Source organism: Clostridium sp. UBA4548 (assembly GCF_002387895.1).
Classification (GTDB): domain Bacteria; phylum Bacillota; class Clostridia; order Clostridiales; family Clostridiaceae; genus Clostridium_J.
Genome location: NZ_DGLI01000025.1, coordinates 1 through 115,343 on the forward strand (window position 1 = coordinate 1; position 115,343 = coordinate 115,343).

The 115,343-nt window shown below is 31.3% G+C and carries 109 protein-coding genes, 1 riboswitch and 1 other annotated feature (1 of these 111 running past the window's edge); of the genes, 96 read left to right on the top strand and 13 right to left on the bottom strand.

Annotated elements, in window-relative coordinates; genetic code table 11:
* Window positions 1-191 precede the first annotated feature (191 nt).
* From B3040_RS09445 to B3040_RS09460, 4 genes are all read right to left on the bottom strand, one after another.
* Complete coding sequence (locus B3040_RS09445) at window positions 192-344, bottom strand: lmo0937 family membrane protein (RefSeq protein WP_017415582.1); 153 nt, start codon at window positions 342-344, stop codon at window positions 192-194.
* Window positions 345-438: 94 nt separating this feature from the next.
* Window positions 439-1,185: a TIGR03915 family putative DNA repair protein gene (locus B3040_RS09450; protein ID WP_291572573.1), complete on the bottom strand. Its 747-nt coding sequence runs from the start codon at window positions 1,183-1,185 to the stop codon at window positions 439-441.
* Window positions 1,186-1,200: 15 nt separating this feature from the next.
* Complete coding sequence (locus B3040_RS09455) at window positions 1,201-2,514, bottom strand: putative DNA modification/repair radical SAM protein (RefSeq protein ID WP_291572575.1); 1,314 nt, start codon at window positions 2,512-2,514, stop codon at window positions 1,201-1,203.
* Between the two features lie 260 nt (window positions 2,515-2,774).
* Complete coding sequence (locus B3040_RS09460; protein WP_291572577.1) at window positions 2,775-4,031, bottom strand: MFS transporter; 1,257 nt, start codon at window positions 4,029-4,031, stop codon at window positions 2,775-2,777.
* Window positions 4,032-4,228: 197 nt separating this feature from the next.
* Between B3040_RS09460 and B3040_RS09465 the strand changes: the two genes are divergently transcribed.
* Window positions 4,229-5,200, top strand: coding sequence for a 2-hydroxyacid dehydrogenase (locus B3040_RS09465; RefSeq protein WP_291572579.1), 972 nt, complete (start codon window positions 4,229-4,231; stop codon window positions 5,198-5,200).
* A 142-nt stretch (window positions 5,201-5,342) separates the two neighbouring features.
* On the opposite strand, the gene B3040_RS09470 is transcribed toward B3040_RS09465, so the two are convergent.
* The gene (locus B3040_RS09470) at window positions 5,343-7,157 is read right to left on the bottom strand and encodes a MutS-related protein (RefSeq protein ID WP_291572580.1); all 1,815 of its coding nucleotides are present in this window, start codon (window positions 7,155-7,157) and stop codon (window positions 5,343-5,345) included.
* Window positions 7,158-7,670: 513 nt separating this feature from the next.
* Here B3040_RS09470 and mnmH point away from each other — a divergent pair.
* The 5 genes from mnmH (at window position 7,671) to lysS (ending at window position 16,992) form a co-directional block, all read left to right on the top strand.
* A complete protein-coding gene (gene mnmH / locus B3040_RS09475; RefSeq protein ID WP_291572582.1) occupies window positions 7,671-8,732 on the top strand; it encodes a tRNA 2-selenouridine(34) synthase MnmH in 1,062 nt (353 codons plus the stop codon).
* Between the two features lie 111 nt (window positions 8,733-8,843).
* Complete coding sequence (locus tag B3040_RS09480; protein WP_291572584.1) at window positions 8,844-10,799, top strand: DNA gyrase/topoisomerase IV subunit B; 1,956 nt, start codon at window positions 8,844-8,846, stop codon at window positions 10,797-10,799.
* An 11-nt stretch (window positions 10,800-10,810) separates the two neighbouring features.
* Window positions 10,811-13,729, top strand: a complete 2,919-nt coding sequence (locus B3040_RS09485) for a DNA topoisomerase IV subunit A (protein WP_291572586.1) — start codon at window positions 10,811-10,813, stop codon at window positions 13,727-13,729.
* A 16-nt stretch (window positions 13,730-13,745) separates the two neighbouring features.
* Entirely contained in the window at window positions 13,746-15,053 is a 1,308-nt protein-coding gene (locus tag B3040_RS09490) for a M16 family metallopeptidase (protein ID WP_291572588.1), read from the top strand.
* A 58-nt stretch (window positions 15,054-15,111) separates the two neighbouring features.
* Window positions 15,112-15,376: a binding site (T-box leader), on the top strand.
* A 95-nt stretch (window positions 15,377-15,471) separates the two neighbouring features.
* Window positions 15,472-16,992, top strand: coding sequence for a lysine--tRNA ligase (lysS, locus tag B3040_RS09495; protein WP_291572590.1), 1,521 nt, complete (start codon window positions 15,472-15,474; stop codon window positions 16,990-16,992).
* Between the two features lie 378 nt (window positions 16,993-17,370).
* On the opposite strand, the gene B3040_RS09500 is transcribed toward lysS, so the two are convergent.
* Window positions 17,371-18,189, bottom strand: coding sequence for a TIM barrel protein (locus B3040_RS09500; protein WP_291572593.1), 819 nt, complete (start codon window positions 18,187-18,189; stop codon window positions 17,371-17,373).
* A 138-nt stretch (window positions 18,190-18,327) separates the two neighbouring features.
* Between B3040_RS09500 and B3040_RS09505 the strand changes: the two genes are divergently transcribed.
* The 9 genes from B3040_RS09505 to B3040_RS09545 all read left to right on the top strand — a co-directional run bounded on the left by B3040_RS09505 (window position 18,328) and on the right by B3040_RS09545 (window position 27,360).
* Complete coding sequence (locus B3040_RS09505; protein ID WP_291572595.1) at window positions 18,328-18,450, top strand: hypothetical protein; 123 nt, start codon at window positions 18,328-18,330, stop codon at window positions 18,448-18,450.
* An 801-nt stretch (window positions 18,451-19,251) separates the two neighbouring features.
* The gene (pseB, locus tag B3040_RS09510; protein WP_291572597.1) at window positions 19,252-20,304 is read left to right on the top strand and encodes a UDP-N-acetylglucosamine 4,6-dehydratase (inverting); all 1,053 of its coding nucleotides are present in this window, start codon (window positions 19,252-19,254) and stop codon (window positions 20,302-20,304) included.
* 18 nt (window positions 20,305-20,322) lie between these two features.
* The gene (gene pseC / locus B3040_RS09515; protein WP_291572599.1) at window positions 20,323-21,513 is read left to right on the top strand and encodes a UDP-4-amino-4,6-dideoxy-N-acetyl-beta-L-altrosamine transaminase; all 1,191 of its coding nucleotides are present in this window, start codon (window positions 20,323-20,325) and stop codon (window positions 21,511-21,513) included.
* An 8-nt stretch (window positions 21,514-21,521) separates the two neighbouring features.
* On the top strand, window positions 21,522-22,253 hold the full coding sequence (locus tag B3040_RS09520) for a glycosyltransferase family protein (RefSeq protein ID WP_291572602.1): 732 nt from the start codon (window positions 21,522-21,524) through the stop codon (window positions 22,251-22,253).
* A 17-nt stretch (window positions 22,254-22,270) separates the two neighbouring features.
* A complete protein-coding gene (locus B3040_RS09525) occupies window positions 22,271-22,741 on the top strand; it encodes a GNAT family N-acetyltransferase (protein ID WP_291572603.1) in 471 nt (156 codons plus the stop codon).
* A 10-nt stretch (window positions 22,742-22,751) separates the two neighbouring features.
* Window positions 22,752-23,801 carry a pseudaminic acid synthase gene (gene pseI / locus B3040_RS09530; protein ID WP_291572605.1) on the top strand — a complete coding sequence of 350 codons (1,050 nt, stop codon included), beginning with the start codon at window positions 22,752-22,754 and terminating at the stop codon, window positions 23,799-23,801.
* A gap of 12 nt (window positions 23,802-23,813) precedes the next feature.
* Window positions 23,814-24,812 carry a UDP-2,4-diacetamido-2,4,6-trideoxy-beta-L-altropyranose hydrolase gene (gene pseG / locus B3040_RS09535; protein WP_291572607.1) on the top strand — a complete coding sequence of 333 codons (999 nt, stop codon included), beginning with the start codon at window positions 23,814-23,816 and terminating at the stop codon, window positions 24,810-24,812.
* A 459-nt stretch (window positions 24,813-25,271) separates the two neighbouring features.
* Window positions 25,272-27,041: a single-stranded-DNA-specific exonuclease RecJ gene (gene recJ, locus B3040_RS09540; protein WP_291572609.1), complete on the top strand. Its 1,770-nt coding sequence runs from the start codon at window positions 25,272-25,274 to the stop codon at window positions 27,039-27,041.
* 145 nt (window positions 27,042-27,186) lie between these two features.
* Window positions 27,187-27,360 (top strand): hypothetical protein, encoded by a 174-nt coding sequence (locus tag B3040_RS09545; protein WP_291572611.1) that lies wholly within the window; start codon window positions 27,187-27,189, stop codon window positions 27,358-27,360.
* Window positions 27,361-27,399: 39 nt separating this feature from the next.
* On the opposite strand, the gene B3040_RS09550 is transcribed toward B3040_RS09545, so the two are convergent.
* The 4 genes from B3040_RS09550 to B3040_RS09565 form a co-directional block, all read right to left on the bottom strand.
* Complete coding sequence (locus tag B3040_RS09550) at window positions 27,400-27,591, bottom strand: alpha/beta-type small acid-soluble spore protein (protein WP_017415597.1); 192 nt, start codon at window positions 27,589-27,591, stop codon at window positions 27,400-27,402.
* An 88-nt stretch (window positions 27,592-27,679) separates the two neighbouring features.
* The gene (locus B3040_RS09555; protein ID WP_017415598.1) at window positions 27,680-27,871 is read right to left on the bottom strand and encodes an alpha/beta-type small acid-soluble spore protein; all 192 of its coding nucleotides are present in this window, start codon (window positions 27,869-27,871) and stop codon (window positions 27,680-27,682) included.
* Window positions 27,872-28,803: 932 nt separating this feature from the next.
* Entirely contained in the window at window positions 28,804-28,998 is a 195-nt protein-coding gene (locus B3040_RS09560) for an alpha/beta-type small acid-soluble spore protein (RefSeq protein WP_017415599.1), read from the bottom strand.
* A gap of 87 nt (window positions 28,999-29,085) precedes the next feature.
* Window positions 29,086-29,280 carry an alpha/beta-type small acid-soluble spore protein gene (locus tag B3040_RS09565; RefSeq protein ID WP_291572615.1) on the bottom strand — a complete coding sequence of 65 codons (195 nt, stop codon included), beginning with the start codon at window positions 29,278-29,280 and terminating at the stop codon, window positions 29,086-29,088.
* A 273-nt stretch (window positions 29,281-29,553) separates the two neighbouring features.
* Here B3040_RS09565 and B3040_RS09570 point away from each other — a divergent pair, with 273 nt between their 5' ends.
* The 63 genes from B3040_RS09570 (at window position 29,554) to B3040_RS09880 (ending at window position 91,289) form a co-directional block, all read left to right on the top strand.
* Complete coding sequence (locus B3040_RS09570) at window positions 29,554-30,636, top strand: undecaprenyldiphospho-muramoylpentapeptide beta-N-acetylglucosaminyltransferase (RefSeq protein ID WP_291572617.1); 1,083 nt, start codon at window positions 29,554-29,556, stop codon at window positions 30,634-30,636.
* Between the two features lie 353 nt (window positions 30,637-30,989).
* Window positions 30,990-32,378: an MBL fold metallo-hydrolase RNA specificity domain-containing protein gene (locus B3040_RS09575; protein WP_291572619.1), complete on the top strand. Its 1,389-nt coding sequence runs from the start codon at window positions 30,990-30,992 to the stop codon at window positions 32,376-32,378.
* 240 nt (window positions 32,379-32,618) lie between these two features.
* The gene (nifJ, locus tag B3040_RS09580) at window positions 32,619-36,137 is read left to right on the top strand and encodes a pyruvate:ferredoxin (flavodoxin) oxidoreductase (RefSeq protein ID WP_291572621.1); all 3,519 of its coding nucleotides are present in this window, start codon (window positions 32,619-32,621) and stop codon (window positions 36,135-36,137) included.
* Between the two features lie 414 nt (window positions 36,138-36,551).
* Window positions 36,552-36,905, top strand: a complete 354-nt coding sequence (locus B3040_RS09585) for a DUF1292 domain-containing protein (RefSeq protein WP_291572623.1) — start codon at window positions 36,552-36,554, stop codon at window positions 36,903-36,905.
* A gap of 77 nt (window positions 36,906-36,982) precedes the next feature.
* A complete protein-coding gene (locus tag B3040_RS09590; protein ID WP_291572625.1) occupies window positions 36,983-37,621 on the top strand; it encodes an HAD-IB family hydrolase in 639 nt (212 codons plus the stop codon).
* 48 nt (window positions 37,622-37,669) lie between these two features.
* Window positions 37,670-38,491: an aminotransferase class IV gene (locus B3040_RS09595; RefSeq protein ID WP_291572627.1), complete on the top strand. Its 822-nt coding sequence runs from the start codon at window positions 37,670-37,672 to the stop codon at window positions 38,489-38,491.
* A gap of 198 nt (window positions 38,492-38,689) precedes the next feature.
* Complete coding sequence (locus B3040_RS09600; protein WP_291572629.1) at window positions 38,690-40,693, top strand: flagellar assembly protein A; 2,004 nt, start codon at window positions 38,690-38,692, stop codon at window positions 40,691-40,693.
* A 12-nt stretch (window positions 40,694-40,705) separates the two neighbouring features.
* Complete coding sequence (locus tag B3040_RS09605) at window positions 40,706-41,155, top strand: chemotaxis protein CheW (RefSeq protein WP_291572631.1); 450 nt, start codon at window positions 40,706-40,708, stop codon at window positions 41,153-41,155.
* A 15-nt stretch (window positions 41,156-41,170) separates the two neighbouring features.
* A complete protein-coding gene (locus tag B3040_RS09610; protein ID WP_291572633.1) occupies window positions 41,171-41,659 on the top strand; it encodes a chemotaxis protein CheD in 489 nt (162 codons plus the stop codon).
* Between the two features lie 26 nt (window positions 41,660-41,685).
* A complete protein-coding gene (locus B3040_RS09615; RefSeq protein WP_291573103.1) occupies window positions 41,686-42,834 on the top strand; it encodes a protein-glutamate methylesterase/protein-glutamine glutaminase in 1,149 nt (382 codons plus the stop codon).
* Between the two features lie 8 nt (window positions 42,835-42,842).
* Window positions 42,843-43,607: a CheR family methyltransferase gene (locus B3040_RS09620; RefSeq protein WP_291572636.1), complete on the top strand. Its 765-nt coding sequence runs from the start codon at window positions 42,843-42,845 to the stop codon at window positions 43,605-43,607.
* An 11-nt stretch (window positions 43,608-43,618) separates the two neighbouring features.
* Window positions 43,619-46,078, top strand: a complete 2,460-nt coding sequence (locus B3040_RS09625; protein WP_291572638.1) for a chemotaxis protein CheA — start codon at window positions 43,619-43,621, stop codon at window positions 46,076-46,078.
* Between the two features lie 12 nt (window positions 46,079-46,090).
* Complete coding sequence (locus B3040_RS09630) at window positions 46,091-46,690, top strand: chemotaxis protein CheC (protein ID WP_291572640.1); 600 nt, start codon at window positions 46,091-46,093, stop codon at window positions 46,688-46,690.
* Window positions 46,691-46,703: 13 nt separating this feature from the next.
* Window positions 46,704-47,063: a response regulator gene (locus tag B3040_RS09635; RefSeq protein WP_291572642.1), complete on the top strand. Its 360-nt coding sequence runs from the start codon at window positions 46,704-46,706 to the stop codon at window positions 47,061-47,063.
* An 11-nt stretch (window positions 47,064-47,074) separates the two neighbouring features.
* The gene (locus B3040_RS09640) at window positions 47,075-47,473 is read left to right on the top strand and encodes a chemotaxis protein CheW (protein WP_291572644.1); all 399 of its coding nucleotides are present in this window, start codon (window positions 47,075-47,077) and stop codon (window positions 47,471-47,473) included.
* Between the two features lie 27 nt (window positions 47,474-47,500).
* The gene (gene fliM / locus B3040_RS09645) at window positions 47,501-48,496 is read left to right on the top strand and encodes a flagellar motor switch protein FliM (RefSeq protein ID WP_291572646.1); all 996 of its coding nucleotides are present in this window, start codon (window positions 47,501-47,503) and stop codon (window positions 48,494-48,496) included.
* Window positions 48,489-49,607, top strand: a complete 1,119-nt coding sequence (gene fliY, locus B3040_RS09650) for a flagellar motor switch phosphatase FliY (RefSeq protein WP_291572648.1) — start codon at window positions 48,489-48,491, stop codon at window positions 49,605-49,607. Before fliM ends, fliY begins: the two co-directional genes overlap by 8 nt.
* Window positions 49,608-49,854: 247 nt before the next feature.
* Window positions 49,855-50,142 carry a flagellar biosynthesis anti-sigma factor FlgM gene (gene flgM / locus B3040_RS09655; RefSeq protein WP_291572650.1) on the top strand — a complete coding sequence of 96 codons (288 nt, stop codon included), beginning with the start codon at window positions 49,855-49,857 and terminating at the stop codon, window positions 50,140-50,142.
* A 3-nt stretch (window positions 50,143-50,145) separates the two neighbouring features.
* Window positions 50,146-50,559, top strand: coding sequence for a flagellar protein FlgN (locus B3040_RS09660; protein ID WP_291572652.1), 414 nt, complete (start codon window positions 50,146-50,148; stop codon window positions 50,557-50,559).
* Window positions 50,560-50,568: 9 nt separating this feature from the next.
* Window positions 50,569-52,224 (top strand): flagellar hook-associated protein FlgK, encoded by a 1,656-nt coding sequence (gene flgK, locus B3040_RS09665; protein WP_291572654.1) that lies wholly within the window; start codon window positions 50,569-50,571, stop codon window positions 52,222-52,224.
* Between the two features lie 14 nt (window positions 52,225-52,238).
* Window positions 52,239-53,165: a flagellar hook-associated protein FlgL gene (gene flgL, locus B3040_RS09670; RefSeq protein WP_291572656.1), complete on the top strand. Its 927-nt coding sequence runs from the start codon at window positions 52,239-52,241 to the stop codon at window positions 53,163-53,165.
* 13 nt (window positions 53,166-53,178) lie between these two features.
* Window positions 53,179-53,604 (top strand): flagellar assembly protein FliW, encoded by a 426-nt coding sequence (fliW, locus tag B3040_RS09675; RefSeq protein WP_291572658.1) that lies wholly within the window; start codon window positions 53,179-53,181, stop codon window positions 53,602-53,604.
* A 5-nt stretch (window positions 53,605-53,609) separates the two neighbouring features.
* Window positions 53,610-53,825, top strand: coding sequence for a carbon storage regulator CsrA (gene csrA, locus B3040_RS09680; protein ID WP_291572660.1), 216 nt, complete (start codon window positions 53,610-53,612; stop codon window positions 53,823-53,825).
* A 15-nt stretch (window positions 53,826-53,840) separates the two neighbouring features.
* Window positions 53,841-54,200: a flagellar protein FlaG gene (locus B3040_RS09685; protein ID WP_291572662.1), complete on the top strand. Its 360-nt coding sequence runs from the start codon at window positions 53,841-53,843 to the stop codon at window positions 54,198-54,200.
* Between the two features lie 30 nt (window positions 54,201-54,230).
* Complete coding sequence (gene fliS / locus B3040_RS09690; protein WP_291572665.1) at window positions 54,231-54,620, top strand: flagellar export chaperone FliS; 390 nt, start codon at window positions 54,231-54,233, stop codon at window positions 54,618-54,620.
* Window positions 54,621-54,638: 18 nt separating this feature from the next.
* Complete coding sequence (gene fliD, locus B3040_RS09695; RefSeq protein WP_291572667.1) at window positions 54,639-56,189, top strand: flagellar filament capping protein FliD; 1,551 nt, start codon at window positions 54,639-54,641, stop codon at window positions 56,187-56,189.
* Complete coding sequence (locus B3040_RS09700) at window positions 56,190-56,558, top strand: hypothetical protein (RefSeq protein WP_291572669.1); 369 nt, start codon at window positions 56,190-56,192, stop codon at window positions 56,556-56,558.
* A 239-nt stretch (window positions 56,559-56,797) separates the two neighbouring features.
* Complete coding sequence (locus B3040_RS09705; RefSeq protein ID WP_291572671.1) at window positions 56,798-57,634, top strand: flagellin; 837 nt, start codon at window positions 56,798-56,800, stop codon at window positions 57,632-57,634.
* A 79-nt stretch (window positions 57,635-57,713) separates the two neighbouring features.
* Window positions 57,714-58,550 (top strand): flagellin, encoded by an 837-nt coding sequence (locus B3040_RS09710; RefSeq protein ID WP_291572673.1) that lies wholly within the window; start codon window positions 57,714-57,716, stop codon window positions 58,548-58,550.
* Between the two features lies 1 nt (window position 58,551).
* Window positions 58,552-58,643: riboswitch (cyclic di-GMP riboswitch) on the top strand.
* Window positions 58,644-58,707: 64 nt separating this feature from the next.
* Window positions 58,708-61,899: an IPT/TIG domain-containing protein gene (locus B3040_RS09715; protein WP_291572675.1), complete on the top strand. Its 3,192-nt coding sequence runs from the start codon at window positions 58,708-58,710 to the stop codon at window positions 61,897-61,899.
* Window positions 61,900-62,118: 219 nt separating this feature from the next.
* The gene (locus tag B3040_RS09720) at window positions 62,119-62,475 is read left to right on the top strand and encodes a hypothetical protein (protein WP_291572677.1); all 357 of its coding nucleotides are present in this window, start codon (window positions 62,119-62,121) and stop codon (window positions 62,473-62,475) included.
* A gap of 21 nt (window positions 62,476-62,496) precedes the next feature.
* The gene (locus tag B3040_RS09725; protein ID WP_291572679.1) at window positions 62,497-63,735 is read left to right on the top strand and encodes a motility associated factor glycosyltransferase family protein; all 1,239 of its coding nucleotides are present in this window, start codon (window positions 62,497-62,499) and stop codon (window positions 63,733-63,735) included.
* 220 nt (window positions 63,736-63,955) lie between these two features.
* The gene (gene fliB, locus B3040_RS09730; protein WP_291572681.1) at window positions 63,956-65,155 is read left to right on the top strand and encodes a flagellin lysine-N-methylase; all 1,200 of its coding nucleotides are present in this window, start codon (window positions 63,956-63,958) and stop codon (window positions 65,153-65,155) included.
* A gap of 139 nt (window positions 65,156-65,294) precedes the next feature.
* Window positions 65,295-66,131, top strand: coding sequence for a flagellin (locus B3040_RS09735; RefSeq protein ID WP_291572683.1), 837 nt, complete (start codon window positions 65,295-65,297; stop codon window positions 66,129-66,131).
* 624 nt (window positions 66,132-66,755) lie between these two features.
* Window positions 66,756-67,157, top strand: a complete 402-nt coding sequence (gene flgB / locus B3040_RS09740; protein WP_291572685.1) for a flagellar basal body rod protein FlgB — start codon at window positions 66,756-66,758, stop codon at window positions 67,155-67,157.
* Window positions 67,158-67,159: 2 nt separating this feature from the next.
* Complete coding sequence (gene flgC, locus B3040_RS09745; RefSeq protein WP_291572687.1) at window positions 67,160-67,591, top strand: flagellar basal body rod protein FlgC; 432 nt, start codon at window positions 67,160-67,162, stop codon at window positions 67,589-67,591.
* 10 nt (window positions 67,592-67,601) lie between these two features.
* Complete coding sequence (fliE, locus tag B3040_RS09750; protein WP_291572689.1) at window positions 67,602-67,910, top strand: flagellar hook-basal body complex protein FliE; 309 nt, start codon at window positions 67,602-67,604, stop codon at window positions 67,908-67,910.
* A gap of 15 nt (window positions 67,911-67,925) precedes the next feature.
* On the top strand, window positions 67,926-69,485 hold the full coding sequence (gene fliF / locus B3040_RS09755) for a flagellar basal-body MS-ring/collar protein FliF (RefSeq protein WP_291572691.1): 1,560 nt from the start codon (window positions 67,926-67,928) through the stop codon (window positions 69,483-69,485).
* Between the two features lie 3 nt (window positions 69,486-69,488).
* Window positions 69,489-70,502, top strand: coding sequence for a flagellar motor switch protein FliG (fliG, locus tag B3040_RS09760; protein ID WP_291572693.1), 1,014 nt, complete (start codon window positions 69,489-69,491; stop codon window positions 70,500-70,502).
* A complete protein-coding gene (locus tag B3040_RS09765; protein WP_291572695.1) occupies window positions 70,477-71,232 on the top strand; it encodes a flagellar assembly protein FliH in 756 nt (251 codons plus the stop codon). Before fliG ends, B3040_RS09765 begins: the two co-directional genes overlap by 26 nt.
* 66 nt (window positions 71,233-71,298) lie before the next feature.
* Window positions 71,299-72,609, top strand: coding sequence for a flagellar protein export ATPase FliI (gene fliI / locus B3040_RS09770; RefSeq protein ID WP_291572696.1), 1,311 nt, complete (start codon window positions 71,299-71,301; stop codon window positions 72,607-72,609).
* A gap of 19 nt (window positions 72,610-72,628) precedes the next feature.
* The gene (gene fliJ, locus B3040_RS09775; RefSeq protein WP_291572698.1) at window positions 72,629-73,066 is read left to right on the top strand and encodes a flagellar export protein FliJ; all 438 of its coding nucleotides are present in this window, start codon (window positions 72,629-72,631) and stop codon (window positions 73,064-73,066) included.
* A gap of 4 nt (window positions 73,067-73,070) precedes the next feature.
* Window positions 73,071-74,534 (top strand): flagellar hook-length control protein FliK, encoded by a 1,464-nt coding sequence (locus B3040_RS09780; RefSeq protein ID WP_291572700.1) that lies wholly within the window; start codon window positions 73,071-73,073, stop codon window positions 74,532-74,534.
* Between the two features lie 26 nt (window positions 74,535-74,560).
* Entirely contained in the window at window positions 74,561-75,178 is a 618-nt protein-coding gene (locus tag B3040_RS09785) for a flagellar hook assembly protein FlgD (protein ID WP_291572703.1), read from the top strand.
* A gap of 133 nt (window positions 75,179-75,311) precedes the next feature.
* Complete coding sequence (locus tag B3040_RS09790) at window positions 75,312-76,355, top strand: flagellar hook protein FlgE (protein WP_291572704.1); 1,044 nt, start codon at window positions 75,312-75,314, stop codon at window positions 76,353-76,355.
* Between the two features lie 189 nt (window positions 76,356-76,544).
* Complete coding sequence (locus tag B3040_RS09795; RefSeq protein ID WP_291572707.1) at window positions 76,545-76,736, top strand: flagellar FlbD family protein; 192 nt, start codon at window positions 76,545-76,547, stop codon at window positions 76,734-76,736.
* 11 nt (window positions 76,737-76,747) lie between these two features.
* On the top strand, window positions 76,748-77,557 hold the full coding sequence (locus tag B3040_RS09800) for a motility protein A (protein ID WP_291572709.1): 810 nt from the start codon (window positions 76,748-76,750) through the stop codon (window positions 77,555-77,557).
* Complete coding sequence (locus tag B3040_RS09805; protein ID WP_291572712.1) at window positions 77,550-78,275, top strand: flagellar motor protein MotB; 726 nt, start codon at window positions 77,550-77,552, stop codon at window positions 78,273-78,275. The genes B3040_RS09800 and B3040_RS09805 overlap by 8 nt, the downstream gene beginning before the upstream one ends.
* 4 nt (window positions 78,276-78,279) lie before the next feature.
* A complete protein-coding gene (locus tag B3040_RS09810) occupies window positions 78,280-78,783 on the top strand; it encodes a flagellar basal body-associated FliL family protein (protein ID WP_291572714.1) in 504 nt (167 codons plus the stop codon).
* An 8-nt stretch (window positions 78,784-78,791) separates the two neighbouring features.
* Entirely contained in the window at window positions 78,792-79,196 is a 405-nt protein-coding gene (locus tag B3040_RS09815; RefSeq protein ID WP_291572716.1) for a flagellar biosynthetic protein FliO, read from the top strand.
* A gap of 13 nt (window positions 79,197-79,209) precedes the next feature.
* A complete protein-coding gene (gene fliP, locus B3040_RS09820) occupies window positions 79,210-80,019 on the top strand; it encodes a flagellar type III secretion system pore protein FliP (RefSeq protein ID WP_291572718.1) in 810 nt (269 codons plus the stop codon).
* Between the two features lie 12 nt (window positions 80,020-80,031).
* Window positions 80,032-80,301, top strand: a complete 270-nt coding sequence (gene fliQ / locus B3040_RS09825) for a flagellar biosynthesis protein FliQ (protein WP_291572721.1) — start codon at window positions 80,032-80,034, stop codon at window positions 80,299-80,301.
* Between the two features lie 11 nt (window positions 80,302-80,312).
* Window positions 80,313-82,154 (top strand): fused FliR family export protein/FlhB family type III secretion system protein, encoded by a 1,842-nt coding sequence (locus B3040_RS09830; protein ID WP_291572722.1) that lies wholly within the window; start codon window positions 80,313-80,315, stop codon window positions 82,152-82,154.
* Window positions 82,155-82,205: 51 nt separating this feature from the next.
* A complete protein-coding gene (flhA, locus tag B3040_RS09835; protein WP_291572725.1) occupies window positions 82,206-84,272 on the top strand; it encodes a flagellar biosynthesis protein FlhA in 2,067 nt (688 codons plus the stop codon).
* Entirely contained in the window at window positions 84,269-85,339 is a 1,071-nt protein-coding gene (gene flhF / locus B3040_RS09840; protein ID WP_291572727.1) for a flagellar biosynthesis protein FlhF, read from the top strand. The genes flhA and flhF overlap by 4 nt, the downstream gene beginning before the upstream one ends.
* Complete coding sequence (locus tag B3040_RS09845) at window positions 85,333-86,202, top strand: MinD/ParA family protein (protein WP_291572729.1); 870 nt, start codon at window positions 85,333-85,335, stop codon at window positions 86,200-86,202. Before flhF ends, B3040_RS09845 begins: the two co-directional genes overlap by 7 nt.
* Window positions 86,203-86,211: 9 nt before the next feature.
* Entirely contained in the window at window positions 86,212-86,865 is a 654-nt protein-coding gene (locus B3040_RS09850) for a flagellar brake protein (protein WP_291572730.1), read from the top strand.
* An 11-nt stretch (window positions 86,866-86,876) separates the two neighbouring features.
* Window positions 86,877-87,611 (top strand): FliA/WhiG family RNA polymerase sigma factor, encoded by a 735-nt coding sequence (locus tag B3040_RS09855; RefSeq protein WP_291572733.1) that lies wholly within the window; start codon window positions 86,877-86,879, stop codon window positions 87,609-87,611.
* A gap of 15 nt (window positions 87,612-87,626) precedes the next feature.
* Window positions 87,627-88,229: a hypothetical protein gene (locus B3040_RS09860; protein ID WP_291572735.1), complete on the top strand. Its 603-nt coding sequence runs from the start codon at window positions 87,627-87,629 to the stop codon at window positions 88,227-88,229.
* A 35-nt stretch (window positions 88,230-88,264) separates the two neighbouring features.
* Window positions 88,265-88,426 (top strand): hypothetical protein, encoded by a 162-nt coding sequence (locus B3040_RS09865; RefSeq protein WP_291572736.1) that lies wholly within the window; start codon window positions 88,265-88,267, stop codon window positions 88,424-88,426.
* Entirely contained in the window at window positions 88,426-89,214 is a 789-nt protein-coding gene (locus tag B3040_RS09870; RefSeq protein ID WP_291572738.1) for a flagellar hook-basal body complex protein, read from the top strand. Before B3040_RS09865 ends, B3040_RS09870 begins: the two co-directional genes overlap by 1 nt.
* Window positions 89,215-89,230: 16 nt before the next feature.
* On the top strand, window positions 89,231-90,013 hold the full coding sequence (locus tag B3040_RS09875; protein WP_291572740.1) for a flagellar hook-basal body complex protein: 783 nt from the start codon (window positions 89,231-89,233) through the stop codon (window positions 90,011-90,013).
* A 490-nt stretch (window positions 90,014-90,503) separates the two neighbouring features.
* Complete coding sequence (locus B3040_RS09880) at window positions 90,504-91,289, top strand: hypothetical protein (RefSeq protein ID WP_291572742.1); 786 nt, start codon at window positions 90,504-90,506, stop codon at window positions 91,287-91,289.
* Window positions 91,290-91,327: 38 nt separating this feature from the next.
* Here B3040_RS09880 and B3040_RS09885 read toward each other — a convergent pair whose 3' ends face one another.
* Entirely contained in the window at window positions 91,328-92,971 is a 1,644-nt protein-coding gene (locus B3040_RS09885; protein ID WP_291572744.1) for a putative manganese-dependent inorganic diphosphatase, read from the bottom strand.
* Between the two features lie 475 nt (window positions 92,972-93,446).
* Between B3040_RS09885 and B3040_RS09890 the strand changes: the two genes are divergently transcribed.
* The gene (locus B3040_RS09890; protein WP_291572746.1) at window positions 93,447-95,993 is read left to right on the top strand and encodes a cation-translocating P-type ATPase; all 2,547 of its coding nucleotides are present in this window, start codon (window positions 93,447-93,449) and stop codon (window positions 95,991-95,993) included.
* A gap of 60 nt (window positions 95,994-96,053) precedes the next feature.
* On the opposite strand, the gene B3040_RS09895 is transcribed toward B3040_RS09890, so the two are convergent.
* On the bottom strand, window positions 96,054-96,476 hold the full coding sequence (locus B3040_RS09895) for a hypothetical protein (protein WP_291572748.1): 423 nt from the start codon (window positions 96,474-96,476) through the stop codon (window positions 96,054-96,056).
* Between the two features lie 241 nt (window positions 96,477-96,717).
* Between B3040_RS09895 and B3040_RS09900 the strand changes: the two genes are divergently transcribed.
* Window positions 96,718-99,060, top strand: coding sequence for an AAA family ATPase (locus B3040_RS09900; RefSeq protein WP_291572750.1), 2,343 nt, complete (start codon window positions 96,718-96,720; stop codon window positions 99,058-99,060).
* A gap of 87 nt (window positions 99,061-99,147) precedes the next feature.
* Here the strand turns inward: B3040_RS09900 and ychF are convergent, their stop codons facing one another.
* On the bottom strand, window positions 99,148-100,245 hold the full coding sequence (gene ychF / locus B3040_RS09905) for a redox-regulated ATPase YchF (RefSeq protein WP_291572752.1): 1,098 nt from the start codon (window positions 100,243-100,245) through the stop codon (window positions 99,148-99,150).
* 519 nt (window positions 100,246-100,764) lie between these two features.
* On the opposite strand from ychF, the gene rsmH reads away from it, so the two are divergent.
* From rsmH to B3040_RS09985, 16 genes are all read left to right on the top strand, one after another.
* Window positions 100,765-101,697 carry a 16S rRNA (cytosine(1402)-N(4))-methyltransferase RsmH gene (gene rsmH / locus B3040_RS09910; RefSeq protein ID WP_291572754.1) on the top strand — a complete coding sequence of 311 codons (933 nt, stop codon included), beginning with the start codon at window positions 100,765-100,767 and terminating at the stop codon, window positions 101,695-101,697.
* A 27-nt stretch (window positions 101,698-101,724) separates the two neighbouring features.
* Window positions 101,725-102,207, top strand: coding sequence for a septum formation initiator family protein (locus tag B3040_RS09915; protein WP_291572756.1), 483 nt, complete (start codon window positions 101,725-101,727; stop codon window positions 102,205-102,207).
* 23 nt (window positions 102,208-102,230) lie between these two features.
* Window positions 102,231-104,429 carry a stage V sporulation protein D gene (locus tag B3040_RS09920; RefSeq protein WP_291572759.1) on the top strand — a complete coding sequence of 733 codons (2,199 nt, stop codon included), beginning with the start codon at window positions 102,231-102,233 and terminating at the stop codon, window positions 104,427-104,429.
* Between the two features lie 341 nt (window positions 104,430-104,770).
* Window positions 104,771-106,219 (top strand): UDP-N-acetylmuramoyl-L-alanyl-D-glutamate--2,6-diaminopimelate ligase, encoded by a 1,449-nt coding sequence (locus B3040_RS09925; RefSeq protein ID WP_291572761.1) that lies wholly within the window; start codon window positions 104,771-104,773, stop codon window positions 106,217-106,219.
* Window positions 106,220-107,596, top strand: coding sequence for a UDP-N-acetylmuramoyl-tripeptide--D-alanyl-D-alanine ligase (locus B3040_RS09930; protein WP_291572763.1), 1,377 nt, complete (start codon window positions 106,220-106,222; stop codon window positions 107,594-107,596).
* A 13-nt stretch (window positions 107,597-107,609) separates the two neighbouring features.
* A complete protein-coding gene (mraY, locus tag B3040_RS09935) occupies window positions 107,610-108,566 on the top strand; it encodes a phospho-N-acetylmuramoyl-pentapeptide-transferase (RefSeq protein WP_291572765.1) in 957 nt (318 codons plus the stop codon).
* Between the two features lie 21 nt (window positions 108,567-108,587).
* Entirely contained in the window at window positions 108,588-109,694 is a 1,107-nt protein-coding gene (gene spoVE / locus B3040_RS09940) for a stage V sporulation protein E (protein ID WP_291572767.1), read from the top strand.
* Between the two features lie 212 nt (window positions 109,695-109,906).
* Window positions 109,907-110,710 carry a cell division protein FtsQ/DivIB gene (locus tag B3040_RS09945; RefSeq protein WP_291572770.1) on the top strand — a complete coding sequence of 268 codons (804 nt, stop codon included), beginning with the start codon at window positions 109,907-109,909 and terminating at the stop codon, window positions 110,708-110,710.
* Window positions 110,711-110,722: 12 nt separating this feature from the next.
* On the top strand, window positions 110,723-111,436 hold the full coding sequence (locus tag B3040_RS09950) for a DUF881 domain-containing protein (protein WP_017415673.1): 714 nt from the start codon (window positions 110,723-110,725) through the stop codon (window positions 111,434-111,436).
* Window positions 111,437-111,446: 10 nt separating this feature from the next.
* Complete coding sequence (locus tag B3040_RS09955; protein ID WP_017415674.1) at window positions 111,447-111,788, top strand: small basic family protein; 342 nt, start codon at window positions 111,447-111,449, stop codon at window positions 111,786-111,788.
* A gap of 9 nt (window positions 111,789-111,797) precedes the next feature.
* A complete protein-coding gene (locus B3040_RS09960) occupies window positions 111,798-112,514 on the top strand; it encodes a DUF881 domain-containing protein (protein WP_291572773.1) in 717 nt (238 codons plus the stop codon).
* Between the two features lie 155 nt (window positions 112,515-112,669).
* Window positions 112,670-113,332: a YggS family pyridoxal phosphate-dependent enzyme gene (locus B3040_RS09965; RefSeq protein ID WP_291572775.1), complete on the top strand. Its 663-nt coding sequence runs from the start codon at window positions 112,670-112,672 to the stop codon at window positions 113,330-113,332.
* Window positions 113,333-113,350: 18 nt separating this feature from the next.
* On the top strand, window positions 113,351-113,821 hold the full coding sequence (locus tag B3040_RS09970; RefSeq protein ID WP_291572777.1) for a cell division protein SepF: 471 nt from the start codon (window positions 113,351-113,353) through the stop codon (window positions 113,819-113,821).
* A 9-nt stretch (window positions 113,822-113,830) separates the two neighbouring features.
* On the top strand, window positions 113,831-114,094 hold the full coding sequence (locus B3040_RS09975) for a YggT family protein (RefSeq protein WP_291572779.1): 264 nt from the start codon (window positions 113,831-113,833) through the stop codon (window positions 114,092-114,094).
* A gap of 13 nt (window positions 114,095-114,107) precedes the next feature.
* Window positions 114,108-114,881, top strand: coding sequence for an RNA-binding protein (locus B3040_RS09980; protein WP_291572781.1), 774 nt, complete (start codon window positions 114,108-114,110; stop codon window positions 114,879-114,881).
* Between the two features lie 16 nt (window positions 114,882-114,897).
* Window positions 114,898-115,343, top strand: partial view of a DivIVA domain-containing protein gene (locus B3040_RS09985; protein ID WP_291572783.1) — the 5' portion only. It continues 166 nt past the right edge of the window; the window shows 446 of its 612 coding nt (coding positions 1-446); it begins with the start codon at window positions 114,898-114,900; the stop codon falls past the right edge of the window.

Consider the following 115,343-nt stretch of genomic DNA (forward strand, 5'->3'; position numbering starts at 1 on the left):
TATTAAGCTTTTAAACTCAACTTTTAAAGTTGAGAAGGAAAAATAATAACAAACAATGTAAAAAAAGTTGCGTGCATGAACCATGTACACAACTTTTAATTATAACCAATTGTTGAATTTATGTCTTTACAGACAATACAAGATTAATAGAGCAAAAATGTGCCAACATATCTTTATGTTGGCACATTCTTTTATACTCTTTTTCTTCCAAATATCAAGTCAATTAGGAAAATTACAACTGCAGCTATTAATAAAATATGAATAGCTGTACCAAAGAAATTAAAGAAAAATCCAATTAACCAAAATGCGAAAACTATTCCACCTAGCCATCTTAGAAATCCCATAAAAATACCTCCTTATCTCAACCCTTCAGATTTTGCATGGATAAAAATTAATATAAATTTAAGGGTATTTATAGTATTTACAGTTAAGTATTTTTTATTCTATTTCAGTAAGTTGATTCCAATAGCGGCTAGGCATCATACGTTTTTGAAGCTTAGTGTTTGTTCGTTCTTTAATGGTAGTGGAGTCAAAATAAGTTCTCCAAAGATCAGCATATAGGTTGTCTTTGTTGTGGTTTAACAAATTCTTACCATCACTATTTGTGAAGTCTCCAATTATCCATTTGCCATTAGTGCTAAATATAGCAATTTGTCTTTTAATATCGTGTATAATAAAATGTTGATTTTTAAATCTACTTGAAAAGTGTGAACCAATAAGTGGAAGAATATTATGATCAGGTTCAATAGAGCTATAATAAAAATTTTCTTGAAGATTTTTAAAACGTATAAACCCCAAGAATCGGTGACTTTCTAATGAAACCTTTCTACTTATTTTTAAAACTTCTATAACAATGTCATTGTGTAAGTGGGAATCCAATTCTTTCTTTAGTTTAAATCCCAGGACAATAAACTTATAAAGCAGGGTATAGATATCTTCATAAGAACTTAAAGTACAGTTATATATGTGAATAAGAGAAGCTTTAGAAAAATCTTTTTTTATAGCAGTATTAACTTTATTACTTTTCAACTCATCTGTATCTATGTTGATAAATTCGTCAATTAAATTTAAGGAACTATCATAATTATCTCTAGAAATTATTTTAGTTGGTTTGTGACTATAATAGCTATCATATATAGCTGTAAGAAATCCTTCAAAGGAACCATCAAAAACATAAATTATCATACCATCACCTACAAATTATATTTCTCCTATAAGAGCACTTAATTTATCCTTTGTTGATACCACTGCAGGAAGGGCAGTAAATAAAGAAAGTTGTTCATAATCATTCTGAAGAGGAGAAGGGGAAATAATTGCTTTATGAATGAGTTTACTTTCAATTTTTTCTTTTTCAAAGTTAACATCTCCATAATATTTCCCTCTACAGGTTATAAAGTATTGTGCTCTTTTCATAACTACGCCTAATTTTTTAATATCATTAAAGTTTAAAAACTGAACTTTCCTTGTAATAACAATTCTTTTAGCTGAACGAACTCCAATACCAGGAACTCTTAAGAGTTTCTCATAGGAAGCTGTATTAATCTCTACTGGAAAATCATTTAAATTATTTAAGGCATAACTAGTTTTAGGGTCTAAATCTTCATGAAAGTTGGGTGAGTGTTCATTAAGTAATTCATCAGCACTAAAGCCATAATACCGTAAAAGCCAATCAGCTTGATATAACCTATTCTCTCTTACAAGTGGTGGATGCTTGATGGTAGGTAAATTTTTATTAGTATTAATAGGTACATAGGCTGAATAGTACACTCTTTTAAGAGAAAATTTATTATATAACCCCTCAGAAAGCTTTAAAATATTGTAATCAGTATCAGCAGTAGCACCCACAATAAGTTGAGTGCTTTGTCCGCCAGGTACAAAAAGGGGGGCTTTCTTAAAGACTTTATGATTATCTAGGGAGGTAGATATCTCTTTATTTATAAGAGACATTGGTTTTATAATACTCTCCTTAGATTTTTGTGGTGCAAGAAGCTTTAAACCTTGAGATGATGGAAGTTCAATATTTACACTCATCCTATCAGCATATAGGCCAGCCTCCTTAATTAAATAGTCATCTGCACCAGGAATTGCTTTTACATGTATGTATCCATTAAATTTATGATTAAGTCTAAGGGACTTTAAGATTTTCACTAATAGTTCCATGGTATAATTAGGATTTTTAAAAACTGCTGAACTTAAAAATAAACCTTCAATATAGTTTCGCTTATAAAAATTCATTGTTAAGTCTACCACTTCTTCTGGTGAAAAAGCAGCTCTTTCAACATCATTATTAAGCCTGTTTATACAGTAAGCACAGTCATAGATACAATAATTAGTTAAAAGAATTTTAAGAAGAGATATACATCTGCCATCAGGAGTGAAACTATGGCAAATACCACTAGAATGAGAATTGCCTATTCCATTGTTAGTGTTTTTTCTCTTACTTCCGCTTGAAGAGCAGGAAACATCATATTTGGCAGCATCAGATAAAATTCTTAGCTTTTCAATTAATTCCATAATATTAACCTCGTAAATTAATTTAATAAGTATATTATAGCACAAATGTTCGTATAACACTACAAAATGTAAGTTTTTTAGTGCTATTTAATCTTTAGAGCAAATTACTTATAGTCATCAAAAAACTACAGCTTATCTTACAAGCTATTAATTAATCCTTAGGATGATTTAAATATATGACTTTAAATAAATAAGATAAAAAACTGAAAATCACTTACAGATTATCTATAAGTTAATTTTAAATACATACCTAGTAGTTTCTATTCAGTTTTAAAGTTTTTTCTAAAAATCCTCTTTGAAGGTAGTTGAAGAAAATACATTATCATTGAAGCAAGGGATATGAGAACCATAATTAAAAGCCAAGCAGCTTTAATTTCTGTTAAAGCTATAAATTTACCCATAATTGCAGGACCTACAGCTCTACCTGCTCCAGTAATTAAGGGAAGCACAGCATTAAACCTGCCTCTATGACTAATAGGAGTTTGACTTATAATAAAGATAGACTGATTAGTATAAACTAAGATTTCCCCAATACTCCATATTACTGAAGAAACTATGAATAATATTGGTGTAGCTACAAAATAAAGCATGCCAAAGCCGATAAAATACATCACTCCCCCTAAAGTTATGTTCACAAGAGGAGGAAATCTTTTAGTGATGGTAGTAACAAAGGTAGTTAAAGTAACTACTACAATAGAGTTAACTGTAATTACATATCCGAAAACCTTAGAACCAGCATTCCCAAAGAGTTCAGAGGTTTGAAGTGGAATAACAAATAAGCACTGAGCATGGGTAAAAGAAAAAATTATACAGGTTAAGGAAAAAGCAATGAGGATTGGTCTAGATAGAAATGCCTTAATAAATCCAGAGTCCGTTGCTTTTTCATTTTCATCTAAGTCTAAATCTAAGCTAGAACTATGCAGTTCTCCTTTCTTATAAGTCTCGTCAATGAAGACCTGAACTAAGGTCACAGATATTATTATTGCTATGATGTTTCCAATAAAAATGTATCTTATATATTCATTAAATAAATATCCTGCTAATACTGCTCCAATGGCAGTACCTACATTAGATCCAATGTATAGAAGAGAGAAAACCTCATTTCTATTTTTCTTTGAAGTGAAATCAGAAATAAGAGCTATATAACCAGGTTCTGTAACTGCACCAAAAAATATAAATCCAAAAATAAAGTAAGCAGAATATATGGAGTAAGGATTTATAACACAAGGTATAAAACATAGGGCAGCAGCTAGCTGACTTAAAATAACTAAGTATTTCCTACCGTGGTGATCTGCAATTCTACCACCAATTAGAGAACCAGGAATATAAAATCCTGCACCAATCATAATTAGAAAACCAACCTTATCAGGAGGAAAGTTTAAACCTTTAGTAAGATATAAGGTCAAAAAGGGGATAACAAAATTTCCTAGCTTAGTAATCATATTAGTAATAAACAGCATATAAACCCCTCTAGGAAGATTAGAATATTGAAGAAGAAACTCTTTATATTTTTTCATAGTAAATACCTCTAATTTCATAACAATTTGAACCTTTAAGAAAATTATTTCGCTTTATACCTCTGTGAAATTTCAAAATTAATCATATATTTAATTAAAAAAGTGTAAAATAAAATAAAAGATTATAAATAGGTTTAATAATCACTATATTATATTGTATAATATTTTTAGAATAATATACAAATCTGGAGGAAACCATGAAAAATAAGGTATATATAGCAAATCCAATTCCTAAATATGTTGAAGAATATATAGGTAAATATTGTGAATACCAAATATGGAATGGAGATTCGAAAATCACAAGAGATAAACTATTAGAAAATGTTAAGGATGTTGATGGATTAATAGTATTTGGTCATAAAATTGATGAAGAACTATTAAGTGCAGCACCTAAGCTAAAGGTTGTGAGCAATTTATCAGTTGGCTATGATAATTTTAATATTGAAGAAATGAAAAAAAGGGGAGTTGTAGGAACTAACACTCCTTATGTGTTAGATGATACAGTGGCAGACTTAATTTTTGCACTTATCTTAGCTACATCAAGAAGAGTAGTTGAATTAGACAAATATGTAAGACAAGGTAACTGGGAGAAGGACATTGAAAAAACTCATTTTGGATTAGATGTCCATGGAGCTACCCTTGGGATCATAGGCATGGGAAATATAGGTGAAGCAGTGGCTACAAGGGGTAAATTTGGGTTTGGCATGGATATTCTTTACCATAACAGAACTAGAAAACCTCAAGCAGAAAAAGAACTTGGAGCAAAATATTGTTCCTTAGAGGAAGTTTTAAGAAAGTCAGATTTTATCGTGCTGATGACTCCTTTAACCGAAGATACCAAAGAACTTATTGGTTATAAGGAATTTGATATGATGAAGGAAACTGCCATTTTTATAAATGGATCTAGAGGCCAAACTGTTAATGAAGAAGCTTTAATTAATGCTTTAAGTAACAAAAAAATCTTTGGCGCTGGTCTTGATGTGTTTTACAAGGAGCCTGTAGATGTAAATAATCCACTATTAAAGATGGATAATGTGGTGGTATTACCTCATATTGGATCTGCCACTGGTAAAACCCGTGATGAGATGGCAATGTTAGCAGCAGAAAACATGGTTAAAGCACTTAAGGGTGAAATGCCGCCAACTATGGTTAAGGAATTTAAAAAATAGTAGATACTATTGGGAATTAAAAAAATATAAGTAAAACAAGAATATAAAGAGGCTAAAACGCTTAATTCTATGTAATAAGTGTTTTAGCCTTTTAAAATCAAATTTTTAAGATTAAATAAGGTGATAAAATAATGAAAAAACCTTAGCCTATTTCTATCCCCGCCATCTTCATTAGATAAATTGCATTTCGAGTATCACTTACCCCTTGTCGTAACTTATAATCAAAGAAGATTTTATTATCTTTATAGTATTCCTTAAAGTGATAATTTTTCACTTTAGGATTATCCTTATAAAGATCCCCTAACTCTAGGTCATGGGTGGACACCATACCCAAGGTGCTTTTTTTGCTCAGTTGATTGATTAGTATCTTTGCACCAGTATGTCTATCAATAGAGTTAGTTCCTTTAAAAATTTCATCTAATAAAAAGAATACCTTTTCTCCCTTGTTAGTGAAATCAATAAGAGTCTTTATTCTTAATATTTCAGCATAGAAGGAAGAGATACTTTCTTCTAAATTATCGCTGGTTCTCATGCAAGTTAAAATAGTTAGCTTGCTACAGGTAAAATTATTAGCTCTAACTTTAGCTCCTACATAAGCTAAAACTAAGTTGATTCCAAGAGTTCTTAGCATTGTACTTTTTCCAGCCATGTTGGAGCCTGTAATAAGAGCTATGCTATGATTATGATCTATGGTAATAGTATTCGACACTGAACCTTTCCCAAGAAGTGGATGACCTAGGTTTTCAGCTTTAATTATTAGTTCTCTTTCTTCAAAGGTAGGAACACACCAGTTAGGATTATCTCTGTTTATATTGCTTAAGCTTATAAGGGCTTCAAATTCCCCTATGATTTCTATCATAGCTTTAAGGTTTTTCCCGTATAGTTTTTTAAATTTTTCTAGCTCATAACAAATCCTGTAATCCCATAGGAATAGGATATTTAAGGGAAAGTAAAACATATTATTTCTATCAGAGATTTTACCTACAATACTATTTAATTGATTAATTATATAAGTGGTAGATTTATCACTATTAACCTTAAGTTTTTTTTGAAGATGATTTAAATAATGACTTTTAAACTTAGTTTTTTCTATATAGGATATCATATTAGAATAACCTTCTATATCCTCTTTGTACTTAAACACTTTGTGTAAGGAAGTGTTTATATTTTTAATGTTAATAAGCAAAAGAAGTATACTTATGGCAATGGATAACTTAGCTAGAGTAAAGGTGAATCCACTTAAGAGAAAAGGAAGTAATAGAGAGGAAATAATTAAGGTTGTTATAAAAGTGCTGAAAGGTTTAATATAGGGGTTGAGAAATCTTTCGTCAATTTCTAAGCTCCACCTAATCAAATCATCAGGACTGGCAAATTCTTTATCCTTAATCATTCCTTCAGACAAAAGACCTTGGCAAAAATGAAGTGCTTTGCTTAGTTCTTCAATAGCCTCTTGTCTACTTTTAGTCTCAGCTATGGTGAAGCTTATCTTGCCACAAAGCTCATCACTAAATCTTTTTTTTCCAAGTGGTGTTATAGCTGAAGATATTCTTTGAAATAATGAGTTTTTGCCTAGTATATCCAAATCCTCGCTGTACATTGGAGCTTCCTCTCTTAAGTCGCTCCCATCATAAAAGTCTTTGAAATTACCAGTAACTCTTTTAATAGCAGTTTCATTAAGACTTATAAGGTTATTAACTTTTAATAAGAACTTTTTAATTAAACTGTGTTTTTTTGAAATATAGAAAAACCCTAGGATAAAAACTGCTATAGAAAAAAGAGTTAAATTGTAGTTTGATATCTTATATGAAAATATAAAAACTATAATGCACAGTAAAAAGTATAGAAGCCTTATGCCACTGTAAAAGTTACTTAATTGTGTTTTAGTCTTTTTGATTTTAATAAATTTATTAAGCCTATTTTCATAGATCCTATTACTAGATTTTAAAACTGAACTCATAAATTCCCTCCAATTTCATTTTTAATTATTAGTCACATTTAAAGGTAACTACATGGTAGTTGTTAATTTTATGATAAAGAAAGTGGAACAATAAACCTTAATTTATAAACTTATCCTTAAAATCAGATTTATAGTAGTGAAGTCTAATGAACATAAATTTAACTTTCTATCCTTTCATTGCTTTATATTAAAAACCTTAACTTTAAACTGCACTATTAATGATATATATTAGGCATTTTCACAAAATAAATAAGACAGTATCCTCATCTATTTTGTGTTATACTTCACATCTTTCACTTGTTATTTATTTTCAGATTCCTTACTTCATATTATTATACAACACATTAATAAGAAAATGTAAGTAAATGTATATTTAACTGCAAAAATTGTATATACTTCAAAATGTAGAGAGAAATTTGACACAGTACTTATTAGGATATAAAATAAATAAGTTAGAAGTTATTGATATTTATAATAGTATTTTTGGATAGTTTAATTGTTGGAGGAATAAGCATGGCAAATACCGTTGAATATAAAGAATTGAAAGGTAATTATGTACTTGTAGATGTAAGAAGTCCAGGAGAGTATAAGGATTCTACAATTAATGGTGCAATTAATATACCCTTATTTGATGATGAGGAAAGAGCTAGCATCGGAACAATATATACAAGAGAAAGTACTGAAAAGGCAAAAAAAATTGGGGTAGACATTGTTGCTAAAAAGTTGCCAGAAATATACGATAGGGTAAATCAATTAGAAAAACAATATAATAAGGTAGTATTATTTTGTGCTCGTGGTGGAATGAGAAGTGGATCCATTGCAGAACTCTTAGGAGCTCTTGGTTCAAGGGTTGAGAGAATTAAAGATGGATATAAGGGCTACAGAGCTTTTATTACTGAAGAGCTACCAGAACTAAATCATAAGGTAGAATATGTAGTACTTCATGGCAATACTGGGGTTGGAAAAACTGAAATTTTGAAAAAACTGAGAGACCATGGATATAATGTCCTTGATTTAGAGGGATGTGCAAACCATAGGGGTTCTTTATTAGGATCTGTGGGACTTGGAGAAACTACTTCTCAAAAACAATTTGAATCTAATGTTTATGAGGAGTTAAATGGAGTTAAAGGAAAGTATGTATTTGTAGAAGCTGAAAGTAGAAGGATAGGTAGGGTAGTTATACCAGAATATATCCATAATAAAATGAAAGAAGGCATCCATGTATTTGTAGATGCTGACATTGAATTTAGAAAAGACATTATTGTAAAAGAATATACCAAGATGGAAAATTGCAAAGAGGAAATTTGTGAAGCTCTTTTAAAGTTAAAAAAACATATTAGTGAAAAGAATATAGAAGAGTACTGTGAGAAAGTAAGGCAAGAAGAGTATGATGAAGTAGTTAAAGAGTTAATGGTAAAATATTATGATCCTCTTTATATGCATAGCTCTGATAAGTATGACTATGATTTTAAACTAATGGTTAGTAATATTGAAGAAGCTGCAAAAGCTTTAGAAAGTTTTATAGATAAGCATTCTGAACAGGATAAAGAAGCCTGTGTTGCCTGTACAGAATAACTAAAAAATAAAAAACAGAACGCTTGTTTCTGTTTTTTATTTTTTTCTCTTTACTATCTTCAAATTAAATTATAAAATAAGGTTTGTAACTCTATTTTTAGGAGGAATATTATGCAAGGTAATGAAAATAAAAACTCAAGCTATGAAGTGACAGATTTAACTTCTCTTGAAAAGCTAGAACCAGTAAGAGTTAGACCAGGAATGTACATAGGTTCTACAGGAAGCAAAGGTCTTCACCATTGCATTTGGGAAATTTTAGATAATGCCATTGATGAACTTACAAATGGCTATGGAGATAAAGCAGAAATAATTTTAAATAAAGATAAAACTGTAACAGTTATAGACAATGGAAGAGGAATACCAACAGGAATTCACCCTATTAAGAAAAAATCTGGGGTAGAGATGGTTTACACAGAACTTCACACTGGTGGTAAATTTAATAACTCTAATTATAAAACCTCAGGAGGACTTCATGGTGTTGGAGCTGCCGTAGTTAATGCTCTATCTTCATGGCTTGAAGTAGAGGTTTATCAAAAGGGAAACATTTTTAAGCAAAGATTTGAGCATGCCTATGATAAGGAATTAAAAAGAAAAATGCCAGGAACTCCTGTGACACCACTTGAAGTTATTGGTAATACAAGGAAAACAGGGACAAAGGTAACTTTTCATCCTGATAGTGAAGTTTTTAGTAACGTAGATTTTAAATTTGAAATTATAGACCAAAGGCTTCAAGAGTTAGCTTTTCAAAACAAAGGAATTACCTTAGTTTTAAAGGACTTAAGAAAAAGTGAAGCAGTTGAAAAAAACTATTATTCAGAAAGAGGGCTTTTAGATTTTATAGACTATCTTAATGAAAGTAAGACCGTACTTCATAAGGAGCCAGTTTTATTTGGTGGAGAAAGAGAAGTTAATGGAATAAAAGTTGAAGGAGAAATTTGCGTTCAATTTACTGATTCTACCACTGAAAATATTGCAAGCTATGTAAATAATATACCAACTACAGAATCAGGGACTCATGAAACTGGGTTTAAAACAGGAATGACTAGAGCTTTTAAAGAGTGGAGTAAGAAACTAAATCTTATTAAAGAAAAAGATAAGGAGTTCGAGGGTGACGATTTAAGAGAGGGAATGACTGCTATAGTTAAAGTTAAAATCAGTAATCCTATGTTTGAAGGTCAAACTAAAACAAAGCTTGGTAATGTGGAAGCCTACTCTATGATGAATGAACTTTGTTATATTAAATTTGGTGAATGGATAGAAGATAATAAGGATATTGCTACAGTTCTTATAAATAATGCTCTTTCTGCTGCAGCTAGAAGAGATAAAATAAAAAAAATAAATGAAGCGGAAAGAAAAAAAATAGGAAATGGTACGGCACCACTAGCAGGGAAAATAGCAGTATGTACTCTAAAGAATCCTGAATTTACTGAGTTTATTGTGGTTGAGGGAGATTCTGCAGGAGGCTCTGCAAAACAAGCTAGGGATAGAAGATTTCAGACTATAATGCCTTCTAAAGGTAAGATAATGAATACAGAAAAGCAAAAACTTGAAAATGTACTAGCTAGTGAAGAACTTAAAATATTTAATGCTGCTATTGGAACGGGTGTACTTGATAATTACAAAGAAGAAGAACTTAAATACGGAAAGATAATAATAATGAGTGATGCAGATGTAGATGGCTACCATATTAGGACTCTATGGATGACTTATATTTATAGATATATGAGATCTTTAATTCAAAATGGTCACTTATATATGGCACTTCCTCCACTTTATAAAGTGTACAAAACTACTAAAAATGGAGAGATAGCTAGGTATGCTTACAGTGATGAAGAATTAGAAGCAGTAAAAAAGGAAATTGGTAAAGGGGCTCTCATTCAAAGATATAAAGGACTTGGAGAGATGAACCCAGAACAACTTTGGCAAACCACTTTAAATCCAGAAACAAGAACTCTCCAAAGGGTAACAATTGAGGATGCTGCAAAGGCAGAGAAAATGATATCTCTGCTTATGGGAGATGTGGTAGAACCAAGAAAAAATTATATGTACAAATATGCTGAGTTTTAGGAGGGAAAAAAATGGCTAAAAAAAAGGACAATATACCTGTTGATAATAATATAATTAATGTTTCTATTGATGAAGCTATGCCGGATAACTACCTTCCTTATGCTGTGGAAGTATCAAAGGATAGAGCTCTTCCAGATGTGAGAGATGGAATGAAGCCAGTTCATAGAAGAATTCTTTATGGAGCCTATATGCTTAAGGCCTTTCCAGATAAACCATATTATAAGTCAGCCAGAATTGTTGGGGATATTCTTGGTAAGTACCATCCTCATGGAGACACTTCTGTTTATGATGCCATGGTAATTTTAGCTCAAGATTTTAGTACAAGAAAGCCCCTTATTGATGGACATGGTAACTGGGGAAGTATAGATGGGGATAGCGCAGCAGCTATGCGTTATACCGAGGCGAGATTGTCTAATATTGCATTAGAAATGCTAAGGGATATTGATAAGGATGTAGTGGATATGGTAAATAACTACTCTGACTCAGAAAAAGAACCCTCAGTACTGCCCTCTAGATACCCTAATCTTCTTGTAAATGGAGCCTTTGGTATTGCAGTAGGACTAGCTACTAACATTCCTCCCCATAACTTAGGAGAAGTTATTGATGCTTCACTTGCATTAGCAGATAATCCAGAAATAACTACAAAGGAGTTAATGAATTATATAAAGGGACCAGACCTTCCAACTGGTGGAATACTAATTGGAAAAAACTCGATGATTTCTGCTTACGAAACTGGGGAAGGAAAAGTAACCTTAAGAGCTAAAACAAACATTGAAACTTTAGAAAATGGAAGACTTGGTATAGTTATAACTGAGTTTCCTTATAGAAAAAACAAAGCAAAACTTCTTCAAGCAATTTCTGATATGACTGGAGATAAAAAACACGCAAAGGCTTTAGAAACCATAGCAGATATCAGAGATGAATCCGATCGAAATGGAATAAGAGCAGTTATTGAATTTAAGAAAAGTGCAAATGAAGATGGTGTAAATAAGGTTTTAAAATACTTATATAAAAGAACTGAGCTTCAATGTAATATATCTTTTAATATGGTGGCTTTAGCTAATGGAAAGCCCAGAACAATGGGGCTTAAAGCCTTACTTCATTATTATGTAGAACATCAAAAAGAAATAGTTACTAGAAGAACAAAAAAAGAACTGGAAACTGCTGAAAAAAGGTTCCATATTGTTCAAGGTTTTATTAAAGCTATTGACATTTTGGATGAAATTTTAGCTACTATAAGAGGATCTAAGTCTAAAAAAGATGCAAATACTAATTTAATAAACGAATTTGGATTTAGTGAACTTCAAGCTGAAGCCATTCTTGAAATGATGCTATATAGATTAACAGGGCTGGAGATAAATGTATTTCAAAAGGAGTATAAAGAGCTTGAAACAACTATTAAAAAGTTAAATAAAATTTTAGAAAGCGAAAAAGAACTTCTAAAGGTTATTAAAAAGGAAATGCTCCAAATTAAAGAAAGCTATGATGATCCAAGAAGAACTGCTATTGTAGAGGATGATAGTGAAGCTAAAATTGAATTAGAGGAGCTTATTATAGAAGAAGATGTAGTAATAACCTTATCAAATGAAGGGTATATCAAAAGAACTCCTTTAAAGTCCTTTAATCGAACTTCACAAAATGTTGAAGATATTGATCATAGGGAAGGAGATTTCAATAAGTTTTTAATCGAAGGAAACACCAAGGATACTATAATTTTCTTTACTAGCAAAGGGAATATGTATCAAGCAAAGGGTGTGAATATTCCGGAGTTTAAATGGAAAGAAAGAGGGGAAAGGATAGATACAATATTCAAAGGTTTAGATTTAGCTGAAGAAAATATTATTTCAGCCTACTCTATAGAATCCTTTGAGTTAAGTAGAGATATATTATTTTTCACTTCTAAGGGATTAATTAAGAAAACAGAATTAAGTAGGTTTAACACTAACTATAGTAAGCTTTTAGGAATTAAGCTAAAGGAAGATGAAACTCTGGTAAAGGCAGATTTAGTCACAAGTGATAGAGAAGGTAAGTTTATTAATGTTAATACTCGAAAGGGGTTAAACTTCACTACTGAGGAACCAGAACTTCAGTCTTTAGACAGAACTGTAATTGGAAAGCAATTATTTAAGCTAGTAAGCCAGGATGAAGTTATTAGTATTGAGTATGTAGAGGAGTTTAATTATAGAGAGTTTTACGTTACTTTAAATGGAAAAGGTATTTTAAGGTGCAGCAATAGAAAAAGCAATGAAAAGCTCATAACTATAGCAACTTCCACAAGTGATTTATTATTCTTTACTACAAAAGGAAATGTGCATAAAATTAAAGCTAATTTGATTCAAAATATTGATAAAAAAGGTGTAGATATTCATGAAATTTTAGAGAATTTCCATAAAGAAGATCCTATAGTTAGTATGATTTCAGTTATAAACTATAGAGAAACAGAAGGATTTTATTTTGTTACTTCTAAGGGAATGGTGAAAAAGACAAGTAGTACCGAGTTTAGCAGCGATTTTGATTACGGAGTAGCTTGCAAGTTAAAGGGTAGTGAGGATAAGGTAATTTCTGTTTATTTAGAAGAAAATCGTAGTGATTTAGTAGTAGTAACAAAGAAAGCAATGTGTATAAGATTTGCAAGTACCACAGTAAATCCAATGGGAAGAAATGCAGCTGGAGTAACTGCCATCAGCTTAAAAGATGATGACGAAGTTTTATTTGGAGCACTGATAGCCAGTGAAATACCAGTAAATTCGAACTCTTTAAAGGATTTATGCATAGATAAATATGAAGGTACTTTAAGATTAAATACTATAAAGGGTGAAGAGAAAACTTTGGAAATAAGTCATATACCTGTTCAAAACAGAGCAGGAAGAGGAAAGAATGTTATGTTATTCTCAAATGATGACTGTGTTGAACAAGTTGAAATCATATAGAAAGTAGAGTTTGAGTATGAAAAGGGTTATATTAGAAAATGGAATAAAAGTCTTATATGAAAGTATTCCTGGGAATATTACATCCTTTACCATAGGATTAGAGGCGGGGGCTAATGTAGAGCAAGAGGGTGAACTAGGTCTTGCCCATACGGTAGAGCATCTAGTTTTTAAGGGAACAAAAACCAGATCAGAAAAAGAAATAAATAATATATGCGATGAGGTTTTTGGCTTTCACAATGCAATGACAAACTATCCCTACGTTGTATATTATGGAACTTGCTTAAATGAGGATTTTAATACTGCCTTTGAGATTTATAGTGATATCATTACAAATCCAGCCTTTAGAGAAGAAGGGTTTAAAGAGGAAATTCAGGTTATTATTGAGGAACTTAAGGAGTGGAGTGAGGATTTATCTCAGCATTGTGAAGATTTATTATTCTTTAATGCTTTTAAAGAGAGAAGAATTAAAGAACTAATAATTGGGAAAGAATCTATGCTTAGAAGTTTTACTTTAGAAGATGTTAGAGGGTTTTATAACAAATATTACACTCCAAATAACACCGTAATTTCTGTAGTAACTTCTTTGGATTGTGAAGAAGTAATTAAACAGATTGAGGAAAGATTTGCTTCTTGGAGAAAAATAGAAATGCAATTTAATGAAGAAGCTAAGAATGTGGAAGTTTATGATAGAACTTATCAGCCTCAAAGTAGTGAGGCTATAGAAAAGTCTAAAGAAAAAGAGCTTAAACCACTTTATGAAAATCCAAATGAAGGAATATATTTTAAAAAGAGCTCAAATCTTAGTGGAGCTAAAATTCAGTATATTTTTCCTATACACTATTTAACCGAAGAGGAAGTAACCCTTTTAAGGATTTTTAATGAAGTTTTTGGAGAAGGTACTAGCTGCCTTTTATATGATGAAATAAGAACAAACAGAGGCCTTGTATATGATATAGGTGGAAAGATAAAAAATGAAAAGGGCATTAAGCTCTATACAATAACTTTAGGAACTTCTAAGGAAAATGTAGAAATTGCCATAAGCTTAATTAATGAAAAGCTTTCTGAGATTAAAGAAGCTAAAGAATTATTTACTGAAGAGAGAGTTAAAAAGTTAGCTAAGTCACAAAAATTAAAGAGAACTTTAAATCTAGAGAAATCTATAGTGTTATCAATGAATTTAGCAGTTTATGAAATTATGTATAATAACTGTGAGAAATTATTACGAGAATTTGAATTTGAAATTCTACCAAAAGGGGAAGAAATTTTGAGGGTAGCAAAAAAAGCCTTGGTTAGTCCAGCAGTTCAAATTGTTATATCAGAGTAGAATGTTTTAATAAATCTATTGACAAAGAATGTTAAACATTATAAAATATTTTAAACAATTAAAAACCATGATGAGAAGAGTAAATAGCCAAATTTTTCTACAGAGAGCTTCTGTTGCTGAGAGGAAGTGAAAAGTTATCTATTGAAAAAAGCCTCGGAGTTGTGCATTGAACCTTAACTTAGTTAAGTGGATGATGTAACGGGAGCTCCCGTTATAGAGCTAGAGTATAATCTTTTTATCAAAGCCGTACTTGAAAAGGTTAATATGGTGACATGTTAACGAACTGGGGTGGTACCACGAAGTAAGTAGCTCTCGTCCCCAAGACTTAAGTCTTGGGGGTGGGAGTTTTTTTATTTTCAATTTTACAAACTAAAAGGTTTTAAGGAGAATTTTAGCAATTTGAAAGGTGGTATCATAGATGTACAATAGCTATGAAGAGTTAAATAATTTAAGAAATATAATGGAAGATAGTAATGAGTTTATGGTTGAAAGAATCAAAAAAGTAAATGGAATGGTGGAAAAAGGTATAAATCCTTATCCATATTCTTTTAATGCCACAACTCATAGCAGCTTTATACTAGATAATTTTGAAAATCTAGGTAGTGATGAGGAGTTTGTATTAGCAGGAAGAATAATGCTTTTAAGAAGAATGGGAAAGGTAACCTTTCTAAACCTACAAGACCAAAGTGGACAAATACAAGTATATTTTCATGAAGGTTCTCTAGGTATTGAAATTTATGAAATATTAAAGCTTGTAGATGTAGGTGATATTATTGGGGTTTCAGGTACCGTTTTTAGAACAAAAACGGATGAAATTACTATTAAGGCAAAGACTATTACTGTTTTATCAAAATCTATTAGACCCTTGCCTGAAAAGTATCATGGAATACAAGATATGGATTTAAGGCAGAGACATCGTTCACTAGATATGATTATGAATGATGAGGTTAGAGAAAGGTTTATTAAAAGATCTAAAGCTATGTTTGCTCTTAGAGAGTATATGGATAGCCTAGGTTTCATGGAAATGGAAACACCAATTTTAGATACAAAATATGGTGGAGGAGAGGCTAAGCCTTTCATCACTAATGTAAATGCACTAGGCTGTGAAGTTTTCATGAATGTTTCACCAGAGCTTTATTTAAAGAGACTTATGGTAGGAGGTATTGAAAGAGTTTATACCCTTGGTAGATCTTTCAGAAATGAAGGTATAGATAGAACCCATTACCCAGAATTTTCACTTTTTGAGTGCTATATGGCCTACGCTGATTACAGAGATATGATGAGGCTTATGGAAAATATCTATGAACACACTTTCACAAAAGTAAATGGAACCACTAAGGCATCCTATGATGGAGTAGAAATCGATTTTAAAGCCCCTTGGAAAAAAGAAAGAATGTGTGATCTAGTTAAAAAAGAGATTAATTTTGATGTTGAAAACAGCTCTAAGGAAGAGATAATTCAATGTATTAATTCAAATGGCCTGCTTAATGAAGCTATAATAGAAGGATTTGTGGTAGAAGAAGCTTCAAAAGGAGAATTGATTATGATATTATTTGAAAAGTATTGTGAAGAAAAATTAATAGAACCAACTTTTGTAATTGATTTTCCAATTGAATCTTCTCCTTTATGCAAAGTCCACAGAGAAAACCCAGAATTAATTGAAAGGTTTGAACCCTATGCCTTTGGAGTAGAGCTTGGTAATGCGTATTCAGAGTTAAATGATCCATTAAGACAAAGAATACTTCTTCATGAACAAGCTGAAAAACTTAGAGCAGGATTAGAGACAGCCAGTCCAATGGATGAAGAATTTGCAGTGGCAATTGATGTAGGTATGCCACCAGCAGGAGGCTTAGGTATTGGAATTGATAGAATGGTAATGTTTTTAACAGGTGCAAATTCTATAAAAGATGTTATTGCATTTCCACTTGTGAAGAGATAGTTAGCATTTTGTTTATGAGATAAGTATTATGATTAAATCACAGTAGGTATTTAATATTGATTTTTCAGCTGAGTGTAGTAGTAATAAATATAAAAAACGCACTATATATTGTGGTGAAAGTTATAGATTATTGGTGATAGTTAATTTTGTTGGATTATCATATTATCATGAATTTTATAGGAAACTCTAAAAATTAAGAAGTTACTAATAGGATTATTGGTTTTCATTAGCAGCTTTACAAAAATAAAAATGCCAAGGATAATAGAGGAACTAGTTCTCTACTTATCCTTGGCATTTTTTATATTAATTATTAAGTTTTAATATTAATACAACCATTTATATAATTGTTAATGAAATTATCAGACGAAAGCAATTAGATTATAAGGCTTCATAATAATTTTTAATTAATAATGAGTCATTTTCTAGTATTGGACTTTCGCAAATGATGCAGCCTTTAACATTGAAGTTTTTAAAAGCTTCTATGCAAGCTCTATAGTTAAAATCACTTTCTTCAAAAGGAAGATGATTTTTCTCTCCTTTAGCACCGTAATTTATACCAGACATATGTACATGTAAATCCTCTAAAGCCTCCATACCTAAATTATCTCCTACATAGGATAGAATTCTAGCAAAATCATCATAACTTTTTAAGGCTCCATTATACCTTGCATGCAAATGGGAAAAATCTATGCAAAGTTTAACATTGGGAACTCTTTTACAAAGCTCTACCAATTCCTCAAGAGAACCGAACTGGGTACCCTTGCCGGTGGTTTCAAGCCTATAATCTACTCCTAAGTATGGAAGTTTTCTTAAATTTTCTTCAATAGTATTAAAGGTTTCTTCTTTGGAATCTTTAAGATAAAAGCCCGGATGAAAAATTAAGCTTCTACCACCAACCTTTGATAGACCTTCTGCTCCTTTTATTATCCGTTCAAGAGATTGAAGTTGCTTTTCCTCTTCATCAGCATTGAGATTTATAAAATAGGAACCGTGGGCAGAAAGATAGAATGAATTATCCTCTTTAGCTTTTAAAACCTCGTTTTTATTCTTATCAGTTATATTAACAGAACGTACAAAAGGAAGTTCCATAGCATCTAGTCCTAAGTTTTTTAAATAAGGTATTCCAGTTTTATAAACAAATTTAGTATTTTCATTACCCAGGGGAAGCCCAGAAATACCAAATAATAATCTATCCATAGTAAATCACCTCTACAATTATTTTATCGTGAACAAAAGTTATAATTAATCTATCTATGAGATTAATTTAGTTTCTTAAGACCTATGATTAGGAATAAAATAAATTTTAATTTTGTAAGCTTATAGTCATGAAAGTAAGTGAGAAATAGCGCTGAAATAGAAAGGGAAAACATGACTACAGAAAGTATAACACAACTTAGTGCTATTAACAAAATAGGTTTCTATGCAAAGGTTAAACTACTTTATCTACTTAGAGGTTAGGGAATTGATTTATAAAGATTCAAAAAACCGTGTTACTATGTATTTGAGATTTTAAATGAAAATTTAAATTTCTATCTGATAAAATCACATAGGTACCCATAGTAAAAGTCTAAGTTTTTGGCATTAATAACCGAATAGTCGATTGAGGTATTTACATTAAGTTTTGCACAGATGCTGCAAATGCATAAAAAAGTCCCTTGACAGATGAATGTTCATTAGTTAAAAAATAGGCCTTTAGTGAATTCCATAAATTCACTTGCGAATTAAGAGTTGGTGAGTTTACTGGTAATTTTATAAAAGGTTAGTTATCTTTGAGTTCATTAGTGTATTTTGAGTTTTAGGATTTAAATACCTTAGTGGTATGTTTTTTGACTGTTGTTAAGATATCTTAATATATTTAAATACAACTACTCTAGTTTCATCGCGAGTTTTCAAGTGCTTTTCATAGAGCTATTCTTATTTAAGTTTACCATAAAAGGATTCCATAGGAGCAGTATCTCAGAAACTATCACAAAATACAGCTTTTTATAAAAATCTGATAGTCACAAGAGTCAGTAATAGAATCTTTTATGTTTTTTATTATTATGGTAAAATTCTTGTTAAGCTCTATCATATTCTTTTCACCTAGCATTGCTAGCTTGACATATTAATTATAGGTTATCTAAATTAGTAGTTTTTTTATTCGATAATGTTAATGGTTAATATATACTAGAACAGTGAGTGAGTTAAATATAAATCCTTATATCTAAACTAGACAAATACAAAATTTGTAGTAATTATAAAGTGAAAGGAAGAAGCAGAATGTTAAATAATTCAACGATATTAATAACAGGAGGTACCGGATCATTTGGAAAAGAATTTACCAAAATGATTTTAAGTGAATATAATCCTAAAAAGATAATAATATACTCAAGAGACGAATTTAAACAAGATTTAATGAGAAAAGAATTTTCAGCTAAATATCCAGATAAATTTAATAAGTTACGGTTCTTCATAGGTGATGTTAGAGATTTAGATAGATTATATAGAGCCTTTGATGGAGTTGATTATGTTATCCATGCAGCAGCAATGAAACAAGTACCAGCTTGTGAATATAATCCTTTCGAAGCCATAAAAACAAATATACATGGAGCACAAAATGTTATTGATGCTGCAATTGATAGAAACGTCAAAAAGGTTGTTGCATTATCTACAGATAAAGCTGTAAATCCAATAAATTTATATGGTGGCACAAAGTTAGTTTCAGATAAATTGTTTATTTCTGCAAATGCTTACGCAGCAGATAAGGGAACTATATTTTCAGTAGTGAGATATGGAAATGTGGCAGGAAGTAGAGGTTCAGTAATACCATTTTTCAGTTCATTAATTGAACAAGGGCACAAAGAGCTACCAATTACTGATGTGAATATGACAAGATTTTGGATCTCACTAGAAGAAGGTGTAAATTTAGTTCTTAAGGCACTTGGAGAGGCAAAAGGTGGAGAAACCTATATATCTAAAATACCATCTTTTAGAATATCAGATTTAGCAAAGGCTATGCTTAATGATGTTAAAATAAATGAAATTGGTATTAGAGAAGGAGAAAAATTACATGAAGTAATGATAACAAGGGATGATTCAAGAACAACTTACGAATATGAAAAGCACTATATAATATATCCTCATTTTGAGTGGTGGAACTTTAAAACTCATTTTACAGAAGGTGGAAAAGTTATACAAAATGGATATGAATATAATTCTGGAAATAATAATGAATGGTTAACGGTTGAAGATTTAAGGAGAGAGATGTATAGATTAGGATTATACGATGCCTACAAAAATAGTAATTTATCTGAAGTGGTTATAACTAAATAATTATAAGGAGTAAATATTATGAATAATTTAGCAATAAATGGTGGAATACCTGTTAGAAATAGTTTGTTACCATATGGGAAACAAACTATTGATGAAGATGATATAAATTCAGTAGTAGAAACTCTAAAAAGTGATTATTTAACTACAGGACCAAATGTGGCAAAGTTTGAAAGAGTTGTTGCTAATTATGTAGGTGCAAAGTATGCAGTTGCTGTTTCTAATGGGACAGCAGCATTACATATGGCTTGTCATGCAGCTGGGATAAGAGAAGGAGATGAAGTTATAGTTTCTGCAATTACTTTTGCTGCTTCAGCAAATTGTGTTTTATACTGTGGGGGAACTCCAGTATTTGCCGATATAAATCCAAAAACATATAACATAGATAGTGATGATATAGAACGTAAGGTAACAGATAGAACAAAAGCAATAATAGCTGTGGATTTAACAGGACAACCAGTTGATATGGATAGAATAGTAGAAATAGCTGAAAAATATAATTTAATAGTGATTGAAGATGGAGCGCATTCTTTAGGAAGTGAGTACAAGTCTAAAAAGGTAGGTACTCAAGCACATATGACCGAATTTAGTTTTCATCCTGTAAAGACAATAACCACAGGTGAAGGTGGAGTTGTAGTAACTAACGATGTAGAACTATATAATAAGATGATACTTTTTAGGTCTCACGGAATAACAAGAGATTTAAATCTAATGACAAAAAATGAAGGACCATGGTATTATGAACAGCTTGATTTGGGCTACAATTATAGAATAACAGATATTCAATGTGCATTAGGTACCAATCAAATGAAAAAGGTTGATGAGTTTATTAATAGAAGAAAAGATATAGTTAAAGTATATAATAGTGTATTTAAGAATTTAGATGGAGTTATTATTCCATTTGAGCCCTCTTATTCAAACTCAGGTCACCATATTTACATTTTACAATTAGAATTAGAAAAGCTCTCATGCTCAAGAAAAGAAATTTTTGAAGCTTTAAGAAGTGAGAATATAGGGGTGAATGTTCATTATTTACCAGTTTACCTACATCCATATTATAAAAAACTAGGTTATGAGAGAGGTCTTTGCCCAAATGCAGAATACATATATGAGAGAATAATAACGCTTCCGCTATTCCCAACAATGACAGAACAAGATATAAATGATGTTATAACAGCTGTAAAGAAAGTTATTAATTATTTTAGAAAGTAGGGAACAAGGTGAAAGTTGTATGTATAATCCAAGCAAGAACAGGTTCGTCTAGATTGCCAGGGAAAGTTTTAAAGCAAATATGTGGCAAATCGGTTTTAGAGCATGATATAGATAGACTAAAAAATGTTAAAAATATAAATGAAATAGTTATAGCTACTACTAGTAAAAAACAAGATGATCCCATTGTAGAGGAAGCAAATAGACTTGGAATCAAATATTTTAGAGGTTCAGAGGATGATGTTTTATCAAGATATTACTTTGCAGCAAAAGAAAATGATGCTGATATTGTTGTGAGAGTTACTAGTGATTGTCCTTTGATTGATCATTGTGTAACTGAAAATATTATACAATTTTTTATAGACAGAGCTGATGAATATGACTATGTTAGCAATACAATAGATAGAACATTTCCTAGAGGGTTGGATACAGAAGTGTTTAGTTATAAAGCTCTTGAAAAATCCTTCCTTAACGCTCAGAACTCTAGAGAGAGGGAACATGTAACGCCTTATATTTGGGGTAATCCATCTGAATTTAAAATTTTTCAGTATAAAAATGATAAGAGTTATTCAGACTATCGATGGACACTAGATACACAAGAAGATTATGAACTAATAACATTTATATATGAAAGATTATATGAAATAAATCCAGACTTTAATATGAATGATATACTGTGTTTATATGAAAAATATAGTGAATTACAATACTTTAATTCTCACATACAGCAGAAGCAATTTTAAAAGTAGGAGATTTTTATATGAATACATTTTCAAATACTGATTACGGAACTCTTAGAGAGGTTGATGAAAGAGATTGTGACCTTCTTTATCAGTGGACAAATGATATGGAAGTTAGGCGTAATTCTTTTTCCACAAGTAGGATTAAATACGAAGACCATGTAAGATGGTTTAGAAGTAAGCTAAATGACAAAGCTTGTTGTATGTTTATACTAACCATAGATAATCATGATGTTGGTCTTATACGAATAGATATAGTAAATGGTAATGGAATAATAAGTTATAGTATATGTAGTAATTTTAGAGAAAGAGGCTACGGCTTTAAGATAATCAAATTGCTAGAACATAAAATAGAAAAACAGCATATGAAACTAAAGCAGTTACACGCAGAAGTAAAACATAATAACATTGCTTCACAAAAAATATTTAAAAAATTAGGATATGAAGAGAAAGTAATCAGGGATAAACTTTTTTATAAAAAAACATTATAAGGAGGCGCCTATGAATGAGATAAGTATAAACGGAAAATCAATATCGGGAGATACCACTTGTTACATAATTGCAGAGATGTCAGCAAATCACAATGGAAGCTTTGAAAATGCAGTAGAACTTATAAAGCAATGCGCTGAAGCTGGGGTAAATGCTATTAAGCTTCAAACGTATACCGCTGACACTATAACAATAGACTGCGATAATAAACATTTTCAAATAAGCCAAGGGACACTATGGGACGGTAAGACATTATATGATTTATACAAGGAGGCATATACTCCTTGGGAATGGCAACCAAAACTAAAAGAAATTGCTGAAGAATATGGGTTAGCATGTTTTTCATCTCCATTTGACAAATCATCAGTAGATTTTTTAGAAGATATGAATGTAGAGTGTTATAAGATAGCTTCTTTTGAGATAACTGATATACCTTTAATAGAATATATAGCTTCCAAAAACAAGCCAATCATAATTTCTACAGGAGTTGCAACTTTAAGTGATATTGAAAATGCCGTAAATGCATGTAAAAAGGCTGGCAATGATAAAATTATTTTATTAAAGTGCACAAGTGCCTATCCAGCACCGTATGAGGAAATGAATTTAAGAATGATAAAAAGTTTATCAGAAACATTTGGTGTAGTCAGTGGACTTTCTGATCATAGTTTAGGCATAGAAATACCAATTGCAGCAGTAGCATTAGGTGCTAAAGTTATTGAAAAGCATGTTACATTAAATAGAGCTGATGGAGGTCCTGATGCAGCATTTTCTCTTGAACCTAATGAGCTAAAAGACATGGTAACAGCAATTAGAAATACTGAAAAAGCATTAGGTATAGTTAATTATAATCTAAGTGAGAAATCTAAAACAAACAGAGAATTTGCAAGATCTCTATTTGTTGTTAAGGATATTAAAGCAGGGGAATCCTTTACAGAAGAGAATGTTAGATCTATAAGACCATCGTATGGGTTACACCCCAAATATTTAGATGAGATAATTGGCAAAATATCAAAAGAGGATTTACAAAAAGGTACTCCACTTAGTTGGGATTTTATTGAGTAAGGAGGAGATACTATGAAGATAATTTTTAGAGTTGATGGTGGCACCAATATTGGAATGGGGCATATTATGAGAGCATTAGTTTTAGCGAGAGAACTCGCTAAAACTAATGAAGTTTTTTTTGTATGTAGAACTTCAAAAGTAAATAAAAGTAAATATATTGATGGTATTGAAAAAATAAAGCAAGAGATGTTTAAAGTAATTCAAGTTTCGGAAGAAAATCTCTTAAATGAATTAATTGAAATTGAGGCAGATATGCTTATTACGGATAGTTATGATGTGGATGAAAAATATTTTCAAATAACAAAGTGCTTTTTTAGCAAAACAGTCTATATTGATGATATGAACTTATACAAATTTGATGTGAATTTTATTATTAATCAAAATCTAGGTGCCGATAGGTTTAGGTATAATACTAATAAAGATTGCAGACTTTTATTAGGTAGCAATTTTACTATGCTAAGAGAAGAATTTAGAGATGCTCCTCAAAAAAAAATTAATAAAGAAGTTAAAAATATACTCATAACTATGGGTGGCGCAGATCCTAACAGAGTAACTGATTATATACTTAAATCTTTACATAATAAAGATTATAACTTTCATGTAATAATTGGATCAGCCTTCAATAGCAAGGAGGACTTGAGAACAAAATATGAAAACTTTGATAATATAAATCTGTATGAAAATCCAATAATGAGCGAAGTAATGGGCATATGTGATGTAGCTATATCATCGTGTAGCAGTACTGTATATGAATTAGCTTCCATAGGAATACCAACAATTGGAGTTGTAACTGTTCAAAATCAAGAGGCTATAGCAGAGGTAATGAATGAATATGGTATATTAGTTAATGTAGGATGGTACTATGATATAAGTGTTCGTGGACTTATTAAAGCATTTGATAATATTACAAATCAGTTTCAAGCTAGAAAAGAAATGGTAGATAGACAGAAAATGCATATTAATAAGAAAGGTGTATTCAATATAGTTAAAGAACTACTGGACATATATTAATATAATAATGTTTATAGACTTTCAAGTGATGTATTGGTAGATTAGTTAACTAAATTATCCACCATAAGAGAAAGGAAATACCTAATAAAGTTTCTTCACAATAAGCATCCTCAAAGATTATTTTAGTTTCCAGATTAATTGGCTTGAAAAGAAATCGATTTAATTGAAAGAATCACTACAGAAAGTATAACACAACTTAGTGTTATTAACAAAATAGGTTTCTATGAAAAGGTTTATGATTTTATTTATGAAAATTTATTAGAGATTTTTTTACTATAAAAAAATTACATCTTGTGCAACAGGGGAGTTTTCGTGTTATTATGTATAGGAAAGTACACTAGAAAGTAATGTGATTTTATACCTGCCAAGGCGATTATTAGTAATAGGAATAATGGATATAAAAAGTATTACTTTAGAGTTTGTAGCATATGAAAGCTAAAAAGTTAAGAAGGTGACAAGATGAACACTATATGGAGAGAAAAACCCTGCTCAATTGAACTTATAAAACAGCTCTGTGTAAAAACTAATATCAGTCCTATAACCCTAAGGGTTTTATATAATAGAGGAATAGATACAGAAGAAAAACTAAAAAAGTTTTTTAAAGGCTCCTTAAGGGATTTGCATAACCCATTTTTCATGAAAGACATGGAAAAGGGGGTAAATATAGTAAAACAAGCCATAGGAAAGGGAGAAAAAATTATTATATACGGGGATTATGACGCAGATGGTGTTACCAGTACTGTGGTTTTGTATAAAGGTCTAACAAAAGCAGGGGCAAAAGTTAATTATTACATACCTGATAGAGAACAAGAAGGCTATGGAATGAACTTAGATAGAATTGAGGAATTATATAAAGAAGGCTATAATTTAATTTTAACCTGTGACAATGGTATTTCTGCTGTTAATGAAGTTAGAAGAGTTAAAGAACTGGGAATGAAAATTGTTATAACTGACCATCATGAACTGCCTTTTATTGAAGGTGAGGACAATAGAACAGTGGTAATGCCTGAAGCAGATGCCATAATCAATCCTAAAAGACCAGACTGTGAATATCCTTTCAAGTTTTTATGTGGGGCTGGAATAGCTTTTAAATTTGTAGCCGCCCTATATGATGTTATGAATATAAAGGGAGAGAAAGCTCTGGAACTTTTAGAATTTGCAGGAATGGGTACTATTTGTGATGTGGTAGATTTAGTAGATGAAAATAGGATTATTGCTAGGGAAGCATTGAGGCTTTTAACAGCCTCTAAGAATAAAGGAATAAAGGCTTTAAAAGAAGTGATAGGAATTAAAGAAACAGTAAGTTGTTACCATGTTGGTTTTAACATCGGACCATGTATTAATGCCACAGGAAGGCTTGAAACTGCAAGTTTATCTGTAGATTTATTATTGTGTGAAGATGACAATGAAGCCAAGGCTATTGCAACTAGAATTCATACTCTTAATAAGGAAAGACAAGACTTAACTAACACTAGCGTAGAAGAGGTTTGTGAAATCATCGATAACTCTTCAATAAAAAATAATAAGGTTATAGTTGTTTATAAAAAGGATATGCATGAAAGTATTGCAGGAATTGTAGCTGGTAGAATAAGAGAGAGATATAATGTGCCAACTATTATATTAACAGAAGGTAAAGAAAGACCAAAAGGTTCAGGCAGATCCATAGAAGGCTATAATATGTTTGAAGAGATTCTAAAGTGTAAGGATTTGCTTTTCAAATTTGGTGGACATCCTATGGCGGCAGGGCTTTCTTTAGATGAAGATAAAATAGAAGAGTTTTCACAAAGGCTAAATGAAAATTGTAAGCTATCCTCTCAAGATTTAATTCCAGTGGTACCTGTAGATTCTCAGTTATCTCTTCAATATATTAATTATGAAGTAGTAAAAGAATTTAAAGAATTAGGTCCTTTTGGAAAAGGCAATCCATCACCAGTGCTCATGGCAAAAAAAATTAAAATTAAATACATTAAATTTTTAGGAAATGAAAATCAACATGTAAAACTTTTATGTTATATTCCCAATACCCCTAAAACTATTGAGGGTCTTTACTTTAGTAAGGGAGAGGAAATGAGAGAATTACTTGAGCACTACTTTGGACAGGGGTATATGAATTATATAAATACACCTGGTGATTTATACCTGGACTTATTATTTGAACCAGATATAAATGAGTTTAATGGGCAACGGAATCTTCAACTCAAATTAAAAGATGTTAAAATTTCAAGATAAATACATTTTCAACTTGGAAGCTTATAAGAATCTAGAGGAGATATTTGCACAGGGTTAATAGTAATTTATAGTACAAAGTATATTTCATCCTTTACAACACATAATAACATGGAAAATATTATTAAATATATGGAGGAGTGTTATTATGCCACTATCAAGAAATTCAAAACAAAACCTTGAAAAATCTGTTGGAGACATGCAAAATGCTCAAAGTTTTTTTACTGGTGATTACGAATATTTAATTACTGATAAAAAAGAAAATAAATTTGAAAATCAAAATAACAATTTAGAAAGAAACTTAGGAAGTAATAAAAAATAAAACATTGGCAAGGGAATTTCCCTTGCCAATGTTTTTATATTATAGATTTCTTTCGTAAGCTTCAACCATTTTCTTAACCATTTGTCCGCCTATTGATCCTGCTTCTCTAGAAGTTAGGTCACCATTGTAACCTTCTTTTAAATTAACTCCTACTTCACGTGCAGCTTCCATTTTAAATCTGTTTAATCCTTCTTTAGCTTCTGGAACTAAAACTCTATTTCTGCTTGACATATTGAATTCCTCCTTTTAAATAAAGTTTCAAATGAACTTTATTAATATAATTTAGTAACCATTGTCAAAGTTGAACGGAGCCTTAAAACTATAGATTTCTTTCGTAAGCTTCAACCATTTTCTTAACCATTTGTCCGCCGATAGAACCAGCTTCTCTAGAAGTTAAATCACCATTGTAGCCTTCTTTTAAGTTAACTCCTACTTCTTGTGCAGCTTCCATTTTAAATCTGTTTAATCCTTCTCTAGCCTCTGGAACTAATACTCTGTTTCTGTTTGACATATTAAATTCCTCCTTTTTAGTTAAGATTTTTATGAAGTTTTAAATATATAATTTTATTACTTAATTCTCTGAAAAGTCTTCTAACTATTCGTAAAAAGTACTTACTTTGTAAGTTGCTCTTCAGTGGAACATTTTAAGAATTTAAGAGAATTATAAGTAATAAGAATTACCAAAGTTAAGAGTAAGTGTTTTACTATAAACAGCTATTGGTTAAAGGTTTTGTTTGTTTTGCTGTTTATAATATTATTTTGTCCACTAAGTCTTTTTATATGTGAGAAAATTTATTCCAGTATAGGTTAAATAATGAACAATTTCATTTTGTTAAGTAACTTTCAAAGCAAATTTAGATCAAACAAAGGTATCTTTATGAAGAAAATGTGACTGTTACGCTAAAACAATTTTTATAGACAGAGCAATAGTTACTTATATAAGATAGCAAACTTGAAGTTTCCAAAATGTTGTTAAAACTGTAGAATTAAGTTTAATTAAAAACTTCCCTAGAAATAATTAAATACGAGCTGAATGTAAAAGAACTTACGCATATTTTACTCAAGGAAATCATTAATATAATTAAGTTATCTATTTTAAAAGTACTAATTAAATTAATAATCCTAAATTAAATTACTTTAAGTGGAGTAAATACTATGTATTCTTAAATGGTTGTATTTATTTCTTTATATATTTAAATCAATATACAGTAGATGTCTAAAAAATATGGAGTTTAATTTACATGTGAATAGAATTAGTGCTACTTATTATAAAAAATTCTCTTTTGCATAAAAAATAATAGGGATACACAGAAAGTGCATCCCTATTTGGACATTAGCTTTTAAGAAACTTTACTTATAATTTAAATCATTTTATATAAATTTTCATGGTATATAGAATAAAATTAATTATAAATGTTGTTTATTAAAAGATACTATATTAAATTATAGGTTTCTTTCGTAAGCTTCAACCATTCTTTTAACCATTTGTCCGCCTACTGATCCAGCTTCTCTAGAAGTTAAGTCACCATTGTAGCCTTGTTTTAAATTAACTCCTACTTCTTGTGCAGCTTCCATTTTAAATCTGTTTAATCCTTCTTTAGCTTCAGGAACTAATGCTCTGTTATTTCTGTTTGACATTGTGAACTCCTCCTTTGATTAAGCCTGGTAAGTATTATACTTACTCATTGGGCTTACATATTAGAATTAAACTAATTGAATTTTAGACTATAGGTTTCTTTCGTAAGCTTCAACCATTCTTTTAACCATTTGTCCGCCTACTGAACCATTTTCTCTAGCTGTTAGGTCTCCATTATAGCCTTGTTTTAAATTAACTCCTACCTCTTTTGCTGCTTCCATTTTAAATCTGTTAAGTCCTTCTTTAGCTTCTGGAACTAATGCTCTATTATTTCTGTTTGCCATCTTGAATCCCTCCTTTTCATTTGGTACTATTATTTTGACCCTTTATTTTAAAATTATTTTATAAAATTAGTGGAACTTATGGAATTTATTGCACCTTAATATAAATTTTAGTTTATTTTAACTCGCTATTTTAGTAACTTTAAATTAAAGTTAAGTATATAATATAACTGAAAGATTTAACATAGTAATGAGGGTATTATTATAATAAAGATAATAGAATTAGTTTTGTTAGATAATAAAGTAATATTCTTATTATTTCAGGAGGTTTCAAAAGTGAATAAAAAGAAAATCATAATGACTGGTGGAGGAAGCGCTGGACATGTAACACCAAACATTGCATTAATGCCAGCATTAAAAGAACTTGGGTATGAAATCCAATATATTGGAACTGAAAGTGGTATAGAGAGAAGTATTATCCAAGAAGAAAACATAAAATATCATATTATATCTAGCGGAAAGCTTAGAAGATATTTTGATATAAAAAATTTCACAGACCCTTTTAAGGTTATCAAAGGTGTTTTTGATGCAAAAAAAATACTAAAAGAGGAAAACCCAGATATAGTTTTTTCTAAGGGTGGCTTTGTATCTGTACCAGTAGTCCTTGGAGCTTTTTTAAATAAGATTCCGGTGATTATACATGAGTCAGATATAACCCCTGGACTTGCAAATAAGATTGCAATGCCCTATGCTACAAAGATATGTGTTACCTTTCCTGAGGCCTTAAATCATGTGAATAAAAAGAAATCAGTGCTTACAGGTTCTCCAATCAGAAAAGAATTACTTGAGGGCAGCAAAATAAAAGGAAAGAGTCTATGTGGTTTTAAGGATGATAAACCTGTTATATTTATAATGGGTGGTAGTTTAGGCGCTAGAGCCATAAATGACATGGTGAGGGATGGGTTAAAGGAATTGTTAAAGACCTTTAATATAATTCATATTTGTGGAAAAGGGAATATAGAGGAAGCGCTTAATAATAAATCAGGGTATGCTCAATTTGAATATGTAAAAGATGAGTTACCACATTTAATGGCAGCTGCGGATTTAGTAATATCTAGAGCAGGGGCTAATTCAATTTTCGAATTGTTAGCTCTTAAAAAGCCAAGTTTGTTAATTCCGCTAACAGCAAAAGCAAGCCGTGGAGATCAAATTTTAAATGCTGAGTCTTTTGATAGACAAGGTTTTAGTATGGTGGCTGATGAAGAACAGTTAAATTCTAATATATTAATAGATAAGGTAAATGAACTTTATAAGAATAAGGATAAATATATTGGATATATGGCTAAGAGCCAAACCAGGGATAGTATAAATAAAATAATAACTTTAATAGAAGAAAATAGAAAGCCTAGAGAAAAGTAATTTCTCTAGGCTTTTCCTTTTAAGGAGATTATAGTCATGTTAATTACTTTGATGTAGATAGAGTAATTGCAATTAAAATAGTTATAATCAAAGACAGGATGATGATATTTCATAGAATATGAAGAGGATTTCACTAGAAGAATAAACCTAAAATATAGGAAATCAAAGTCAAGACTTAACCCATGGATAAAACCTGCTTTGGTTCCCTTAATGCCTTTTGAAGATGAATGAAATTCATCATGAATAAATTAATCTTTGGTTAAGGAAGTTTATGTAAATATAGGCTTTTTAAAATAAAAAACTTATATTTTGGGTATTAATATTAGATACACCAAATCAAAGGAGGAAATGGATTGAAAATTAAATTTTTTGGAGCTACAGAAAGTGTTACTGGGTCTTGTCACTTGTTAAATATAGATGAATATAATATATTGCTAGACTGTGGACTATATCAAGGTAGTGATGGAAAAGAAAATAGAAATAGCCAGTTGGGATTTAATGCAGAGGATATTGATTTAGTAATTTTATCTCATGCTCATATGGATCATAGTGGAAGAATCCCTCTGCTTTTTAAAGAAGGCTTTAAAGGAAGGGTAATTTGTACTAAAGGCACAGCAGATTTAAGTAATATTATGTTGATTGATTGTGCTCATATTCAAGTTACAGATGCAAATTGGAAAAGTAAAAAGAGAGAAGAAAAGGGATTAGAACCAATAGTTCCACTTTATGATATAAAGGATGCAGAGGAAAGTTTAAAACATTTTGAAGGCTACGATTATGATGAAGAAATCTCAATACTTCCCAATATAAAGCTGACCTTTAGAGATGCAGGACATCTTTTAGGCTCTGCTATATGTGAAATTTTAATCAATGAAATGGAAGAAACTGAAAGAAGAGTAGTTTATAGTGGGGATATTGGCAATGTTAATTTACCAATTCTTAAGGATCCAACTCCAGTTTCACAAGGAGATATTGTTATCATGGAAACAACTTATGGCAATAAAGAGCATAAGGCTGTGGAGGAAAATCTACACCAACTAGTAGAAATAGTAAAGGAAACCTTTGAACAGGGAGGAAACGTAATAATACCTTCCTTTTCCGTTGGAAGAACCCAAGAAATAATATATGGATTAAATAAATATGTGGAACAAGGAGAGCTTACACATTGTAAGGTGTATGTTGATAGCCCACTCGCTAAGGATACCACTAAAGTCTTTGAAAAGTATGAAGAATACTTTGATTGTGAGGCAAAAAGTTTAATTAATATGGGAGATAATCCATTAAAATTTAAGGGGTTATACTTTACAGAAAGTACAGAGGAATCAGTGGCTTTGAAGGATATTAAGGAGGGAGTAGTAATTATTGCAGCAAGTGGAATGTGTGAAGGTGGAAGAGTTGTTCATCATTTAAAAAATAATTTAGAAAGAGAAGAGTGCACTGTGGTATTTGTGGGATATCAATCTGAGGGTACCTTAGGTAAAAAAATTTTGAATGGAGAAAGTAAAGTAAAAATATTTGGAGAAGAAATTCAGGTGAAAGCAAAAATATATAATCTTGAAGGACTATCTGGTCATGGAGATAAAAAGGTATTGCATAACTGGTTAAAAGGTTTTAAAAACAAGCCAAATACAGTGTTTCTAGTACATGGTGAAGGTGATAGCATAAATTCCTTCAATAGAGAAATAACTTCAAAAGGCTATAAATCAATAATTCCCAAAAAAAATCAGGAGTTTACTATATGAAAATAATTAAAAACTTAACAAGCCTCAGTGCCTAAATTTATAATTTTAGGGTTGAAATTTAATTTATTTGAGTTATAATTTTATTGTAAAGCTATGTTAATCTTTGGTAATATATAAAAACTAAAGATTTTATAGAATATATTGCAATTACCAGTAATATTCTAAAAGTTGTTACTGTTTTAACAATTGCAATAAATCATACAAGTTAGTAAATGTTTTATAGAAAGAGGGTTGCTTGTAATGAGAAAAATGAAAACAATGGATGGAAATACCGCTGCAGCACACGTGGCTTATGCCTATACAGATGTAGCAGCTATATATCCAATAACTCCATCATCACCTATGGCTGAACACTGTGATGAGTGGGCAGCACAAGGAAGAAAGAACATTTTCGGACAAACTGTGAAAATGATGGAAATGCAATCAGAAGCAGGAGCAGCAGGGGCAGTTCATGGTTCACTTCAAGCTGGAGCCTTAACTACTACTTTTACCGCTTCTCAAGGATTATTATTAATGATTCCAAATATGTATAAAATGGCTGGAGAGTTACTTCCAGGAGTTTTACATGTAAGCGCTAGAGCATTAGCTGCTCAAGCTTTATCAATATTCGGAGATCATCAAGACGTAATGGCAGCTAGACAAACTGGATTTGCTCTTTTAGCAAATAACAGTGTTCAAGAGGTTATGGACTTGGCTCCAGTAGCTCACCTTGCTGCAATTGAAGGAAGAATTCCTTTCTTAAACTTCTTTGATGGTTTTAGAACTTCCCATGAAACTCAAAAAATAGAAGCTTGGGATTACGAAACTTTAGAAAAATTTTTAAATAAAGAAGCTGTTGAAAGATTTAGAAATAATGCTCTAAGTCCTGAACATCCAGTAACTAGAGGAACAGCACAAAATCCAGACATATACTTCCAAGCTAGAGAAGCATCAAATCCATTCTACAACGCAATTCCGGAAGTAGTAGAAAAGTACATGGACATGATAAATAAAGAAATAGGTACTGACTACCACCTATTCAACTATTATGGCGCACCAGATGCTGACAGAGTAATCGTTGCTATGGGATCAGTTTGTGATGTTATAGAAGAAACTATAGATTATTTAACAGCTAATGGAGAAAAAGTAGGATTATTGAAAGTTCGTTTATTTAGACCATTCTCACTTGCTCACTTCTTTAAGCACATGCCAGCAACAGTTAAAAAAGTAGCAGTGCTTGATAGAACAAAAGAGCCAGGTTCAGCTGGAGAACCATTATATCAAGATATAAGAAATGCTTATTATGATAGAGAAGAAAGACCAGTAATAATTGGTGGAAGATATGGACTTGGATCAAAAGATACAACTCCATCACAAATAGTTACTGTGTTTGATCACTTAAAAGAAGCTAATCTTAAAAATGGATTCACAATTGGTATAGAAGATGATGTTACTAATACATCACTTGCAATAACAAGAACTATCCAAACTACTGCAGAAGGAACAATTGAATGCAAATTCTGGGGATTAGGATCAGATGGTACTGTAGGAGCAAATAAGAGTGCTATAAAAATCATAGGAGATCATACAAACATGTATGCTCAAGCATACTTTGATTATGACTCTAAAAAATCAGGTGGAATAACAGTTTCTCACTTAAGATTTGGTAAAGAGCCAATTAAATCTCCTTACCTAATTAACCATGCTAATTATGTAGGATGTCATAATCAATCTTACGTTTATAAATATGATGTATTAGCTGGAATAAAAGATAATGGTACATTCCTACTAAACTGTATGTGGGATGCAGATGGTTTAGAGAAAAACTTACCAGCTACTATGAAGAGATATATAGCAAATCACAATATTAACTTCTACACAATAGATGCTGTTAAAATTGCAGAGGAAGTTGGTCTAGGTGGAAGAATTAACATGGTTTGTCAATCTGCATTCTTCAAACTTGCTGATATAATACCAGTAGAAGATGCTGTTAAATACTTAAAAGATGCAGTTGTAACTTCTTATGGTAAAAAAGGTGAGAAAATTGTTGCTATGAACCATGCTGCAATAGATGCAGGAATTAACTCTGTGGTTAAAGTAAATATTCCAGAAAGCTGGAAGAATGCTACAGACGAAAACTTAGAAGTTAAAAAAGAAAAACCTGAATTTATTAAAAACATTGTTGAAGTTATGAATAGACAAGAAGGAAATAGCCTTCCAGTAAGTGCTTTCCTTGGTATAGAAGATGGTACTTTTGAACATGGAACAGCTGCTTTTGAAAAGAGAGAAATAGCTGTTAATGTTCCAGAATGGCAACCAGAAAACTGTATCCAATGTAACCAATGTTCTTATGTATGTCCACATGCAGTAATAAGACCATTCATTGGAACAGAAGAAGATTACAAAAATGCTCCAGAAGGCTTAGTTCACCAAGCAGCTAAAGGCGGAAAAGCGATGGAAGGTTTAAGATTCCATATTGGAGTATCGGTTCAAGACTGTACTGGTTGTGGAAACTGTGCTCAAGTTTGCCCAGCTAAGCAAAAAGCTTTAGTTATGAAGTCATTAGATTCTCAAAGAAATCAAATACCAAACTGGGAATTTAGCTTAACCTTACCAAAGAGAGAAAACCCAATGAATGTTTCTTCGGTAAAAGGAAGCCAATTTGAAACACCACTTCTTGAGTTCTCAGGTGCTTGTGCTGGTTGTGGAGAAACTCCATATGTAAAACTTATAACTCAATTATTTGGAGATAGAATGATGATAGCTAATGCTACAGGTTGTTCTTCAATCTGGGGAGCTAGTGCACCAGCAACTCCATACACTAAGAATGAATGTGGAAAAGGTCCATCATGGGCTAACTCATTATTCGAAGATAATGCTGAGTTTGGACTAGGAATGTACCTAGGAGTAAATCAATTAAGAGACAAATTAGCATTATTAGTAGAAGAAGCACTTACTGAAGGCGTAAATGAAGAATTAAAAGCTGCATTTACAACTTGGTTAGAAAACAAAGATAATGGTGATGGTTCTAAAGTTGCAACTAAAGCATTATTACCATTACTAGAAGCAGCTAAAAATACTTCAGCAACTCTTGCTGAGATTTATAAAAATAAAGATTACTTCATTAAGAGATCTCAATGGATCTTTGGTGGAGACGGTTGGGCTTATGACATCGGATACGGTGGACTTGACCATGTGCTAGCTAGTGGAGAAGATGTTAATGTATTAGTTATGGATACAGAGGTTTATTCAAACACTGGTGGACAGTCTTCAAAAGCTACTCCAACTGCAGCTATAGCTAAGTTTGCTGCTGCTGGTAAGAGAACTAAGAAGAAAGATTTAGGAATGATGGCTATGAGCTATGGATATGTTTATGTAGCTCAAATATCAATGGGAGCTGATCAAAACCAGACTCTTAAAGCTATAAGAGAAGCTGAGGCTTATAATGGACCATCATTAATCATTGCTTATGCTCCATGTATCAACCATGGAATTAAGAATGGTATGGGATGTACTCAGTTAGAAGCTAAGAGAGCAGTTGAAAGTGGATACTGGGGAATGTACAGATTTAATCCAGATCTTAAAGAGCAAGGAAAGAATCCGTTCTCGTTAGACTCTAAAGCTCCAACTGCATCCTTCAGAGATTACTTATTAGGAGAAGTAAGATATGCTTCTCTTGCTAAAATGTTCCCTGAAGCTGCTGAGGCATTATTTGAAAAAACAGAAAAAGATGCAATGGACAGATTAGAAAGTTACAGAAAACTTGCAGCAGAGCAATAAATTTTAAGAGGTAGCATATTTGCTACCTCTTTATTTTTTAAAAAGAAATTTGAATTTTAAAAGTTACAATTAATATAAATGTAAAACTATGAAAATCTACAGTATTACTAATTAACTTTGTTAGGGTAGATTTTCTCCAAAATTGTTTTCTAAAATGAACTTGTTCTTTATTTAAAAGAATAAGTTAATGCCAAATTTTATATACATATCACAGAAAATTAGAATAATAATTTAAAACTAATTAAAAAAGTATAAATAATTAAAGGGATTTTGAGAAATTATAAGGTGTATGAAGCAATAAAGGTGAATTTTTAGATGAATATATAAAAATTACCAAAATATAATATAAAAGTACTTTTAATATTTGTAAATTCAGGGTACAATTAAAACATACTACTTAAGGAGGTAATTGATATGGAAGAAAATAAAAATGGTTGTTGCTGTGGTGGAAATCATGAGCATGAGCATAAACATAATCATGGAGAAGGAGATTGTGGATGCGGCTGTCATGATCATGAACATGAAGCATTAATAGTTGATTTAGAGGATGAAAACGGCAATACTATTCAATGTGAAATAGTTGATGGATTCCTTTTTGAAGAAAATGAATATGCTTTAGTGCAAAATCCAGAAGATGGTTCAATATATTTATTTAAAGTTGTTGGAGATGAGGAAGTTGGAGAGCTTGTAGTTCCTGAAGATGAAGAGTATGAAGCTGCAAGAGCATACTATGAACAGTTAATAGAGAGTGAAGCTGAAGGTAATTAGTCACACTAAATTTGTTCAGTGAGAGTCGTTGGATTTCAGCGACTCTTTTCTATATTTATTAAAGGTGGTACTTACAAATGGAAAAATTGGCTATTTTTGACATAGATTTTACTTTAACCAAAAAGGAAACTTCAATAGAATTATATAAGTATATGCTAAAGAAAGATCCAAAACTTATTAAACACCTTCCTAAGCATTTAATAACTTTACTTCTTTACGGAATGAAATTTTATGATGAAAAGAAAAGCAAGGAAGCATTTTTAAGATTTTTGGATGGGGTTGAAGAAAAAGAAGTTCAAAGAATTGTTAAGGATTTTTATAGAGAAAAATTAAGCACAATTATTTATGAAGATGCCATTAAAATGATAAAGAAGCTAAAAAATGAAGGATATAAAATATATTTAATTTCTGCTTCAGGAGAATTTTATTTAAATGAACTCTATAACATAAAAGAAGTGGATAAGATAATTGGAACAAGATTTAAAGTTGAAAATGGTGTATTTAAATCTCTTATGGAAGGTGCTAATTGCAAAGGTGAAGAAAAAATTAAAAGGTTAATGGAAGAACTAAAAAAAGACAATGTAGAAGTTGATTTTAAAAGTTCCTACATGTTCTCTGATTCCTTAGCGGACTTGCCACTATTAAATTTAGTTGGAAAAGGTTACTTAATTAACTATAAAGGAAAACATGATTTAGAAATATTAAGATGGAAATAGCAATGCATTTATAACATATATATGATGATTTAAAAAGGAAGTGCAATTATGAGTGAATGTATAAGTAAAGTGTTTATTTATAATGGAGAGGTAATGCCTGTTGATGAATTTGAAACTCTATATCCTAAATCTGAAAAACTTTTATATGAAGTAATCAGGATTATTCATGGAAAACCGCTGTTTTTAAAGGAACACTTAGAAAGACTTAAAAACTCTATTGACTTTTCAGGAGTTAAAGGAGATTTTCTCGAGAAGGACATAAGACAGAATATTCTAAAGTTAATTGAAGAAAACTCCATAGAACAAGGAAATATAAAATTAATATTAGATGAGAACAATACCTTGATTTATTCTGTTAAACACAGCTACCCAAGTGAAGAAATGTATGGTACTGGAGTTAAAACTATACTTTATTTCGGTGAGCGAGAAAATCCAAATGCTAAAGTTATAAACAAAAGTTTCAGGCAAGTAATAGATGAAAAGTTGAAAGAAACTAATAGTTATGAAGCTATCCTTGTGAATAAGGATGGGTATATAACTGAAGGAAGCAAAAGCAATATTTTTATGATAAGAGAAAATCATGTTTTCACTGCACCGATAAAGGCAGTTCTTCCAGGGATCACAAGAGAAATGATAATTAAGGCTTGCGAAAGCATTGGATTAGTTGTTATAGAGAAAAATATACACTATAAGGATTTAATAGAATTAGATGGTTTATTTTTATCAGGTACATCTCCAAAGGTATTGCCAATAAATGAAGTTCAAGGGGAGAAATTTAATTCCGCTAATAATAAGGCTATAAGAAAAATAATGCATAAATTTCATGAGTTAATCTTAGAAGACTTAATTGAATTTAATAAGTTTTTATAAAAAACGTAAAGTAGAGATGAAAATTGACGATAATTATATATATAAGTATAATTATGGAAGTTTACTGTGTTTAAATACATAACTTTTTAAAGAGAAAGTATGGTTATATATTAAATTATGTAAATTAATTTCATTTAGTCTGATAATTTATTTTTGCTTTATGATTCATGAAATATATTTTAGGAGGGATCATGGGTAATGGGGTATGATTTTCAAGGTAAAAATTTAGAAGATTGTTTAGAACAAGCTAGTAATCAGTTGGGGATACCTAGAAATGAATTGAACTATAAAGTTATTAATGATAAAAAGAGTATTTTCAAAAGATCTTTCAGCATTACTGTGTATGTTGAATTAGAAGAAGATAAAGATACATATTACAGTATTGAAGAAACTTTAGAAGAAAAAAAAGATGAAGTCCAAGAAGAAGATACTAATGTATTTGAAAGTGGAGTTGGAACTGTTGCAGTACAGGGGGGGCAACTTATAATAAAGGATGCTGATGCTGATTCTACAGTGGAAAAACCAACGGTTTTGAAGGGGAAAGGTGTTAATTTAAGAGTAGATGGTAATGATGTTGCAGGTAGGGTTCCGGTAACAAACAAAAGTGAAATTGAAATAGAATTTGAAAATCAACAAGGAAAACGTGAAATAAATATCTCAATATCAGAAGATAAAATGGAGTGTTATATTTCTTTGAAATATACTCCAGAAAGAATTTATGGACTTCAGGATGTTAAAGAAAATACAAAAATAGTGTTAAATTCAGTACTCATTAAGGAGAAGTATCCGCCATTATATAATGAGGATGACATTATTACTGTATTGAAAAGTAAAGGTGTTAATTATGGGTATTGCTCAGATAATATAAAAGCTTGCAGTAACTCAAAAGATGTAGATAATGTGCTAGTTGCTAAGGGAAAACCATCAATACCAGCAAAAGATGATGTTGTTGAGATTTGTTTTAAGCAACATGCTACTAATGAGTTTGACTTAGATGAGTCCGGAAATGTAGATTTTAAATCTATTGGAAATATATCGAGTGTAAAAAAAGGTGATTGTCTTTGTAAAAAAAGCATTGGACACGATGGTATTCCTGGCATGAATGTTTTTGGACAAGTTATTCCTAGCAAAAAAAGAAAAATTAAGGATATAGTTGCTAAAGAGGGGTGTGAGCTAGTAGATAATAATGTCATCATAGCTACTATGGATGGTAAGCCACAGGTTAAAGGAAATCTCTTTTCAGTACACAATGTCCATAAAATAATGAGTGATGTAGATATCAAAACAGGTAACATTCATTTTATTGGTGATGTTATAGTTTACGGCGATGTTAAAGAGGGAATGAATATTGAAGCAGGAAATTCTTTGTTTATTAATTCTAATGTATTCAGAGCTGTTTTAAAGGCTGGAAGTGATGTTGAAGTGAAGGGAAATATAATTTCATCTTCTATAGTTGCAGGAAGCGGTTATGTTGAGGTACTTAAGTATAGCGAATCATTAAAAGCTTTAGCTAATACTTTGCATGAATTTAGTAATATTATTCACCAGGTTAAACATAATAAATTCGCAACGCAAAATATATCAGATAGTTCTTTAATGAAAAATATAGTAGATAGTAAGTTTAGAACGTTTAAAAATGATGTTAACACAACTTTAAAATATATGTATATTTTAAAGGACACACAAAACAAAGCTTTCAGAATGATAAGTGAAAAATTATCAGATGCTTATTTCACAAGGATTAATGATTATAAGGAAATAAAACACATTGAAGAATTAATTAATGAAAAATTAGAGGCAATGAGTGGTTATGGTGAAGTTTTGTCTAACATAATTCTCAATTATGCACAAGATTCAAATATTGAATGTTCAGGTGACGTAATAATTACTGGTAAAGGTGTATACAAGTCTTGTATAACATCTATGAATGAACTTATATTTTCGGGAAATGAAAATAGTACTGCAAGGGGTGGTATGCTAAGAGCAAAAGAGAAAATTGAAGCAAAGATAGTAGGGGCACCTACAGGTGTTGGCACTACACTTGCAGTATCGAAAGAAGGACATGTATATTGTAGTATTGCTCACTTAAATACAAAAATTATAATTGGAGAAAAAGAAACAGTATTAGATGAATCCTATAGAAATTTACATGCATACTTAAATAAGGATTCTGAATTAGTGGTTGATAAATTTAAATTATAGGGGGGACATAACGTGGCTAAAGAATTAAAGCTACTTGTATTTAACATAGGTGAACAATTTTTTGCAGGAGACATCATGGAAATTGAAAGAATTCTCACTTATGAACCACCAACAAAACTTCCAGATTCACCTGAGTTTTTAGAAGGAGTTATTAATTACGAGGGTAGCATACTTCCAATAATTAGTTTGGCTAGAAGATTTAATGTAAGCCCTAACTCTAATAGTGATATAAAGAAAAACTGCATTATTGTAACTAGGTATAATAAAAAGACTATAGGTATAATTGTAGATGCAGTAAATGAAGTGAAGTCCACTGTAGAAGACGCCATTGAAGAAGCTCCGGAGATATCTTCTAGCATCTCAAAGAGATATATAAAGGGTTTAGTAAAAGCAGAAGATAAAATTATTATATTACTACAGCTAAGCAATGTATTATCAGATGAAGAAAAAGAAAGTATTTAAGAACTTGGTGAAAGTATGGATTATATGGAAATAAAAGTAGGAATTGCAGACTTAAAAGTAGCTAGGGCTCCTGACCGCCTAATAACAATAGGGTTAGGTTCTTGTGTAGGAATAGTTCTATTTGATAGAACCTCAGGAATTGGTGGGTTAGCACATATCATGTTGCCAGATAGTAAGAAGTTCTCGAAAGTAATTAATGATATAAAATTTGCAGATTTAGCTATACCTATTCTTGTAAATAAGATGAAGGAAATGGGAGCAAATGCAAGAAATTTGAGAGCGAAAATTGCTGGTGGTGCTTCTATGTTTAATTTCTCAGATAGTAAGATAAATATGGACATAGGTGAAAGAAATAGTAAGGCTGTTAAAGAAATTTTGGGATTTTTTAGTATACCGTTAGAAAGTGAAGATGTTGGTGGAACAAAAGGAAGAACGATTACCTTTGATACCATGACTGGTGCACTATATGTGAGAACCGTAGGTGAGGGAACAAAAACAATATAATTTACACTAAATGGAGTGATTATATGATTAATAAAATTACAGTAATGGTTGCAGATGATTCAGCATTGATGAGAAGAATGATTTCTGATATGGTTAACATGGAAAATGATATGGAAGTCATTGATATTGCAAGAGATGGTGAGGAATTATTAAATAAACTAAGAATTAGAGTTCCTGATATAGTAACCCTTGATGTAGAGATGCCAAGACTTAATGGCATTGGAGCATTAAAAAAAATTATTGAGGCTAAAATTCCAGTAAAGGTAATTATGCTTAGTAGCCTAACAAAGGATGGAGCTGAGATTACGATTGAGTCTCTCCAAACAGGGGCTGTAGATTTTGTTCAAAAACCAGGTGGTTCTATATCTTTAGATATAAATAAGGTAAGAGAAGAATTAATAAGTAAAATAAGAATAGCTAAAGGTGTAAGAAAAACTGCTGGTGGAACAAATATTCCATCAAAATCCCAAGATGGTGCTAAACCACTAGGAAACTCAAGAAAAAAGATTGGTGAAGATCCAGTAATCTCTCGTAAATTTAAAAGTGAGACTTACAATGATTTTGCCAATAGCACAAATAAAAAGAAAACTATTAGCAAAGTCATTGGGAAGGTTGAGGCTGTGGTAATTGGAGCTTCTACAGGAGGACCCAAAGCGCTTTATGAAGTAATTACAAAACTTCCGGAAAATCTTGGGGTACCTGTGCTCGTTGTTCAGCATATGCCAGTAGGGTTCACTAAAGCATTTGCAGAAAGACTTGATAAGTTTAGTAAGTTGAAAGTTCTTGAAGCTACTCATGGACTAAAGGTTGAAAAAAATATAATATATGTAGCACCAGGCGGAAGTCATATGGAAGTTGCAGATGATAAAACTATAAGACTTACACAAGAACCAGCAATATGGGGAGTAAGGCCAGCTGTAGATAAGTTGTTTATTTCTGCAGCAAAAGTTTTTAATGGGAAACTTCTTGGAGTAGTGCTTACTGGAATGGGCAAAGATGGATCAAATGGTGTGGTGGAAATTAAAAATCATGGAGGATACAATATATCTGAAGATGAATCCACCTGTACAATTTATGGTATGCCAAAGGCTGCTTATGAAACTAACAAGGTTGATGAGGTAATACCTTTATATAATATTACCGAAAGAATTGTAAATGTAGTTGTAGAAAGGTAAAGTGAAATATGGACTTGAAATATTTTGAACAATGGGTATTAAAGGAGTTTAGTATAGATTTATCTGCATACAAGTCTAATCAGCTACATAGAAGAATATTGACTCTGATGTCAAGAGTTGGAGCGAAGTCAGTAGATGATTATATATCAATGTTAAAAAAAAGTAGTGAGCAAAGGCAAAAATTCCTTGATTACATCACCATAAATGTTACTGAATTTTACAGAAATCCAGAAATATTTAAAGAGCTAGATAGTTTTATTAAGGGAAGCTTAAACCATAGTAGACCTTTAAAAATATGGAGTGCCGCTTGTTCAATTGGAGCTGAACCCTATTCAATAGCAATGATGTTAAAAGAAATGTCACCTTCAGTAAGACATAAAATAATAGCAACTGATATTGACAATACAATATTACAAAGGGCAAAAGAGGGACTGTACATAGAGGTGGATGTCAAAAATGTTCCAGGTTATCAATTAGATAAGTATTTTATTAAGAAAGATAGTAAATATCTTATCAAAAATGAAATAAAGGAAATGGTTAGTTTCAAAAAGCATGATTTAATATTGGATAACTATGAATGTAACTTTGATATTATCATTTGCAGAAATGTAGTTATTTATTTTAATAATGAAGTAAAAGAAAAAATGTATGAAAAATTTAGTAATTCTTTAAATAAAGGTGGATTGTTTTTCATAGGTGCAACTGAGAGCATTTATAATTATAAAAAGTACAATTTTGAAAAGCTTTCAACATTTATCTATAAGAAGATTTAAGGAGGGTCAAAATGGATACTTCTCAATATCTTTCCATGTTCCTTGAAGAATCAAGTGACAATTTACAAACTTTAAATGAATGTCTACTTGCACTTGAAAATGAACCGAGAGATATGGAAAAATTAAATGAAATCTTTAGAGTTGCCCATACTATAAAGGGAATGGCAGCAACTATGGGATATAGCAAAATGGCTGAACTTACTCATAAGATGGAGGACGTGCTTTCTAACTTTAGACAAGGAAAGGTGGAAGTTACTCATAAGGTAGTAACAGTGCTTTTCAAATGCTTAGACACATTAGAAGCTATGGTTGACAGTATAACTCAAGGTGAAGATGGTGATATAGCTATAGAAGAGATTGTTAGTCATTTAGAGGGGGTAGCAAATGGAACTGAGGATGGAATAGAAATCTCTGTGGTAAAAGAGAATGTGATTGAAGATGTTATAGTTGATGGTACATCAGGGCTATATGGAATAGAGTTAAATGAGTATGAACTGAATATTATAAAACAAGCGAAACACTCGAATACTAATGCTTATCATATCCATATTACCTTAGATAAGGGAACAATTTTAAAATCTGCAAGAACTTTTGTGTTATTCCAGACTCTCGAAAAAAATGGAGAAATAATAAAATCTCTTCCAACTCTTGAAGATCTGGAAACAGAAAACTTTGACTTAGATATAGATTTAATTTATTTGTCTTCAAAAACTCTTTTAGAAATAGAGAAAGATATAAAAGGAATATCTGAAATAGATAAGGTGCAGATTTTTTCTCTAAATAATGATTCTAAGATTCAAGAAAATAGTGAAGAAGTTCAAATAGAGTTAAATGAATATGAACTGAATATTCTAAAACAAGCAAAACATTCAGATGTTAGTGCTTATCATATTCATATTACCTTAGATGAAGGAACAATTTTGAAATCTGCAAGAACTTTTGTTTTATTCCAAGCATTAGAGCAAAATGGGGAAATAATAAAATCAATTCCAGCTCTTGAAGATTTGGAAGCAGAAAACTTTGATTTAGATATAGATTTGATTTATTTGTCTTCTAAAACACTTAAAGAGATTGAAAAAGGGATAAGAGGTATATCAGAAATAAGTATAGTTCAGGTCTTTTCGCTAAATGATAGTTTTATGACTATAGGAAGTAAAGCGGAAGGTATATCAGCTTCAGAATGCGCTGCTTCTGTGGACGAATTAAGTTCGAAAGAAATAATAAAAGAAAAAGGCTCACAACCTAAAGCTGAAAAAAAAGATTTAGTAAAAGAAAAAAATAAAAACAAGCCAGTTGAACAGGTATCACAAAATGGACAAGATAAGAAGGTTAAGGCAAAAGGTATTGGTCAGTCTGTCAGGGTTGATTTAGATAGATTGGATAAGTTTATGAATATGGTTTCTGAGTTAGTAATTCATAGAACTAGATTAGAACAGATTAGTTCGAACCATAAAATAGCAGAACTTAACGAAACTTTAGAGCAGGTGGCTAGAACTACTACAGATTTACAAGATTTGGTGATGAAGATAAGAATGTTACCTTTGGATGTCGTATTTAATAGATTTCCAAGGATGATTAGAGACTTATCATTAGAACTAGGAAAAGAAATTGAGTTAGTAATTCAGGGTCAGGATACAGAGTTAGATAGAACAGTTATAGAAGAGATTGGAGAACCATTAATCCATCTTTTAAGAAATGCTGCAGACCATGGTATTGAAACTGTTGAGGAAAGAAAAGCAAAAGGTAAAGAATCAGTAGGTAAAATTAAATTAATTGCTTATTCAGAAGGAACAAAAGCTGTAATTAAAGTAGAAGACGATGGCAAGGGTTTAGATATTAGCAAGATTAAGGCTAAGGCTGAAAAAAATGGGATAAGTACTGAGGGTATGAGTGAAGCAGATATCAAAAACTTAATTTTTGCTCAAGGATTTAGTACTAATGAAGTAGTTACTGACATTTCAGGTAGAGGAGTTGGAATGGATGTTGTAAAGACAAAAATCTCTTCTCTAGGTGGAACAGTAGATGCCATAAGTGAAATGGGAAAAGGTACAAGTTTTATAATAAGATTACCTTTGACACTTCAAATAATTCAAGCTTTGTTAGTTAAAGTGGGAACAGAAACCATGGCTATTTCTTTAGGCTTTATTGATAGAGTAATAGAGTATAAAGAAGAAAATATAAGAAAAAGTAATAACAAAGAAGTTGTTTTATACAATGGTAATGTAATTAGCGTTATTAGAGTTAATAACAAGCTAAATATTGATTCTGTGGATCAAGGCAAAAAATATATAATTCTTGTTAAAGTTGGAGAACGTGAAATGGGTCTGGTAGTTGATTCATTACTTGGGCAACAAGAAATTGTTATAAAACCTTTTGGTAAAACTCTTAAATCAACTAAGGAATATATAGGTGCTACAATCTTAGGAGATGGATTAGTTACTTTAATTCTTGATGTAGCTGCACTAATTTAGGGGGGTGTGGCATTGAGTTATCTTGAATTTAATGATATTCAAATTGATGCCTTAAAGGAGGTTGGGAATATTGGTATTGGGAATGCAGCTACTGCCATGTCCCAACTCTTAGGGCGAAAAATACAAATAACTGTTCCAAAAGTTAATGTGATAAAACTTGAAGATGTTTTTTCAAGGATTGATGGAGAAGAAATAGTTTATGCTGTAATTGCACGAGTTTTAGGCGATACTCCTGGAAATATGCTATTTGTATTTGATAAAAAAACCATATTTAAAATAGTTGAATCTTTAGTAGGGGAAATGGGAGAAGAATTAAATGAGGTAGGTTATTCTGTTTTAGGGGAGATGGGGAATATTATTTTCACAACTTATATGAATGCTATAGGAAAACTAACAAATTTATCACTATTTCCTTCAGTTCCTGCTGTTACTAAAGATATGCTGTGTGCTATATTATCCACTACTTTTATTGAAGCTGGGCAGTATAGTGATAATGTTTTAGACATAGAAACAGATTTTGTTCAAGAAAAGGAAGAACTTAGAGGGAATTTTTACTTTATTCCCATGCCGGGTTCTTTAGAGAAAATACTAGAATCCTTAGGATTAAATTAATGGAGGTATAATAATGGCTAAAGTATTAATTGTAGATGATGCAACTTTTATGAGAATGATGATTAAGGATATATTGGAGAAAAATGGCTTCGAAGTAGTTGGTGAAGCTGGTGATGGTGCTAAAGCAGTAGAAATGTATAAGGCTGAAAAGCCAGATGTGGTAACTATGGATATAACAATGCCAGAAATGGATGGAATTGAAGCAGTAAAGGCTATAAGAGAATTTGACCCAGCGGCAAAAGTTATAATGTGCAGTGCAATGGGACAACAAAGTATGGTAATGGATGCTATAAGAGCTGGAGCAAAGGATTTTATAGTTAAGCCATTCCAAGCCGATAGAGTTCTAGAAGCTATAAAAAAAGTAATAGGATAGGGGGGGATAAAGTGCAAGTTGTTGTTTTTGATATTGGCAATGAACAGTTTGCAGTAGAAACCAGTAAAGTACAAAGTATTAATGATTTAATGGAAATTACAAAAGTTCCAAAAGCACAAAATTATATAAAAGGACTTATTAATTTAAGAGGAAATATAATAACAATATTAGATATTAATTTGCTTTTAGGTATGATAAATACCGATGCGAGGAATGATAATATTATAATTTTGAAACTTGAAGAGGAGTTAGTAGGAATTACTGTAGATGCTGTTGATGAAGTAATAGAATTTGATGAAGAAAAACTGGAGAAAATTTATAATGATATGGATAAACCCTATAATAAAGGGATAATTAACTTAAAAGAAAGAATAATAACATTAATAGATTTTGATAAATTACTACAATAAAACTTAAGTGTAGAAATGAGGTAGGGTATGGCAGAAGTTTTATCACAAAACGAAATAGATGCTCTTTTATCTGCCTTGTCTTCTGGTGATATAGAAGCTGATGAACTTCAGGGTGGAGAGGAAAAGGTTAAGGTTAAATACTATGACTTTAAACGTCCTCAAAAATTTTCAAAAGATCATATAAGAACGTTAGAGTTAGTTCACGACAACTATGCTAGAATAATAACAAATTATTTAACAGCTCAGCTTAGGGCTAATGTTAAAGTAAAGGTTGAAAGTGTACAACAAATTACTTATGAGGAGTTCATTCACTCTATACCAAATACAACTGTTCTTACTTTGTTCAAGATGCCGCCATTAAATGGACAAATTCTGTTAGAAACTAATGAAGAATTTGTTTTAAGAGTTTTTGATGTGTTAGCAGGTGGCAAGGGTCTTAAAAAACCTAAATTAAAAGAACTTACAGACATAGAGAAAAATCTTATCAGACATATAAATGAAGGATTAATATCAAATTTAAAGCTTGCATGGGAAGATGTTATTGAGGTACACCCAGAGGTAGAAACTGTAGAAACTAATCCAGCATTAAATCAAACTCTTGCTCCTAATGAACCAGTTGCATTAATTACTTTCACGGTAGAAATGTTTGGTACTAATATATTTATAAATATTTGTATACCATTTTTAAGCCTTGAAAAGGTACTAGATAAATTAGTAGTGCAATATTGGTTTAGTGAAGGTGATGATGAATTACAAAGGGAGTCTAGAGAAAAGTTAAACAGAAATATTAGAAAAGTAAGTATAGAGCTAAGTGCTATGTTAGGAAATACTAGTATTACAGTGGGTGACTTTTTAAATTTAGAAATTGGTGATGTAATAGCTTTAGATAACAAATATGAAGATCCTATTGAGATTTATGTTGAGGAACAGTTAACATATATGGCAAAGCCAGGATTACATGGCAAAAACAAAGCAATTCAAATTTTAGACTATATAGATAAGGATGTGGAGAATTATGAGTAATGGATTTCTTTCCCAAGAAGAAATAGATTCCTTGCTAAACGGTGGAGGTGGGGAACAAGCACCTATGGAAGTAGAGCGACTCTCAGACTTAGAAAAAGATTTACTAGGCGAGGTAGGGAATATTTCCATGGGCTCGGCGGCTACAGCTCTGTCAACCATAGTAGGGCAAAAGGTGAATATTACCACACCAACTATTAGTATTACTACGATGGAAGTTTTGAAAAGTACTTTTGAAACTCCAAATGTACTTTTAGATGTTAAATTCACTAGTGGAATTTCAGGTGGTAATTTATTAATAATGAAAATTACTGATGCTGCAGTAATTGCAAATTTAATGATGGGTGGAAATGGTGAAGTTGAATCAAGGCTAGAACTTTCAGAACTTGAAATAAGTGCTGTTCAAGAGGCCATGAATCAAATGATAGGTTCTGCAGCAACTTCAATGGCTACAATGTTTAATAGGGAGGTAAATATTTCTCCTCCGCATTCAGCTATTATTGATGAGACTACAACCCCTGTTTCAGAAGATATAGACGAGCATGATGAAATTATTGCTATATCATTTAAAATGACTATCGGCACATTAATCGATAGTAATATACTTCAAATACTTCCATTAAATACAGGGAAAAAAATAGTTTCAATAATGATGGGTACAGAAGATCAAGAAAGTACTGCACCAACTCAACCTGATGTTAATCATAATAGTATTACAAGTGATATGATGAATAGTGATTATAACACTGAAGTCGCTTACACCCATAAGGGTCCTGAGATTAATCAGAATCCAGTTCAAGTTAAGCAAGCGGCGTTCCAAACATTAAATGAAGTGGCGGTAAATAATATGCCTAAAAATATTGATTTAATTTTAGATGTGCCTTTAGATGTATCTGTAGAACTAGGAAGGACTAAAAAGAATATTAGAGATATTTTAGCATTATCCGCTGGCTCGTTGATTGAGTTAAACAAACTAGCTGAAGAACCTGTAGATATTTATATCAATGGCAAGAAAATAGCCTACGGTGAAGTTGTAGTTATTGATGAAAATTTTGGTGTTAAAATTACTGGTATTATTAGCGGAGAAGAGAGAATTAGAACTTTATCTAAATAATTATTTCATTTCAGAATTAAATTTTAGATTGATATTTTATAGCAATTTTTGATAAAACCCTAAACTTTACTGCTTAATATACGAATATAGAAATATATCAAATTAAGTTAAGTAATGAATAAAAGATATTTTGTTCAACTTCTTTGGAAGGAATAATAGGTTTTGACAAAGTTTATTTTTAGAAAAAAAGTTAGTTCAAAGAAAAATAACCATTCCTTCCAAAATGTTGTTAAGTGGGGGAGAATTTATGAAAATTAACAATACTAATAATATGAACAATATAAAGTACATTAATAATTACAAAGCAAATGAAGAAAAATCTAAGAATACTTCAAAATCACAAAATGGTGACAAGTGTGAGATTTCTTCTATAGGGAAGGTTTTAAACCACTTTTCTATAGAAGAAAACAATTTAGGTATTAAAGATAATAAAGATGTAGAAATTATAAAGAAACAGATAGCTCAAGGTAAATATAAGGTGGACACAAGAGCACTAGCAGAAAAGTTAATGTCTCATATGAAAGGAAAAATCTAATTTATGATTTGGGACTTGAAGGTTGTTTTAAAGGAAGAAGTTAATATTGTTAAAGATTTACTTGACCTCCTTGAAAAGCAGCACAGCTACTTAGTTAATCAGGAGGTTTTTAATCTTGATGGTATAATACCAAAAATTGAAGATGTCAGCAAAATGTTGGCTAAGGAAGAAACTAAAAGAAGAGTTCTTACTGAAAATAGGAATATGTCATCTATAATTTTAGAGTTCAAGGAAGATGAAGAATTAAACAGTTTGTACAACTGCTTACTTACTTTATTAGAAGAGATAAAAACTCAAAAATTTAGTAATGACTTGATAATAAAACAAACTCTTAGTTATACAAATTCCATGCTTAACATGTTAAAACCAAGAAATGAAAATAACACCTATAATGGGTATGGGAAGTTTAAAAAATAGGGGGGAATTATGTCAGGATTATTTCAAACGTTAAATGTTTCAAAAGGAGCAATGTTTGCTCAACAACATAATATAAATGTAACAAGTCATAATATAGCAAATGTAAGTACTCCAGGATTTTCAAGACAACACTTAGTGTTGCAAACAGGAAGACCACAAACAATAATTGGTGCAGGACAAGTAGGAACTGGCGTGGTAGTTAATGAAGTACTAAGAACAAGAAATACTTTCCTTGATTATCAGATAAGAAAAGAGTCAAGCTACCTAGGAAATTTTGATGTAAGAGAACAATATCTTACTGAAATTGAAGGTATTTTAAATGAACCTTCGGATACAGGACTTTCAAAGTTGCTCTCTGATTATTATAATGCTTGGCATATTGTTGCAGGTAGTCCTGAGAAAACAGACTCAAGAGCTGTTTTAGCACAAAAATCCAAAGCTCTTACAGATGAGCTGAATCACACCTATAAAAAACTGACAGATGTAAAGATAAATGCTCAAGAAGAGATTGAGCATAATATTTATCAAACAAATACAATACTTGAACAAATAAATATTGTTAATAAGGAAATAAAAACTGTTACTGTGGCAGGAAACAACCCAAATGACTTACTTGATAAAAGAGATTTGCTTTTAGATGAACTAAGTTCTAAATTTGAATTTTCAAAAAAAGATATAGCATTAAATGGTATAAAGTTATGGCCAACAGGCACTAACTATGATGATAAGTTTATGCTGGTTGAAAATCAAGATATTGACGAAATTTTCAAGTTGCAGTATGTAACAACAGTTGGAAATGAACCATCTAGTTTTCCAGGAACAGTAGACATTATTTACAGAAATAAGGATGGGGTAGATATAACTAAATCTATAGTTGTAGATGAACAACAATATAAGGATTTAGCTGAGTCTCATACCATATGGATTGATGAAAAGGGAGAGCCAGTTTCTGATGTGGATAAGATGATTTTCAGGCCTGACTCAGGTAAATTTGGTGGATTAATGTCTGTTCATACTGATGCAGATAAGTATATTGGAGAGTTAAATAAGCTAGCAAAAGCTATAGCTTATTCTACTAATGCAATTCATAACGAAGGATATGATGATACTAATTCCTTTTTTATTGATAAATCTGTTGCAGTAGCGGATAAAAACACAAAATTCGACGGAATAACTGCTGAAAACATTACAGTAAATGATGATATATTAAAGAATCCTATGTTAATACATACAGCTGCAGATAGCAAAAGTGGTAGTACACACAATGAGAGAGCTATTGCATTAGCTCAATTAAGAGATTTTGCAATGGATATTACAAAGATGGATGGTAAGTATCAATATAGTAAGTTTATGACTGATCACATTGATACAAGTACTGTTATTCCGACTAAAAAGTCAATTGTAGGTGGAGCTAAAGTAGAAAGTTATTTTAAAACCACGGTAAGTGAGCTAGGAGTCGAAGGACAAAGAGCACAAAGAATTGTAAAAAACCAAGGAGAGCTACTGGAGGGACTAGTTACAAGAAGAGCTTCGGTTTCGGGAGTATCTATGGATGAGGAAACTGTTAATTTAATCCAGTTTCAACACGCATATCAAGCTAATGCTAAAATGATATCAACAGTTGATGAACTTTTAGATGTTGTTATTAATGGTCTTAAAAGGTAGTAAGAGGTGAAATAATGAGAATAACAAATAGCATGTTATCAACTAGCTTTCTAGGTGATATGAACAGAAATTTAGGTAATATGAGTAAGCTTCAAAAACAATTAACATCTGGAAAAGAATTTTCTAGACCTTCCGATGACCCTTTTAGAGTGGCGCGTTCCATGCAAATGTACAGTGAGATATATACTAATGAACAGTACAATTCAAATATAAAGGACACTCTTAATTGGATGGATACTACAGATACTGCACTAACTCAATCTACAGAATGCTTAAATAGAATTCGGGAGCTAATGAATACCGCAGGGAATGCTTCCTACGGTAGTACACAGCTTACGGCTATTAAGGATGAAATAAATGAAAGAGTGGCAGAGTTTGCCCAAATTATGAATAGTACTTTTGATGGTAAGTATATTTTTGGAGGGGCTCAAGGTACGTCAAAACCTGTAGATGTAACAGTAAGTGGTGGTGTGAACTCAATAAAAATAAATGCTTTAAATGAAGCAAATATAAATAAAAAATTAGAAGTGGAAATTTCTGCTGGTGTAACGGTAGAATATAATGTAAATGCTGCAGAGGTGTTCAACTTTGGAGGAACAACTAATGATTTGCCAGCTTTGTTTAATGATATTTTATCCCACTTAAGCAATTCAGCAGACCGGGATAAGATTATAGGTGTAGACTTAGAAAAAATAGATCAAGCGATTAACAACGTACTTACAGTAAGTGCGAAAAATGGTACTATTCAAAATAGAATGGAAAACGCAAAAAGCTTAAATGAGGCGCAAAATTTCAATATGGTGGAGATACTTTCTGATAATGAAGATGTAGATTATGTAGAAAAAACCATGCAGTTTGCTACAGTACAAACAGTATATATGGCTTCTTTGCAAACCAGTGCAAAGGTACTGCAACCAACTCTTCTCGAGTTTTTAAGATAATGGAGATAAATTTATGAAGCTTACAAGCAAGTATCACGAAACAATAAATTATGAAGAAAAAGAAATCATAACCTTTGAAAATGGCATTTTCGGTTTTGAAAGTCTTAGAAATTTTATAATTATACCTGTAGAAGGAAATGAATTGTTTAGTATTTTACATTCAATAGAAGATGACAGTGTTGAAATAGTTATAGTATCCCCTTTCGATTTTAAAAATGATTATGAATTTAAATTAAGTAATCAGTGTATTGAAAAGTTAAACATTAAAGAGGAAAAGGATGTTTTAGTTTATACTACAGCTACCCTAAACTCAGATATAAATAAAATTACAACTAATCTTAAAGCTCCTATAATAATTAATGTATGTAATAATTTAGCCATGCAGATAATAATTGATAATGAAAAGTACAAAATAAAAGAACCACTTTTTAAGGAGTGATACAAGTGTTAGTTGTAAGTAGGAAAAAGGGAGAATCAATACTTGTTGGTGATGATATTGAAATCACCGTAGTTAAGGCTGAGAATGGTACAGTTCGCCTTGCAATTGAGGCTCCAAAATCCGTTTCAATACTTAGAAAAGAATTAAGAGATGAAATAACTCTAGAGAATAAGAATGCAGTTTTAGTTGACAACTCAATTCTAAGGGGATTAAAGAAATAGATATGAGGTGCAAAGATGGGGATTAGTGAAATTTATGTAGGAAGAGCTATAGAAGTTGATAACTATAGTTTAGTAAGTAAAAATGAACAAAAAGTAGAGTTGGAAAATAATCGTAACAATGAATTTGAATTTATAGGAACCAAAGATTATACAGATGAGGATGTTGAGTCTGCTGTAAGATACATTAATAGATTTTTTGGAGATAGTCATGCTATATTAAGATATGAAAGGCATGAAAAGTCAAATATTATGGTATTAAAATTAGTGGACGAAGAAACGCAAGAAGTTTTAAAAGAAATTCCACCAGAAAAGATAATTGATATGGTGAATAGAATTTGCGAACTAGTAGGATTGGCAGTTGATAAAAAAGCATAATTGCTTTAAGCTGAAAGGAAAGATGTGAGAATGTTAGCTTCTAATAATGGTTACAATGCTTATAAAAATAATAGTATTAATTTCGCATCTAAAGAACAGTTATTCTTAATGCTTTTAGATGGTGCAGTAAAATTTTCTAAGATAGGTAGTCAGGCTATAGCAGACAAAGAAATTACAAAAGCCCATGAAAACATTATTAAGACACAAAATATATTTTACGAATTAATGGCAACCTTAGATACTTCTAGTGGCGAACCTTGGCTAAATGATTTATTTAACATTTATGACTTTATAACTAGAAGACTAATTGATGCCAATATTAAAAAGGATTTAAAAATAATGGATGAGATAATTCCACTGATAGAGGATATTAGAGACACTTGGAATGAGGCCTATAGATTATCTAAAAGTGGAAAATAATTATGGTGGTGATATATTATGGATAAAATTAGATTTGGGGGAATGGCTACGGGGTTAGACACTGATACTATGGTTAAGCAAATGATGCAACCCTATAGAATGAAAGTAGATAAGTTTAAACAAGATAAACAAGTGTTACAATGGAAACAAGATATTTACAGAGACATTATTAAGGATATAAGAGATTTGAAAAGTTCTTTTTTTGATAATGCAAAACCTGAAAATAACCTATTGTCAATTAAAAATTATTCTGCATATAGTGTGACAAATAAAGATTCTCTAGTTGCTAATATCTCATCATCTACAACAGGAGTACTAGAAGGTACCTATACAGTAGATGTTAAGAATTTAGCGGAATCAGGTAAAATTACAGGTAACGTGATTAATAATGCTACCAGAGGAACAAAACTATCCGAGGCTACTGTGTTAGGAACTATCAATGCTACTGATAGTATAAAAATAACTGTAAATGGAGGTACTCCAATAGAAATTGTAGTGGGAGATACCAACATGACGTTGCAGCAATTTGCTGACAAAATATCCACAGAAACTAAAGGCGCAGCAGTAGCGAGATTTAGTGAACTTACAGGACAATTTACAATAGAAACAAAAACAACAGGGGATAATGCTAGCATCTCTGTTGAAAATGGAATTGGTTCTTTACTAACAAATTTAAAAATAAACACATTAAGTGATTCTGGAATTAATGGATCTGTTGCCATAACAGACCCATCAGGAGCAACTAAATTACTTTCAAAAGAAAGTAATGATTTTAATATTGATGGTGTTTCTTATTCACTTAAAGGAAAAGGAGTTTCTACTGCAAGTGTGACAGCTGATAGTGACAAAACCTTTGATAAAATTGTGAGCTTTATAAATAAATATAATGAGTTAGTGGATAAAGTTACTAAAAAAACTGAGGAAAAAAGACAATATTCCTATTCACCTTTAACTGAAGATCAGAAAAAAGACATGAAAGAGGATGAAATCAAAAAGTGGGAAGAAAAGGCTCAAGAGGGTCTAATTAAAGGAGATAGTAGTTTAAAAGCTATGCTTTCTGAGTTGCGACTTGCATTTACAGATGCTGTGGAAGGTGCAGGAATAAGTCTTAAAGAAATAGGATTTTCTACATCTAAAGATACTACACAAAGAGGCAAAATATTCCTAAATGATAATTTGACACCCGAAGATGCTAAGAAGAAGTTTTCAGAGGTAATGAAGACTAAAGGTAGTGAAGTTGTTAATTTATTTACAAAAGATGGTGTAGATATAAAGAATAAAGGAATAGTAAGAAGATTAGATTCTATAGTAGAAAAATATACTTCACCTTTTGGAGAAAAGGGTGTTCTTATAAAAAAAGCTGGTTTAAAAGGGAATAGTACAGAGAATAGCAATATATTAACAGATCAAATGAAGGAAAAAGACAAAATAATACTAAACCTAGAGAAAAATTTAGCAGCAAGAGAAAATGCCTATTATTTAAGATTTGCTCAATTAGAAAAAGCTATGAATAATATGAATTCACAGTCTGCATGGCTAGCACAACAACTAGGCGGCGGGGCTCAGTAGGTGGATATACTAGACGAGAGAGGTTCCATGACAAATTTATTCGAAGCATTAAAAGGATTTCAAGACTTAACTAAAACAATAATACATGATTTAAGAGAAGATGAAGTGGACAAGCTTTTAGATTTAATAGAGGAAAGGCAGCAAATTATTAAAGTTATACAGAAACTTCAGTATAATACAAATGATTTTGAATTGTACTGTAAGAACTTTAATATTATGGAATTGGAACAAGAAGCTGTCTTTTTAATTCAAGATAAGATGAAATGGACTCAAAATGAGATTAAAAAAGTTCAATCTGCTAAAAGTGCCAATAATGACTATAATAGGGAGTTTTACAAAAATATAAAATTATTTGACAAACAAGTGTAAAAATTTCCATATTTGCTATAAAGCATTGTATTTATGTTTCGATAAATGTAATATAGTTGTTAGCTTAAATTACTTATAGTCGAAAAATAAAAAAAGTTTTCAAAATACTATAAAGTAATAATAGTAAGAAACGATTATAAAAATATAACCAATAATTACTAAGTTTTAAGAGTCAAAGACTTTTAAATATATAACAGTGCAAAAGGAATTGCACTTTAAATTCAAGGAGGGTATATAAAATGATAATCAATCACAATCTTAATGCTATGAATGCACACAGAAACATGTCTGCTAACAATGTTAATTCAGGAAAATCTATGGAGAAATTAAGCTCAGGGTTAAGAATAAACAGAGCTGGAGACGATGCTGCAGGACTTTCAATTTCTGAAAAAATGAGAGGACAAATCAGAGGATTAGATCAAGCTTCAAGAAACTCTCAAGATGGTATTTCAATGATTCAAACTGCTGAGGGTGCTTTAAATGAAGTTCACTCAATTCTTCAAAGAATGAGAGAACTTGCAGTGCAAGGAGCAAACGATACAAACGTTACAATTGATAGAAGTTCAATAGCTTCTGAATTAACTGCACTAAATAGTGAAATTACAAGAATTAAAGACAATACTACATTTAACACTAAAAAATTATTAGATGCATCTGCAGATGTAGTTAAAATTCATGTTGGTGCTGACGCAGGCCAGGTTATGGAGTTAGATTTTAAAACTGCAGGAATAGACTTAGGTGATGTTGTGGATAATACAGCAGTTGCTGCAGGTAAAGTTGAAGTTGAGACAAGTGATAAAGCATCTACAGCAATTACAGCTATCCAAAAAGAAATTGATAGCGTATCATCTGGTAGATCTGCTCTTGGAGCATGGCAAAACAGATTAGAGCACACAATCAACAACTTAAACAACTCTTCAGAAAACTTACAAGCTGCTGAGTCAAGAATAAGAGATGTAGATATGGCTAAAGAAATGATGAGTTTCTCTAAAAATAATATATTATCTCAAGCTGCTCAAGCAATGCTTGCACAAGCTAACCAAGCACCACAAGGAGTTCTTCAATTATTAAGATAATTTGGTGCAATAGAAAGGCTAGAGAACTCTCTAGCCTTTTTATTATCAAATTTCTTTTTAGTTAAAGGAGGGTGGTATTATGATTATTAATCATAACTTGCGTGCAATGCAAGCTCATAGAAGTGGCAAGGAAAAAAATGTAAACATAGGTAAGTCAGCTGAAAAACTTTCGTCAGGATTAAGAATAAACAGGGCTTCAGATGATGCAGCAGGTCTGTCTATATCAGAAAAAATGAGAGGCCAGATAAGAGGACTTGGACAAGCTTCTCGAAATGCCCAAGATGCAATTTCTCTAACTGATGTAACAGAAGGGGCATTGAATGAAATTCAAGCATCTCTTCATAGGCTTAGAGAACTAGAAGTTCAAAGATGCAATGATACTAATGTTACTATAGATAGGGAAGCTATTGAAAAAGAGATGAGTGAAATTTTATCAAATATTAACCAGATTGCTGAAATTACATCCTTCAATGGCATGAAATTATTAAATGGTTCAATACCAGAAGTAACTGTTCAAGTAGGAGCAGATGAAAATCAGTTAATGAAGATTAAATTTAGTGCAGATAAGGACTTTACAATACCTTTCGGATTAGATTTACCTGAATCTAGTATGTTGGCACCATATGGTACTCCAGGATTAAATAAGTTAGACATACCTAGAGTAGACAAAGCTCTTGAAAAGGTTTCTTCCCAAAGGGGAGATTTAGGAGCTACGAGAAATGCACTTGAGCATGCTATAAATAATTTGAATAATGGACAAGAAAATACACAAGCAGCAGAGTCAAGAATAAGAGATGTGGATATGGCAAAAGAGATGATGATATTATCAAAGGAAAATATTCTAATGCAATCATCACAAGCCATGCTAGCTCAAGCTAATCAAGCACCACAAAGGATTCTTGACCTTTTAAAATAATTTTGTTTAAGGGCAAAGCTATAGAAATGTAGTGACGCAAAGCCGTGGGTCTTCATTAAGTTATAAAACTAATAAGATTGCCAGGTTGCTATTAATTTAAGTAATAGTACACTGCTATTACTTTTTTTTATAAATATTTTATTAGGAGGGAAATGTTATGAAATCAAAAAAAGGACTTTCTTCTTTTTTAGTACTGCTTTACATGGTTACATTTATACTACCGACAAACATTGTTAAAGCAGCTACTGAGTATGTTTCTGTTACTAAAACAGTGAATGTTACTCAAATGACTAACGAAGAAGAAGCAGAAGTTACACTATCAATTAAAGGAACACCGCCAGTAGATGTGGTAAAGCCAAATGATGTTGTATTGATAATTGATAAGTCAGGAAGTATGGGTACAGAAAAGATGGAAGCTGCTAAAAGTGCAGCAAAATCTTTTATTGATTTAATGGATATGACTAAGCATCAGGTAGGTCTTGTGGATTTTAGTGATAATGCCTATGCTACACCATTAACCACTGATGTAACGGGCGTAAAAAATCGTATCAGCAATTTATCTGCAGGTGGAGGTACTCAAACCGGAGTAGCTATAAGATCAGCAATAAATGTTTTATCTAACCATAGACCTGAGGCGCAGCCAGTTATTGTTATTTTAACAGATGGTGCTGCTAGTAATACTCAGGATGCATTAAATGCTGCACAACAAGCTAAGGATTTAGGGATAGTATTTTATACTATAGCATTACTAGGGTCTACTGATAATCCAGATACAAATCAGTGGAATACTCTTCTTAAAAACATGGCAACTACTGAGCATCATCATCACTTCGTGCTAGGATCACAGGGATTAGATGCAATATATAAAGCCATAGTACAAGAGATAGGTATTGCAAGTGCGTATAATGTAATTGTTAAAGATACAATTGCACCAAATTTCGAACTAGTTCCAGGTTCAGCAGATGGAAATATTCCTAAACCAACAATAAATGGTAATGAATTAACTTGGAACTTCTTAGAATTAAAGCAAGATACCTTAAATTTTACTTATAAAATAAGGCATAAGTCGGGACAACCTATGGGAACTATACCAGTAGGCACAAATACTACAGTATCCTATAGCGATTTCGCTGGAGCAAAAAGAGAATTTACAGTTACTTCACCTTCTATTACAGTTAAATATCCTGCACCAATAATTACTTCTATTGAAGCCGATAATGGAGAAATAGCTGGAGGAAATGAGGTAATAATTAGAGGAGATAAATTCCGTCAAGGAGCTACAGTTCATTTCGGAGGCAAGTTAGCTACTAATGTGACAGTTGTAAATTCCAACGAAATTAGAGCAACGGTTCCAGCTAGCACTGTTGGAATCGTAGCTGTAAAGGTTACAAATGATGATAGTCAGTTTGCAACAACTAGCTATAGATACTGGGCTAGTCCAGTAATTACAAAGATTAACCCTAACAATGGACCTCTAGAAGGAGGCAATATTGTTGCTATAGAAGGAAATTACTTTGCTAGTGGAATTAAAGTTTTCTTTGGTACAGTTGAAGCACGTGCTACTTATAAGAATCCAATGCTAGTCTATGCTTATGTTCCTCAAGGTGTTACTCCAGGAACGGTAGACCTAACATTAACAAATGTAGACGGAACTACAATAACTAGACCAAGTGCATATACTTACAATGGGAACCCTACACCGGCAATTACATCTATAACGCCTAATTCAGGAGAGTTAAAGGGTGGAAATGTAGTTACAATCGCAGGTTCAAATTTAGAAAAAGTTAGTTCAGTGAAGTTTGGAGAAATCGAGGGAACTAGCTTAACCATCATAGATGGAAATACTATAAAGGTAACAATTCCTGCTGCTACTGCAGCTTCGGTTGTTGACGTAACTGTAGTTAATGCAGATGGTCAAACGGCTAAGCTATCTTCAGCATACACGTATGTTGAACCACCAAAACCATTAGCACCTACAATTATTTCACTTACACCTAATGAAGGACAGTTAGTCGGTGGAGAATATGTGTATATAAGTGGAACTAACTTTCAAAGTGGTCTTACTGCTAAACTAGGCGGTGTTCAAGTACCTATTGCAACTTATTATGATTCTACTAAGTTTAGAATAAAAATACCGGCTGGTACTGTAGCAGGTGCAGTAGATTTAGAAGTAATAAATCCTGATGGACAAGCTACGATATTGCCAGGAGCATATACTTATTTAGCGCCACCACCACCACCAGCACCCAATATTACAAGTTTATCACAAACTCAAGGATTAATAACTGGTGGAGAATATTTATATGTTTATGGAACGGGATTCCAAAATACCCTTGCTGTTAAGCTAGGTGGTGTTGAAGTACCTGTTGCAACTTATTATGATTCTACTAAATTTAGAATAAAAATACCAGCAACTACTATAGAAGGTGCTGTGGATTTAGAGGTTATAAACCCAGATGGACAGGCTACAAGGTTACCTGGAGCGTATACTTATTTAGCACTCCCACCAGCACCAGCACCAACAATTACAAGTCTATCACAAACCACTGGACTTACAATTGGTGGAGAATATGTATATGTTAACGGAACTGGTTTCCAACCAAATCTTACTGTAAAGTTAGGTGGTGTTGAGATACCGGTAGCTACTTATTATAGTAATATAAAATTTAGGATAAAAATGCCACAAACTACTACAGCAGGCCCAGTAGACTTAGAGATAATAAATCCAGACGGGCTAAGTGTTATGCTTCCAGCTGCATATACTTACACGTTGCCAGTACCAACTATAACTAGTTTATCGGCAAATACTGGTTCTTATAGTGGAGGATATTCAAATTTCATTAGTGGATCATTTTTTGATCCAAACGCAAAGGTATATATAAATGGTATTGAGGTAAACTCATATTTTAGTACTACAAATCAAATTAAAATATTATCGATGCCTTCTGCTGAGTCATTAGGATTACCTATTCAGGGAGGTACTGTTGATGTAGAAGTAAGAAATCCAAGTGGAATTACTGCAACTACAACTTTTACTTATCAGGCTAAGCCTTCAATTCCAGTTCCAGTTATTACGAAAACAGTAGTTACAGGTAGTAGCGTATCAGCGGGACCTATAACGGGTGGAACATACCTCTATTTTTATGGTACTGGTTTTGCTGCTAACATGAAGTTAAGAATATATAACCCATCAGGTACTGTAATACATGAAAGTATATTAACTAATTTTTATAATGCTACTTATGCAAGACAAAAGATGCCAGCAGTTTCAAGTTCAGGTATCTATAAGTTGACTTTGGTTAATTCAGAAGGCATTGAAAGTAATGCAATGTTTTATGAATATAAATAGATTTTAGTTATTGGCCTCTCACATAGCTGTGGGAGGTTTTTTTATTAAGGGATTAAAGAATTTTATATATTTTACGATAAAATTAATAAATGCAAAAACTAACTTGTATTTTATTATGAACCTTAATTAAAGTATGTTAAAATAGAATACAATAACAGGATAGTTATGAAATCTATAAATAACCTTTAATTTTATAGCAAAACAAAGGAGCGTAAATATATGAAAAAAAAACAAGAATTATTAGAAACTAGCCAGCAATTTATTATTGAAATCCTTAAAGATATTGATGATATAAGTAACTTATTATTAAAAGATAAAGAAGAAGAAGCGTTAAATGCAATTGCAAGTTTAACACAAGGGTTGGACGATCTAATGCAAGCTGTATCATTAACCGTAGATAAACAAAATAGTAAAATAAATATTGAAGATATGATGGAAAAGTTACATGAAATGTTTGAAGCGATTCAGCGAAGTGACTTTGTATTATTAGGAGATATATTAAATTATGAAATTAATCTAATTCTTAAAATTTGGCACCTTGAGATAATTTCTATTCTTGGAAAAAGTGTTTTGTAAAATAGAGGAGTTATAAGAATTATGGGTAATAAAAGTAATAGTAGACTTATTAAAATAGTAAATGGGAAAGATGATACTAAGACAATCACTGTTGATAGTGTTTTTTTACATAGTAAATATAATCCAACTGGTGAGGCAGATGCTTACATTAAAAGCAATGAAAATATTTATATCAATGAAGAAAAGGTTGTTGTATACGGAATAGGTTGTGGATACCACATTAAATCACTATTGGAAAATACTGATTTAAATTGTAAGATTATAATATTTGACTTTGATAAAGAGGTGTTTAATATATCTAAGTCAAATGGGTTCCTAGATGAAATTATCTCAAATCCAAGAGTTCAGATATTTATCGGATATAATTATGAAAATTTAGATAACTTATCAAAAGTCTTAAGTTATTGTAAGGATATTTTAATCTGGAAACCTTCTTTAAAAGTTTTGCCAGAAGAATATAGTAATATAAAAACTATTATTAAAGACTTTGAAATAGGTAAGTTAGCTGTGAAAAAGTATTCACATATGGCACAAGATAATTACTTAAAAAATCTAAGAGTACAATATATCAAAATAGATAAATTTATTGAGGACAACAGTATAAAAAATAAACCTATAATACTAGTGGCTGCAGGTCCATCATTGGAAATAGTAGTTAATGATTTAAAACGACTTTATGGAAAGGTTAGAATTTTTGCTGTAGGAAGAGCATTAAAATACCTAATGAAAAATGGAATTAAGCCAGACATGATTTGCATTATAGATCCTCAAGATATAGTTTATTTTGATCAATTAAAAGATTTTGAAAATCTCGCAATACCACTATGTTTTTTAAGCACAGCTTGTAACTTGGCAGTTAAAACATATACTGGCCCTAAGTATATGTTCTATAATGAAGAACGTGAAGGAACGATAAAAATAAATACAGGAAGATCAGTTGCAACTGCAGTTTTAGATATTGCTATTAAGACAAGAGCTAATCCAATTATTTTTGTAGGTCAAGATTTGGCTTACTTAAATAATAAAACCCACTCAGGATTAGCTACTGATGAAGGAATTAATAAGGTGAATTTTAAAACTGTTTTAGGAATGAATGGCGAACAATTGGCAACAACAGAAGGATTACTAAGTTTTAAGCGGTGGATCGAAAGGACAATACAACAAAATCCTAGCGTTACTTTTGTTAACTGTAGTAAAGGTGCTAAAATTATAGGTACAGTTGAAAAAGATATTTCTGATCTCATAAACACACTAATATAAAAGAGACTAAAATGCGTTTTGGAAGCTATAAATAACATAAGTTAGGTATGAGAAGCTTAAAGAAGAAATTGTTTTGAAATTACTTTTTAGTGTATAAGGCTTATTTGTAAGTCGGGTTATTCTAATATTAACTTTATATTTAGTATAAAAAATAGTAGTTAAAGTTAATTTGGGTTAAGTGATTTATAAAATAAACGAATATAATAATTGAGGTGAGAATATGAATAAACTTTTAGTCCCTGAGTTCTTATTGAATTTTAGTTGTATAGGTTCGCAATGTGAAGATACTTGCTGTCAAGAATGGGGCATTGATATTGATAAAAATACATATTATACCTATAAAAAATCTAAAAATATGCTATTAAATGAAAAATTTAATAGTAACATAGAGTTAAATAACAAAAGTACTAATGAATCAAATTATGCAAAGATTATTTTAGACGTAAATAAAATGTGTGCTTTTTTAAATAATGACAAGCTCTGTTCAATTCATAGTGAATTAGGGCATGATGCACTTTGTTATACTTGTAAAATTTATCCTAGAATTTTTAATAGAGTTGGCGATTCTTATGAGGAATCATTGTTTTTGTCGTGTCCAGAAGTGGCAAGAGTAGCCTTATTAAATAGAGATAAAATGAGTTTTACAGAAATTGATATGAATCTTACTTTTCAAGCATTTATAACTAATCAAGCAGTAAAGAATGAAGATATATTTTGGTTAGTAAGAGAGTTTATCATAGATTTACTACAAAATAGAAACTTTCATCTTTGGGAAAGACTAGCAATATTAGGAGTTTTTATCGAACAATGTTCAGGCCAAATTAATGAGCAAAATAAAAATGCCTTAGTTTCTACAATTAATTCTTTTAGCATGATATTAAGTATAAATGATGTACATAGCATTCTAAATAGCTATAAAAAAGACAGTAAAAATCAATTTAATTTTACTGTGATGATTGATAGTCTGAGAGGACGCAGTATTCAAAATGAAGTATTTAAGTCTTTTATGAAAGACTTTTATGAGGGGATGACAGAAGAAGCCGATACTGGGTTAACTAACTCAATTAAGTATAATGAAAATTATGAATGCTATTATAAAGAGTTTGTTAAAAATCATGAATATATCTTAGAAAATTATTTAGTCCATTATGTTTTTACAAAGCTATTTCCTTTTTCTAATAAGCATAATTTGTTTGATGAATATTGCATATTAGCATTTAATTATATTTTAATAAAAACTTATTTAATTGGAATTAGTGGGAAATATAAAAGGATTGATGAAAATTTAGCTATAAAGCTAATACATTCCTATGAAAGAGCTTACAATCATGGAGATAAAATTATTGAGATAGCATATGATGAATTAAAACAAAAAGGAACAGTAACATTAGAAAATATGATATTACTTTTAAAAGATTAGAATAGTGTTACATAATAAATTCCAGTATGATCATTATAACTTTTGTTTATTATACAGTTAAAATAGGCATAAACTGAATTTTGAGTTTAAGGTCAATAATAAAATAAATATAAAATTTAAATTAACAGGGGGAGAGCAAATGAGATTATATCATAATATGGCTTCTGTAGATGTTTATAGAAGATATAAAGATAATTTAGTAGATCAAAGTAGAGCTTTTGGCAGGATAAGTTCAGGACTTAAGGTTCAAAATTACAAAGATAATCCAAATGCTATGGCAAAAGGAAAGAAATTAGAATTGCAAGTTAGAGGACTTCAAATGGCATCAAGAAATATTCAAGATGGAATGAGTCTTTTGCAGGTGGCTGATGGAGGAATGCAAATTATTGAAGATAGCCTTCAAAGAATAAGAGAATTAACTGTTCAAGCTGGCGGAATGAACGATGCTAAGGATAAAAACTCTATAGAGATTGAAATTAATGAATTACGTAAGCACATAGATGATACTGCTAATAGAACTGGGATGAATGGGATAAACCTACTAGCAAGCGGGAATAATGGTAAATCAATTAAACTTTTAGCAGGAAGCTATGCTGGTGATGAAGTGGAATTGCCTTTATGTGATTTAACTTCAGTAGGATTGGGTATTGATGGAGGCAAAATTAATATTACTACTAACGCAGATATAGATAACACACTTAACAATCTTGATGAGGCCATAGATAATATTAATAGATATAGAAGTAAGCATGGAGGAATAGCCAATAGGCTTGAAAGTACTTACAACTATACTGGTAAGGTATCTTTAAAGGCGGAAAGTGCAGTTGCTACGATTACTGGCGCTGATATAGCTGTAGAAATGATGGAGCTTTCAAAAGCTTCTTTGTTAGTGAATACTGGATTCTCTATTATGTCACAAACAAACAAAATGCCTCAAGATGTTCTTAGAATTTTAGAGAATATTCGAAGTTATTAGATGAATTTCTAAAAAAAGAGTTAGCTAAAAGTTGACTGAAAGGTTAACTTTCTAGCTAGCTTTTTTTAGTTGTAAACAATATATGAACAAAGCAAACTTATTCAAATAACAGCACAAGGATAAATATGTATTATAAAAATTACTCAAACAACTTCTCTAGATAAACTAAAAGATAGTTATGTCGAAGAAACGAGTTGAATGATTAATTAATTATGAAATGATTTTAATTAAATTAAAAAAATATAATAAAATATAATTTCGCGCAAAATTATATTTTACATAATGAAAAAAAGAGGGGGAATTTGTTTTTTTTTGCTTAAAATAGTTTAAAAAAAATTATAAATAAATGACGGAGAATTAATTAAAATTTGAAATTTAATTAATATTTATGCAGAATAATGCGCATAAATATGCAATAAACTAAAAAACAATTAACATTACTGGGTAAATATTCATAAAAATTGTATTTGAATAAAGTATTAATTTATATTAAAATAAAATAAGAAAAATAGCCGCAAAAAACGAAAAAAAATTCTAAAATAGGATAAAATTTTCATTTTGTGTAAAATAAAAGAAGGAAAAAACAATAAAATGTCTAATATTAATAAACTGTGGGGTGATGTAATGAGTAATGATATTAATTCAATTAGCAAAAGTACATATGACTTAGTCAAAAAGTCAATGAATTACACTGTTACAGCTAATAAAGCAATTGCAAATAACATAGCAAATGTTAATACTAAAAACTATAAAAGGTATTATGTGCCATTTGAAGACGTGTTAAGTAGTGCTAAGGATAAAACTACTGTTGTAACTACTAATAGTAAGCATATTTCAAATTCTTCTCAAGGTCCTAATATAAAAAAAGATACCAGTACTTCTATGAGAGAAGATGGGAATAATGTTGATATTGAAAGTGAAATGACAAGTCAAGCGGCTAATTCAATGATGTATGAGTCATTAGTTAGGATTATAAATGGAAAAATCACTTCAACTAGAAGTGTTATTCAGGGAGGAGGACGTTAATAATGGAAGCTTTTAGAGGACTTAGAATTAGCGCTAGCGGGCTTTCAGCAGAAAGGCTTAGGTTAGATACTATAGCATCTAATATAGCAAATGCATCTACAACAAGAGGAAAGGATGGACAACCTTATATTAGAAAAATTGCAACTTTTCAAGAAAATATGAAATCACAGTTTAATAAGGCTACTGGAAAAGTAGAAGGAAAGAATTTAGGTGTTAAAGCAGTAGGGGTTGAAAATGATAAGTCGCCACTAAGAAAGATGTATGACCCAAGTCATCCTGATGCTGATGATGAAGGTTATGTTAACATGCCAAATGTAAATGTACTGAACGAAATGGTAGACTTAATTGCTGCAACTAGAGCATATGAAGCAAATATTAATACAATGAATGCCCACAAAAGTATGTTTATTAAAACATTAGAAATAGGAAGATAGGAGTTAGGTTATGGTAATTAATAAATATACCCCTAATATGAGGGTGTTTCAGCAAGATCTAATTGATATACATAAGGAAGGACAGGTTGAGGAACAACAAGGCCAATCTTTTAGTCAAGTTTTGAGAGGCGAGCTTAGCAAGGTTAATAATAAGCAAATAGAATCAGAAAATACTGTACAGGGATATATAAAAGGCGAGAAGGATATTCATGAAGTTATGGTTGCCACTGAAGAAGCAAAATTATCTTTAGAGTTAGCTATACAAATAAGAAATAAGCTAATAAATGTATATGAGGAATTTAATAAAATGCAGGTATAGTAGGAGGTGAAATTTTTGAACAAGCTATCAGACACGATAAAAGGTGCTGTTACCAAATGGAAAGAACTGAGCAAGTCTAGAAAGGTAGCTTATTCTATCATTACTACTGTAGCACTTTTAGTTATTGGCATTCTAATTTATGTAAATGTTAATCCAAAGTATGTAGTGTTATTTTCTGATTTGAATTCACAAGATTCAGGAGCTATCATTGCTGGGCTAGATAGTAAAAAGGTAAGCTATAAAGTAGAAGGGGATTCAATAATGGTTCCCAAAAGTCAGGTTGATAAACTGAGAATGGAACTATTATCTGAAGTTTCCTTGTCAGAAGGAAGTCGTGGATTTGAACTTTTTGATAATGGAAAGGTAGCACCAACTGACTCAGAAGCTAAGATAATGTATCAAAGAGCATTATCAGGAGAATTGGAAAGAACTATTAAGTCTTTTGATGCTATTGAGTGGGCAAAGGTAAATTTAGTTCTTCCAGATAACTCTGCTTTTGTAACAAAACCTTCCCCAGCTACAGCGTCAGTTACATTAAAGTTGGTTAAGGGTAAGCAATTAGGTGAAGAACAAGTTAAAGCAATTGTTTCTTTGGTTTCAGGAAGTGTGGAAAACTTACCTAAGGAAAATGTAACAATAGTATCGGATGATTTCAAATTGTTAACTGAGGGGATTTTTGATAAAGATAAGGATAACTATACAGTATCCTCCGATAAGCAGTTACAAACAAAGAAAACAATTGAGGATGAATATCAGAAAAAAATATTAAATATATTAGAGCCTATTTACAAGGATGGTATTAGAGTATCGATAAATGCTAAGGTTAATTTTGATGCGAAAAAGCAGGAGAATACTATTTATGAAGAAGGACCGATAGTTAGTGAGCATGAAGTTAGTAATGAAACTTCTACAGGAGGAAATACTTCAGGAAGTACTGTTGACAATAATTTAACTAATGTTCAAAATGCTACAAATGGTAATGAAAAAACTATAAACAAAGAAACTACCAAAAATTATGAACCAACTAAGAAGAACGAGACTGTAGTTTCAGCTCCAGGTCAAGTGGAAAGAGTTACGGCATCAATTGTAGTTAATGGTCAGATCGATGCACAAACTCGTATGTCAATAACAAACCTTGTCAGTGAGGCTATTGGATTTGATGAAAAAAGAGGAGATAACATCTCTGTTGAAAGTTTATCCTTCAATTCAGAAGCAAAGGATTTAGCTCAGAAAAGTTTAGATGAAATGAAATCTGAAGAAGCTAAGGCTAAAAGAAATAAGCTTATTGCTTTAGGAGTTGGTGGCGGAGCGGCACTTATATTATTAATTGTTATTTTGTCATCTATGAGAAGAAGAAGTAAAGCTAAAGATGATATAGAAGATTTTGAGGGTATTGATATGGTAATTGGAGAAACTATAACACCAAAGCCACAAGAAAGCTTTGAATCGTTAAATTTAGAAACAGAAACTCAAAAAGATCATATAATTAAAGAGGTAAAAAAATATGCTGAACAAAAGCCGGAACAAGTTGCAGATATAATAAAATCTTGGCTTGCAGAGGAGGAAGGGAGATAATTAATGTCTAAAACTGAGAAATTAACAGGAATACAAAAGGCTGCTATACTATTTATCACCTTAGGTCCAGAAGCTTCCTCTGGTATTATTAAGCGGTTACCTGAAAGAGAAATTCAAAAAATTACCTATGAAATTGCTAATATGAATACTGTCAAGTCTGATGAACGCCATATGATTTTAGATGAATTTATGGAGATGAACAAGGCTAAGGATTATATAATTGAAGGTGGTATAGAGTATGCAAGAAGTCTTCTTTCAAAGGCTTTAGGAACTCAAAGGGCCGGTGAGATTTTAGAGAGGGTTAGTGAATACTCACAACAATACAGGCCATTTTCAATTGCAAGAAAAGCAGATGCAACTCAACTTATAAATGTAATTGTAAATGAACACCCTCAAACTATAGCGCTAATACTTTGTCATCTTCAGCCAGATAAAGCTGGACAAATTTTATCTGCACTTCCTACAGATTTGCAAAGTGAAGTTGCATTTAGGATAGCTACTATGAGTAATGTTTACCCTCTTCTTGTAAAGGAAATAGAAGCAGTGCTTAATAGTAAACTTTCAAATGTTATAAGCTCTGAAAATAATGTGGTAGGTGGATTACAATCACTTGTAAATATCTTAAACCAAGTAGATAGAGGAACAGAGAAAAACATTACAGAGGGATTGGAAAGAGAAGATTCAGAACTTGCTGAAAAGGTTAAACAATCTATGTTTGTATTTGAGGACATTATTACTCTTGACGATATTGCTATTCAAAGAATTTTACGTGAAGTGGATTCAAAGGAATTATGCTTGGCTCTTAAAGGTTCATCTGAACAAGTTATGGAAGTTATCATGAGAAACCAATCTAAGAGAGCTGCTGCGACATTGAAGGAAGACATGGAGTTCTTAGGACCTGTAAGACTTGTAGAAGTTGAAAAGGCGCAACAAAAAATTGTTGGACTAATTAGAAGGTTAGAAGAAGCCGGAGAGATTACAGTTTCAAGAGGTGGACAAGATGCAATCGTCTTATAAAGTTATAAAGAAAAATTGTGCTGTTAATGAAGGAAATGAAGAAATTAAAGCAGATTTTATAATGCCAAAGGAAGTAGAATCTCATAGGGTTGAAACCAATACCGAATCAAACTCTTATGAAAAAATAGCCGCAGGTATCATTGGAAATGCGCAACGTGAAAGCAAAAGCATCATATATAAAGCTTATGAATCAGCTAAAATTATTGAAAATGATGCAAAAGAACAGGGATTTAAAAAAGGTTATGACGAAGGTCAAAATGTTGGTTATCTGGAAGGCTATGAAAAGGGTTTAAATGAGGGTAAAATTCAGGGAGATGAAATAATTAAGAATGCAAAGTTCATGCTATTTCAAGCTAGAGAAGAGTATAACGAATTTATAAAGGAGAAGGAGCAACAGTTTAGAAATCTAATAATTAGCACTGTTGAGACTATTCTTAAAAGAGAAGTTAATTACCCAGAAGCATTAAATGAACTAATATTTGAAACTTTAGAGGAAGAAAAGCAAGAGAAGACTTTTATAATTAAGTGTAATACTAATCACTATCCTGCAATTCAAGGGGAGATTTTAAGTTTTAAAAATAAGTTAGCTTTTAGGGGAGAGATTTTTGTTATAGAAGATTCACTACTTGATGATGGAACAATCATCATTGAGAAAGATAGAGGAAGTACTACATTAAGCATAGAGTACAGCATGAAAAAGCTTAAGGAAATTTTAATGGAACAAAATTAAGCAATAACCATAAAATTTTAACATTTGTGTTTTGTAAAAATTGGTATTAAGGAAATAGGTGAAGTAATGATAGCCTTAAATTTTGATAAATTATCTCATAATATTGAAAATACTAGTTTTAAGTATGTTGAAGGTAAGGTCACCAATGTTATAGGACTTACTATAGAAGTTGAAGGCATTAGAGCTTTCGTTGGGGAAGTTTGTATCATATATAACGAAAGAAACAAGCCTATAATTTCAGAGGTTGTTGGATTTAAATCAGATAATATCATTCTGATGCCTCTAGGAAATTTGGTTGGGATTTCACCAGGATGCAGAGTTGTTCCAAGTGGGAAACAGCTTAGTGTTAAATGTACAGATGAGTTGTTAGGAAAAGTTCTAGATGGTATTGGGAATCCACTAAACAAGGACAAGATTAATAGGTATTCGTCTTATCCAATTGAGGCTATGCCTCCAGACCCTCTTAGGAGAAGAAGAATACAAGATGTGCTTTCAACTGGAGTTCGGGCAATTGATTCGTTCTTGACCTGTGGAGAAGGACAAAGAATTGGTATTTTCGCTGGATCAGGGGTTGGGAAGAGTACAACTTTAGGAATGATTGCAAGAGAGGCTAAAGCAGATGTAAATGTTATAGCCCTTATTGGTGAGAGAGGTAGAGAAGTCTTAGAATTTATTGAAAATGATCTTGGTGATGAAGGATTGAAAAGAAGTGTTGTAGTATGTGCTACATCTGATCAACCTGCATTAGTAAGATTAAAAGGTGCTTTTACAGCTACAGCTATTGCTGAGTATTTTCGTGATAAAGGATTAAAGGTTATATTAATGATGGACTCTGTTACTCGTTTTGCAATGGCTCAGAGAGAAATTGGACTAGCTATTGGAGAACCACCAGCAACAAAAGGATATACACCTTCAGTGTTTGCTATGCTTCCTAAACTCTTAGAAAGAAGTGGGATGTCTGACAAGGGGTCGATAACAGCCTTTTATACAGTGTTGGTAGATGGAGATGACTTTAATGAGCCTATAGCTGATGCAGTTAGAGGTATTTTAGATGGTCATATTGTACTATCACGTGATTTAGCTGCTAAAAACCATTATCCAGCTATTGATATATTAAGAAGTATCTCAAGGCTTATGCCTCAAATAACAGAGCAAGAACATCAAAAGTCTGCTGCTTTAGTTAGAGATTTATTAGCAGCTTATAAGGATTCTGAGGACTTGATAAATTTAGGAGCTTATGTAAAAGGTACAAATAAAAGAGTTGATATGGCAATTGAGCATATAAGTTTAATTAATGAATTTTTAAAGCAAGATATTAATGAGCATACGAATTTTGAGGAAAGTTTAGATAGACTTCTAAATATGTTTTCATATTAAATTTTGAGGAGAAGTTTCTATGGCAAATGGGTACAGTTTCAAACTGCAAAAACTTTTAGAAATTAGAGAAGCAAAAGAAGAAAAAACGAAAGTATTGTTTATGCAAGCAAATCAAGAAAAGCAATTGGTGCAAAGACAATTAGATAATTTAGAAGATAGTTACTCAAAGTATTCTGATATGGATATAACTTCTTCAACTTATGAAAGAAAGATACAGCAAAATTATTTAAATTTATTGCATCACACTATTGAAGCTACTGTTGTAACTTTGGATGAAAAAATCAATGAGCTAGAAGAAAAAAGAGCAGATTTAATAGAGGCTCAAGTTCAAAGGAAAACTGTTGAAATTTTAAAAGAAAAACAAAAAAAAGCGTTTTTAGCTGAGCAAGATAGAATTGAACAACTTCAAAATGATGAATTTTCCCTTTATGGGTTTATAAGACAAAACAGGAGGTGAGTTAGTGGATATTTCTAACTTAGAATTAAGTAATCAAACTTCGATATCCATTAAAAATAAAAACTCAAACCAGTGTATAAGTAAAGGTGTAAGTGAAAATAAGTTTGCAAGTTTTTTAAAAACTGATAAGTCAAGGAAAAATAATGACTCTACAGCAAGAACAAACTCAACTAAAGATGAAGCAAACCATCTTGAAAAGTCTTTTAAAGATAAAAAAGTTGAAAATGATACAACTAGTAGTACGCAGAAGAGCAAAAATAAGCATAATGATAATTGCACCAAATTGGATGAATCACACAAAGAAGAAGATTCTTCTGATGAATTAGATAGTTTATCAGAAAAGCATGTTATTAATGAAGAAACATTAGCAAATATACTTAATCTATTTGGATTAGATTTAGAACAAATAATAGCAATGCTTAAGAAAAGTTCTAATGCAAATGAAGAGATTAAAAATATGCTAAAACTTATGAATTTAGAAATAAAAAGCAAAAATCCTGCTGAAGCAGAAAATATGATGAATATGCTTACACAACTAATAGGAAAAGATGGTAAGGAAAGTATTCCGAGCACTTTACTTAACATCATACCATCAAGAATTATCAATGAACTTATGGGTGAAAATAACACTAATAATTCTACAGTTGGTAAGGAAGTAATCGGTGATACTAGTAACAATCCTATAGAAACTGAAATCCATAACAAATTATTGGAAAGCATCTTAGCGAAGTTAAAAGGCAGTAAAAATGAGGATTTCAATGTATATAATGGAAAAGTACGTGATGGACTTTTTGATACTAATGGCACTCACTATAATATATTCGAAGAAGTAGAACACAAAACTGGGGTAGAGACTAATAAAAATTTACAAGAAGCTTCTTCAGTAAAAGAAAGTGACTTACTTAAAAAGTTTATAGAAGGAAATAAATCAGATTCAAAGGTTGATAGGGTTGCCAACTTTATGAACTTTCTAGGTGATGGTAACTCTCAACTGAACAAATTAGATGCAAATAGTAAAGTTCCAGTGTACATTTCTAAAAGTACCTTTAGTGAGGATATAGTTAAGGCAGTAAAATTCATGGACTTAAATGGAATCAAAGATTTAAGTGTTAAAATTTATCCTAAGGAACTTGGTGAGGTATTTATATCTGTAACTATGGAAAATGGTGCATTAAAAGCAGCAATAAAGGCAACTAGTAAGGAAGCAGTTGAAATGTTAAGCCTAGGTCTTAGAGATATAAATGAAAAGATTAATCAAGATAATAGTAAAATCCAATCTGTAGATATAAGTTTATATAATGAGGATACTACTTTTTTTTCAAGTGGTAATCTAAACCAAAATCAACAACAGCAACATGAATCTGAGAAATTTATGAAAAAAAACAACATACAACAAGATATGTTCCTTGAAGAAGAAATTATAACGGAACAAGCAATTCATGAGAATGCTGTTAACTTGTTAATATAAGTAATAATTTATTAATGGAGGTTTATATGGAAGTTTCAACTAAAAATGCAGCCCAAATCTATAAAACTACTGAAAGGGGCACACCTATAGTTAAACCAGGTGAGGATATGAACAAAAACACTTTTCTTAAAATTTTATCTGCTGAGATGTCAAATCAAGATCCAACGAAACCACAGGATACTACAGCTTATATAACTCAGTTATCACAGTTTGCATCCTTGGAGCAAATGTCAACCCTAAATAGTACCATGAGATTGACTGGAGCACAAAATTTAAATGGTAAATTTGTTGCTTTAGATGTATTTAATGGACAAGGTGTCCAAGAATCTGGAGTAGTAAAGTCTGTATTTAAAAGGGGAAATGAAGTGTTTATTACTGTGGATAATGGTAGCGGTAAACTGGTAGAGTATGGTTATGATCAGGTTAGTGATATTTTAAATATAGAAGATGGAAGCAAGGACAATATAAACTTTATAAATACTTCTGCATTAATTGGTAAAACAGTTGATATTCAAGATGCAAATGGTAAGGTACAAGGAGTTGTTAAGGAAGTTTATAGGGATGTTAATGGAATTATGGTAAAACTTGATGTAAATGGTAAGATAAATGACTATCCATATGGATACATAACTAATATAAGATAATTTTATTTTACATAACTTTGGTAAATCTGCAGAGTGAAAATGATTCAACTAATATTATGTATAATTTAGTATTTAAACGAGATTAAAAAATTAAAAAAATTAATTAATTTAAAGTAAAGTGGGGGAATAAACCATGTTAAACTCAATGTATTCAGGTATATCAGGATTAAATGCAAATCAGAGAAAGTTGGATGTAATTGGTAATAATATAGCAAACTCTGGAACTACTGCATTTAAAGCTTCATCAGTGACTTTTCAAGACAGTATGTATCAAATGATAAAAAATTCTTCCAGTCCTAGTTTGAATTTAGGAGGTACTAATCCTTCTCAAGTAGGACTTGGAGTTTCGGTGCAAAGTATAAATGTAAATACCAACCAAGGTAGTTTACAGCCAACAGGAAGACCACTTGATTTGGCTGTAGATCAAAAAGGATATTTTGTAGTTGCTAAGGGACCAGCTGAAGGTGCAGATGGTAAAATAACAGTAGATCCTAAAGCCCATACAATGAGTTCTAGTATGCAGACTAGCTTCACTAGAGATGGAGCTTTCAAGTTAGACCCATATGGTAATTTACTAAACTCTAATGGATATAGAGTTATGGGTTATGCGGTAAAGGATGCAACGAATACAGCGCCATTATATGATGGCAATGCAGTATATGACGACAAATTCAAATTTGTTAATCCTGATGATAAGGATTTTAAGGCTGTAGGAACAGAATTAGTTTCTTTAAGAATTCCAGATTCAGTTCAAGCCAAGGTGAAAGATTCAGCAGGAAATCTAGTTGATATGGACATAAAAATTCAAAGTTACTCAATTGAAAAAGATGGAATTATAACTGCTGTTCTTGCAGACGGTAGTAGGACAGCACTTGGCCAAGTAGCTATGGTATCTTTTAATAATGAAAGTGGACTTAAACAACTAGGACAAAATATGTATTCTTCATCATCTAACTCAGGAGAGCCGGTGCTAAGATCAGGAAAAGGTTCAGATAAGGTTGATGATAATAGTAAAGCTTATGGGGATATAGTTCAAGGTGCACTTGAAATGTCAAATACAGACTTAGCTGTACAATTCACTGATATGATAGTTGCTAGCCGTTCTTTCCAAGCATGTAGTAAGGTTATTAGCACTGGAGATGAGATACTTCAAGAATTAGTTAATTTAAAAAGATAATAAATTAGGAAGCAAGCTCTAATAAGTTGCATTACCATTAGTAGTGCGTACTCATATAGTTTGAATGTTAACTTTAGAAGTTGAGCTTGCTTCTTATACAATTTGTTACTTATAAGCTTATGCAAAAAAATGTTAGTGCTGGTATTAAAATTCATCTTGTATATTTTAAAATCTTTTGGGAGGAAAATTATGATTGAAGTTAGCACTTTAACAGGAACTACATTTATATTAAACTGCGAACATATTGAAAAAATTGAACATATACCAGAGACTGTAATCACTCTAATTAATGGAAAGAAGTACCTGGTAAAAGAAGATGTTGAAGAAGTAATTAATAGGGTAATAAAGTATAAAAATAAGATCTTTAACCTGCATGTTTAGGAGGATATGACGTGAAAAAGAATGATTTTTTAACTATAATAGGGTTTATAGCAGCTTCTGCTCTTATTATTATTGGAATGAAGAGTAATGCTGGATACCTTGTTTTTTGGGATCCTCTGTCAATTTATATCACTGTTGGAGGAGCAATCGGAACTCTATTAATGGCTTATCCAATGAGTGAATTTAAAAGACTTGGAAAAGTTATTATACAAGTTATGAAAGAACAAGAGTTATCTAAATTTGAAACTATTAGCTTGTTTACTAATTTGTCAAGAAAAGCAAGGAGAGAGGGATTACTTTCTTTAGAGGATGAAATATCTCAAATCCAAAATGAGTTTATTAAGAAAGCCATGAATATGGTAGTTGATGGAATTGAGCCAGAGTCAATAAGGGAAATTATGACTTTGGAGATCAATGAAATGGAAAAGCGTCATAATGATGCAGCAGCGGTATTTAAAACATTGGGTGCATATGCTCCTGCAATGGGGATGTTAGGAACTTTGATTGGATTAATTCAAATGCTTGCTGATTTGACAGACTCTTCAAATTTGGCAAAAGGTATGGGAAAGGCGCTTATAACTACTTTTTACGGGTCTATTGTAGCAAATGTTATTGCACTACCTATAGCTGCGAAGTTAGAATATAGAAGTGCTCAAGAAATTGGGACTAGACAAATGATTATTGAGGGAGTTTTAGCAATTCAATCAGGGGTTAACCCTAGAATTATTGAGGATAAGTTGGTAGCATACCTATCACCAGATGAAAGAAAAAAATACTATACTGTAGCTGTTAATAGTGAAGGAGTGGCAGAGAATGGCTAAGAAGGAGATTAAAACAGATGCCTGGCTTGCCACTTATTCAGATACAGTAACACTGCTTTTAACCTTCTTTGTTCTTTTATACTCGTTCTCTACTGTAGATGCACAAAAGTTTAAACAAATTTCTAATTCTTTTCAAAGTATATTTACGGGTAAAGCTGATGACTCTATGCTAGAGTTTAATATTGCAAGTGGAGAAGTACCAGTGGTGGGTACCACTGATCCAATAACAGAAGCAGCTAAAGAGAATCAGGAACAAAAACTGTATGAAGATATTAAAGCTTTTATAAAGGAAAATAATCTGGAAAATGATGTTAATATTTATGAGAATTACAAGGGTATTAATATTGAATTAAAAGAAGCTATTATTTTTGATACTGGTAAATCAGATTTGCGGAGTGATAGTCTTGGTGTATTAGAAAAGGTTAATGAAATGATTAATGAAGTAACTAGTAATGTAATCATAGAAGGACATACAGATAATAAGCCTATAAGTACTGCACAATACCCTAGTAACTGGCATTTATCCTCTGCTAGAGCTTTAAGTGTACTAGATTATTTTTTAGTTACTAAGGGACAAAAAAACCCTGAAAGATTTTCAGCTCAAGCTTATGGAGAGTTTAATCCTATTATTTCCAATGATACTCCAGAACATAGAGCAATGAATCGAAGAGTAAATATAATTATTGTATCAAATAAAAAAGCGTTGAAAAAGGAGTAGTAAAATGGCTGCAGAAAATAAAGTTAAAAAAGACATTAAAGAAAAAAAAGGCTCTAAGGTTATTTTAATAGTAATAGGAGCAGTTGTTGGACTAATATTAGTTGGGGTTGTTGCTTTTGGGGCGTATTACTTTGCAGCTAAGAGTATTAAACCAGCATCAAGTGCCATGGAAAATAGTGTTTCTATTGAGAATGATAGCAATGGAGAAGTAGTTACTTTTGAGTTAGATGAGTTTTTGATAAACTTAGCTGATGAAGGAAAGCCTAGATATTTAAAAACTAAAATTTTCATTGGATATACTAATAATAAAGAGCTAGTAGCTGAACTTACTACTAAAAAGCCTATCATAAGAGATACTGTTAATAATGTTTTAAGAATTAAAAAGAGCTCTGACTTATCAGTTCAGGGAGATGAGGCAATTAAAAAGGAGTTAGCTGATAAAATAAATGATCAATTGACTAAAGGTAAGATAGGCAATGTTTATTTCTCCGAAATTTTAATTCAATAGGTGGAAAAATGAATGGAAATTTTTGGGTTACTTTATTTAAAATTTTGGTATTTTTTCCATTTATTATTGCTTTAATTTTAATTGTTGGGAAAGTGGGTAGCAAACTAAATCTAGGAACGACTAATAGGTTTATGAAGATCCTAGAGAGGCTACCTCTTTCAAAAGAAAACTCATTGCTTATTATAAAAGTTGGCGACAAAGCTTATTTAGTTAGTAACTCAATTGGTAAAATTGAAATATTAAGGCAACTAGAACCATCAGAGATTGAGAAAATAAGAGAGATTAACACTTTAAACTTGCAGCAATTCAATAAGGGCATAGAAGGAATTAAAATGGATTCTTTTAAATTATCAAAAATAGTATCAAAATTAAATTTAAAAAAATCAGATGATGATCAAATTACTAAGGACTAGAGGAAAGTGATTTATGAAAAAAAGAAGTTATAAACCTATTATATTTTTGAGTGTTTTGTTAATTTTTATTTTGATGAAAGAAAATATTGCTTATGCTGCAAACAACACTATTCCTATACCTAATGTAGATATATCCTTCAATGAACCATCTACACCAGTTGAATATGTGGATAATATAAAATTACTATTGATATTAACTGTTCTTACAGTATTACCTTCAATACTAATTATGACAACTGGATTTGTAAGAATAGTGACAGTTTTATCATTTTTAAAGAATGCAATTGGTGCCCAACAATCAATTCCAAGACAAGTAACAATTGGACTAGCATTATTTTTAACTTTCTTTGTAATGGCACCAACCTTTAATACAATAACAACAGAAGCTGTAACTCCTTATTTAAATGGGGAAATCACAACAGAAGTAGCGATGGATAAAGGAGTTAAACCACTAAAGGACTTTATGCTAAAACAGACAAGAGTTAAGGATTTAAAGCTATTTTTGGAGGCAGGAAAGCTGGAGGACACTGTCAAAATAGAAGAAGGGGAAGGTGGAATTCAAACTCCAAACTATGAAGAGGTTCCTGTTCATGTTATATTACCAGCCTTTGTTATTAGTGAATTAAGAACAGCTTTTGAAATCGGATTTATGCTGTTTATCCCTTTTTTAATCATTGATATTGTAGCATCTAGTGTTCTTATGTCCATGGGGATGTTCATGCTACCACCAGCAATGATTTCTTTACCTTTTAAATTATTGCTTTTTATATTAGTTGATGGATGGAATTTAATTAGTCAGTCTTTAATTTTAAGTTTTAAATGATGAGGTGAGAATATGTCAGATACAATGGTTGTTGCTCTATTAAAGGATATGATTAAGGTAGCACTTATGATTTCAGGACCAATTTTAATTACTGCTACTGTAGTAGGACTTATAATCAGCATTTTTCAGGCCACTACTCAAATACAGGAGCAAACATTAACCTTTGTTCCTAAAATTCTGGCAGTGGCTGTAGTAGGACTTTTAACAGCTAGTTGGATGGGAAATCAGTTGATTAGTTTTACTAAGCAAATTTTCACAATAATTTCGAATATTGGAGCTTAGGTGGGATAAATTTGATTGACTTAACATTATTTGTAGTTTTTTTCATGGTATTTTTGAGATTCACTTCGTTAATATTTTCAGTGCAAGCATTTTTCCCAAGTGACACTCCAGCACTTTTGAAGATTGGTTTATCAATGGTGATTTCCATAGTAATTACACCTTTTTTGGATTCTAGTTCTGTCGTTAGTATAAATAGTATGATGGGAATTATACCAATTGCTTTTAAAGAGATTATTGTAGGTCTTTCCATGGGGTTTGTTATCAATTTAATATTCTCTATGGCGCAAATGGCAGGTCAAATGATGGATTTTTCTATTGGTTTTTCAATGATGACATTATTTGACCCAATTGCCAGCGAAAACTTATCTGTTATGGGAAGACTTTTATATTGGATTTCACTAATTGTTTTTATTCTAGTTGATGGACACTTGATTGTAATTAAGGCTCTAATAGATAGTTTTAATGTGGTAGCATTAGGAAGCTTTACATTTTTGACTCAGCACTCAACATATATGATTCATCTTATTTTTGAGTTCTTTATTATAGGTGTTAAAATAGCAATACCTATAATATTAATATTGCTAATTACAGAAATAGTCCTTGGCTTAGTTTCAAGGGTAATGCCTCAGCTTAACGTTATGATTATGGGGATGCCTATTAAACTTTTAGTTGGTCTTTCCGCTTTTGGGTTATTAATTCCTATGATTATGAAGGTTGTAGTTACAAACATTGGAAGGCTAGATCATATATTTACACAGTACTTTAACATTTTACCTTTCCTTGTAATGTTCGTTGCTAGTGATAGCGGGGAAAAGACAGAAGAAGCAACCCCTAAAAAGAAAAAGGATGCTAAAGAAAAAGGTCAAGTTATCAAAAGTAAAGAGTTAACCTCTGCTATAGTGTTATTAACGACTACCATTGTTATTTTAATAGTTAGTGAATTTGCAGTTAATAAATTAAAGGAAACCATTATATTGTATTTGCATTACTATCCTAATTTCGTACTAAATAACCAAAGCTTTAAGGGTATTTTAATAAATTCTTTTATAAGAATTATGATGATCTTTTTACCTATTGCTATTCCGATAATGATAATTGGAGTTGTTGCTAATGTAGCACAGACTGGAAAGGTATTAACTACAGAAACTTTAAAGCCTAAACTTGAAAAAATAAACCCCATTAGTGGCTTTAAAAGAATGTTCTCTATAAAAGCACTTGTGGATTTAATAAAGAATATAATTATTGTAACTATTGTTGGGTATGTGGGTTATGGCTTTGTAAAAGATAATTATTACTCAATAATAAATTATAATAATTTCAAAGTTGATGTTATAGTTACTGAGGTTTCAAAGCTTATAATAAGTATCTTTTCTAAGGTTTCAATGGTATTAATAGCTATCGGAGTGATGGATTATGTTTACCAGAGATACCAGTACAACAAAGATTTAAAGATGACTAAACAAGAAGTCAAGGAAGAATTCAAGCAGCAAGAAGGTGATCCCTTAGTAAAATCTAAAATTAGACAAAAACAAAGGGATATGGCAATGAGACGAATGATGCAATCAATACCCGATGCTACAGTAGTTATTACTAACCCTACTCATATTGCAATAGCATTGAAGTATGAGGAAAATAGTGGTAAGGCACCAATTGTTGTTGCAAAAGGTAGTGATAATATTGCAGTTAAAATAAAAGAAATTGCTATAGAGAATAAAGTTCCAATTATTGAAAATAAACCCCTTGCAAGATTAATGTTTAGTAAGGTAGAGCTGGATGAAGAAGTACCTTATGACATGTATCAAGCAGTAGCAGAAATTCTTGTTTTAGTGGTAAAGGCATCTTCAAAAAAATAAAATATTGATTATACATGATTAATAAAGAAATAATAAAGAAGGATGATAGATTTGGCAGAGTATGGAGCTTTTAAAATTAAAAATAACTTAGATGTTGTGGTTGCTTTTGGAGTAATTCTTATTGTACTTATGATAATTATTCCATTACCGCCAGCAATACTAGATTTTTTCTTTGCAATAAACATATCAATATCAGTGGTAATATTGCTTATTTCAATGTTTACTACTCATGTACTACAGTTATCTGTATTTCCAACATTGTTGCTAGTTACAACTTTATTCAGATTGGCATTAAATGTATCTTCTACGAGACTCATATTATCACAAGCTAATGCCGGTAAAATAGTTCAAGCCTTTGGTGAATTCGTTATTGGTGGTAACTATGCAGTAGGAATAATAATTTTCTTGATTATTATAATTATTCAGTTTATTGTTATAACTAATGGAGCGGGTAGAGTTTCTGAGGTTAGTGCAAGATTTACTCTTGATGCAATGCCAGGTAAACAAATGAGTATCGATGCAGATCTGAATGCTGGCATGATAAGCGAAGAGCAAGCTAGAGAAAGAAGAAAGAATCTCCAATTAGAAGCTGATTTTTATGGAGCTATGGATGGAGCATCAAAGTTTGTTAAAGGTGATGCCATTGCTGGAATTATTGTAACTATTATAAATATAATAGGTGGGATAATTATCGGTGTATTAATGATGGATATGGGGGCTGCAGAAGCAGCAGCCACATATACTAAATTAACTATTGGAGATGGATTGGTAGCACAAATACCTGCACTACTAATTTCAACTGCTTCTGGTATATTGGTTACTCGTTCAGGAAGTGATGAGAATTTAGGAACTCAAGTTACATCACAGCTGACTGCTTTTCCAATTGTTATTGCAATATCTTCTTTTGTGCTATTTATCTTTGCATTAATTCCTGGAATGCCAACTTTAATTTTCTTATTACTTTCAGCAGCTACAGGTTATAGTTCATATTTATTGTATAAAGAAGAGAAGGCTAAAGTGGTATCTACTATGGAATTGCAGGAAAAAGAAATCATTGAAACTGAAAGTCGTGAGCCAGAAAGTGTAATGAATTTAATAACAGTAGAACCCCTAGAAATAGAAATTGGTTATGGACTAATTCCGTTAGCGGATGAATCATCAGGCGGAGATCTTCTTCAAAGAATTTCCTCTGTAAGACGTCAATGTGCTATTGAGATGGGAATTGTAGTACAGCCTATTAGAATTAGAGATAATTTGCAGTTAAAAACAAATGAATACATAATAAAAATTAGAGGAACTGTAATAGCAAGATCAGAATTAATGCCAAATATGTTACTTTGTATGGATCCAAGCAATGAGGAAATTCCAATGGCTGGAATAAGAACAGTAGAGCCAACTTTCGGGATTGAGGCGCTTTGGATTAATAAAGATCAAAGAGAAGAAGCAGAGATAAAGGGACTAACTGTTGTAGATTCAACAACAGTTATGGTGACACACCTAACTGAGACTATTAAATCTCATAGTCATGAACTCCTTGGTCGTCAAGAAACAAAACTTATTATTGATTCAGTTAAGGAAAAGTATAGTACAGTAGTTGAAGAGTTAATTCCAGAGTTGATGACAATTGGTGAAATTCAAAAGGTACTTCAAAATTTGTTAAGAGAGAAGGTTTCAATAAAAGATATGGTCTCAATACTTGAATGCCTCGCGGATAATTCGAGAAACACCAAAGATATTGAGATTCTTACTGAGTATGTAAGGTTTTCTCTTGGTAGAAATATCTGTAATGAATTAGTAGATGAAAATAATGTTATCACCGTTTTAACTTTATCGCCAGAAATTGAAAATATTATTGGAAGCAACATTCAAAAATCGATGCAAGGATCTTTTCCAGCTGTGGACCCTGAAGTAACAACTGAAATACTGAATTCAATTAGAGATGGATTGAATAGAACTTATTTTCCAAATAATACACCTGTAATTTTAGTTTCACCAAGAATAAGACCTGCTTTTAGAAAACTTATTGAAATGGTATTTCCAAATATGACCGTACTTTCACTTAATGAAATACCAAATGATATGGAGATAAGAACTGAAGGAGTTGTGGAACTACAATGATAATAAAACGCTACTTTGCAAGGAATATGAGAGAAGCACTAAATAAAATTAGAGAAGATTTAGGGAAAGATGCGGTTATCATTAGCCAGAGAAGGATAAAAAAACCAGGACTTAAGGGCTTTTTTTCACCTAAAGTCTTTGAAGTTACTGCAGCTATTGATTCAAAGGAAAATGTTGAGAAAGAAAAAAATCAGTCAGCTAATAATAAAAATGATAACTCGCAGATAATACTTAAAGAAATGGAAGAAATGAAATCATTAATGAATTCATTTATGGAAAATAGTGGTAATGTTTCAAATAGTGATTTTAAGCATAAGCATAGAGTTGATACTTTGCTTAAAGATTTGGATATTTCAGACGAGGTTGTGGAGAATATCTTAAATCAATTAATCATAAGTGATGATGAAGCGGAAGTTAAAAGCTCACTAATACAATTAATTAGTGACTTTGTCAATGTTGAAACTCCTACTATGGAAGGAGTCATTGCATTAATTGGTCCTACTGGAGTTGGAAAGACTACTACAATAGCAAAGTTAGCTGGTAAACTTGCACTTATAGAGAAGAAGAAAGTTGGTCTTATAACTGTAGATACGTACAGAATTGGAGCGATAGAGCAGTTAAGAACATATGCAGAGATAATGTCAATACCTTTCAAAGTAGTGTTTTCTGCAGAGGATATGGAGATTGCCATTGAAAGTATGAAAGATTGTGATGTGGTATTAATTGATACAACAGGTAGAAGTAGTAAGAATGCTATGCAGATATCTGAACTTAGGCGATTTATAAATAAATCCAAGGCTAGAAAAGTACATTTAGTTATTAGTGCTACAACAAAAAATAGAGATGTAAATATCATAACAGAGGGGTATAGCACAATAGACTATGATTATGTAATTATTACTAAGTTAGATGAAACTGGCACTTATGGTTCTATTTTAAATATTGTTCATAATTCAGAAACTCCTATTAGCTTTATAACTACGGGACAAAATGTTCCAGAAGATATAAAGACCCCAACTAAGAGTGAGATTGTAGATTTAATATTAGGAGAAAAGAGCATATGTTAGATCAAGCAGCAAAATTGAGACAAATGGCAGAACAGTATGTTATAAAGGAAAAAAAAATAGATATTGAAACTAAGGTTTTAACTATAACCTCTGGAAAAGGCGGGGTTGGGAAAAGTAATATTGTGGTAAATTTGGGGATTGCACTCCAAAAACTTGGAAAAAAAGTTATGATTTTTGATGCTGATTTAGGTATGGGAAATGACGACGTTCTGATTGGGTGTATTCCTAAGTATAGTGTGTTTGATATTATTTTTAATGAAAAGGAAATAAATGAAGTTTTAGTAGAGGGGCCACATGGAATTAAACTGCTTCCAGGCGGATCTGGCATTTCCAAAGTAGATGATCTAACTGAAGTACAAAGAATGAACTTTTTAAAGAAACTAGAAAATATTGAAGGTTATGATTACATATTAATTGATACTGGAGCAGGTATAAACAGAAGTGTTCTGGGCTTTATCGCTTGTAGTGATGAATTTCTTGTTATTTCTACACCAGAACCTACATCTCTGACTGATGCATACAGCTTATTAAAAGCAGTGAATCATTTTAAAATAAAAACATCAGCAAAAATTATAGTAAATCGAGTGATTGATGAAAAAGAAGGCAACTGCACTTTTAATAAGCTTAACAATGCTGCAGAAAGGTTTTTAAATATAAAATTATATCATTTGGGCAATGTATCTGATGATTCTAAAGTGACTCAGGCAGTTAGAAAGCAGACACCTTTAGTATTATCTTATCCGAGTACTGATTTTACTAAAGACATCAATAAAATTGCAAATGATTTACAAGGTATTAATTGTAGGATGACTACTAGTGGAGTTCAAGAACTATTTAAAAGAATTTTTAAAGTATTTTCTTAGGGAGGCAAAATGAGTACAATATCTTTTCAGGTTAATAAGAAGTTAGAAATAATATGTAATAATGGAGCTATAACAAAAAGTCTGATCCAAGAAGTAAATGATAGGTTTTTATATATCAGTGTCCCCATGGGTGGAGGTCTTTACTATCCACTGAATCAGGATGATTTAATAGAGGGATATTATGCTGATGAAAAAGGAAATATATATAAATTTAAATCACATGTAATTGGAAGGAAATATGAGAATATTCCACTGATTGCAATCAGTATGCCTACAGAATTTTATAAGGTACAAAGAAGAAATTACGTCAGAATTAGCTACATAACTGAAGTTAATTATGTTGTTTTAAAGAATTATAATGAGAAAGTAGATAAAAATGCTTTAGAAGAAGAGTTTTGCAAGGGATATTCTTTAGATTTGAGTGGCGGAGGAATTAAGATTAAAATTTCATCAAAAGTAGAACCACAAGATATTCTAATGGTAAATTTACCAATTGGTAATAGGCAATATTTAGTTAAGTGCAAAGTTAAAAGAGTGGAAAAGGATGTAGATAATAATTCCTATATTTGTGGCCTTTCCTATGAAGAGATTGACGATAGTACTAGAGAACAAATTATAGGGTTTATTTTCAGATTTATGAGAAAAAACATTAGATCTAAATAGGAGGAATAAAGATGTCTGTAGCATGCCATGTAGACGTAAAAACAGAAATTGTTAAGAAGTACCTACCACTAGTAAAATACATAGCTTCAAAAATTATAATTGGTAAGACGAAATATTTTGAGTTTGAGGATTTGGTAAGTTATGGTATACTGGGACTTATGGATGCTATAAGCAAGTTTGATGAAGATAAAGGAATGAAGTTTTCAACTTATGCATCTATAAGGATAAAGGGAGCTATTATCGATGAATTAAGAAAAAATAGTCCTATTCCTAAAAGATCTATGGATAAGCTTAATAGATATAATGAGGCTATAGAAACACTTCGTAATAAATTGCTTAGAGAACCTACTAATACTGAAATTGCAAATGAATTACAAATTACAAAAGAAGAAGTAGCACAAGTTGAAGGGTATATAAATTATATTTCAATGGTCTCGTTGGATTCGCTACTATTTAGTGATGAAGATGATGTTGCATTGTTAAATTCTATTGAAGATGTTAATAGTCCAAGTCCACAAAAAACTCTTGAAGATATAGAGATGAAAGAATATTTATATAAGGCTCTAGATGCATTGAGAGAGAAGGATAAACTAATACTAAATCTGTATTATTTTGAGGGGTTAACTTTAAAGCAAATTGGAGAAGTTTTAGGGGTGTCTGAGTCTAGAGTATGTCAATTACATAGCAAAGCAATTATTAACTTAAAAAATGCAATACACAAGCTTAAATACGATTTGAATTCTTAGAAATAGGGTGGATACATGTATATTTTATTAATTTTCATTGGAGTTTCCTTAGTAATTTTAAATGCAAAAGCTATAAAAAAGGAAAAAAAATCTTTTAAGTCAACTTTTGACACTGCATCTGCCAATATGGAGGATGTCGATTTAATGTTGCTTGAAGTAAGGAGAGAATTTGCAGAAACAATCACAGAATTACAACGTGAAATTTTAGATTTGAAGGACATAGTGGAGAAATTACTCAAAATAGATACTGAGGACATATTAGAACAAAATGTAAAAGATAGTAAAGATGTAGAAATTAATAAATTGAATAAAATAAATAATAAAATTGAAAATTTTCATAATAGTAGTGCACAAGAATTCGGAGTAAGTTATAATAAAGAGAATGATAAAATAATTAGTAGTAATTTAATAGAGAAAAACTCACCAAATATTAAATATGAAATGGATAATGAGGTTGTTTTAGATGGACATGTTAAGGATACATTAGCAAGTGGTAATCTAAAAATTGAAGATGTGAAAAACTTATTTAATGAAGGGCTAACTTTAGATGAAATTGCATCTAGGCTTAATATAGGAAAGGGTGAAGTCCTATTAATAAAGGAATTATATTTAAGATAAAGGCATGTTTTGAATTTTTAAGTGATAAGAAGATTTTGCTTGGTATAGGCATTGGAATATTAATTGGTACTTTTTTTACTGCTTATAATGGAATTAATTACAGTTTAAGTGAAGGACAAGTTGAGATTAGAGCTAGAAAAATGGGGATGAAATATCCCGAAGAAATTAGGGTAATTATTAAGGATGAGGTGAAATAATGATAAGAGGATTGTATACTGCTACTTCAGGACTCATAACAAGCGAGGCAAAACAGAATGTCATTATGAATAATATTGCTAATGCTAATACTTCAGGTTATAAGTCAGAAAATATCTCAATAAGAAGTTTTGATGAAGTAATGATATCTAATAGAGATAGATTACAGGGAAGTAGAAATGTTCGTAATAATATTGGATATTTGAGTAATGGTGCTGAGATTAATGAAAGAAATACTAACTTTTCACAAGGTTTAGTTAAAGGAACTGGTATAAGCACTGATTTTGCCATTGAAGGAGAAGGTTTTTTTGTAGTTCAAAGAAGTGAAGATAATGGAGTACAAAATTACTACACAAGGGACGGACACTTTAACATTGACGGGAATGGCTATTTAGTTACAGTTAATGGAGATAGAGTTATGGGATATAACAACGGACGGTTAGAACCTTTGTATGTAGGTCGTGGAGATATTGAATCCAGTAAAAATGGTACTATTTCTGTGGATGGGATAACAAGAGGTCAAGTTGCAGTAGTTAATTTTGAAAAAGTAAACAATAATTATGAAAACTTGAATAAAGTCAGTGATAATCTGTACAAAGGAGAAAATCCAGTTATGGCTACTAAATACTCAATTAATCAAAGATCATTGGAAACTGCCAATGTAGATATGATTAAGGAAATGTCAGATATGATGGCTGTAATGAGAAACTTTGAAAGTGATACTAAGGTTTTAAAGGCACTGGATGAAACTTTAGGTAAGGCAGTAAATGAAATTGGAACAGTAAGATAGGTTAAGGAGTGAAAATATGTATACACTTTTGTACACTAATAGAAGTTCAATGATGGCACAACAAAATAAGTTGGATGCTATTTCCAATAATATAGCTAATGTAAATACTGTAGGATATAAAAAAGTAAATGTTCAATTCCAGGATTTATTTAATAACTCTTTACAAAGGCTAGGATATCCAACAACAGAAGGGGCAACTAATCTTTATGCTGGAAGTGGAGTTAAGAGTACAATTGCTCTTAGACAGTTCACCCAAGGAAGTTTTAAGGAGACAGGAACTAATACTGATTTGGCAATTGATGGACAAGGATTCTTTAAGGTTTATAAGCAGGATGGTACTGCTGCGTATACAAGAAATGGAAACTTTAAACTTGATTCACAAGGTACTTTAGTGGATAATAATGGTTATAGGTTAAGTGTTGTTAATGAGTTAGGAAATGAGTTAAATGCTTCTGGAGAATTAAAACTTAAAGAAGGTAGTTTTGATATAGATAAGGATGGAAGCTTAATGGTTAAGACTGGTGAGAATTTCATTAGAGTAGGCGAAGTAAGAACTTATGATTCTGTAGGTGGAGATGGATTACTTTCTACCGGAGAAAGTTTGTTTATTCCACGAGAAAACGTTGATATGGTTGAAGTGCAGGATAGAAACATACTTAAAGGTTATTTGGAGAATTCTAATGTGGACATAGGTCAAGAGATGACCGATATGATAGTAACTCAAAGGGCTTTTCAGTTAAGTTCTTCAGGATTAAAAACCGTAGATGAAATGTGGCATATGGTGAATAATTTAAGATAGTGATTATATTTAATTAAGTATATATATTACCTTATTAGTTTTAATGGTATTACCTTGTGTGAAATTGTTACCATTTCAAAGTAGATAAATCCTAGTAAGAAAACTTAATAAATAATACATAAATTTTATAATATAAACTCATATATAGGTTTTTAATCCTTATATGGGTTTTTTATTTGCAGTTTTTCTTACGTATCAATTGAGTTGGGTGAAAAAATATATCTTTATAATATATATTTTTAAATACAATAAGAAATAAATGTCTATTAAAATTATATAGCACTGTTGTTAGATTTAGTTATAAAGAAGAGAGAAGTATTTAAAAACCCTTTAGTAATTACTCTAAGGCATAAGATTTTTTACATTCTAAAGAATTTATTAATCACATATAATAGGGTATAAAAACTTAACAACTCAAACAAAGGAGTCTTTAAGAATCAGTGCAATTTGAAAAGTTTATATACTAGAATTATTAGCGGGGAGGAAAGCTATGGGAGTGGGGTACCTTTTTGGATGTTTAATTAGTATAGTGCTATGGAGAGTGGATAGGCATTTTATATTTGAAAATTTCAATAGGTTTTTAATAGCAAAACTCAATAGAAAAGCAATTTGTAATTTAGTTTATTTGATTGTTATTCCATTAATAGGTATGGTGATAACTTTAATTAACAATAAAGAATTAGAAAATCTAATTGTAGCGTTTATAGTTATTGAAATTAGTAGTAGTGAAAGAAAAACCCTTATAAATAAGGTAGGGGATAAAAGACACTTTTATGATGCCTTATCAATAATATCAAGATCTTTAGTTTGTGGATTCATGGCACCAATAATTTATATAATGCTGGTAGGTAATATTGGAGGTATAGTTTATACTCTGATTTACTATGTTAGCTTTCATAGCAATATATATAAAACACTAAATAATGTATTGAATATTATCCCATGTATAATAGCACTAATAATACTCTACATTATATATGTGCCAAGAAATAAAACCTTTAAGATCAGCTTTAGAGGAGATTTCCTTAGTAATATTTTTCATGATCCCCTGTTAAATGTTTATATCATGGCAGCTTATATTGAAGCTGTTAATTTTTACTATTATATTGAGAGAAAAAATGTGCATTATTTAAAAAGTTATGGAACTTATACTAATAAAATTGATGATATAGTTGTAAAGGACTATTTATCCTTAATATATAGTATATGCTTTGTTATATTTATAGCATTTTGGATTTACCAAGCAGAAATAATTAGCTTTATAATAAAGCAGTGAATGTCCTGAAGGATTTTCACTGCTTTGTGTTAATTTTATTACTTAGATTGATTAATTACCTCAGTAATTGGCGGAATAACTTGTTTTTTTCTAGAAACAATTCCATCTAAGAAAACAGTATCGTTCTTTGACTTAACATTAAAGGCTCTATAGAACAGTTCTTTATGTTCTCCAGCAGCAATAAACAATGAGCTACTACTAAATATGTCTGTAATCATTAAAAGCATTATATCGAAGCCATTTGAGGAAGCCTTTCTATTCATAAGAGCTTTTAAATCTTCAATCATTGGATTAAACCCTTCAATATAAGTGGTAGTTACTTGAGAAACTCCAACTTTATAATTATTAATGGCGAAGGTTTTAAAATCTTGATATAGAATTTCTTTAGCAGTTTTGCCTTCAAGAGAAGTTCCGGCTTTAAACATTTCTTTAGCAAAATCTTCTATATTTAAGTTGGCAATTTCAGCCAATCTCTTAAGGGTTATTTCATCAACTAAGGTAGCTGTAGGAGACTTTAATAATAAAGTATCTGATATAATTGCAGCACACAAAAGTCCTGCAATTTGCTTGCTTGGTCTAATACCATTTTCAAAGAATATTGATGCTACAATAGTTGAAGTACTTCCAACAGGCTCATTTCTAAAATAAATTGGTAGTCCAGTTTGAATGTCTGCAATTCTATGATGATCAAGGATTTCCAAAACCTCTGCCTCTTCAAGTCCAGCAACAGATTGAGCTTTTTCATTATGATCAACTAAAATAACCTTTTTTCTATTTTGTGTAATTAAGTGATATCTAGAAATACTACCGATTACCTTACCACTTTCATCTAAAACAGGATAACTTCTATACCTAGTTTCAAGCATAATATCTTTAATATCTTCTATAAAATCATTGGTATCAAAGGATATTACATTATTTTTAGTCATTACAAAGCTGATTGGAATACTTTGTGGGATAAGACGTGCAGCAGTAAAGGAGTCATAAGGAGTTGTTATTACAGAGCAACCTTTTTCCTTAGCTATGTCTATAGTAGTATTAGATGGGACGCTACTACCACAAATTATCATTAGTTTTGCCTGCTTTTCTATAATAAACTTTTGAGTATCCTCTCTATCACCACAAATTACAATATCTCCTGCTTCTATTATAGTTTTATCATAGTCAGGTGCCATGGTGGAAACTACTACTTTACCTGTAAGATTTAGTGTTTCTTCAGATAAATATACAATCTTTCCAGAAAGAGTTTCAAGGATATTATTTATAGTAGTATTACTCTTAGCTAGGATATAGTTATCCCAAATATCTAGATAACTAGAGGCTAAGTTTGAAACGGAAACTATTCCCCATAGTCTATCGTTTGAATCAATGACAGGTAAGGTTTTGATGTTATTTTTTTTCATTATGGACCAAGCCATTTTCAATGATATGTCTGGAGCAATAGGTGCCACAGTATCAATATCTAAATCTGCAACTTGAGTTTTTACAGTTTGAACTAATTGAGGTGGTTCCACACCAAAATAATTTAATATAAATGCAGTTTCTCTATTTATTTCTCCAAGTCTAATGGGAACTGCAGGAATTTTTTGAGTTTTATTTTTGAACTCAGCATAGGCTATTGCAGAGCAAATAGAATCTGAATCAGGATTTCTATGACCTGTAATATATATAGTATTTTTCATTTGCATGCCTCCTTGTTTATTAATTCCAAGTTATATACATAGTATTTTATAGTGTAATTATTACCATGTCAATGAAACTATTGATACTAACATGATTTCCAGGTGATATGAACAGTTTTTAACTCTCAATAAACAAGTATTTCTAAAAAATTATTGCATGTTATTGGGTTCCTTATGCAAAGGTTAATTTGTTCGTGATGAATTTCATTTATCATGAATAAGCAAATCTTCAAAACGCCTTAAGGGAACCAATATAGGATACATATATAAGTTAAGTGTTGAATTTAGGTTCCTACATGACACAAGGGATATAAATTAATCTCATAGCTTTGTCCTTCATAGAATTTCTTTGGGTAATTTCTCTTAAGGAATATACTAAGAAGCTAGTACATATATTTTATGGAAAGGCATCTATTTGGCCATGCATAAGAACTGATATATAAGATGCTAAATTTTATAAAAAGGGGGAAAAAGTGTGAGAGCTAAAGAATACAGAGGACTTACTAGTGATGAAGTTGAAAGAAAGTTAAAAGAACATGGGCTTAATGTGTTAGCAAACAAAGAAAAAATTTCAGCTATGAAGATTTTTCTTTCACAGTTTAATGATTTAATTATATGGATATTAATTGCTGCTACATTAATCTCAGGAATAATGGGGGACAAGGCTGATGCAATAACAATCCTTATCATTGTATTTATGAATGCAATTCTTGGCTTTGTTCAGGAGTTTAAAACTGAAAAATCTTTAGAGGCTTTAAAAGAGCTTGCATCTCCTACAGCAAAGGTAATTAGAAATGGTAAAATTGAGATAATCAACTCCATTTATCTAGTACCAGGGGATTTAATAGTTTTAGAAAGTGGAGATAGAGTTCCAGCAGATTGTATATTAGTAGAGGATAACAATGTAATGGTAGATGAATCCTTACTAACAGGAGAGTCAGTAGGGGTTTTTAAAAGTAGTGAAGATGATAATTGCCATATGTACATGGGGACTATAGTGCTTACGGGAAAAGGAAAGGCAAAGGTTTATTCTACAGGAATGAATACTGAAATGGGTAGAATAGCTGATATGCTTGGTAATATTGAGGATGAAGCTTCACCATTAAAGGAAAGATTGAATTCTCTTGGTAGAATACTTGTGGTACTATGCCTATCAATTTGTGCCTTGGTAACTATTTTAGGTATATGGCGTGGGCAAAATGCCTATGAAATGTTTTTGTCTGGAGTTAGTTTGGCTGTAGCAGCAATTCCAGAAGGGCTATCAGCTATTGTTACAGTAGCATTAGCTCTTGGTGTTTCTAGAATGTTAAGCAGAAATGCCTTAGTTAGAAAACTTCCTGCAGTTGAAACTCTAGGTTGTACTTCTGTAATTTGTAGTGATAAAACAGGAACTTTGACTGAAAATAAAATGACTGTGAAAGCTCTACTTTATGATGGTAAAATTCATAATATAGATGGTGAAAAACACTGTGAAAATGATATGCTAAAAAAAATATTTACTTATTGTAATGACTGTAATTATGATTTTACTAATAGCGCTGTAGAGAAGGCATTAATGGGAGACCCAACAGAAACAGCACTAATTAAAGCCTTCTTCAATAAAACTAGAGATATAGAAAAGTTTGTAGCCTCTGCTGAAAGAGTTTATGATATACAATTTAATTCTACAAGAAAAATGATGACTGTTATTATGAAGGACAGTAGAGATAAAGAAATCTGCTATGTTAAGGGTGCGCCTGAAAGAGTACTAGAAAAATGTTCTCATATTTTAATAAATGGAAGAGTTGAAACCCTAACACCAGCTTACAGAAAGAGTGTGGAAAAATTTATAGATGACATGTCCTTTAGAGCACTTCGCTGCATCGCAGGGGCCTATAAAGAAAATCATTTAGTAAAGAGTGAAAGGGTGGAAAGTGATTTAATTTTTGTTGGGGTTGCAGGAATCATCGATCCACCAAGAAAAGAAGTTAAGGATGCAGTTTTAGAGTGCAAAATTGCTGGTATTAAGCCAGTAATGATTACTGGAGATCATAAAAACACTGCCTTTGCAATTGGGAAGGAACTAGATATATGTTCTGATGCCTCAGAAGTTATAACTGGAGCCGAGCTGGATAACCTAAGTGATAAAGAGTTAAATAATAGTATAGATAAATATAGAATTTTTGCTAGGGTAAGCCCTAAGCATAAGTTAAGAATAGTTAAAGCCTTTAAAGCTAAAAATAAAATTGTAGCTATGACTGGTGATGGGGTAAATGACGCTCCAGCAGTTAAGGAAGCTGACATTGGAATAGCTATGGGGGTATCAGGTACAGATGTGACCAAAGAAGCCGCATCAATGATTCTTTTAGATGATAACTTTGCAACTATAGTAGCAGCAGTTGAAGAGGGAAGAGTGATTTATGATAATATTAGGAAGTTTATAAGGTATTTGTTATCTTGTAACCTTGGAGAAGTGTTAACTATGTTTTTAGCATCTCTCTTCTATTTAGAAGTACCTCTTTTACCAATTCAAATATTATTCGTAAATTTGGTAACAGATGGACTTCCAGCTATTGCTTTAGGTGTAGATCCAGCAGATAAGAATATTATGTATGAAAGACCAAGAGATAAGAATGAAGGTGTATTCTCAAGGGGATTGAAAGAGAAGATTTTATTAAGAGGTTCATTAATAGGAATATGTACAGTACTTGCATTTTTAGTTGGCAAATACTATAGGTTTAACTTGGAAACCTGTAGAACCTTAGCTCTTGGAACTTTAATTTGCTCTCAATTAATTCATGTATTTGAATGTAGAAGTGAAAAACTATCTTTATTCGAAATAAATCCATTTAGCAATATGTACTTATTAGGGGCAGTGACTATTTCCATAGGAGCTTTAGTTTCTATTATGTATGTACCAACTTTCCAAGGAATATTCCATACCTCAGCAATCAACTTTGGACAATGGATGATAATTGTGTTCTTCTCGGGAATAATTTCCTTAATTAATAGTGTTTATATATTACTAAGTCATAAGCATTAAAATATTTAAATAAAAAATAAGCAAATTAAGTTTATATTAAACTTAATTTGCTTATTTTCATTATTTGAATCTTCTATCAGCTCTTACTCTTTGAGTTTTTAGGCCACCTTCTACTGGAACTAAATCCTTTTTAGTGGTTAGATTCATAACATTCATAATTGAAATAAACTCTTTTACATCTTTGTTTTTCTTCTTCTTTCTATCAGGCTTTAATCCTTGAACCACCAAGGAATGTCCTTGTTTTATTTCAACAAACTCAGGTTTCTTAAACCATCTTCTTTTTTTGTAAATGCAAGTAGCAACTGCCTTACTGTTTTCTTGTTTTAATACTAAAGTAACTGTAATCCAATTGATAATTCCTAAAAAACTTTTCTCTTCAGACTTTATAGAAAGGACTCTTCCTTGAAGCTGAGTTAATCTGTCTCCATACTTTTTTAACCAATTACTAGTATAACTTTCTGATAATTTTTCTTTAAATCCCATATTAATGACTCCTTTTCATGAAGAATATAAACTTATAATTACTTAAAGTATATGTTTATTTATTAATATTATTATGATAACAAAAATATTATATAATAACCACATTATTATAACAAGTTTATATGAAAGTTTCAAAGTTTACTATAGAAAAACTTTCAATTTTATAAAATTTTTATATTTTTGTTCCAAAATAAGGTTTTAAAGAATATTAATATAATAAATGATTTTGAAGGAGGAGAGTATGTATAAAGAATTAACTCCCAAAGACATAATTTATGATTTTAATATTAATAGAGTCTCTACGTCAGGGGAAAAGTGGATGTTACCTCAGTATTTAGAGGCATATAAAAAGATAAAAACAGCTCTTCAGATAGATAATGATGGATATAATATTTATTTAGTAGATGATTATTCTAAAGATAGAATTAAACATATAACTGAGTATGTAAAAAATATCTTTAAAGATAATAAAGCACCAGATGATATTTGTTATGTAGTAAAGGATGATGATAAGCAACCAATACCAATTATACTATCAAATGGCCTTGGAAATAAATTCAAAGCTGCATTAGAAGAGTTACAAGGGTTATATGCTGAGTACACTTTCCAGTTTTATAACGATTCAGAGAACAAAGAAAAAGATTCTTTGGTTGATAAAATTCAAAAGAAAAGAAATGAAATAATAAATAGTTTAGTTGAAGTTTCCAAAAGTAGTGGCTTTGATATAAAGAGTAATAATGGCGGATTTACCTTTATTCCACTAAGTGAAGGTAGGGAGATGACAGAAGAAGAGTATGAAGATTTAGATATGGACGAAAAAGATGCAATGATCAGCAAGGTAAATGAACTTAAGGCTAAGGCAAAAGATATACTAGAACAACTAAAGAACATGGAAGCTAATGAATTAAAGAAGATAAAAGAAATAATGCTCATGTATTTAAATGATCAGATAGAAAGTAAAAAAGAGAATTTTAGAGAATTACTAGTAGAAAATACAGAAGCAGTAGAATATTTAGAATATGTATGTGGAACTATAGAAAATAATTTGGTAGAAAACTATAGTATTAATTATGATGATGACGAAGAAAAAATTAATGAAATTATTTATAAGTACATGATAAATGTGATTGTGGATAATAGTGAAAATAAAACTCCGCCTGTTATATTTGAAGAAGACCCAAATGTTACAAATCTTTTAGGTAATATAGAGTATGAAAATCATAATAATGTATATGTTTCAGATGTGTCCTTGATTAAGGCTGGAAGCCTAATTAAGGCTAATGGGGGATGTCTGATAATTAGGGTTAACAATCTTCTAAGTAATTTACAATCTTATTATTATCTAAAAAAAGTACTTATGACAGAAAAAGTTGATTTGGATTACAATAAGGGTTATTTTGAACTTTTAGCTCTCAGTGGATTAAAACCTAAGCCTATTGAAGTTAAGCAGAAGGTAATTTTAATAGGAGATTATGAAACCTATGATTTACTTTATACTCATGATGAGGATTTTAGAAAGATTTTTAAGATGAGAACAGAATATAAAACAATTATGGAAATAGATGAAAGTATAAAAGGCTCTCTAGTAAGTGAAATAAATAGGTTCTCTCTTCAAAATAATATTAAGCCCCTTAGCCATGAAGCAATAAAAGAGATTGCTAAAGTGCTTTCAAGAAAGGCTGAAAATAAAAATAAAATTTTCTTTGATGATTATGATTTAACTAATTTAATTATATTAGCCAATGATAGGGTTTTAGAGAAAGGAAAAGAAACTATTGAGGCTGATGACATTATTCATATTGCATATGAAAGAGAGCTTATAGAAGAAGAAATATTAAAAACCTATAAAGAGAAGAAGATGCTTATTAGTATAAGCGGTAGTAGAGTAGGGCAAATTAATGGATTGTCAGTTATAGATACAGGTTACGCAAGTTTTGGTAAACCACTAAAAATTACTTGTACCTGTTATAAAGGGGATGGCCATATTATCGACACTCAAAGAGAATCAAATTTGAGTGGAAGAATCCATAATAAGGCTATAAGTATTTTAAGAGGATTCATGAGCTCACTTAATGGGGGGTATAGAAAGCTACCTGTTGACTTTCATATAAGTTTTGAACAATTATACGGCATGGTTGATGGGGATAGCGCATCAGTGGCTGAGGTAGTTTGCATGATATCTTCTTTAACTAAACTACCCATAAAGCAAAATATTGCGGTAACTGGTTCTATAAATCAGTTTGGTGAAGTTCAGCCAATTGGTGGTGTCAATGAGAAAATAGAAGGATTTTTTAGGGTTTGTAAAGAACTTAGCACTATAGAAGATAAAGGTGTGTTAATACCTATTTCAAATAAGGAAGACTTGGTGCTTTGTAAGGAAGTTGAAGATGCTATTATAGACGGAAAATTTAAGCTTTATACTATGGAGAATATAGATGATGCCTTACAAGTGTTAATTGATTATAAGGATATTAATTTAGAGAAGATACTAAAGGTTATAGAAAAAGAATGTAAAAAATATATTGAAAAGCCTAAGCCCACAAAAGTTACAGAGAGAAAAATCAAAGATGAAAAAACAATTTAATCATGGACCTGTCAGGAAGTATTAGTTGCAAAAATTAATTATTAACTAAAATGTTTCTAAATAAAAAAAGGGGGATATCCCCCTTTTTTATACATTAAATCTAAAATTAACTACATCTCCATCTTGCATGATGTATTCTTTACCCTCTAATCTATAACAGCCCTTTTCTTTTGCCGCTGATTCAGAACCACATTCCACTAACTTATCAAAGGAAACAATTTCTGCTCTAATAAATCCTCTTTCAATGTCGCTATGAATTTTTCCAGCAGCTTCAGGAGCTTTAGTTCCCATTTTAATTGTCCAAGCTCTTACTTCTTGAACACCAGCAGTTAGAAAGCTCATTAGACCTAAAAGAGAGTAACTTTCTCTTATTAACTGATCTAGTCCTGATTCAGTTAGTCCATATTCACTAAGTAAATCTTTTTTCTCTTCATCAGTTAAAGTAGAAAGCTCTTCTTCAAGTTTTGCACAAACAATTATAACTCCAGAGTTTTCAGAACTAGCATGGGCTTTAACTTTCTCTACTAGATCATTTTCTAAGTTACCGGACATTAGGTCCTCTTCACTTATATTACAAGCGTAAAGTACTGGTTTTGAGGTAATTAGAAATAAACTTTTTACAAAAGTATTTTCATCATCTGTAAACTCTAGGGTTCTTACAGGCTTGTTATCTTCTAGATGTTTCTTTATTTTTTCCATTATTTCATATTCAGCTTTTGCAACTTTATCTCCAGAACGAACTAACTTTAGAGATTTTTCCATTCTTCTGTCTAACACCTCAAGATCAGAGAAGATAAGCTCTAAATTGATAGTTTCGATATCTCTAATTGGGGATACTGAGCCTTCAACGTGAACCACATTATCATCATGAAAGCACCTAACTACATGGACAATAGAAGATACCTCCCTAATGTGTGATAAGAATTTATTTCCAAGGCCTTCACCTTTGCTTGCACCTTTAACAAGACCTGCAATATCATAAAATTCTATAGCAGTATGAACTTTTTTCTTTGAATTATAAATTTCCTTAAGTACATCAAGACGTTTATCTGGTACACTAACTACACCTACATTGGGTTCAATTGTACAAAAGGGATAGTTCGCTGATTCAGCACCAGCTTGAGTAATAGCATTAAATAGAGTACTTTTACCAACATTGGGTAATCCAACAATTCCTAGTTTCATAAATATTCTTTCCTTTCAATGATAATACATGATATAGGTTATAAGTGAAAGCTAACTAAGAGTTTCACCTTAAAAGCCTATAAATAACATATTATGAGTAAATAATATTATTCTTTACATATTATATTTTCCAAAATTATTCTTTTAAATTATACTCTACAAATTAATTTATTTCAACAACAGTAAAAAATAGAAATTTTATTGTATAATATAATTAGACTAAAAATGAATAAAAAATTGCAAAAATGGGGTATATAAATAAAAATATGATGTAATAAATAAACCCTGTGTGTTACAGTATTTTACAGTATTTGTAAATGAAAAGGCTGTTGAAATTTAAATTATAAAATCACAAAAAAAAGCAATAATTCCTTCACATTTTTGAAGGAATTTTTAGGTAGGCATAGAATAATATGATAGGTAATAACCTATTATACATTTATTTTAAAGTTTTATGAAATAAATTTGTAAAAATGTTAAAAATATACACAGATCTATTCGTAGAAGGAGAAGATGAACATGGAGTTTAAGCATATTTCAATAATGCTTCAGGAATGTATTGAAGGTTTAAATATTAAACCAGATGGAATATATGTTGATTGCACCCTAGGTGGAGCAGGACATTCTTTAGAGATTTTAAAGAAACTGTCTAGAAAGGGTAAGTTAATTGGTATTGATCAAGATTTAGATGCACTTAGTGCAGCTAAAGAAAGATTGAAAGATTATGAAAACGTAATTTTTGTTCATAATAATTTTTATAATATTGAAGATATCCTTGAAGAACTTAATATTGAAAAAGTAGATGGAATTCTTATGGATTTAGGAGTTTCTTCTTATCAATTAGATGAAGGAGAAAGGGGCTTTAGCTATATGCAGGATGCTCCTTTAGATATGAGAATGAATAGGGAAAGTCCCTTTTCTGCATACAATGTTGTAAACGAGTATAGTTTAGAAGAATTACATGATGTTATAAAAAGCTTCGGAGAAGAAAAGTTTGCTAAAAAAATTGCCACTATAATTGTAGATAGGAGAAAGAAAAAGCCTATAGAAACTACTTTTGAGCTAGTAGATATAATTAAAGCTTCAATACCTGCAAGATTCAGGCAAGAGGGCGGGCACCCAGCAAAAAGAACCTTCCAAGCAATTAGGATTGAAGTAAATAAAGAGTTACATATTTTAGATAGAGCTATTACCAACAGTATTGAAGCTCTTAATTCTAAAGGAAGAATTGCCATTATTACATTCCACTCATTAGAAGATAGAATAGTGAAAAATAAGTATAAGGACCTTCAAGATCCTTGTAACTGTCCCAAGGAACTACCGATGTGTGTTTGTAAAAAAACTCCAATAATTAATATTATTACTAAGAAACCTATTGAGGCATCAGAAGAAGAGTTGAAGGTTAATTCAAGGAGTAAAAGTGCTAAGCTAAGAATAGCTGAGAAAATTTAGTTCTAAAAACGGTATGGGGGTCGTAAAATGTTATTAGAGAATGAGCGTAATTCAATACAAGGAAATACGGTGCTAGCACCAACTACAACTACTTTACCTAAGGAAAAGGTAAAAGTTAAAGAGCAGGTCAAAAAGAAAACTGAAGATAAAAGAAAAAGGTTAATAAAGGCACTAAAGTTTGCAGGAACTTTAGGGTGTTCTTTTGCAATTGCATTTACTATACTTTTTAGATATAGCTCAATTTATTCAACACAAAAAAAACTTATTGCAGTTAATAGTCAAATTAGTAGTTTAGCTGAAGAAAATGAAAGTTTAAAAGTGCAATTATTAAAATTTAATAATATTAGTTACATTGAAGAAGTAGCTACGAAAGAATTAAAAATGGTAAGACCTGTGGCAGGAAGTGCAGTGTTTTGTAATTTAAAAGCTATTGAATTACCCCGTGAAGAAAAAAAAGCAGAAAATTCATCTAAGAAATTACTAAGCAAGGTAAAGGATTTCTTATTTTAATTTTAGTTATTGGGGGAGTATAGGTGGCAAAAAAAGAATTTAGAGACAAAGTTATAATGAAAAAAAGAATGCTTTATGCTCTTATTTTAGTATTCATGATTTTTATTGGACTTAGTGTTAGAATCAGTTACATTATGTTCGTAAAAGGTGATACATATAAGGCTAGAGCAACACAACAATGGACAAGTGATGTTAAGATTAATGCAAAACGTGGAAGAATTTTAGATAGAAATGAGAAGGAACTAGCAGTTAGTGCTAATGTTTATAGGGTAGATTTAGATCTTAATGCCCTTAGGAAATGTCTTGAGGATCAAAAGTTATCTATGGAAACTATAGCCCCTAAAATTGCAGAAATTGTTCAAATGGATTCTGCAAAGGTATTAGATATATTAACTAGACCGCTACCTAATGGAAAACTTAGAGGGGCAGCAATTTTAAAGAGAAGAATTGAAAAGGATATGGCAGATGGAATTAAAAAATATTCTGAAGATAATTCTCTTCGTGGCCTTGTAATATCACCTGATACTAAGAGGTACTATCCTAATGGTAGTTTTGCAGCTCATATTTTAGGACATACCAACTCCGACGGGGAAGGATTGACAGGCACTGAGCTTCAGTATAACAAATACCTTGCTGGAGTACCAGGTATAAAGATAGCTGAGACAGATCAAAAGAGTGAAGATTTACCTTATAAGATTTCTGAATACACAGAGCCAGTAGATGGAAGAGACGTGGTCTTAACCATCGATGAAAATATTCAATATTTTGCCGAAAAAGCTGCTTCACAAGCTTTAAAGGATAATGATGCAAAGGCAGTGTCTGTAATTGTAATGGATCCTAAGAATGGGGAAATACTAGCAATGGTTAATAAACCTGATTATGATCCAAACAATCCATGGCCAGAAGGGCTAAGCGATGATGAAACACAAAAAACTTGGAGGAATAGAGCTGTTAGTGATGCCTATGAGCCTGGGTCCATTTTCAAAGTAGTAACGGCTACAGCAGCAATTGAAAAAGGAGTTTTAAAAGAAGGAGAAACCTTTAACTGTAGAGGTGGACTAACCATTGGGGGAAGAACAATTCACTGTTGGAAAACTATAGGTCATGGTCCCTTAGATTTTGAAGGTATTATTAAAAATTCCTGTAATGTTGGCTTTATGATATTAGCAGAAAGAATGAAAAAAGAATCATTGAATGAATATATATATAAATATGGCTTTGGCAAGAAAACAGGGATAGATTTGCCAGGTGAAGCTAAAGGAATTGTCAAACCAACTGAACAAATATCAGTAACTGACTTAGCGACGATCTCCTTTGGACAAAGCAACACTGTTTCTGCTATTCAGTACATGCAGGCTTTTAACAGTATTGCAAATGGAGGAACTTTGATAACTCCACATTTAATGAAGGAAGTAATACATTATGATGGAGACAACAATAGAATAATAGATGCTACTTTTTCAAACTATAATAAGAGGGCAGAAATTAAACCAGAAACTATGGAAAGAATGAGAGGTCATCTAGAAGCTACAGTTTCTAGTGGAGGTGCCTCTAAGACTTATATACCTGGATATCATATAGCTGGGAAGACAGGTACAGCACAGAAGGTAGATCCTGTGAACGGGGGATATGCTCAAGGAAAATATATATCTTCATTTGCAGGAATGGCTCCAGCAAATGATCCTAAAGTCACTGTGTTTATATCTATAGATGAACCAAATCCATCTTTATATTATGCTGGACAAATTGCAGCACCAGTTGGAAAAGTCTTATTTAATGATATATTTAACTATTATGCATTAAAGCCAGACGCAAGTTCAGAGGACATTCAAAAGAGCTTAAAGAAAGATGTGGTTATACCAGAAATTAGAGGGCAAAAGAAGGCTGATGCTACTAAAGGTTTAAAGGATAATGGGTTGGGGTATAGAATTGAAGGTGATGGAGAATATGTAGTTGATATTAGTCCAAAGCCAGGCTATATGGTTAAAGAAGGAAGCGAAATAATTCTCTATACTGGTAAACAATCAGACACTGATAGCACTGTAGTAATACCAGATTTAATGGGTTCCACACCTGAGGCTGTAAGAGAACTTCTGGGAAATCTTGGGCTTAAGGCAGAGTTTGTTGGAGAAGGTGTTGTAGGACAACAAAGTATTGAAGCAGGACAACATGTAAAGAAGGGTACTGTTATAACTTGCCACTTACAAGTTATTGCGGATTAATTCTAAGCAAAAGGTAGTTTGTTGCATACTATAGTGATTTAGTGTATAAATATAATATGATAAAGTATAGTTCACCGGTAGCCTACAGCTTTGCTGTGCTACCGGATTTCCCTTGTTAAAACATATTTTGGAGTAAGGAATTTATCATGATATTTAATGATGTTTTGGAAGGATAATTCGCCCATACCTCTAATGTGGGAGGCTGTGATAAAAAATAAATTTCCGTAGGAGTCAAATCTTCTTCCAAAGCTGCTCTACAAAATGAACTTGTTCATTATTAAATCTTATTCAACAATAATTAAGTTATTTATGTTTAGATAAAGTTATAAAGGAGTGAAAAAATGCAGATTAAAAATCTTTTAGAAAATATAGAGTATAGTATGTTATCAGGAAAAGAAGATATACACGTAAATAGTATTCAATATGATAGCAGAAAAGTTAAAGAAAGAGACATGTTTTTTGCTATCGAAGGATTTAATTTAGATGGCCACAAATTTATAAATAAAGCTATAGAAAATGGTTCAAGAGTTATTGTTATTCAAAAACCTGTGGAACAAGTTGAAGGGATAACTTATATTATGGTGGATGATAGCAGGAAAGCATTAGCTATAGCAGCAGCAAACTTTTATGGAAATCCCAGCAAAAAGATGAAAATCATAGGAATTACAGGGACTAATGGAAAAACTACGTCAGCCTTTATGCTTAAAGCTATATTAGAAGAAAAAGGATATAAAGTAGGATTAATAGGAACTATAGCTAATTATATTGGTAGTGTAGAAATACATACAGATAAAACTACACCTGAATCTCTAGAGTTACAGAAGTTATTTAATGAAATGGTTGAGAAAAAGGTGGATTATTGTGTTATGGAAGTTTCTTCTCACTCTTTAGAACTACATAGAGTTCATGGAATAGAATTTTCAGAAGGAATTTTTACAAACCTTACAAGAGATCACTTAGATTTTCATAAAACCTTTGAAAATTACTTTAATGCAAAATCTAAATTATTTACTATGAGCAATAAATCTATAGTGAATATAGATGATTCTTACGGCGAAAGAATAGTGGAACAAGTTAAAAGTAATATAACTACTTATTCTTTGGAAAAGCCTAGTGATTTAAAAGGGTATAACTTAAAGCTACATTCAAGAGGCATCGAGTTCACCTTAAATAATAGAAATGAAGAAGTAGTAATTAAACTGTCTATTCCAGGGACTTACAATGTTTATAATGCCTTAGGGTGTATTGGAGCTGCTTTAAATGAAGGCATAGATATCTATACTATTAAAAGTGCTTTAGAAAAGGTAACCGTTCCAGGAAGATGTGAAATAGTTACATTAAATAATCACTTAGGGTTTGACGTTATAGTTGATTATTCTCATACTCCAGATAGCTTAGAAAATATACTTAAAAATGTAAGAGAGTTTACTCTAGGAAGGCTTATCTGCATATTTGGATGCGGCGGAGATAGAGATAGAACCAAAAGACCTATTATGGGTGAAATAGGTACAGAATTAAGTGATTTTGCAATAATTACTTCTGATAACCCTAGAACTGAAGAGCCTAATAGCATTTTAAAGGAAATTCAAGCAGGAGTTAAGAAAAATAATTATGAACTAATTGAAAATAGAAAAGAAGCTATAAAAAGGGCCATGTCTTTAGCAAAAAAAGGTGACATAATTGTGATAGCTGGTAAAGGACATGAAACTTATCAAATACTAAAGGATAAAACTATTGACTTTGATGAAAGAAAAGTTGTAGCAGATATTATAAAGGAGCTGGAGTTATAGATGGAAACCATAACTTTAAAAGATGTAGTTAAAGGTGTTAAAGGTGAAGTGTTGAAAGAAGGGAAAACTACCCAATTTAATAGGGTTTCGATAGATAGCAGAAAGGTATGTGCTGGAGATATATTTTTTGCTTTAGTTGGAGAAAATTTTGATGGTCATAGTTACATAGATATGGCTATAAAATCTGGAGCGCACCTTTGTATAGTTCATAAGAAAAATTTAAACTTAAGTGGTTATGCTGAAGAGGTTTCAATTATATATGTAGAGGATACAAGGACAGCACTATTAGATTTAGCTGAACATTATAGAGAAAAACTCAAATTAAAGGTTATAGGCATCACTGGATCCACAGGGAAAACTTCCACAAAGGACTTAGTTGCTGCAGCTTTGAGCGAAAAATATAAGGTGTTTAAGACTAAAGGGAACTTTAATAATGAGGTCGGACTACCACTAATGGTATTTTCCTTAGATAATAGCTATGATGTTGCAATCTTAGAAATGGGCATGAGTAGCTTAGGTGAAATAGAGAGACTTGCAAAAGTTGCAAAGCCTGATATAGGAATAATAACTAATATAGGTTTATCGCATATAGAAAATTTAAAAACTAGGGACAATATTTTAAAGGCTAAAATGGAAATAACTTCATTCTTCAATGAAAAAAATGTGCTCATAATCAATGGAGACAATGATATGCTTCATAATTTACAAGCACAGGGTTATAAAATAATAAAAATAGGATTAGAAAATGATTATAATTTCGTTGGAAGCAGAATAATTATAGATAATGACCATATTAAATTTAATGTAATTGAGAATGGAAAAGAAACAGAAAGCTCAATAGAGGTTGGAGTTCCAGGTAAGCATAACGTATTAAATTCCTTGCTTGCCATAGCTGTGGCTAGGGAGCTAGGGTTGACATATGATGAGATTTCCATAGGAATAAGGAAGTTAGAATTTACTTCTATGAGATTAGACATTATAAACTGTGGCAACTATATAATTATAAATGATGCTTACAATGCTAGTCCAGACTCTATGGAAGCAGCCTTAGAAGTTCTTAAAAACTATGAGGGCAAAAGAAAAATTGCAGTACTTGGTACTATGAAAGAGTTAGGAAATGAGGCCTATAATTCTCATGAAAGAGTAGGAAGTTATGCGAAAAAGTGTAATGTTGATTTATTGCTAACTGCAGGAGAATTCAATGAAGCTTTTAAAAGTGGATTTGGGGATGGAAACCTTGTGTCCTTCCACACTGGAGAAGAATTATTAGATTTTTTATCTACCACTATTGAAGATGGAGATGTAATTTTGGTAAAGGCATCTAGAACCATGAAATTTGAACATATTGTTAGTGGGATACAAAGGACAACTGTTTAGGGAGGGGTAGAGTATGAGTAAAGTTGTATATTCAGTGCTAGTTGCTTTTTTAGTCGCACTTTTAATTGCACCATTTCTTATTCCAATGCTGCATAAATTTAAGTTTGGTCAAAACATTAGAGATGAAGGCCCAGAAAGCCATAAGAAGAAGCAAGGAACTCCTACAATGGGAGGCATAATTTTTATTATTGCAACGTGTATAACCATGATTGTAATTGTTAGAAACCCAAAAGATGAGGCTATGATTGCATTATACTCATTAGTGGCTTTTGGAATAATTGGACTTTTAGATGATGCATTAAAAATTATAAAAAAGAAAAATGAAGGACTAAAAAGTTACCAAAAAATGATTCTACTTGTATTAACTTCAGGTTTCTTAGGATATTTTGCATCAAATAAAATTGGCACTGATATAATGATACCATTTTTCACGTCAAAGACTTTTGATTTAGGGGTATTTTTTATACCATGTATAATAATTTATTTCGCTGCAACTACTAATGCAGTTAATTTAACAGATGGACTCGATGGATTAGCTAGTTCTATTACATTGTTAGTAATGACTTTCTTCGCACTTGTAAGTTTTGGTATGGGGTATTACACTCTATCCATATTTTGTGGGATTTTAGCTGGTTCCCTTTTAGGCTTTTTAAGATATAATTCTTATCCAGCACAAATATTTATGGGGGATACAGGGTCACTAGCATTAGGTGGGGCTGTAGGTGCTATAGCTATGATATTAAAATTAGAACTCCTAGTTGTAATAGTTGGAGGAATATACGTAGTAGAAACACTTTCTGTAATTATTCAAGTTATATCTTTTAAGCTTACAGGAAAAAGAGTGTTTAAAATGAGTCCTCTTCATCATCATTTTGAACTAAGCGGATGGCATGAGAGTAAGATCGTAGCAGTTTTTTCTATTATTACAGTAGTTTTATGTTTGATAGGATTTCTATCAATAACACATTAAAATACTATAGGGGGATTGAATATGAAGAAACCCAAAATGAAATTGGGAGAAGTAGATTTTATACTTTTTGCGACAATTTTAATGCTAGTTACTGTTGGGGTAGTAATGGTTTATAGTGCTAGTTCATATTTTGCAGCCTTCAAATATGAGGATGCAGAATATTTCCTTTGGAGACAGCTACTCTGGGCTGGTATAGGGCTTGGAGCTATGATATTTACATTAAATACTGATTATCATAAATTCAAAAGATATACTAGAGTATTAATCATTTTTACCTTTATTGCATTATGTTTAGTTTTTGCATTTCCACCAGTAAATGGAGCACAAAGATGGATAAGGCTAGGCCCTGCTTCTTTTCAGCCTTCAGAAATCACAAAGTATGTAGTTGTTCTATATATTGCTAAGAGTATTGAAGCAAAAGGTGAGAGAATTAAGTTGTTTTTCAAGGGAGTCATACCACATCTTGCTTTTGCAGGTTTCTTCGCAGGAATGGTAATCCTTGAGAAAAATCTTAGTATTGCTACAGTTATAATGCTAGTTACTGTGGCTATGCTCTTTATAGGAGGCACAAAGTTTTCCTATATAGCGGAAATGGGATTGGGGTTAGTTGGATTAGTTGTGGCTGCAATAATACTGGAACCCTATAGGATGAGGAGAATTACAGGTTTTTTAGATCCATGGTCGGATTCTCAAGTTACAGGGTATCAACTAGTACAATCGTTGTTAGCTTTAGGATCAGGTGGGCTTACAGGGGTAGGAATAGGACAGTCTAGGCAGAAATGTTTCTATATACCAGAGCCGCATAACGATTTTATATTCTCAGTTATTGGAGAGGAGCTTGGATTTATTGGTTGTATGTTTATTGTAATTTTATTTGTGATTTTTCTTTGGAGAGGTATTATGGCTGCAGCTAAGGCCAAAGATGTCTACGGAGCTCTATTAGCAACAGGGATAACTGCTGTTGTAATACTACAAAGTCTAATTAATATTGCAGTAGTTACAGGGTCAATGCCAGTTACAGGTGTACCTCTTCCATTTATTAGCTATGGAGGGTCATCTCTGGTTATAAATATGATGTTTATGGGAATTCTTCTTAATATAACAAGACAAAACAATAGTAATATTTAATTTAAAGAATATGAATAGTAGAAGATCTACGAAGGTATTAAACCATACTTTAAACATATTCAGGATTCCTGTAAATAAAAAGTGACTTGCTTATATAGTAAGTCACTTTTTTTAATTATTTAGGTAATTTATAATGAATTTAATTCTAATTAGTGGTATTATTGTATGTGTAAATGTATTAGTTTTATTGAGAGTCTTATGGTGGTGAGGAAATGACGAATAATAAAAATAAAAAAGAATATGGAAAATATATTCTTGAAAATAAACAAGCAATATTAAATAAAAAGAAAAAGATAAGAGTTATTAGACGGAGTATCATAGCCATGGTGATAATGGTTGCTGTATTGCTTACTTTAAGTTTTAACTTAGAGTATTTTAATATTAGTGAAATTCAGGTGTCAGGTAACAGCACTTTGAATTCAGAAGAAATAATGAAGCTTTCTGAATTAAGTAATGGTAGCAATATTTTTAAATTCAAGTCCAGTACTGTAAAAACTAAAATTTTAAGAAATCCATATGTATTAGGTGTAAAGGTTAAAAGGTCGCTGCCCAATAAAGTAGAACTTGAAGTTGCTGAGAGAAAGGCAATGTTTTATATAGCATACAATGAAGAATTCTATATAATTGACAGTAATGCAATTGTACTAGAAAGAAGAGACAGTATTGAGGGTATGACATTAGCAAAGATAGAAGGAATTGATTTATCTACTGCAAAAATAGGTGATGTTATTCCACTAGATAGTGAGGAAAAAAAGAAAGCTATAATGGAACTTTGTGATTTTGTTTATAATAACAATGCAGCTGGTACCAATGTAGTTTCCTCTATTCAGTTAAATGAGCTTGTAGATATAAAAGTTTTAATAGGTAATGCTGAGGTGAAACTGGGGACCACTGAGAATATGAAAGATAAACTTTCTAAAGCATTTAGCATTTTAAACGATGAACAGTTTAAAGGGTTTAAAGGCTACGTGGATGTAAGTTTTAACGGTAACCCAGTAATTTATAAACAGGAATAGGAGGTTAGTACATTGAAGAAGTTTATTTACCAGTTAATTATAGGACTAATTTTTTTATTGTTTGGATTTATGGTAACTTCTCAATTAAATATGCGTGAGAAGCAGAAGGTTGTGGCAGAAAATAAGCAAAGCCCAGAAATCCTTGTTGAGAATGAGCAACTTAAAAAGCAAAAGGATGAATTGGAGAAAAAAGTTAATGAGCTTATAGAGAAGTCACAAAACTATGAAAATGCAGCTGCTGGGAAAACTGATGAAAGTAATTTATTAGTGCAAGAACTTCAAGAAACTAGGCTAAGAGCTGGTCTTACTGATGTAAAAGGTCCAGGAGTTATTATTTATATAACTCCTAAAGCAAATTTATTTGCTGCTCCAGCAAATCGACAACCAATTATTGATTTTGATTTACTAGGGATTGTGAATGAACTAAATGCTGCAGGGGCCGAAGCAGTTTCTATTAATGATATACGACTAACCAATAGAGGCGGAATTAGAACTGCAGGAAATGGTATTATCATAAATAATGAGAGAATTTCGCCGCAGAAAAGAGTAACTATAAAAGCTATAGGGAAGAAGAAAGATTTAGAAAATGCTACGAATTTTCCAGGAACTATCTCTGTAGATCTTAAAAACAGCTGTGAAGTGTCAATAGAATCTAGCGATGAAGTAGTAATAAAAAAAGGACAAGATGCCTTAAAGTATGAATATGTTAAAGAGGTTGAAAAATAGGGGTGATTAAATGGTTGCATTTGTTGGACTTATTCTTGGGATTGTTTTAGGTGTTGTTTGGAATGTAAATATTCCTTTAAAATTTTCTCCCTATATATCTGTAGCGATATTTGCTTGCATAGATTCCATCTTTGGAGCAATTAGATCAAGTTTGAATAAAGATTTTAGACCAGATATATTTGTTTCAGGATTTTTTGGTAATGCTGTACTAGCAGCTTTAATGGTTTATTTAGGTGATAAGCTAGGTATTCCAATTTATATAGCAGCAATTATTGTGTTCGGACAAAGGGTTTTCACTAATTTTGCAATAATAAGAAGACTACTTATGGAACGTTCAAAGTTTCGTCATTGAGGTGATTAAATGCAAACTAATGAAGCAAGTATTTTTTTGTTTATAGCTTCAATTATCATTGGACTTTTAATTGCAATGAACATGAATTTAGGAAAAGGTAGTAAACTACTTGATGTAGAAGAATATGAGGTAGCTTACAATGAAAGAATTAAGCTTCAAGGAGAAATTTATAATCTCCAAGAGCAATATTTAGAGTTAACAGATAAAGTAAACGACTTTGAAATGAATTCAAAAAGCAATAAGGACATTTTAGGGGATATTACAGAAGAACTTAAAAAAAATAGAATTGTTTTAGGAAAAGTCCCTGTTAAGGGAGAAGGAGTTAAAATTACACTCAGCGATGCTCCAGAGGTTATGTTTGGTGGAAATTATACTAGTGGTATGTTAGTTCATGACACCGATTTAGTAATGGTTATTAATGATTTAAGAAGTGCTGGCGCCGAGGCTATTGCAATAAATGACCAGAGAATTGTTTTTAATTCTTCAGGAATTTGCTGGGGTCCTTCTATAAGATTTGATGGAGTTAACGTAATAGGACCTTTTTATATTACTGCTATAGGAAATAAGGATGTACTAAAAAGTTTCTTAGATACTCAGAAAAATCAGGTAAAGGAATTAAAGACAAGAAAGTGTTATGTTGAAGTGGAAACTTCCTCAGAAATTGTAATTCCTGCCTATAATGGCAGTACTGAAAATAAGTATATATTGCCATATAAGGAAAAATAAAAATAAATTATTACCAAATAATTAAAATAATTTAAAAATTTATTAATTATTGAAGGAATTTCATAGGTTATGAAGAATACTAGGAATAGTACTATTGTAACCTAGGATAACCTAAAGCTATAAGCAGATAATTGGGTATGCAAGGAGGAGTAAAGTTGTCAATTGAAGAAAATTATTTAGATATTTTAAAGCAAATTCCAAAGGATGTAACTTTATTAGCTGTATCCAAAACTAGGAGTGTGGAAGAAATCCTTGAAGCTTATAATGCAGGAGCTAGAGAGTTTGGAGAAAACAAGGTTCAAGAATTAAGTGAAAAGTTTGATGAACTACCAAAAGATATTAAATGGCACTTGATAGGTCACCTTCAAAGAAATAAGGTTAAATACTTAGTAGATAAGGTTCATTTAATACATTCACTTGATAGTATTAAATTATTAGAGGAAATTGAAAAGCAGTTTTCAGCCAAAAACAAAATTGCAAATGTTCTTATTCAAATCAATATTGGAAAAGAAGCAACAAAGACAGGAGTATACATAGAAAGTTTGCGAGATTTAATTAATGCTTGTGAACAGTGCACTTCTGTTAAAGTAAGAGGCCTTATGGCCACAATTCCAATTGGAACTGAAGAGAGCTGCAGGCAATACTTCAATGAAATGAAAAAAGTTTATGGAAATTTAAGTACTGAGACCTTTAAGAATATTACTATGGAAGTTTTATCTATTGGAATGACTGGAGATTATAAGATTGCCATAGAAGAAGGATCAACCTTGATTCGATTGGGTGAAGGTATTTTTGGAAAAAGAAATTATAATAAATAATTTTTGGGAGGATAAATTATGGAGAACAAGTTTATGAAAGGCTTAGGAAGAATTATTGGATTTGATGAAGAAGATTATGAAGATGAAGAAGTGTTAGAAAAAGAAGAAGGCCAAGATGAAACAGAAGATACCAATGAACTTGAAATTGAGCCTTTTATGGCAAATATGAAAAAACAAAGTAAGATTGTAAATATTCATACGGCTTCAACAGCAAAAGTTGTAATTAGCAAACCAATGAATTACGATGAAGGTACTGCTATAGTTGATAACCTTAAAAATAGAAGAATTGTGATTGTAAATGTAACTGGTGTTGAACAAAAGGTTGGTCATAAAATCCTTGATTTTCTTATAGGTGCAATTTATGCCTTAGAAGGTGGATTGCAGCAAGTTGAAAAAGGTGTTTTCATTTTAACTCCATCTAATGTAGAAGTTACTAGTGAGCTAAAAAACGAATTAACTAATAAAGGAATTTTTAGTTGGTCAAAATAGGAGGCTTAAATGGCTGAAAGGATAGTTAATATTTTATTTGAAGTATTAAAAATGGCAATATTGTTAGAAGTAATTCTTTCATGGGTTCCAAGTGGCAGAAATTCTAAGGTTTGGTCTACAGTAAGATCTTTTACTGCACCTATTATGGAACCTAGTGAAAAAATTAATGATAAATTATTTTCAAGTTTACCAATAGATTTATCACCAATAATTGCATATTTTATAGCTTCTGTTGTTCAAAGCATTATTTTAAAGATAATGGGAATTATATAAAAAGGTGTTATTTATGGAAAAAGTGACGTTTGTCAATTCCTTTAGCGAATATGATAAAAACTATATGTCAAACATCTACGACAATATAGTATTATGTAAAAAAACACATAGTACAGTTTTTACAAAGGAATTCCTTATTCCTTACATTTACAATAAGCTTAGTAATATGAGTAATGAGCTAGGGGTAAAGGTATATTGTTATGGTGTTTATGAAGACAGTGAAAGAAAAATGGTGGCTTTTGATTTGTATGAAAAACCGGAGGAATTTCCTGTTGATTTAATTAAAATTGCAAATAAGTCAAAGTTTAGAAATTTAAGTCATAAGGATTATCTTGGTTCATTAATGGCATTGGGACTCAAAAGAGAAGTTTTTGGGGATTTAGTGGTGGAAGATAATCATTGTTATGTACCAACAGTAAGGGACATAACAAATTACATATTAGGAACTTTAGAAACTATTGGACATTGTCCCTGTGAGTTGGAGATTTTAAAGAATAATCCTGAAAGTATTCCTATGGTTAAGTTTCAAGAAAAAGTTATTATATTCACTTCACTCAGATTAGATAATATAGTTAGTGGTATATGCAATTTATCAAGAAATGAAAGCAATTCTTTAATTGGTGGTGGATTTGTGATGATAAATCACATAACTGTTAGTAAGAAAGATAAGCTTGTAAAACCACAAGATATTATTACTATAAGAGGTCATGGAAAATATAGGGTTCAAGATATAATTGGTGAGACTCACAAGAGTCGTTTAAAAGTACTAATAAGAAAATATACATAATATAGGGGTGATTAACATGAGAATAACTTCGATGGATATTAATAACAAAGAATTCAAAAGAACTATGAGAGGTTATAGTGCTGATGAAGTAGATGAGTACTTAGAAAAGATAGCTGAAGACTATGAAGCTATCTATAAGGAAAATACTACATTAAAAGAAAAAATCAGTGTTTTTCAAGATAAATTAGATCATTATACTAAGATTGAAAGTACAATTCAAAGCACCTTATTACTTGCACAAAATGCTGCTGAACAAGCAAAATTAAGTGCACAAACAGAGGCAGAGTTGATTGTTAGAAATGCTAACGATAGTGCTAAAAGAATAATGGATAAAGCTCATGGAGATGTGCTTACAGTAACTGATGAATTTGAAAGAACAAAGCAAGAATTTGCGAAATTCAGAAGTAAGTTTAGAAACTTTATGTTGAGCCAAATGGAAATGTTCGAAGCACTAGAAAAGGA

Coding starts and splice junctions, on each gene's coding strand:
- B3040_RS09445 (WP_017415582.1), bottom strand. CDS start 344: ATGGGATTTCTAAGATGGCTAGGTGGAATAGTTTTCGCATTTTGGTTA.
- B3040_RS09450 (WP_291572573.1), bottom strand. CDS start 1,185: ATGATAATTTATGTTTTTGATGGTTCCTTTGAAGGATTTCTTACAGCT.
- B3040_RS09455 (WP_291572575.1), bottom strand. CDS start 2,514: ATGGAATTAATTGAAAAGCTAAGAATTTTATCTGATGCTGCCAAATAT.
- B3040_RS09460 (WP_291572577.1), bottom strand. CDS start 4,031: ATGAAAAAATATAAAGAGTTTCTTCTTCAATATTCTAATCTTCCTAGA.
- B3040_RS09465 (WP_291572579.1), top strand. CDS start 4,229: ATGAAAAATAAGGTATATATAGCAAATCCAATTCCTAAATATGTTGAA.
- B3040_RS09470 (WP_291572580.1), bottom strand. CDS start 7,157: ATGAGTTCAGTTTTAAAATCTAGTAATAGGATCTATGAAAATAGGCTT.
- mnmH (WP_291572582.1), top strand. CDS start 7,671: ATGGCAAATACCGTTGAATATAAAGAATTGAAAGGTAATTATGTACTT.
- B3040_RS09480 (WP_291572584.1), top strand. CDS start 8,844: ATGCAAGGTAATGAAAATAAAAACTCAAGCTATGAAGTGACAGATTTA.
- B3040_RS09485 (WP_291572586.1), top strand. CDS start 10,811: ATGGCTAAAAAAAAGGACAATATACCTGTTGATAATAATATAATTAAT.
- B3040_RS09490 (WP_291572588.1), top strand. CDS start 13,746: ATGAAAAGGGTTATATTAGAAAATGGAATAAAAGTCTTATATGAAAGT.
- lysS (WP_291572590.1), top strand. CDS start 15,472: ATGTACAATAGCTATGAAGAGTTAAATAATTTAAGAAATATAATGGAA.
- B3040_RS09500 (WP_291572593.1), bottom strand. CDS start 18,189: ATGGATAGATTATTATTTGGTATTTCTGGGCTTCCCCTGGGTAATGAA.
- pseB (WP_291572597.1), top strand. CDS start 19,252: ATGTTAAATAATTCAACGATATTAATAACAGGAGGTACCGGATCATTT.
- pseC (WP_291572599.1), top strand. CDS start 20,323: ATGAATAATTTAGCAATAAATGGTGGAATACCTGTTAGAAATAGTTTG.
- B3040_RS09525 (WP_291572603.1), top strand. CDS start 22,271: ATGAATACATTTTCAAATACTGATTACGGAACTCTTAGAGAGGTTGAT.
- pseI (WP_291572605.1), top strand. CDS start 22,752: ATGAATGAGATAAGTATAAACGGAAAATCAATATCGGGAGATACCACT.
- pseG (WP_291572607.1), top strand. CDS start 23,814: ATGAAGATAATTTTTAGAGTTGATGGTGGCACCAATATTGGAATGGGG.
- recJ (WP_291572609.1), top strand. CDS start 25,272: ATGAACACTATATGGAGAGAAAAACCCTGCTCAATTGAACTTATAAAA.
- B3040_RS09545 (WP_291572611.1), top strand. CDS start 27,187: ATGCCACTATCAAGAAATTCAAAACAAAACCTTGAAAAATCTGTTGGA.
- B3040_RS09550 (WP_017415597.1), bottom strand. CDS start 27,591: ATGTCAAGCAGAAATAGAGTTTTAGTTCCAGAAGCTAAAGAAGGATTA.
- B3040_RS09555 (WP_017415598.1), bottom strand. CDS start 27,871: ATGTCAAACAGAAACAGAGTATTAGTTCCAGAGGCTAGAGAAGGATTA.
- B3040_RS09560 (WP_017415599.1), bottom strand. CDS start 28,998: ATGTCAAACAGAAATAACAGAGCATTAGTTCCTGAAGCTAAAGAAGGA.
- B3040_RS09565 (WP_291572615.1), bottom strand. CDS start 29,280: ATGGCAAACAGAAATAATAGAGCATTAGTTCCAGAAGCTAAAGAAGGA.
- nifJ (WP_291572621.1), top strand. CDS start 32,619: ATGAGAAAAATGAAAACAATGGATGGAAATACCGCTGCAGCACACGTG.
- B3040_RS09585 (WP_291572623.1), top strand. CDS start 36,552: ATGGAAGAAAATAAAAATGGTTGTTGCTGTGGTGGAAATCATGAGCAT.
- B3040_RS09590 (WP_291572625.1), top strand. CDS start 36,983: ATGGAAAAATTGGCTATTTTTGACATAGATTTTACTTTAACCAAAAAG.
- B3040_RS09595 (WP_291572627.1), top strand. CDS start 37,670: ATGAGTGAATGTATAAGTAAAGTGTTTATTTATAATGGAGAGGTAATG.
- B3040_RS09600 (WP_291572629.1), top strand. CDS start 38,690: ATGGGGTATGATTTTCAAGGTAAAAATTTAGAAGATTGTTTAGAACAA.
- B3040_RS09610 (WP_291572633.1), top strand. CDS start 41,171: ATGGATTATATGGAAATAAAAGTAGGAATTGCAGACTTAAAAGTAGCT.
- B3040_RS09620 (WP_291572636.1), top strand. CDS start 42,843: ATGGACTTGAAATATTTTGAACAATGGGTATTAAAGGAGTTTAGTATA.
- B3040_RS09625 (WP_291572638.1), top strand. CDS start 43,619: ATGGATACTTCTCAATATCTTTCCATGTTCCTTGAAGAATCAAGTGAC.
- B3040_RS09635 (WP_291572642.1), top strand. CDS start 46,704: ATGGCTAAAGTATTAATTGTAGATGATGCAACTTTTATGAGAATGATG.
- fliM (WP_291572646.1), top strand. CDS start 47,501: ATGGCAGAAGTTTTATCACAAAACGAAATAGATGCTCTTTTATCTGCC.
- fliY (WP_291572648.1), top strand. CDS start 48,489: ATGAGTAATGGATTTCTTTCCCAAGAAGAAATAGATTCCTTGCTAAAC.
- flgM (WP_291572650.1), top strand. CDS start 49,855: ATGAAAATTAACAATACTAATAATATGAACAATATAAAGTACATTAAT.
- B3040_RS09660 (WP_291572652.1), top strand. CDS start 50,146: ATGATTTGGGACTTGAAGGTTGTTTTAAAGGAAGAAGTTAATATTGTT.
- flgK (WP_291572654.1), top strand. CDS start 50,569: ATGTCAGGATTATTTCAAACGTTAAATGTTTCAAAAGGAGCAATGTTT.
- flgL (WP_291572656.1), top strand. CDS start 52,239: ATGAGAATAACAAATAGCATGTTATCAACTAGCTTTCTAGGTGATATG.
- fliW (WP_291572658.1), top strand. CDS start 53,179: ATGAAGCTTACAAGCAAGTATCACGAAACAATAAATTATGAAGAAAAA.
- B3040_RS09685 (WP_291572662.1), top strand. CDS start 53,841: ATGGGGATTAGTGAAATTTATGTAGGAAGAGCTATAGAAGTTGATAAC.
- fliS (WP_291572665.1), top strand. CDS start 54,231: ATGTTAGCTTCTAATAATGGTTACAATGCTTATAAAAATAATAGTATT.
- fliD (WP_291572667.1), top strand. CDS start 54,639: ATGGATAAAATTAGATTTGGGGGAATGGCTACGGGGTTAGACACTGAT.
- B3040_RS09705 (WP_291572671.1), top strand. CDS start 56,798: ATGATAATCAATCACAATCTTAATGCTATGAATGCACACAGAAACATG.
- B3040_RS09710 (WP_291572673.1), top strand. CDS start 57,714: ATGATTATTAATCATAACTTGCGTGCAATGCAAGCTCATAGAAGTGGC.
- B3040_RS09715 (WP_291572675.1), top strand. CDS start 58,708: ATGAAATCAAAAAAAGGACTTTCTTCTTTTTTAGTACTGCTTTACATG.
- B3040_RS09720 (WP_291572677.1), top strand. CDS start 62,119: ATGAAAAAAAAACAAGAATTATTAGAAACTAGCCAGCAATTTATTATT.
- B3040_RS09725 (WP_291572679.1), top strand. CDS start 62,497: ATGGGTAATAAAAGTAATAGTAGACTTATTAAAATAGTAAATGGGAAA.
- fliB (WP_291572681.1), top strand. CDS start 63,956: ATGAATAAACTTTTAGTCCCTGAGTTCTTATTGAATTTTAGTTGTATA.
- B3040_RS09735 (WP_291572683.1), top strand. CDS start 65,295: ATGAGATTATATCATAATATGGCTTCTGTAGATGTTTATAGAAGATAT.
- flgB (WP_291572685.1), top strand. CDS start 66,756: ATGAGTAATGATATTAATTCAATTAGCAAAAGTACATATGACTTAGTC.
- flgC (WP_291572687.1), top strand. CDS start 67,160: ATGGAAGCTTTTAGAGGACTTAGAATTAGCGCTAGCGGGCTTTCAGCA.
- fliE (WP_291572689.1), top strand. CDS start 67,602: ATGGTAATTAATAAATATACCCCTAATATGAGGGTGTTTCAGCAAGAT.
- fliG (WP_291572693.1), top strand. CDS start 69,489: ATGTCTAAAACTGAGAAATTAACAGGAATACAAAAGGCTGCTATACTA.
- fliI (WP_291572696.1), top strand. CDS start 71,299: ATGATAGCCTTAAATTTTGATAAATTATCTCATAATATTGAAAATACT.
- fliJ (WP_291572698.1), top strand. CDS start 72,629: ATGGCAAATGGGTACAGTTTCAAACTGCAAAAACTTTTAGAAATTAGA.
- B3040_RS09785 (WP_291572703.1), top strand. CDS start 74,561: ATGGAAGTTTCAACTAAAAATGCAGCCCAAATCTATAAAACTACTGAA.
- B3040_RS09790 (WP_291572704.1), top strand. CDS start 75,312: ATGTTAAACTCAATGTATTCAGGTATATCAGGATTAAATGCAAATCAG.
- B3040_RS09795 (WP_291572707.1), top strand. CDS start 76,545: ATGATTGAAGTTAGCACTTTAACAGGAACTACATTTATATTAAACTGC.
- B3040_RS09805 (WP_291572712.1), top strand. CDS start 77,550: ATGGCTAAGAAGGAGATTAAAACAGATGCCTGGCTTGCCACTTATTCA.
- B3040_RS09810 (WP_291572714.1), top strand. CDS start 78,280: ATGGCTGCAGAAAATAAAGTTAAAAAAGACATTAAAGAAAAAAAAGGC.
- B3040_RS09815 (WP_291572716.1), top strand. CDS start 78,792: ATGAATGGAAATTTTTGGGTTACTTTATTTAAAATTTTGGTATTTTTT.
- fliP (WP_291572718.1), top strand. CDS start 79,210: ATGAAAAAAAGAAGTTATAAACCTATTATATTTTTGAGTGTTTTGTTA.
- fliQ (WP_291572721.1), top strand. CDS start 80,032: ATGTCAGATACAATGGTTGTTGCTCTATTAAAGGATATGATTAAGGTA.
- flhF (WP_291572727.1), top strand. CDS start 84,269: ATGATAATAAAACGCTACTTTGCAAGGAATATGAGAGAAGCACTAAAT.
- B3040_RS09845 (WP_291572729.1), top strand. CDS start 85,333: ATGTTAGATCAAGCAGCAAAATTGAGACAAATGGCAGAACAGTATGTT.
- B3040_RS09850 (WP_291572730.1), top strand. CDS start 86,212: ATGAGTACAATATCTTTTCAGGTTAATAAGAAGTTAGAAATAATATGT.
- B3040_RS09855 (WP_291572733.1), top strand. CDS start 86,877: ATGTCTGTAGCATGCCATGTAGACGTAAAAACAGAAATTGTTAAGAAG.
- B3040_RS09860 (WP_291572735.1), top strand. CDS start 87,627: ATGTATATTTTATTAATTTTCATTGGAGTTTCCTTAGTAATTTTAAAT.
- B3040_RS09870 (WP_291572738.1), top strand. CDS start 88,426: ATGATAAGAGGATTGTATACTGCTACTTCAGGACTCATAACAAGCGAG.
- B3040_RS09875 (WP_291572740.1), top strand. CDS start 89,231: ATGTATACACTTTTGTACACTAATAGAAGTTCAATGATGGCACAACAA.
- B3040_RS09880 (WP_291572742.1), top strand. CDS start 90,504: ATGGGAGTGGGGTACCTTTTTGGATGTTTAATTAGTATAGTGCTATGG.
- B3040_RS09885 (WP_291572744.1), bottom strand. CDS start 92,971: ATGAAAAATACTATATATATTACAGGTCATAGAAATCCTGATTCAGAT.
- B3040_RS09895 (WP_291572748.1), bottom strand. CDS start 96,476: ATGGGATTTAAAGAAAAATTATCAGAAAGTTATACTAGTAATTGGTTA.
- B3040_RS09900 (WP_291572750.1), top strand. CDS start 96,718: ATGTATAAAGAATTAACTCCCAAAGACATAATTTATGATTTTAATATT.
- ychF (WP_291572752.1), bottom strand. CDS start 100,245: ATGAAACTAGGAATTGTTGGATTACCCAATGTTGGTAAAAGTACTCTA.
- rsmH (WP_291572754.1), top strand. CDS start 100,765: ATGGAGTTTAAGCATATTTCAATAATGCTTCAGGAATGTATTGAAGGT.
- B3040_RS09915 (WP_291572756.1), top strand. CDS start 101,725: ATGTTATTAGAGAATGAGCGTAATTCAATACAAGGAAATACGGTGCTA.
- B3040_RS09925 (WP_291572761.1), top strand. CDS start 104,771: ATGCAGATTAAAAATCTTTTAGAAAATATAGAGTATAGTATGTTATCA.
- B3040_RS09930 (WP_291572763.1), top strand. CDS start 106,220: ATGGAAACCATAACTTTAAAAGATGTAGTTAAAGGTGTTAAAGGTGAA.
- mraY (WP_291572765.1), top strand. CDS start 107,610: ATGAGTAAAGTTGTATATTCAGTGCTAGTTGCTTTTTTAGTCGCACTT.
- spoVE (WP_291572767.1), top strand. CDS start 108,588: ATGAAGAAACCCAAAATGAAATTGGGAGAAGTAGATTTTATACTTTTT.
- B3040_RS09945 (WP_291572770.1), top strand. CDS start 109,907: ATGACGAATAATAAAAATAAAAAAGAATATGGAAAATATATTCTTGAA.
- B3040_RS09955 (WP_017415674.1), top strand. CDS start 111,447: ATGGTTGCATTTGTTGGACTTATTCTTGGGATTGTTTTAGGTGTTGTT.
- B3040_RS09960 (WP_291572773.1), top strand. CDS start 111,798: ATGCAAACTAATGAAGCAAGTATTTTTTTGTTTATAGCTTCAATTATC.
- B3040_RS09970 (WP_291572777.1), top strand. CDS start 113,351: ATGGAGAACAAGTTTATGAAAGGCTTAGGAAGAATTATTGGATTTGAT.
- B3040_RS09975 (WP_291572779.1), top strand. CDS start 113,831: ATGGCTGAAAGGATAGTTAATATTTTATTTGAAGTATTAAAAATGGCA.
- B3040_RS09980 (WP_291572781.1), top strand. CDS start 114,108: ATGGAAAAAGTGACGTTTGTCAATTCCTTTAGCGAATATGATAAAAAC.